The sequence below is a fragment of the Bacillus sp. V5-8f genome (assembly GCF_002863565.1).
In the GTDB taxonomy this organism is placed as follows: domain Bacteria; phylum Bacillota; class Bacilli; order Bacillales; family DSM-1321; genus Peribacillus.
Genome location: NZ_PGUW01000019.1, coordinates 1 through 111422 on the forward strand (window position 1 = coordinate 1; position 111422 = coordinate 111422).

Annotated in this window: 94 protein-coding genes, 6 pseudogenes and 1 other annotated feature; of the genes and pseudogenes, 18 read left to right on the forward strand and 82 right to left on the reverse strand. The window is 40.0% G+C overall.

The genetic code is table 11. From position 1 onward, the window contains the following. Nucleotides 1-21: 21 nt before the first annotated feature. Nucleotides 22-243: a binding site (T-box leader), on the reverse strand. Nucleotides 244-524: 281 nt separating this feature from the next. After that, complete coding sequence (locus tag CUU64_RS17220) at nt 525-1148, forward strand: nitroreductase family protein (RefSeq protein ID WP_101634873.1); 624 nt, start codon at nt 525-527, stop codon at nt 1146-1148. Between the two features lie 167 nt (nt 1149-1315). Here the strand turns inward: CUU64_RS17220 and CUU64_RS17225 are convergent, their stop codons facing one another. The 3 genes from CUU64_RS17225 to CUU64_RS17235 all read right to left on the reverse strand — a co-directional run bounded on the left by CUU64_RS17225 (nt 1316) and on the right by CUU64_RS17235 (nt 3930). Further along, on the reverse strand, nt 1316-1846 hold the full coding sequence (locus tag CUU64_RS17225; protein ID WP_101634874.1) for a WGR domain-containing protein: 531 nt from the start codon (nt 1844-1846) through the stop codon (nt 1316-1318). 386 nt (nt 1847-2232) lie between these two features. Next, on the reverse strand, nt 2233-2340 hold the full coding sequence (locus CUU64_RS17230) for a YjcZ family sporulation protein (RefSeq protein WP_101634875.1): 108 nt from the start codon (nt 2338-2340) through the stop codon (nt 2233-2235). A 759-nt stretch (nt 2341-3099) separates the two neighbouring features. Further along, nucleotides 3100-3930, reverse strand: a complete 831-nt coding sequence (locus CUU64_RS17235) for an ATP-dependent DNA ligase (RefSeq protein ID WP_101634876.1) — start codon at nt 3928-3930, stop codon at nt 3100-3102. Between the two features lie 955 nt (nt 3931-4885). Between CUU64_RS17235 and cspC the strand changes: the two genes are divergently transcribed. Then, nucleotides 4886-5086 carry a cold shock protein CspC gene (gene cspC, locus CUU64_RS17240; RefSeq protein ID WP_101634077.1) on the forward strand — a complete coding sequence of 67 codons (201 nt, stop codon included), beginning with the start codon at nt 4886-4888 and terminating at the stop codon, nt 5084-5086. A gap of 710 nt (nt 5087-5796) precedes the next feature. Beyond that, nucleotides 5797-6048, forward strand: coding sequence for a hypothetical protein (locus CUU64_RS17245; RefSeq protein ID WP_101634877.1), 252 nt, complete (start codon nt 5797-5799; stop codon nt 6046-6048). Between the two features lie 356 nt (nt 6049-6404). Here CUU64_RS17245 and CUU64_RS17255 read toward each other — a convergent pair whose 3' ends face one another. The 10 genes from CUU64_RS17255 to CUU64_RS17305 form a co-directional block, all read right to left on the reverse strand. Next, nucleotides 6405-6677, reverse strand: coding sequence for a hypothetical protein (locus tag CUU64_RS17255; RefSeq protein ID WP_101634880.1), 273 nt, complete (start codon nt 6675-6677; stop codon nt 6405-6407). A 68-nt stretch (nt 6678-6745) separates the two neighbouring features. Then, nucleotides 6746-7060, reverse strand: a complete 315-nt coding sequence (locus CUU64_RS17260; protein WP_142383649.1) for a hypothetical protein — start codon at nt 7058-7060, stop codon at nt 6746-6748. 614 nt (nt 7061-7674) lie between these two features. Next, on the reverse strand, nt 7675-7914 hold the full coding sequence (locus CUU64_RS17265) for a hypothetical protein (protein WP_101634882.1): 240 nt from the start codon (nt 7912-7914) through the stop codon (nt 7675-7677). A gap of 461 nt (nt 7915-8375) precedes the next feature. Next, nucleotides 8376-8741: a propanediol/glycerol family dehydratase large subunit gene (locus tag CUU64_RS17275; RefSeq protein ID WP_101634883.1), complete on the reverse strand. Its 366-nt coding sequence runs from the start codon at nt 8739-8741 to the stop codon at nt 8376-8378. A 547-nt stretch (nt 8742-9288) separates the two neighbouring features. Continuing rightward, the gene (gene allE, locus CUU64_RS17280) at nt 9289-10053 is read right to left on the reverse strand and encodes a (S)-ureidoglycine aminohydrolase (protein ID WP_101634884.1); all 765 of its coding nucleotides are present in this window, start codon (nt 10051-10053) and stop codon (nt 9289-9291) included. A gap of 37 nt (nt 10054-10090) precedes the next feature. Continuing rightward, nucleotides 10091-11320: an allantoate deiminase gene (gene allC / locus CUU64_RS17285; protein WP_101634885.1), complete on the reverse strand. Its 1230-nt coding sequence runs from the start codon at nt 11318-11320 to the stop codon at nt 10091-10093. Between the two features lie 173 nt (nt 11321-11493). Beyond that, a complete protein-coding gene (locus tag CUU64_RS17290) occupies nt 11494-12846 on the reverse strand; it encodes an allantoinase (RefSeq protein ID WP_101634886.1) in 1353 nt (450 codons plus the stop codon). Between the two features lie 144 nt (nt 12847-12990). After that, nucleotides 12991-14388, reverse strand: coding sequence for an NCS1 family transporter (locus CUU64_RS17295; RefSeq protein WP_101634887.1), 1398 nt, complete (start codon nt 14386-14388; stop codon nt 12991-12993). Between the two features lie 126 nt (nt 14389-14514). Then, nucleotides 14515-15903, reverse strand: coding sequence for an allantoinase AllB (gene allB, locus CUU64_RS17300; protein WP_101634888.1), 1389 nt, complete (start codon nt 15901-15903; stop codon nt 14515-14517). 601 nt (nt 15904-16504) lie between these two features. Then, nucleotides 16505-16873, reverse strand: coding sequence for a cupin domain-containing protein (locus CUU64_RS17305; RefSeq protein WP_101634889.1), 369 nt, complete (start codon nt 16871-16873; stop codon nt 16505-16507). Between the two features lie 243 nt (nt 16874-17116). Here CUU64_RS17305 and CUU64_RS17310 point away from each other — a divergent pair, with 243 nt between their 5' ends. Beyond that, nucleotides 17117-18775: a PucR family transcriptional regulator gene (locus tag CUU64_RS17310; RefSeq protein WP_180954654.1), complete on the forward strand. Its 1659-nt coding sequence runs from the start codon at nt 17117-17119 to the stop codon at nt 18773-18775. Between the two features lie 937 nt (nt 18776-19712). On the opposite strand, the gene CUU64_RS17315 is transcribed toward CUU64_RS17310, so the two are convergent. Further along, nucleotides 19713-20066, reverse strand: coding sequence for a CocE/NonD family hydrolase (locus CUU64_RS17315; protein ID WP_142383650.1), 354 nt, complete (start codon nt 20064-20066; stop codon nt 19713-19715). A 40-nt stretch (nt 20067-20106) separates the two neighbouring features. Next, nucleotides 20107-21021: a DMT family transporter gene (locus tag CUU64_RS17320; protein ID WP_101634892.1), complete on the reverse strand. Its 915-nt coding sequence runs from the start codon at nt 21019-21021 to the stop codon at nt 20107-20109. A gap of 114 nt (nt 21022-21135) precedes the next feature. Here CUU64_RS17320 and CUU64_RS17325 point away from each other — a divergent pair, with 114 nt between their 5' ends. Both CUU64_RS17325 and CUU64_RS17330 read left to right on the forward strand, forming a co-directional pair. Then, a complete protein-coding gene (locus tag CUU64_RS17325; RefSeq protein ID WP_101634893.1) occupies nt 21136-22539 on the forward strand; it encodes an aminotransferase-like domain-containing protein in 1404 nt (467 codons plus the stop codon). Nucleotides 22540-22551: 12 nt separating this feature from the next. Further along, nucleotides 22552-23071, forward strand: a pseudogene (locus CUU64_RS17330) (DinB family protein); the annotation flags it as partial. A gap of 447 nt (nt 23072-23518) precedes the next feature. On the opposite strand, the pseudogene CUU64_RS22760 reads toward CUU64_RS17330, so the two are convergent. The 26 genes and pseudogenes from CUU64_RS22760 to CUU64_RS17455 form a co-directional block, all read right to left on the reverse strand. Next, nucleotides 23519-23801 (reverse strand): annotated as a pseudogene (locus CUU64_RS22760) (MFS transporter); the annotation flags it as partial. A gap of 231 nt (nt 23802-24032) precedes the next feature. Then, complete coding sequence (locus tag CUU64_RS17335) at nt 24033-24965, reverse strand: metallophosphoesterase family protein (protein WP_101634894.1); 933 nt, start codon at nt 24963-24965, stop codon at nt 24033-24035. Between the two features lie 45 nt (nt 24966-25010). Next, nucleotides 25011-26612 (reverse strand): APC family permease, encoded by a 1602-nt coding sequence (locus tag CUU64_RS17340; protein WP_101634895.1) that lies wholly within the window; start codon nt 26610-26612, stop codon nt 25011-25013. Between the two features lie 245 nt (nt 26613-26857). Next, a complete protein-coding gene (locus CUU64_RS17345; protein ID WP_101634896.1) occupies nt 26858-27865 on the reverse strand; it encodes a phosphotransferase enzyme family protein in 1008 nt (335 codons plus the stop codon). A 60-nt stretch (nt 27866-27925) separates the two neighbouring features. Further along, entirely contained in the window at nt 27926-28702 is a 777-nt protein-coding gene (locus CUU64_RS17350) for a DeoR/GlpR family DNA-binding transcription regulator (protein ID WP_101634897.1), read from the reverse strand. A 39-nt stretch (nt 28703-28741) separates the two neighbouring features. Beyond that, nucleotides 28742-29500: a 3-oxoacyl-ACP reductase FabG gene (gene fabG, locus CUU64_RS17355; protein WP_101634898.1), complete on the reverse strand. Its 759-nt coding sequence runs from the start codon at nt 29498-29500 to the stop codon at nt 28742-28744. Nucleotides 29501-29962: 462 nt separating this feature from the next. Next, on the reverse strand, nt 29963-30925 hold the full coding sequence (gene mdh / locus CUU64_RS17360; protein ID WP_101634899.1) for a malate dehydrogenase: 963 nt from the start codon (nt 30923-30925) through the stop codon (nt 29963-29965). A 139-nt stretch (nt 30926-31064) separates the two neighbouring features. Next, nucleotides 31065-31334, reverse strand: coding sequence for a BMC domain-containing protein (locus CUU64_RS17365; protein WP_101634900.1), 270 nt, complete (start codon nt 31332-31334; stop codon nt 31065-31067). A 94-nt stretch (nt 31335-31428) separates the two neighbouring features. Next, entirely contained in the window at nt 31429-32952 is a 1524-nt protein-coding gene (locus CUU64_RS17370; RefSeq protein ID WP_101634901.1) for an aldehyde dehydrogenase family protein, read from the reverse strand. Between the two features lie 80 nt (nt 32953-33032). Further along, nucleotides 33033-33686 (reverse strand): ethanolamine utilization microcompartment protein EutL, encoded by a 654-nt coding sequence (gene eutL / locus CUU64_RS17375; RefSeq protein WP_101634902.1) that lies wholly within the window; start codon nt 33684-33686, stop codon nt 33033-33035. Nucleotides 33687-33699: 13 nt separating this feature from the next. After that, the gene (eutC, locus tag CUU64_RS17380; RefSeq protein ID WP_101634903.1) at nt 33700-34647 is read right to left on the reverse strand and encodes an ethanolamine ammonia-lyase subunit EutC; all 948 of its coding nucleotides are present in this window, start codon (nt 34645-34647) and stop codon (nt 33700-33702) included. Between the two features lie 13 nt (nt 34648-34660). After that, on the reverse strand, nt 34661-36028 hold the full coding sequence (locus CUU64_RS17385; protein WP_101634904.1) for an ethanolamine ammonia-lyase subunit EutB: 1368 nt from the start codon (nt 36026-36028) through the stop codon (nt 34661-34663). Between the two features lie 30 nt (nt 36029-36058). Continuing rightward, nucleotides 36059-37498, reverse strand: coding sequence for an ethanolamine ammonia-lyase reactivating factor EutA (locus tag CUU64_RS17390; protein WP_101634906.1), 1440 nt, complete (start codon nt 37496-37498; stop codon nt 36059-36061). 66 nt (nt 37499-37564) lie between these two features. Beyond that, nucleotides 37565-38062: a EutP/PduV family microcompartment system protein gene (locus CUU64_RS17395; protein WP_180954656.1), complete on the reverse strand. Its 498-nt coding sequence runs from the start codon at nt 38060-38062 to the stop codon at nt 37565-37567. Nucleotides 38063-38084: 22 nt separating this feature from the next. Beyond that, nucleotides 38085-38426 (reverse strand): ethanolamine utilization microcompartment protein EutS, encoded by a 342-nt coding sequence (gene eutS, locus CUU64_RS17400; RefSeq protein ID WP_101634907.1) that lies wholly within the window; start codon nt 38424-38426, stop codon nt 38085-38087. Nucleotides 38427-38565: 139 nt separating this feature from the next. Further along, nucleotides 38566-38838 carry a BMC domain-containing protein gene (locus CUU64_RS17405; protein ID WP_101634908.1) on the reverse strand — a complete coding sequence of 91 codons (273 nt, stop codon included), beginning with the start codon at nt 38836-38838 and terminating at the stop codon, nt 38566-38568. Between the two features lie 5 nt (nt 38839-38843). Next, entirely contained in the window at nt 38844-39116 is a 273-nt protein-coding gene (locus CUU64_RS17410; protein ID WP_101634909.1) for a EutN/CcmL family microcompartment protein, read from the reverse strand. A gap of 251 nt (nt 39117-39367) precedes the next feature. Further along, nucleotides 39368-40012 (reverse strand): hypothetical protein, encoded by a 645-nt coding sequence (locus CUU64_RS17415; RefSeq protein WP_101634910.1) that lies wholly within the window; start codon nt 40010-40012, stop codon nt 39368-39370. Next, nucleotides 40009-40680 (reverse strand): phosphate propanoyltransferase, encoded by a 672-nt coding sequence (gene pduL / locus CUU64_RS17420; RefSeq protein ID WP_101634911.1) that lies wholly within the window; start codon nt 40678-40680, stop codon nt 40009-40011. Before pduL ends, CUU64_RS17415 begins: the two co-directional genes overlap by 4 nt. 24 nt (nt 40681-40704) lie before the next feature. Then, nucleotides 40705-40995: a BMC domain-containing protein gene (locus CUU64_RS17425; protein ID WP_101634912.1), complete on the reverse strand. Its 291-nt coding sequence runs from the start codon at nt 40993-40995 to the stop codon at nt 40705-40707. Between the two features lie 55 nt (nt 40996-41050). Beyond that, nucleotides 41051-41332: a hypothetical protein gene (locus tag CUU64_RS17430; protein WP_101634913.1), complete on the reverse strand. Its 282-nt coding sequence runs from the start codon at nt 41330-41332 to the stop codon at nt 41051-41053. 83 nt (nt 41333-41415) lie between these two features. Further along, complete coding sequence (gene eat, locus CUU64_RS17435; protein ID WP_101634914.1) at nt 41416-42765, reverse strand: ethanolamine permease; 1350 nt, start codon at nt 42763-42765, stop codon at nt 41416-41418. A 159-nt stretch (nt 42766-42924) separates the two neighbouring features. Continuing rightward, entirely contained in the window at nt 42925-44184 is a 1260-nt protein-coding gene (locus tag CUU64_RS17440) for a class-III pyridoxal-phosphate-dependent aminotransferase (protein ID WP_101634915.1), read from the reverse strand. Nucleotides 44185-44230: 46 nt separating this feature from the next. Then, nucleotides 44231-44998, reverse strand: a complete 768-nt coding sequence (locus tag CUU64_RS17445; protein ID WP_101634916.1) for a DeoR/GlpR family DNA-binding transcription regulator — start codon at nt 44996-44998, stop codon at nt 44231-44233. Nucleotides 44999-45611: 613 nt separating this feature from the next. Then, nucleotides 45612-48080 carry a restriction endonuclease-like protein gene (locus tag CUU64_RS17450; RefSeq protein ID WP_101634917.1) on the reverse strand — a complete coding sequence of 823 codons (2469 nt, stop codon included), beginning with the start codon at nt 48078-48080 and terminating at the stop codon, nt 45612-45614. After that, on the reverse strand, nt 48052-50619 hold the full coding sequence (locus CUU64_RS17455; protein WP_101634918.1) for an McrB family protein: 2568 nt from the start codon (nt 50617-50619) through the stop codon (nt 48052-48054). Before CUU64_RS17455 ends, CUU64_RS17450 begins: the two co-directional genes overlap by 29 nt. A gap of 466 nt (nt 50620-51085) precedes the next feature. On the opposite strand from CUU64_RS17455, the gene CUU64_RS17460 reads away from it, so the two are divergent. After that, nucleotides 51086-52882 carry a GmrSD restriction endonuclease domain-containing protein gene (locus CUU64_RS17460; protein ID WP_101634919.1) on the forward strand — a complete coding sequence of 599 codons (1797 nt, stop codon included), beginning with the start codon at nt 51086-51088 and terminating at the stop codon, nt 52880-52882. 260 nt (nt 52883-53142) lie between these two features. Here the strand turns inward: CUU64_RS17460 and CUU64_RS17465 are convergent. From CUU64_RS17465 to CUU64_RS17505, 9 genes and pseudogenes are all read right to left on the reverse strand, one after another. Further along, nucleotides 53143-53973, reverse strand: a pseudogene (locus tag CUU64_RS17465) (helicase-related protein); the annotation flags it as partial. A gap of 199 nt (nt 53974-54172) precedes the next feature. Next, a complete protein-coding gene (locus CUU64_RS17470) occupies nt 54173-55513 on the reverse strand; it encodes an MATE family efflux transporter (RefSeq protein ID WP_374702733.1) in 1341 nt (446 codons plus the stop codon). Nucleotides 55514-55966: 453 nt separating this feature from the next. Beyond that, nucleotides 55967-56809: a nickel import ATP-binding protein NikE gene (gene nikE, locus CUU64_RS17475; protein ID WP_101634920.1), complete on the reverse strand. Its 843-nt coding sequence runs from the start codon at nt 56807-56809 to the stop codon at nt 55967-55969. Between the two features lie 32 nt (nt 56810-56841). Next, nucleotides 56842-57672 (reverse strand): nickel import ATP-binding protein NikD, encoded by an 831-nt coding sequence (gene nikD, locus CUU64_RS17480; RefSeq protein ID WP_101634921.1) that lies wholly within the window; start codon nt 57670-57672, stop codon nt 56842-56844. 20 nt (nt 57673-57692) lie between these two features. Then, nucleotides 57693-58523 carry a nickel ABC transporter permease subunit NikC gene (gene nikC / locus CUU64_RS17485; protein ID WP_101634922.1) on the reverse strand — a complete coding sequence of 277 codons (831 nt, stop codon included), beginning with the start codon at nt 58521-58523 and terminating at the stop codon, nt 57693-57695. After that, complete coding sequence (gene nikB, locus CUU64_RS17490; protein ID WP_101634923.1) at nt 58520-59464, reverse strand: nickel ABC transporter permease subunit NikB; 945 nt, start codon at nt 59462-59464, stop codon at nt 58520-58522. Before nikB ends, nikC begins: the two co-directional genes overlap by 4 nt. Before the next feature lie 19 nt (nt 59465-59483). Next, a complete protein-coding gene (nikA, locus tag CUU64_RS17495; RefSeq protein WP_374702734.1) occupies nt 59484-61076 on the reverse strand; it encodes a nickel ABC transporter substrate-binding protein in 1593 nt (530 codons plus the stop codon). Nucleotides 61077-61794: 718 nt separating this feature from the next. Further along, nucleotides 61795-61992, reverse strand: a complete 198-nt coding sequence (locus CUU64_RS17500; RefSeq protein ID WP_101634925.1) for a hypothetical protein — start codon at nt 61990-61992, stop codon at nt 61795-61797. Between the two features lie 494 nt (nt 61993-62486). Next, on the reverse strand, nt 62487-63938 hold the full coding sequence (locus CUU64_RS17505; protein ID WP_101634926.1) for an alpha/beta hydrolase domain-containing protein: 1452 nt from the start codon (nt 63936-63938) through the stop codon (nt 62487-62489). A gap of 963 nt (nt 63939-64901) precedes the next feature. Here CUU64_RS17505 and CUU64_RS17510 point away from each other — a divergent pair. Continuing rightward, a complete protein-coding gene (locus tag CUU64_RS17510; RefSeq protein WP_257985581.1) occupies nt 64902-65117 on the forward strand; it encodes a copper amine oxidase in 216 nt (71 codons plus the stop codon). Between the two features lie 270 nt (nt 65118-65387). Here the strand turns inward: CUU64_RS17510 and CUU64_RS22765 are convergent. The 5 genes and pseudogenes from CUU64_RS22765 to CUU64_RS17535 form a co-directional block, all read right to left on the reverse strand. Next, a pseudogene (locus CUU64_RS22765) lies at nt 65388-65522 on the reverse strand (NADH:flavin oxidoreductase); the annotation flags it as partial. A 473-nt stretch (nt 65523-65995) separates the two neighbouring features. Then, nucleotides 65996-67351: an MFS transporter gene (locus CUU64_RS17520; RefSeq protein WP_101634927.1), complete on the reverse strand. Its 1356-nt coding sequence runs from the start codon at nt 67349-67351 to the stop codon at nt 65996-65998. Nucleotides 67352-67509: 158 nt separating this feature from the next. Further along, nucleotides 67510-68829 (reverse strand): acetyl-CoA hydrolase/transferase family protein, encoded by a 1320-nt coding sequence (locus tag CUU64_RS17525; RefSeq protein WP_101634928.1) that lies wholly within the window; start codon nt 68827-68829, stop codon nt 67510-67512. Between the two features lie 421 nt (nt 68830-69250). Then, entirely contained in the window at nt 69251-70021 is a 771-nt protein-coding gene (locus CUU64_RS17530; protein WP_101634929.1) for a helix-turn-helix domain-containing protein, read from the reverse strand. Between the two features lie 51 nt (nt 70022-70072). After that, entirely contained in the window at nt 70073-71617 is a 1545-nt protein-coding gene (locus CUU64_RS17535; protein WP_101634930.1) for a class I adenylate-forming enzyme family protein, read from the reverse strand. Between the two features lie 448 nt (nt 71618-72065). Here CUU64_RS17535 and CUU64_RS17540 point away from each other — a divergent pair, with 448 nt between their 5' ends. Further along, nucleotides 72066-72443, forward strand: a complete 378-nt coding sequence (locus CUU64_RS17540) for an NUDIX domain-containing protein (protein WP_180954657.1) — start codon at nt 72066-72068, stop codon at nt 72441-72443. Nucleotides 72444-72994: 551 nt separating this feature from the next. Here the strand turns inward: CUU64_RS17540 and CUU64_RS17545 are convergent. Continuing rightward, the gene (locus tag CUU64_RS17545; protein WP_101634932.1) at nt 72995-74677 is read right to left on the reverse strand and encodes a M14 family metallopeptidase; all 1683 of its coding nucleotides are present in this window, start codon (nt 74675-74677) and stop codon (nt 72995-72997) included. Between the two features lie 648 nt (nt 74678-75325). Between CUU64_RS17545 and CUU64_RS17550 the strand changes: the two genes are divergently transcribed. Beyond that, the gene (locus tag CUU64_RS17550) at nt 75326-76990 is read left to right on the forward strand and encodes an amidase family protein (RefSeq protein ID WP_257985582.1); all 1665 of its coding nucleotides are present in this window, start codon (nt 75326-75328) and stop codon (nt 76988-76990) included. Nucleotides 76991-77384: 394 nt separating this feature from the next. Here the strand turns inward: CUU64_RS17550 and CUU64_RS23215 are convergent, their stop codons facing one another. The 5 genes and pseudogenes from CUU64_RS23215 to CUU64_RS22770 all read right to left on the reverse strand — a co-directional run. Beyond that, nucleotides 77385-77771, reverse strand: coding sequence for an IS3 family transposase (locus CUU64_RS23215; RefSeq protein ID WP_101634933.1), 387 nt, complete (start codon nt 77769-77771; stop codon nt 77385-77387). A 246-nt stretch (nt 77772-78017) separates the two neighbouring features. After that, nucleotides 78018-78422, reverse strand: coding sequence for a GlcG/HbpS family heme-binding protein (locus CUU64_RS17560; protein WP_101634934.1), 405 nt, complete (start codon nt 78420-78422; stop codon nt 78018-78020). A gap of 87 nt (nt 78423-78509) precedes the next feature. Next, nucleotides 78510-78720: pseudogene (locus tag CUU64_RS22175) on the reverse strand (propanediol/glycerol family dehydratase large subunit); the annotation flags it as partial. A gap of 261 nt (nt 78721-78981) precedes the next feature. After that, entirely contained in the window at nt 78982-79173 is a 192-nt protein-coding gene (locus tag CUU64_RS17570) for a hypothetical protein (protein WP_101634935.1), read from the reverse strand. Nucleotides 79174-79242: 69 nt separating this feature from the next. Then, nucleotides 79243-79355 (reverse strand): annotated as a pseudogene (locus CUU64_RS22770) (GNAT family N-acetyltransferase); the annotation flags it as partial. 801 nt (nt 79356-80156) lie between these two features. On the opposite strand from CUU64_RS22770, the gene CUU64_RS17580 reads away from it, so the two are divergent. Next, nucleotides 80157-80435: a hypothetical protein gene (locus tag CUU64_RS17580; protein ID WP_101634936.1), complete on the forward strand. Its 279-nt coding sequence runs from the start codon at nt 80157-80159 to the stop codon at nt 80433-80435. A 602-nt stretch (nt 80436-81037) separates the two neighbouring features. Here CUU64_RS17580 and codA read toward each other — a convergent pair. Both codA and codB read right to left on the reverse strand, forming a co-directional pair. Continuing rightward, nucleotides 81038-82303: a cytosine deaminase gene (codA, locus tag CUU64_RS17585; protein WP_101634969.1), complete on the reverse strand. Its 1266-nt coding sequence runs from the start codon at nt 82301-82303 to the stop codon at nt 81038-81040. Between the two features lie 2 nt (nt 82304-82305). Further along, nucleotides 82306-83571, reverse strand: coding sequence for a cytosine permease (gene codB, locus CUU64_RS17590; RefSeq protein ID WP_101634937.1), 1266 nt, complete (start codon nt 83569-83571; stop codon nt 82306-82308). A 589-nt stretch (nt 83572-84160) separates the two neighbouring features. On the opposite strand from codB, the gene CUU64_RS17595 reads away from it, so the two are divergent. Both CUU64_RS17595 and CUU64_RS17600 read left to right on the forward strand, forming a co-directional pair. Further along, the gene (locus CUU64_RS17595) at nt 84161-84865 is read left to right on the forward strand and encodes a toxin regulator (protein ID WP_101634970.1); all 705 of its coding nucleotides are present in this window, start codon (nt 84161-84163) and stop codon (nt 84863-84865) included. A 1182-nt stretch (nt 84866-86047) separates the two neighbouring features. Beyond that, on the forward strand, nt 86048-87265 hold the full coding sequence (locus tag CUU64_RS17600; protein WP_101634938.1) for an MFS transporter: 1218 nt from the start codon (nt 86048-86050) through the stop codon (nt 87263-87265). A gap of 131 nt (nt 87266-87396) precedes the next feature. Here the strand turns inward: CUU64_RS17600 and CUU64_RS17605 are convergent, their stop codons facing one another. Continuing rightward, nucleotides 87397-87504, reverse strand: a complete 108-nt coding sequence (locus CUU64_RS17605) for a YjcZ family sporulation protein (protein WP_101634939.1) — start codon at nt 87502-87504, stop codon at nt 87397-87399. A gap of 313 nt (nt 87505-87817) precedes the next feature. Here CUU64_RS17605 and CUU64_RS17610 point away from each other — a divergent pair, with 313 nt between their 5' ends. Beyond that, the gene (locus CUU64_RS17610; protein WP_101634940.1) at nt 87818-87970 is read left to right on the forward strand and encodes a YjcZ family sporulation protein; all 153 of its coding nucleotides are present in this window, start codon (nt 87818-87820) and stop codon (nt 87968-87970) included. A gap of 277 nt (nt 87971-88247) precedes the next feature. Here CUU64_RS17610 and CUU64_RS17615 read toward each other — a convergent pair whose 3' ends face one another. The 14 genes from CUU64_RS17615 to ppnP all read right to left on the reverse strand — a co-directional run bounded on the left by CUU64_RS17615 (nt 88248) and on the right by ppnP (nt 105184). Continuing rightward, nucleotides 88248-89858, reverse strand: coding sequence for an acetamidase/formamidase family protein (locus CUU64_RS17615; RefSeq protein ID WP_101634941.1), 1611 nt, complete (start codon nt 89856-89858; stop codon nt 88248-88250). Between the two features lie 589 nt (nt 89859-90447). Beyond that, the gene (locus tag CUU64_RS17620; protein ID WP_101634943.1) at nt 90448-90645 is read right to left on the reverse strand and encodes a hypothetical protein; all 198 of its coding nucleotides are present in this window, start codon (nt 90643-90645) and stop codon (nt 90448-90450) included. 417 nt (nt 90646-91062) lie between these two features. Next, nucleotides 91063-91854: a DUF817 domain-containing protein gene (locus CUU64_RS17625; RefSeq protein ID WP_101634944.1), complete on the reverse strand. Its 792-nt coding sequence runs from the start codon at nt 91852-91854 to the stop codon at nt 91063-91065. A 104-nt stretch (nt 91855-91958) separates the two neighbouring features. Continuing rightward, complete coding sequence (locus CUU64_RS17630; RefSeq protein ID WP_101634945.1) at nt 91959-92186, reverse strand: helix-turn-helix domain-containing protein; 228 nt, start codon at nt 92184-92186, stop codon at nt 91959-91961. 10 nt (nt 92187-92196) lie between these two features. Further along, on the reverse strand, nt 92197-92676 hold the full coding sequence (locus CUU64_RS17635) for a DUF2975 domain-containing protein (protein WP_101634946.1): 480 nt from the start codon (nt 92674-92676) through the stop codon (nt 92197-92199). Between the two features lie 633 nt (nt 92677-93309). Further along, nucleotides 93310-94230: a S8 family peptidase gene (locus CUU64_RS17640; RefSeq protein ID WP_101634947.1), complete on the reverse strand. Its 921-nt coding sequence runs from the start codon at nt 94228-94230 to the stop codon at nt 93310-93312. Between the two features lie 224 nt (nt 94231-94454). Continuing rightward, on the reverse strand, nt 94455-95531 hold the full coding sequence (locus tag CUU64_RS17645) for a zinc-dependent alcohol dehydrogenase family protein (protein ID WP_101634948.1): 1077 nt from the start codon (nt 95529-95531) through the stop codon (nt 94455-94457). A gap of 754 nt (nt 95532-96285) precedes the next feature. Continuing rightward, nucleotides 96286-96501, reverse strand: a complete 216-nt coding sequence (locus CUU64_RS17650) for a hypothetical protein (RefSeq protein ID WP_101634949.1) — start codon at nt 96499-96501, stop codon at nt 96286-96288. 151 nt (nt 96502-96652) lie between these two features. Beyond that, nucleotides 96653-98098 (reverse strand): GntP family permease, encoded by a 1446-nt coding sequence (locus CUU64_RS17655; RefSeq protein ID WP_101634950.1) that lies wholly within the window; start codon nt 98096-98098, stop codon nt 96653-96655. Between the two features lie 102 nt (nt 98099-98200). After that, on the reverse strand, nt 98201-99484 hold the full coding sequence (gene hisD / locus CUU64_RS17660; protein ID WP_101634951.1) for a histidinol dehydrogenase: 1284 nt from the start codon (nt 99482-99484) through the stop codon (nt 98201-98203). Between the two features lie 24 nt (nt 99485-99508). Next, nucleotides 99509-100969, reverse strand: a complete 1461-nt coding sequence (locus CUU64_RS17665; RefSeq protein WP_101634952.1) for a CoA-acylating methylmalonate-semialdehyde dehydrogenase — start codon at nt 100967-100969, stop codon at nt 99509-99511. Nucleotides 100970-100992: 23 nt separating this feature from the next. Continuing rightward, the gene (locus tag CUU64_RS17670; protein WP_101634953.1) at nt 100993-102204 is read right to left on the reverse strand and encodes an iron-containing alcohol dehydrogenase; all 1212 of its coding nucleotides are present in this window, start codon (nt 102202-102204) and stop codon (nt 100993-100995) included. Nucleotides 102205-102334: 130 nt separating this feature from the next. Then, nucleotides 102335-104179 (reverse strand): sigma-54-dependent Fis family transcriptional regulator, encoded by a 1845-nt coding sequence (locus tag CUU64_RS17675; protein ID WP_101634954.1) that lies wholly within the window; start codon nt 104177-104179, stop codon nt 102335-102337. 684 nt (nt 104180-104863) lie between these two features. Beyond that, complete coding sequence (ppnP, locus tag CUU64_RS17685) at nt 104864-105184, reverse strand: pyrimidine/purine nucleoside phosphorylase (protein WP_101634956.1); 321 nt, start codon at nt 105182-105184, stop codon at nt 104864-104866. Between the two features lie 567 nt (nt 105185-105751). Here ppnP and CUU64_RS17690 point away from each other — a divergent pair. Continuing rightward, nucleotides 105752-106108: a hypothetical protein gene (locus tag CUU64_RS17690; protein ID WP_142383652.1), complete on the forward strand. Its 357-nt coding sequence runs from the start codon at nt 105752-105754 to the stop codon at nt 106106-106108. Here the strand turns inward: CUU64_RS17690 and CUU64_RS17695 are convergent, their stop codons facing one another. Then, nucleotides 106109-106486: a YolD-like family protein gene (locus CUU64_RS17695; RefSeq protein WP_101634958.1), complete on the reverse strand. Its 378-nt coding sequence runs from the start codon at nt 106484-106486 to the stop codon at nt 106109-106111. Nucleotides 106487-106683: 197 nt separating this feature from the next. On the opposite strand from CUU64_RS17695, the gene CUU64_RS17700 reads away from it, so the two are divergent. Continuing rightward, nucleotides 106684-106908, forward strand: coding sequence for a hypothetical protein (locus CUU64_RS17700; RefSeq protein WP_101634959.1), 225 nt, complete (start codon nt 106684-106686; stop codon nt 106906-106908). A gap of 309 nt (nt 106909-107217) precedes the next feature. Here the strand turns inward: CUU64_RS17700 and CUU64_RS17705 are convergent, their stop codons facing one another. Next, nucleotides 107218-108177: a sporulation protein gene (locus tag CUU64_RS17705; protein ID WP_101634960.1), complete on the reverse strand. Its 960-nt coding sequence runs from the start codon at nt 108175-108177 to the stop codon at nt 107218-107220. A gap of 843 nt (nt 108178-109020) precedes the next feature. On the opposite strand from CUU64_RS17705, the gene CUU64_RS17710 reads away from it, so the two are divergent. Together CUU64_RS17710 and CUU64_RS17715 are read left to right on the forward strand one after the other, a co-directional pair. Then, a complete protein-coding gene (locus CUU64_RS17710) occupies nt 109021-109116 on the forward strand; it encodes a sporulation protein YjcZ (protein ID WP_101634961.1) in 96 nt (31 codons plus the stop codon). Between the two features lie 38 nt (nt 109117-109154). After that, a complete protein-coding gene (locus CUU64_RS17715) occupies nt 109155-109250 on the forward strand; it encodes a sporulation protein YjcZ (protein ID WP_101634962.1) in 96 nt (31 codons plus the stop codon). 779 nt (nt 109251-110029) lie between these two features. Here CUU64_RS17715 and CUU64_RS17720 read toward each other — a convergent pair. Continuing rightward, the gene (locus CUU64_RS17720) at nt 110030-110698 is read right to left on the reverse strand and encodes a PspA/IM30 family protein (protein WP_180954660.1); all 669 of its coding nucleotides are present in this window, start codon (nt 110696-110698) and stop codon (nt 110030-110032) included. Nucleotide 110699: 1 nt separating this feature from the next. Next, nucleotides 110700-111110, reverse strand: a complete 411-nt coding sequence (locus CUU64_RS17725) for a hypothetical protein (protein WP_101634964.1) — start codon at nt 111108-111110, stop codon at nt 110700-110702. Nucleotides 111111-111422 lie beyond the last annotated feature (312 nt).

A 111422-nucleotide genomic window follows, 5' to 3' on the forward strand; every position in this document is an offset into this window, starting at 1 on the left:
CTAACTTTATTGGGTCAGATCATAAGAGACGATAGGCTTTGCCTACGTGGTACCACTCTTTTTGGTTCAGATAAAAATCAAACGAACCCACTCAATGACTTGATTACGGCTGTCAACCGTTAAGACCTACATATCAGCCCTACCACTCCTGGGCGAGTTGGGGAATTTATTGACTATCTTTCACCAATCGACAGCTCTCTAAGCAATAAAATATTCCTTAATACTCCCAATCAATGTGTTTTCGTAATTTTTTAAATTTTCTATATTTTATAATTTAATCTTATACTCGTCAACCCACATTTTAGTCGTTTTTTTACTGAAGTAATCTGCCCCTTTACCACAATAAGAAAAATAATGACGGCTCCACAGATGGGAAAACTTAGCAATTTTACATTCCAGTTAAAACGATTAAACAATCCCAGCCACCTTTTAATGTTAAAAAGAAAGCACCAGGCATTTTTTTGGGTTTTTGCTATTAGAATGAGTACAATAACTGAGTAAATTCGATAGAAGGATGGGATTACATGACGCGTAAAACGACAGAACAAACAATTTCCGTTCAACAAGCCATTCAATCACGGCGCAGTATTCGGAAATACAAGCAGCAACCTATAGACGAACAAGATCTTCAAAATATATTTGAACTTGTGCGACTATCTCCTAGTGCATGGAATCTTCAACCATGGCGTTTTCATGTGATAACAGATGATAATCTGAAGAACAAACTTGAAGAAGCTGCTTATGGACAAAAACAGGTTACCTCAGCCCCAGCAGTAATTGTAGTAACTAGTGATATGGAAGATATACTTACAAATATTGCAGACACTGTTCATCCGGGTCTTTCTGGCGAGCAAAAAGAAGAAGAAGTAGCCAATTTAACAGCATTCTTTAATGGTATGAGTGTTGAACAACGTGGACAATGGGGGTTAACACAAACGAACATAGCATTTGGTATTCTCATGGTAGCTGCCCAAGGGTATGGTTATTCAAGTAATCCGATGCTAGGATTCGACCAAGATAAGGTAAGGGAATTATTAGACCTTCCTAAACATGTGCAATTCGCAGGAATCCTTCCTATAGGAAAACCTGATAGTGAAGGCTATCCTCATCATCGATTCAACCTGGAAAAGATTGTTAAATTCTATTAGTTTAAATTAGGTTAAGGAGTCAGGAATTCTATTCCCGCTCCTTTTTATTAACCAAAGATTCTACATTAACCTGCATCGTTAGCCATATATGCAATCACTCTGTTTTAGCAATACAATTAACACAATAAATATCAAAAGAAAGAACATTGAGATGTCTCAATGCTCTTTTACATTAGGTTGAAATCGGCTCCTTCTGGATATAAAGTGATGTATTCCTCGTCTTCAGGGTTTAAATATGCTATTTTTACACCTTCAAGCAGATTGTTTTTCTTTAGTTCTTCTATGATTGTTTGTGTTGCCTTCTCAAAATCTACAACAAAGTTGACAATATTAGCTGTACCACTACCTATATCTCCGCCATCACAAGAACCGTTGCCTGTCCAACCTAAACATTCATTCATTAAATCCTCAATGTGATGTCGTTTTTCAAGAGTTGCTTCCAGCTGGTCTTCTTCATAGCTGTATTGAACAACAAGCTCGAAAAGTTCTTCTTCATCTAGATAATCGTATCCCTCATTAGATTTTTCTTCTGCTAATTCATCCATCAACTTTTCTGCCTTTTGAAATAGTGATAATTTCTTTTCCTTAGTCTCACCAGTATCCCCAACAGTACCGTAATGAATTACAAGCGTTTTACCATCTTGCCAAACTTCCCAATACAAAACCTCATCATTAACCTGATTAATCATCTTAATCAAGATTAGCACCCCATATCGACATAATATTAGCACTCTAATCAGCAAGGACAATAGCTATTGTCCACCTTTATTGTTTATGCTAATTTTCTGTTACTTTTATTCAAATTTCAACTTAAACCTTTATTTAGCAATAAAAAAGACAAACCAATACTTTGCTAATTGGTCTGTCTTTTTATGGTTTATTTTATTGTTTTCTCTCCCAAAGGAGAACCCGTTAGGTCATTCTAACCCTGTTTATGAATTTAGCCTTTTTCCTTCATCTCTGAGATTTGTCCCGCTAGGCCCTACCCATTTGAGACAGTCTCACCGAATCAATGTTCTCTCTGTTCCTAAAGATTAAGGACCCTCCATCTGGAGAGTCCTTTTAAAAGCCCAAAATTTATTGATTAATAACCGCCGCAAAAGCCAGCGCAGCCAATGATCACCAATAATACGAATATTACAAGGATAAAAGCAAATTGGCCGCCGTATCCACCGCCAGCGCACTCGCCCATATAGTCTCCTCCTTTGTGTGTTATTGGAAAAGCTACTTTACACTTTTCATACTATGTACAACCCACTAAATGGGACAGGGTAAAGAGTTTGTCCTAATGAAAAATGTGCCTTTTCATCAATTAAATAAATGCTTTAAAAAAGGCAGTCACTTTAACAGCTTGTACATATTATAAATTAAGCCGTAACCAAACAGCATATTCGCCATTTTCCTCCTAAATGGCATAGCAGTAAGCCTGATAATTAATTCCACTTAATTATTGGGCTTATTTTCAATTAGCGTTTTCATTTGGTCTTCTCGTTTTCAATCCTTGCTAAAGGGCTACCGAAATAAAAAAAAACCAGCCGCAGCTGGTTTCGCCTTCTGTCCCGGAAACATGAAGGAGGAAAACACCATTATGTTCCGAAAGTACTCCTAGTTTATCAATTTTATGGTTGTATAGGTGCATGGATTAATGAGAAACCCATTTTAAATAAACAGCGACCACTCCGAAAAGCGGTCGCCTCACAGGTGTTCCCATGTTGTCGTCATACCAACCATATATTGATATTCATTTATGACTACGGAAATCTCCCGTTTTAATTTTTCATCATTACACTTTGTATAACCATCTATTAGCCGGCCAAGTTCCTTAATAAAAACAGGGTATAATTATTCCATTATTTTAACCAACTTTCCGCTATAATTGATACTTATTGTTTCTGTAGAATCGGGGCAAACCCTGCATCTACCGTCCTACAAAAAGGAACATAAAACCTCATCAAACGATATATTCGACAAATGAAGGGATCCGCAACAGCCCAGCCTTTGTGTAGTTTCGGAATTTCACCCTACATTTAATCTTCGGTTCAATGAAGGTGAATTTTTTATCTTCCTCTACAATCAGGTCCCGGTACTGACAATAAAACTGTTTTCTGGCTTCTGATCCCATAAACTCCATTACGCCAGCTGGCTTCAAACTGCCGTTTTCCTCAATCGCTAAAAGCAATCCGAATTCATCTTTCCGTAACCCTGTGATAACTGTATCAGCATATTGATAATTAATGATCTTGAGCCAATCGTGCGAACGCTTCTTGATTTGATACTTGGAATTAGCGCGTTTCAGTACAATCCCCTCCAGGTTGTGCTCCTTCACTAAATCACAATATGCCTTACCATTCCCACTCATCCATTGAACTTTTGCGACATGCTCATCATTATCGATTAAGGATTCAAGCAGTTCTTTTCGCTCCACCAAAGGAAGATGAGTGACCTTCCTTCCTTCATGGTATATCACATCAAACACACAGAACTGAATGGCATGACTTGACCTTTTTGACATGAACCTCTCCATGACAGCTTCAAAGTCAGGCTTTCCTTCTACATCAGAAACAATTATCTCCCCGTCCAGGACAGTGCCATCTGGGATATCAATACTTTGCAACTCTGGAAACTTCGCAGTTACTTCATTGTTATGTCGTGTATATAGTTTTATTTGATTATTAAACTTGGAAAGTATTAAACGGATTCCATCGAGTTTAAGCTCCGTAACAAAATCATTATCATCGAAAGGATGCTCCGATTTTTGTAATAGCATTGGTGAAACAAACACCTAAAACCACCTCTGTATAATCGTAGCACAAAAGTCCTATTTTTCATTGGTTTAAGGCATATGTAAGTTATTCCTGCCACCTTCAAGAATCGAAACACCTTATAAAAAGCCTTTATTCCTAAACTCAACACAATACTCACCTTTTGTAAATAAAAAAAAGCACCCGCCGAAGCGAATGCTTTCCTAATTTTAAATATGTTCAAACGGAGGTAATTCTGATTCCAGTTCATCAATGTTTTTTTTGATAGTCTCGTTGCAGTTGTTCATGATGCGTCAGAACGAGAAGCAAACCTTCCATGATTGCATTGAATTCGACTTCTTCTAATAACTTTCGGTAGTTTAGGTTTTTCACTTCATTATTGAAAAGATTAATGAATACCGGAAGTTTATCTTCAACAGAAAAAACATAAAGAGTATTTTCTCTTGAATCATGTTTAAGTACAGGCCCTCTTGCACTCCTGTAGTCTGTATCATTGCCCGTGTTTACCGAGTAATTCCCGAGTCATAAATGCTCGTGATTCAGCTGTTGGGCAGGATAATGGATACAGAAACATTTATTAGAAGAAGTAGGTTGCAGACGCATTTTTTACGAGAAGTAACAGGAAGGAATACAACAAACCGAAACGAACTGAAGTAGGTATTGTAATTTCTTGACGGTGGGGTTACGCTGGTAGTCAGAAAGATTGACCGTTGGACATGTTCCACTTTCTTCAACTTCGCGAGATAAAAAGAAAAAATAATAGGAGAATTTATAAGCTTATTAAATCTAATATGTCACCCAAGGAATAAGGTAATTCAATCCATCTTTGCATTATCTTCCGTTTTTTGTTATGATAGAAAAGAATTATTTTTGTTCGGTGTAAAGGATAGTATAAGTATCGACTTTTCGTCTTAATAATCACTTTGGGCAAGGATAGTAATACGTTGTGCGTTAACGCACTAGGAGGAAACAAAAATGGAACAAGGTACAGTTAAATGGTTTAATGCAGAAAAAGGCTTCGGCTTTATCGAACGTGAAAATGGAGACGACGTATTCGTACACTTCTCTGCTATCCAAAGTGAAGGTTTCAAATCTTTAGACGAAGGTCAAAAAGTAACGTTTGACGTTGAGCAAGGTCCACGTGGAGCTCAAGCTGCTAACGTTCAAAAAGCTTAATCTTAAATCGATTATAAAAACAGGCTCTTTATATAGAGCCTGTTTTTTTGTTCTCTGTATAATACTCAATAAAAAACCCTACTCAACGATCGAGTAGGGATATGGTACAGGTAAAGAAAAAAGATGTAAAGCTTCAAAGGTTTGTTTACAGTATAACATACTAGTTGACAATATGCGGAATGTATATATTTTTTCTTTTCGAATACGACTACATTTTATTCTTTCTTATTTCAATAAACTGCCCCGTTAGCTCATTAAGGAATTCAACAATAAGTGCCTTAATCCTCCTTGTACCAATGCAATAGCTCAATGATCAACTTCTCCCTATGAGAATATTCGAATCTTTAACTTAATACTAAATCAGATAAGACTTTAATTGTTTTTGGCTTTAACTCAATACCAAGCTGACCAGAATTAGACACTTAAACTGAAAAAGATATAGATCCCATACTGCTCCGTAATTCTCGAATGATTGTTTTTGAAGGTTTCAGAGTGGTAAGTAGCTGCTCAAGACGTAGACAACAATACAGCGGTTATTCCATCCTGGATCAATACTCGTTAGTTCAACAACCTTATGAAAACGGTTACCGAAAACTTGATGTTACAACCAAAAAGTGGTATACTAAATAATGTTAATAAATAAATATTACTTTGGGTCTTTTGGACTTTATTTAGTCACTCCCTCCGTAATCGGAAAGGAGACTGTACAGATGATACCCAAAGAAAAATTAGAAAAGATATTAGAAGAACTCCTTTATTACAAAGATGTAGAAATTACGCATACATTTTCGCAAAATGAAAAAACAATTCTCTCAATTATTTGTATAACCCAGGATATTCTGCAAGCCTTCCAGGTTACGTATATCGAAAGCACAACAATTAAAATTTACACTGATGTAAAATCGGCTGTCAATGCCATATATGAAGCATTAAATAGTAATCTAGAACCTTCCACTAATTGATTTAGTGGTTTTTTTATGCAATAAAGTCCTGAACTCTGTCGCCACTTTTATCAACTACGAAAATGAAGAAAAATATAGGTGCATTCTTATTCCACTAACCTGCTCCGTTAGTTTGACAAGAGTTTTATTGATACTACTATTTTAATTGAACAGAAATGTAATTAGTTCTAGAGCAGTTGAACAATGCAACTTCATTATTGGATAACCACTTTAATTCCCCTAAATGTCGTCCAAATACTAATTCATCTGGCAGCTCAGATGCTACTTTTTTTTGGGCTATCTGTTGTCCGTTCTTATCTTTGACTATTAGATATATATCACAAGAATATAAACCATGTTTCATAAACGCTTCTGCTTTATAGTTTCAATTTGGGTTTCTCTTTGGTTTTTTTCCAAACATAATTAGTGTGGTATCCAGCTTCTATCACACCGTTATAAGCATCATCGAATGGAGTTCTGTCCCAATTATTCAGTTCAACCACTCTATCAATACCCTGCTTCAACTTATCTAGTATTCCTTCTTTTTTCTTTTTGTCATCTAGTTTGAAAAATTCACTTACATTATAAAGAATTTCTATATCACAAAAGCCACCTTCAACGATTAAATTCGGATTGGGGGCTTCCTTCACACAGAAAACATTGATCTGTTTAATATCCGTTGTATTAAACTTTAAGAAACAGCTTTCGTAGAGGGATGTTATACATCTAGATTGTGGGATGCAACTTCAAAAGGCCAGCCACTGAAGTCGTCACCCGCCGAAAAAAGGATGGTGTTTTCGTGCCCGGCTTTAAGCTTTTTAATGTGAGCGGCCATATATGCCGCACCGCCCACAGTAAGCGGACCATCCGTCGTCATAATTTGGCCATTTGATTTGTCATTCAATGCCTGAAGGTACCCGTGGAAGTCTGTCAAACTTAGTAATTGGAGATTGATAAGCTCGGTGTTGCCTTTACCGTGTCGGGATGTAGCTTGTCCATCTTTTTCGGATGCCAAAGTTTGAGAACTACTCATAAAGATACCACCGCTAAGTACAGCGGCAGTTGAGGCTGCACAGAGAATTTTGAGTGCTTTTTTCAATTTCAACTCCTCCTAAAATGTTGTTATATCAAACATTGTAGAGAATAAAAGTTGAATTTTGGTTAAAAGGATGTAAACTTCTTTTTAAGTTATAACCTGTTCTTGTATTTCTTCGTGAATTAGCGGAAAAAGGCAATACTTATAAAAAAGTTACAGTTAAAACATACCTTTATATTTCCATCTGCAATGACGGAAGCTATATTACTATCCAAAATTGCTTCTCCAATCAGAAAGACAAACACCCAAAATATACTTATAGCGATACTGACAATAGGAGCCAGAAGACCGATCATGGAAGCAACAAAGAAAAAAAAGTAAAGACAGCCCAAATGGTGTCAACGATTGATAATGAACACCGATCACGACAGAGCATTAAAATGTTTCTATTACAAGAAAAGGATAAACCATGTTCCTCCAATCTATTCCGTATCCCGGTTGGGTGTACTGACCTGCAGCATAAAAAATTTAGAAAAAAAAAAAAACAACCAACCTTTTGGTAGCCGCTCTCCAAAAAGTGGTTGTATGAACATCGTGTTCGATTAGTAAACTTAATTATTACCGAAATTTCCGGCAAATCGTTTCACAACTGCTTGTATTTCCTCCATTTTTTCCGGTTTTATCAGGCTAATCATCTTAGGGATAAACTGTTGAATATCCTCTTGTGAAAAAGTGCCTTCGTCTTGCTTCCTGAAGTTTTCCAAAAGGATTTCTTTTGCTTCATCCTCCTTGCCCTCTTGAACCCTTTGTAAAATAAATTGTAAAAACATTTCTTGGCCTTGCTTGTCCATTTTCTTTTGCCTCCTGCAGAATTCAAAATATACCAACTTTCAGTATCATTCATTATTATAAGACCCAAAGGTGTTATGTCAAATTTACTGTAACATCATTTTTCGTATCTAATTTGCTAATTTGCAAATTATAACTTACGGGGGCTGACTTCAATTAGGCACAAACGGACTACAATCAAATTGACTATCTACCGTTTAGCCGATTGGCCCTTCGTTATGCATACGAGAACGCAATGACGTATATGTGTGTATTCCTCTCCCGAGATTGCTGCCTTAATGGTAAGATATTGACCAGCTTTATACGAAGCTATCGTTTCTCCATCTTTCGGTTTCAAGTAAAATGAAGTGACTTCTTCACTTTCTTTTACTTCGTATCTACATAAAAAGTCCTGTAGCCTTCCCAACCACCTGGTTGATGTTCTGTTTCTTCATATAGTTTTTTCTCAAGGCTAATAAAAGCCTCAGATATATACCCATATGCTTGGCACTTTTGTCGGTGTCATTCCCCTTGTCAAATCAGTGACATTTGCCCGGGAGACATTGATATCTACAAGCTTACGGGCAATTTCCACACTATCCATCGCCACCACTTCTTCTGTCACACTCGCCTCAATCGTATAATCAGCAATAAATTGGTCCAGCATATCGAGTTCATCCCGCTGCTTTCCATCCAGCTCGATAACCCTGCCGTTCATCACTTTCACCGAAGGCTTTGGATCATTTGGGCTGGACATCGCAACGAATCCCATCTCAGGCCACTCCGTTACAAAACCATCATTATTCACAGGTCTTTGTTCCAAAATCTCAAATCGTTTTGAACGTTGCATGGAATAGATCCCTGTTTTCAATACGTGATTAAGAACAATGTCAAACTCACCAACTGTTGTTTATTATAATTTTCTGACAACCAATACTCCCTGGAGATTTTTTACCTTCATTAGCACTTTCTATACATTTCATTAGTGGACTCCTGTTTTAAGCCCTGCCTACCTGTTAATACTCTCAATATTTCAAATTCACCCAAAAGATCTTGCTAGTGCACAAACCTCACTGGATGTTTTCTCATCAAAACGTTTAATGGAACAACTTAATTGATTTACCAATAAAAAACCTTGAATGCAAAATACATTCAAGGTTAAACCACAACTTATAGGCGAGCTAGCAGGTGACCTATCAGTTAATGTTCTGCCAATCTTCATCCTCTTCCCAGTTTTCATTTTTTCGTTCAAATATTTCAAAAGACCTCTAAAAATTAGTGAATCATAGGTTCTGCTATTAGTGAACTTTCTGCTGATTTTGATTCATTTAGTTACTACAATCTTTAGGGTATAAATACATTTTAGCTAGAAGAGAACGCCCTGATTCCGTTTTACATTATAGTTCCGGGTCACGATTGCAATCTTTAGAATAGACATATGCTAAAGGTTCTCTCCCAACGGCATAGGCAGCTTGGTGCACGTAAGGCCCCATGAAAATATAGTCGCCTTTTTTGACGGGAATCCATTCGTTGTCAAGATTGTACATGCCTTCTCCTGATAGTAAGTAAGCGCCATGCTCCTGCACATGCGTTTCGATAAAAGGGTGGCTTGCCGCCGGATCGAAGGATAAAATATGAAAATTCATATCAAAATCTAAATCCGCTGGTAATAGGTCTTTAATATGAACATTATGCATATCATCATAATTCCTAAATTCGATGTGGTTCGCATGTCCGGAAACCACCCATGGCTTTCGACCTTCGAGAGGCCTGTATTTTTGCTTGTAAAGAAAGAGTCTTGAATCTTCTTCAGCAACATTTTCTATATACATTTTTGTCCCAGGCGGACAATATAGATAGCCGCTCTCTTCTAGAATGTAATCTTCACCAGCTGCTGTTGCTTTTACTTTACCGCCAAGAACATAAACAAAGCTCTCTACATTCTCCTGGCCGCAAAAGCCTTCACTATTTTTTCCGCCTTTATGCATGGTTACGATATAATCAACAAAGCTCGCCCCAAGCTTAGGAGAACCTAAAACCGAAATGGTGCAATTTTCGAATCCTGGTATGACGTTGTTCACTAAACCCTCGGGCGCAATAAGAGCGTATAACCCGTGTTTAATGATTGACCTGCTTGATAGTAAATCCTTTGGGTAACCCATGAAAAAACATCTCCTTAATCCATTTCATCATTCTTGGTCATTCTTTATATGCAAGCTCATATAGGGTACAAATCAGTGCCTTTACACCCACAGCTAAATCTGCCGGCTCTGTATATTCCGCCGGATTATGGCTTATGCCTTTATGGCTGGGAACAAACAGCATAGCGGTTGGCACAACGGTTGCAAAAATCTGTGAATCGTGTCCGGCACCGCTATGCATCATTTTATAATTCAAATCATTCTCTATACATATATGTTCAATGATTTGCACGATACCGGGGTCCATTGGTACTGGATCGACATCCATCCACATCTCGATCTCCGCTTCCACTTCATGCTCTCTTGCAAGCGCATTGATGGCATCCTTCATCTGATTTGTAAATTGGCGAATTTCCTGTTTATTAACATGACGGACATCGATGGTAAAGCTTGTTTTCCCTGGTACCACATTCACAATGTTCGGCCCTACCTCAAAATGTCCAACTGTGGCCACCAGTGGATCGCCAAACTCCTTGGCAATAGCCATAATCTCACAAATTATCCTGCTAGCGGCATGGACAGTATCTCTTCTAAGCCCCATCGGTGTGGTCCCAGCGTGATTGGACTCACCAACTAAGTTCACTGTAAAGCGCCTTTGGCCGACTATACTTTGTACAACACCAACAGATTTGTTTTCCTTTTCCAGCACAATCCCTTGTTCAACATGCACTTCAACAAAGGCTTTTACATCCTTCCGCTTGCCTTTTGCTTCTTCTTTAAAGTGAAAGCCTGATTCCTTCATGGCTTCCACAAAAGGTACCCCATTAAAATCTGCAAGGGACTCTACATCTTGTTGTTTTGCAATGCCCACAATGTTTTTTGAACCCCAGAATGCATAAGGAAAGCGGCTTCCCTCTTCTTCGGCTATCGATACTACTTCAAGATTGCGAAGCGGCTGGCCATACTTCTCTTTTAAAAAGTTGACGGCAATAATCCCCGCAACAATTCCATATTGGCCGTCATATAACCCGCCGTTTTTGACGGTATCGATATGAGAACCAGTTAATATCGTTTCATTTGTCTTTGTTCCTGCTACTGTTCCAAATAAATTTCCTACTTCATCAAAGCGCGCTTCAAAACCTTCTTGTTCTAACCAAGCTTTAATAGAAGCCTGTGCTTCTGTCCACGGTTTGGAGTAGAGTAATCGAGTAATCCCTCCACCAGGGTCTTTTCCATACTCTCCTAGATTATGTAACTGTCTAACTATTTCATCTTTCAAACCTTCCATGTCTACAGTTCCCTTCCTAATATGAGAAGACTTGCTTTTTGAAATATTTTGCTAATTCACTACTAGTTTACACGTTTTTCGAAACTGATTCATTATCAGCAATAAACAAAACGAACATCTCTTTTTATGCAAAATTGATAAAGTTCACCAGTTTCGGTTTATGTCCGAACTTGTTATCGTGTTCTTCCCATTTCTTTCTTTATTTCACCATTGTGAAAAACGACTTCCCCGTTCACAAGTGTTGTCATTACCTTTCCTTTAAAGGTTTTACCGATATACGGGGACTGCTGGTGACGATAAAAAAGGTCCTCTTTTTGTAAATCAAAGCTTTCGTTTAGATTAACAATAGCAAGGTCTGCATCGCTACCTGCTTTAATGGTTCCCTTATTTGGGAACATGCCGAAAAGCTTGGCTGGATTGGCTGCCGTTAATTGAGCAATCTTTTCCAATGGCAACCCGCGTTTAAAATGCCCCTCTGTTAATAAAATGTTTAAGGTTGATTGGGCACCGGAAATGCCTCCCCAGGCGTTAAAATAGTCGCCGTTCTTTATTTCCTTCATATGGGGTGGAGCCGGGGAATGGTCGGATGCAATGACATCTATTTCGCCGTTCGCAACCGCTTTCCAAAGATCCTCTACTTCACTATCATCCCGGAGTGGAGGGCAGCATTTTGCAATCCCGCCTTTCTCTTCAAGGTCTTTGACTGTTAAAGAAAGATAGTGAGGACATGTTTCAACGGTCACATCCACTCCTCTTTGCTTTGCCTCATTTATAACCTCCACTACTTTCCGGCTGCTGGCGTGAACGATATGCAGCTTGCAGCCAGTCGCTTCTGCATAAGTTATAATTCTTCTTACCGCTTCTATTTCTGAAATAATTGGACGTGATGCCGTAAAATCCCTTGCGGAGGTTTTCCCTTCAGCTATTTTTTCCTGTGCAAGCTGTTCGCATATAACCGTGCTTTCCGCATGAACGGCTAATAAAGAACCTAATTTAGCAATTTCCTTCATACCTTTATAAATGGTAACATCATCAACATGATTAAAATCCGCTATTCCGCTTGGGGACATAAATGCCTTAAAACCAAGTACTCCATCCTCGAAAAGATCTCGTAGATCATTCAGGTTTTCTGGAACCAGACCGCCCCAGAATCGGGCATTCACAATTGACTTCCTATCAGCTGCTGCTTTTTTCAAAGCTAAATTCTTCCTATTTATAGTAGGCGGAGTACTGTTTAATGGCATATCAATAAAGGAAGTGATTCCTCCTGCCGCCAAGCCCCTGCTTCCCGTTTCAAGACCTTCCCATTCGGTTCTACCCGGTTCATTAAAATGAACATGTGAATCGATTAAACCCGGGAATACATGGAGGCCCTTGGCATCGATCTCGCTTTCCGCTTCAGCATTAAGCGGCTTCCCCACCATAATATCTGTAATTTTTCCATGCTTGATGGCTATATCTCCTTGGACGATTGAATGTTCCGTTACAATATGGCCATTTCTAATCAGTACATCATATTTTGACACAGCTCTCCCCCCCGACGTTAAGGAATTGTGATAAAAGCTGTTCCATCACGAGTGCACCAGGGCTGATACACTTTTGGATATGTGTTCCAACCCTGGTTCCCAATGGGACAGCCTGATTATTTCTTTTGTTTTTTTACACAATAATCACAATTTTTCGAAAATTGTTCCCGTTTTAAATTTCGAATTTTTAAATGCATACTTCATAAGAAGATAATATGAGATTCCTCCTAGGACCAAACCGATAATCCAAGCCAGCTGTACCACGATAAAGGCTGTACCCGCCCCAATCAGCATGGCAATGACAGCAGCTGGATTAACACCGGAAAATGGACCGTCTTTTACATACAAATCGTGAACATTTACTTTTTGCTTTCTTAAAATGTAATATTCTACCAATAAAATCGCAACAATCGGGCCTAAAAAGGCGGAGTAGATCAGAATGAAAATTCCGAGACCCTCTGCTGAGGAATCCTGGACAAGCACCCAAGGAAAAGAACAAAGAGCCAGCAGGCCTGTGACCACTACGGCAGGCTTATATTTTAATTTGGTAAGCAATGTAATGACATAGGCTGGTGCAATGATGTTAGCTACCATGTTTACACCAATGACTCCAAGAACAATAAATGCGGATACAAAGACCGTAATATAGGAGTTATCGACAATGATTGCGAATGCTTTTACCGGATTGGAATTACCAGTGGCAGAAGCCAGCATCGCTCCTACGGTCAACGTCAGGCCATAGGCAATTAAGATCGGGAGGAAGTATAACATACTTCTTTTGGAATCACTTATACCGGATTTTAATTCCCTTGAATAGTCCGCTGCACTTAGGAAAATGGCTGCGTAATTCCCCATAAACATCATGATGAAGGCGAAGAACGGCAATCCCCAGCTCCCTTTTGCTTGAACCCAGTTTTCTGTAACGGCTGCACTATGATTGGTTATTAGAATATATAATACATAAACAAGTGCTAAACCAATTACAACGGATACGAGTGTTTCGATCCATTTTATGGCATGGAAGCCATACATGGATAGCCAGATTTGCAATACCTGAAGAACCATAAAGCAAACGAAAATATTATTAAAGCTGCCTCCCGTGGCAATCTTCGCTATTTCATTCAGGGCAGTACCGCCTATCCAGCTTTGGAAACCGTACCAAACGATGGCTGGAATACCACGCAAGAGGGATGAAATGACCGCCCCCTTCTCTCCAAACGACATTCTGAGCTGTACAACATAAGGGATACCAGTCCTGTAACCGGCTCTGTCATTTAATGCAAAAACAACGGAAATGATAGCAATAGCAATAATCGCTGCAACAAAGGTTTGAACGAGGTTTAATGTTGCAGCTCCAGCTACAATCAAGCTCGCTCCAAGCGTCATATTCCCTAAGTTTACCCCATCGCCAATCCACATGAATGTATAGGCTAGCTTCCCAACTGTTCTTTCCTTTTCCGTAGTCGGTTTCAGTGAAGGATCAATACTTGAATCTGGCTGGACCGGACTCTCTACCGCCATTGATTCTAAACTTCCTGACATATTTCTTCATCTCCCTTTTCGTATTATGCATTGAACTTAAAGAAGAGCCTGAAGTCGTTTGTATGTAATCAAGAGTTGTAGTAGCTATGTTCATTAGCTCTCTTTTTACCTTAAGTCAGTAAAAATTCAAGATGTCATCGCTTGTGTTTTTTTATGATTGACAACAAGCTTCCCTATTGGTTCTCCAACAATTCCTTCATTCACATCAAATACAAGATTTCCCCGGACAAATGTTTTCGTTACCCGGCAGTTTATTTTTCTGCCAATATAAGGGCTGTGTGGATGGCGGTAGTACAGGCCTTCTTTTTCAACCACATAAGATTGGTTCGGATCGATTAAAATGATATCGGCATCCTTGCCAACAGCAATTTCACCTTTGTTTTTAAAATTGAACCGTCGCGCTGGATTTTTGGCAATCATTCGGACAAAATCCGTCACCGGCATATTTCGCTTTAAAACCGCTTCGTCAAACATAAGGTCCACATTGTTTTGACACCCTGTGATGCCGCCCCAAACTTCGAAGATATTATTTGATTCACTATGTTTCATATCAGGCGGACACGGAGAATGGTCGGAAGTTATCATATCGATTTTCCCTTCCTTCAGGGATTGCCACAATTTCCTCTGTTCTTCGTCATCACGCAATGGGGGTGCGCATTTTGCCACTGGCCCCAATTTCTCAAACTGCTCGAGGGAAATCGTTAAAAAATGGGGGCAAGTTTCAACTGTAACATCCTGGCCTTCTTTTCTTGCCCTCGTGATTTCCTCCACCGCTTCAGCTGTACTGATATGGACAAAATGAAGTTTACAGCCCGTTTCTTTTGCCAGATATAAGGCTCTCTTTACTGAATCCACTTCCGTAAAAACCGGCCGTGAAGCTGCATAATCGGTTGGAGTGGTTTTTCCTTGCTTTTCAAATTCCTGTCCCAGTCGGTCTGTAATCTGTGCGTTTTCTGCATGGATGGATAGGAAATGTCCAATCTCTGCTAATTTCTTCATCCCTGTATATAAGGTATAATCATCAACATTGACAAAATCACCCGGAATATTAGACCCACACGTAGACATGAAACATTTATACGCAACGACACCTTCATCCGAGAGTTCTTCCAATTTGCCAAGATTATCAGGAACTAGACCACCGTATAGTGCATAATCCACATAGTTTTTACCGCTTGCTGCAGTCTTCTTTAAATTCAAGGATTCTTTGTCCACGGTAGCTGGAAGTGCATTTAAAGGCATATCAACATAGCTTGTTGTCCCCCCTGCAGCGAGCGCCTTTGTACCTGTGATAAAGCCTTCCCATTCCGTCCTGCCCGGCTCACAAATATGAACGTGAGTGTCAATCATGCCCGGCATAACATATTGTCCTTCCGCATTTACAACTTCAACAGCCTCTCCTTCAAGCCTTTCTCCTATGGCAGTAATCCTTCCATCTTTCACCGCTACATCAACTTGTTTGACCAGATCATTCAAAACCACTTGACCGTTTTTAAAAAGAAAGTCGTACTTCATAATTTCCCCCCTTAGGTTCATAACCGGCGACCAATAACCGTTATGTACTGCATCTCTCTGTTGTAAATCACTCATTTTCTGTTCTATAACAATATTGTAAAGATTTGTATGTAAAAGTCAGTAGCCAAAATAGACAATATTCAAAGTGATTATTTGTGGAAAATGACCTAACATATGTATCCTTTTGCGTGAAACTGGCTTATCGCCAAGTCTTGGCGTTTTTATTAACAATCAACAGAGTCAGCAAAAAAAATGAGAAACAAAGGTAATGGTTAACAGTTTTTTGAACCCATAACTTTTTGCCCCCCTTTCGAACGAGTTTTTACTTTCAGAGTATATAAAAAGAAAGGAAGAAATGACTACAACAATGTAAGATTTTCTGACATATAAAAATGACAAGTTTTCTACGTTTCTTTATTTCTGTTGAAAATTTTCTTCCATTCGGTATGGCTCCAATGTCAGAATAGGTGCAGACCATGATAGAAGGAATCCATAATCTTATATCTGATGCTTATTTCATGTCAAAAACAGCTGCAAATAAAAAAGCAACCTGAATTCACATGGTATGAATCCAAATTGCTTTTTACCTTTTTAGAATTATTTATCCCTCAGGGAGAAATAAATCCATTGGTTGAGGACCAGCTACCCCAACAAAAATGAAGCGTTCATTCCCAGTATTTTTCATGCCATGTTGTTGACCCGGGTAAGAAATAATCAAATCACCCTTCGTAATTTCCACTTCTTCACCATTTCCAGGATAAAAAGTACCAGTTCCTTGAATACAGATCCATAGGTCATCAGAAGTCGTATGCCAATGCTTATACACTTCCTGACCTGGCTCTAAGCACCATACAGCACCGGCTGTTTTTTCCGTTTCATAAAAAATCGTCTTTTTCCCTTGGTTTGGATCAAACTGTGCAACTTCATCGAGCTTGAAGAATCTCTTTTTTTCAATTGTTTGATTTACCATGTAAAATTCCCCTTTCCACTGGCAGCTATCCAAAACTATCAATAATAAGAAATACATATAACGGTATACTGCCATAAAGAACCTTTATTTTCTAAAAATATATAGCAAATATCCTACAAAATCATTGGGCAAAACATACAAAAGTGAATATGATATTTATTTAAAGTAAACATATGTTGTTGTATAATCTTATTAAATTATCGAATATTAAAAATATTTGTTATGTATCTGGGGGATGTGGACATGAAAAACGTGGAGGATTTGTTTATCCTGGAGGTCTTTCAAGATGCAAAGATTCTTGCAGGACATTCAGGTTTAAATAGATATGTAGAATCCGTTGAAATATCAGAGACGCCTGATGTACTTCACTACATGTCAGCAAACTCATTTTTGCTGACTACTGGATACGCTTTTCAAGATAACCCAAAAGAATTATGCCAACTCATCTCCGAGATCAATGGTCTCCCGTGCGCCGGAATAGGCATTAAATTAAGAAGGTTCATAGATGAACTGCCACAAGAGGTTGTGGACCTTGCGAATAGGTTACACTTCCCCATCATACAAATCCCTGTTTCTCTTACTTTAGGAAAGGTCGGGCACCAATTATTAGGATTTTTATGGGATAACAAAACGGAAGAACTCCATTATGCCCTGCATATCCATAAGAAATTCACTAATATGATGATGAAAGGTTATAGCTTACAAGCATTAATCGAAAACATTGGCCTCTTTTTGAAATGTCCGGTTCTTTTAATAAGCCCCTTGGGTGAGGTTACTGCTTATTCCGATCATTTCGACACGCAAAATATGAAACTCTTGAAAGAACATGTGGCAGGCGCTTTCAAAGAAAATATGGAGGTTTATCGAAATAAAAATACCATCACGATGAAATACCCGGTTGAAAGTCAACCTGACATTAAATTGAATGTCTTTCCTGTTAAGACCATGCGTCTATTTCCCTATTTATTAATCATTTTGAACCAGGATGAACTCCGTTATCCGTCTTCCAAGCTGGCTATTGAACAAGCCTCGACGGTCATTTCTTTCACCTTATTAAAACATGAGGCTATTCAACAAAATAATCGAATGTTAAAGAATAATTTGTTTGGGTCATTAGTTGATGGAAAAATTACTTCCAAACAAGAAATCATCCATCGCGGTAAACAATTCAATCTTTTAGATAACAATAGGTATGTCTCTATATTGTGTAAAATCGATGATAATAGCAAAAATTTCTTTCAACAAAGTGATGAAGGACTTAACCAAATCTATGACCTTTTGTCTGATTATCTAAAAAAGAAGGTAACAAAATCAGGGATTCAAACCATTTTTTTTATGAAAGATACCTATTTTGTCATTTTGCTACAGTTCACCACCTCATATGATTCAATAAAGGATTCCATCCGGACAAGCATAGAAGAATTCCAGCAAGAAGCCTTCGATAGATTAAAGATTTCCCTCTCCTTTGGGATTGGCAACTATGTCAATGAAGTGACTTCCATTCCCATCACTTTTTCAGAAGCATTGGATTCATGGGACAATGGATTCAAACTTTATCAAAGAAAATTTATAAACTTTTACGAAACAAAACAAATACAAGAATTGATTCGCCTTATTCCAAAACAAGAGCTGCAAAATTTTTTTGAGAATACACTGAGGTCCCTAGCCTATCCAAGGACAAGGGATGAAGAAGACCTAATCAAAACGTTGGTTGTTTTTTTAGATAATAACTGTGAGATTGCCATTACCTCGAAAAAATTATTTGTGCATCGAAACACCGTAAAATATAGGATTGCAAAATGTGAAGAAATTCTAAATTATTCAGTAGAGGATCCAACAAATTCTCTCCACTTAAGAATGGCACTATTAATGAGGACTATGTTCCATACTGCAGGAGGGTAAGAACAAAATGGCGGATTACAACATTCCGCCAATGTTTACCTAAAACATCAAAGCAGTGTACTTCATCGTAAATGGCTATATAGGTTGATAAAATTGATAGGAGTTGCATAGATTAGATTCATAGTTCATGGTGATCCATGGTGCAAAAGATTCTCGAGTCCCAATTGAAGATTCAAAACAATTAGTAAACAGAGTTAAGATCCCGGGGCCATCCTGTGCAGTATATACGTTTTGATGATGAAGGCCTTCCCTTTCCAAAAAGAAAAATATGAGTGTTGCCTATAGTGCAATCGTTGATTTTCTGAACAGAAACACTGTAATTTAGGTCCAATTTTTCTTCAAAAAAACCTGATCTAAAGAACAGGTGTATGATATTGAACCAATAATATAACTATATTCATCGGTTTATCCTGCATGACTCAATGATTCATAGAAGCTCCCTTGGGGGTCAGTCCCCCGCTACGCCAACGCATTAGCGTGGCACTGACCCCTGCCGTTTTCCATTGTTTCGGCTTTGACCTTTTATATATCTGGAAATGGGGCAAAAGTATCGTGTAGGAAAAATAAATTACAAAAAAACAACCATAGTCCGGATAACCGCTCTCCAGGCATGGTTGGTTTGATAGTTTACAAATTAATAGGCACTCGGGAATTCCAACAGCAAATTATCGCATACTTAATAAAGACCGAAAAAAACAACTGCCCTCCACATCGGGAATAGGCAGTTGCCTTTTTCTCTTTCATGATCAGTAGATTTTTGCCGACTGATTCCCGTGCTTATCTAAGCCCATTTACCTTGGAATGACCGGCAGGATTAAATGGGTTGGATGCTCCTCATCGTGATATATTTTTTGCGGGGCTTACTATCCGGATATGTTCCATGTTTATCAATTCTGAATGAATTGAGACTTACGTCAAAAGCTGGGAAGTTGCTGCTTCATAGTTCGACGCGGATTTTATGGCCTTTTTTAAATAGATTACTAGTACTGCCGACATGGAAGCGATATTCATAAATTTCCCCTGGTTTAATCGGTTTTGAATCTTCATTTGGATCCCTATAGCTTGCCCTCTGAATCCCTTCCAACAGATTGATAGCCTTTCCATCTGGATGGACATCCACCAGTTTGACGGTAAAGTCCGTATCGTTTGCAAAAGAGGATGCATAGATGACAGCCTGGACTGGCCCGGTCACCTCTAAATCTTGGCTAAGTTCATTAGAAGTATAAACCAATACATCGTTCTGCCCCTCCATTATTCTCTGGTCCTTAGGGATAACTATATAATGTAGCATGGCAAAACAAAAGCTACGGCAACACTTGATATAAACGCTTTTAAATCTCAGCAACCTCCTCTTTCTTCTTATACATGCATTTAATCGAATGAAAATTTGCCAAAACAGTTCCTGTAATAATCGTTAAAGTCCCTATTCCTGTGTACCAGGAAATCGCTTCGTGATAGACTATGTGGCCCAATAGTACAGCTATGATTGGAGATATAAATAGCCAGGTGGACGGAAAGACCGGATTCGTCCTGGCTATTAGCCAATAGAAAAGACTGTGTCCTATCATGGAGCCAAATACAATTAAATACATCAGTGATCCGAGTGACATGAAGTTAAGGTTTAAGGCAAATTGACCACGTTCCATTACAAATGATAAAACGATCAGCATTCCCCCGCCCATCATCATTTGGGCGGCATTCAGCGCAATCGGATGGGCATTCTGAAACTTGTTTGCCACGTGTTTCGAATAAATCGCCCCCGATGCATAAAACACCTCACCAATGATGATCACCAAACAGCCGGCGACCCACACCGAACTCATATTAATTGAAATGCTTGGAAAAATCAGAACCAAAATTCCAATCACACCGATTAAGCATCCAATAATCGCTACCCGATTCCCTTTTTGTTTTAAAATCAAATACTGAATGACGAGGATCATCATCGGGCCTGTTGCGGACAAAACCGCTGCTACTCCAGAAGTTACATATTGCTCCGCCCAATACAGGGTCGCAAAAGTTCCAAAAGTCAGACACAGACCCGTTAAAAACATCTCTTTCTGAAACAGCAGCCCTACAGAGGTCTTCTTTCTCCAGGCCATGAACACAAAAAGCAATAATCCTGCAATAAAGAACCGCATCCCCGCTGATAAAAACGGCGGCAATCCCGAATCGACCCCAATTTTTATTGCTAAAAAGGTTGTTCCAAAAATCAAGCACATCAACAAATAATTCACAATGACCATCCTGACTCCTCCTTTTTTACAATGATAAAAGGTAGTGAGTAGAACAGTTTAATTCGAATAGACCAGTTTGCTCTTGTCTGTGATAAAATGGAGGCATAATTAGGGGGAATGAAAATGGCAAAGGTCACTACAGGAGAAGATTTTCTTTTTCAACAGGTGTACGATTATGTGCTGAACCGTATTGAGCGCAAGGAGTGGAAGGATAATGACAAGCTACCTTCCGTCAGGCAGCTGGCAGCTGAACTTGACATCAACCGGTTGACAGTATTGAAGGCATATAAGCTGCTGAAAAAGCATAACAAGATTATTGCAAAAGATAAGGTCGGCTATTATGTCCAGCCACAGGACCCTATATGTGAAATCTTCGATCATCCGATACTGGCCGCCAACGTATCAAAATGTTCATTATCTGAAATCCACCAAGCTCAGGTTGAATATAATTTTTCCCAGGCATTGATCGATCCGAATTTGCTTCCGAATAATTATTTCTCCGATTACGTAAAAAGGGTGTTTGACATGTATCCAAAGGTCCTTTCAACATACTCCTCCGTGCAGGGTGATGAGGAGCTGCGTTTCGCTCTTTCCCGTTATTTTACGGAGCAGTATAAGACCGTACTTACGGCAGAAAATCTATTAATCTTGTCCGGTTCCCAGCAAGGGATCCATCTTGTTGCCGAAACGTTCATCAGGCCAAGGGATACCGTATTGTTCGAACGGCCGAGCTACAGTGCAGCCATTGACATTTTCAAGGCAAAGGGTGCCCGGATCCAAACCATTGACATCACCCCTAAGGGATATGATCTTGATCAGGTTGAACACTATATGAAACTTTATCGGCCAAGATTGTTTTATCTGAATCCAACGTTCCATAATCCGACCGGTTATACGGTACCAGATGCACAGCGAAAACAGCTCGTTCAGCTTGCCGAACAGTATCGTTGCCTGCTGATTGAGGACGATGCCTATCATGACATTTACTTTGTCGAAAAGCCACCCGCTCCGATTTACACCTATGATACCTCTGGGTCGGTTATTTATATCAGAAGCTTTTGTAAATACATTTCGCCGGGCTTAAGGGTGGCAGCGATCATTGCCCAGCCAGGCATCATGAAATCACTCATCTCATCAAAGGCATTGGTCGATAATGGCTCTCCCCTTCTAAACCAAAAAATCTTTCTTCATTACTTTTCATCACCAAGACTCCAGCAGCATTTAGAAAAACTGCGAATTGCCCTGCAAATCCGGAAGGAAATCATGGAGGGCGCCTTGTCAGAAACAAAGTGGGAGTGGCGCAGCCCGGCTGGTGGCTTGAATCTTTGGGTAAAGCTCCCGGACAGCTTATCAACAAAGGGGCTACTGGCTAAATCAATCGAACAATCCATATCCTTCGTCCCAGGACAGATTTGTGACCCGCTAAAGGAACCTTCCGCTTGGATACGGCTGAGCTACTCATATACAAATGAAAAGCAGATACAGGAAGGGTTAAAGAAGCTGATTGTTGTTGCTGAAAAATTGTAAGGAGAACTATCGGTGAATTATAATCTGGATGAAGCGATTGAGGTTTTGGAACGCACCCCTCAAACACTGGAGAATTTTTTATCTGGTTTATCTCCCGGCTGGCTTAGCTACAATGAAGGTGAAGGAACATGGAACGCCTCCGAAGTGATTGACCACCTCATTGAGGGCGAAAAGACCAATTATATCCTGCGTTTGGAGTGGATACTTCAGGAAGGCGAAAACAAGCCCTTTCCCCTATTCACACCGGTTTGCACATTTGAACCAGTTTGAACGGATGATTGAGCAAAAACTTATCGAGTTTAAAACCATCCGGGCAGAAAACATTGCGAAGTTAAAGAGTCTGAAAGAACCGGAAGCAAATCTAGAATTCACTGGAGTCCAGCCTGAACTTGGCACCGTAAAGATAAGAGAATTAATATCCACCTGGGTAGTCCATGATTTAACCCATATTTCGCAAATCGTCAGGGTGATGGCTGAGAGATACCGGGCTGATGTTGGCCCGTGGAGTGTGTATCTTGGCGTCTTAAAAAGAAACAAATACCCCTCCAAAGTGCGATTCCCTTCAAAGGGGGATGGGGACATGCTGAACAGCATCTGGGAAAATGCCGACGGACGAATTACCAAGCAGATCAGCAATTTTCCTTGCAATATCCAACCTGCCAGAGGTGGTGATTACCAATGCCTTTTCTGCTTTCAGAGCTTCAATTTCTGATGCTATGTTATGGATTGAATCAGCACCGAATACCACTCTACAGTTGTATAAATCATAATTAAAAGGTTTCATCAATTTATCCTGCCTGTGCATATTTGAGAATTTACCGGAGAATAAAATTTTATATAGCAAAGGTTACAAGGGACTTACAAGTAGCCAACTAATAAGTGCTTAATGAAATTTTGAGAAAGTGAGTTTTCGATCGAAATTGTATATGATAAAGGTTCTTTTTTTACCATTCTGATTGTGCATACTTATTACATAAGCCTACCAGCCTGGCCAAAACTGCAAAAAACCGACCCAGCCGGTATGAATCAATGCTAATAAATACGTCAGAAGTCCACCTAAAGCCGCTCCGCTCACAATGCCGATATTAAAAGCCGCAATATTAAGAGCTGATGCGAGAACTACGGGCCTGGAACATAACACTCTGCCAACATGACCACGTGCACCTCCAAGGTTGGCAGTTCATAAAGGCCACTAGTCCCATGAAAATAACTGTAATGAGCCCTAAAGGGGCCGTAAAGGTTAAGGCAATTAATATAACTGCCACCTAAACAATCTTACATAAAAAACCAACCTAATATTGGAAAAGCACTATCCAAAGAAGGTTGGTTTTTATGCTTGGTTGCAACATGTTTCATCTTCACCTGAATTTCTCATGACATTTTGGACAGAAGGCCAGATTCAATGTATTGGATAGATGGACCGTTTCAACAATATCAATGATTGCCAGGAACAAATCTTATCCCTGTATCGCGCTACTGCCAATATACAACTACTAGCCTGCTGTTAATGTATAATTAATTGTGCCATCAGGACTAATATCAATTAATGCCCCTCTTAACATACCTTGATCATAGTCGGTACCAGCATTTATACAAACCGTTTTCCCTATGTGGGTTACACCTCGGCTTTCGTGAACATGACCGTGCAAGGCAAGCAACGGCTGATAATTTTCAATGGCTTCTCTAACTGCCTTGCTTCCAGCTGGTCCGGTCGCAAGGGAATCACCATCTAGCACCGGTTTTAAATCTGAATCATATAAAGTTCCTTGATCTAAATCTGTATCATAAGGAGGGATATGGATATTAAATACACATTTATTCATATTCTTTACTTGTGAAGCTAATCTGTTAACCTTTTCAGCTAAGTCTTCTTCGTTGAACTCACGCGGGTAGTTGAAAACACTGGATTTCCCGCCGCCAACTGAAAGGATTTCAAAGCCACCTATTTCGATTATTCTTCCATCCCCATTTTGTACATGCGTGCCTGAGCTGAGGATATCATCCAGGTAAAAATCATCTACACTTCCGGGAATCATAATACAAGGAACATTGATCCTGGCAAATCTGTCATCAGCCAGTTTAATCCATTCTTTAAGGACATCCATCTGCTTTTCCTTTATAATATACTCTGCATCACTTTCATTTAACTTATTTAACTTTTCTTCAGAGATAACTAAAGGATAAAAACCGGCATCACGCAAATTTCTTTCCAAGTCTGGCAGTTCACTGGCTTTTTTAACTCTGACTTTTGACCCATAATATTTACAAGTATATATTCCGCCCTTTTCAACAATGGGAACTACCATCTTGCCTGTAAAATCACCACCATAAATCATTAATTCCGCACCATAAAATCCGGCAGCATTCGTAAACTTTCGAAATGCTGTTTCTCCACCATGCAGGTCCCCAGCATAGAATAGTTTCAAAACTCCCCACCCCTATCACTTTTATCTTATCCCTACCCCATAGGATCAGTCTGACGGAATCTCTTGGAACTGAATATCAATATCAATCCCTTTTTTAGCATATGAACGTTTCATGACGAAATAAATGAAGATTGGTATAAACATTAAGAGGAGAGATACGACAATCATAGTAAAAGGTAAATCTCCTCTAAAAAATGGAATTAAAAGGTAGTAACAGATGGAAACGCTGATGGCAGTCGTTAACCAGCCTAAGATAGTGATTAAATGTATTCCGAAGATTTTCGTTTTAACAACAGGCGGTGAAGAGTTATACAAGATTTTTTTTCTAGACGTAAATACAATCCCAGCTATACCTAAGAAAATCCAGGCTAAGAACCAAGTAAAAATAGTATAGGCAATATTAGCTGTCCAGGAAGGGACGAAAATATCCAGCATTAAAAAAATCCATGCTCCTACAATTACTGTTCTCAATGCATAAGTAGGTGAATTTGTCTTTGGATTCAGCTCCATAAATTTTTTCGGGATTAACCTGTCAAACGACCATGCCACAAAGTTGCGTGAGGGTCCAAATCCCAGACCAGCAGCTGAGCCAAATGTTGCAATGGCAAAGCTAATCGCTATCAAAAAGATAAACAGAGGACTCTTTGTCATAATCCCAATCATGATCGTAATGAAAGGATCATAGCCTTTAAACGGATAAGCTTCATGGCCGGCATTATAAAGATAATATAGGCTGTTTGACCAAATACCTCCAAAATTCACGTAGCTCATTCCATAGAAAATCGCCCAAATTACCATTAAAATGGCTAAAGAACCAAACAATGCGAGTAATTGGGATTTTTGCACGTTACGTACTTCCCCGGCTAAATTAGCTCCAAAGGTTGAACCAAGAGTATTCAGAATAATATAAGTAGAACCAGCCATAAAGGTAGCTCCAAATAGAAACTCAGTTGTGTAGCCATCCTGCTTTGCAATCTTGATAACATCGCCATAGTTTAAACCAGTCAGCTGAGTAAAATTAGCAGCAAAAGTACCTTGCCCTGTTATTAAGTTGGCGATGACAAATACAACCGCCCCAACAAGGGTTGCGCCCAAAGTAATATACGCCAGGCGAACCATCCACTTCGTTCCTTTTTGGTAGATAAAATAGATAAATAATAATAAGGCTGTACCAATTATGGCATGCATGTAATTTCTGTTAAAAAATTCTGCTAAGCTTAACCATGTCGCGTTATTTCCATAAACCAATGACATAGAATAAAAAAATTGGACAATGGACCACTTAATAATCCAATTTAATAGAATTCCTGTCCACGAGAGTGAGGTGAACGTAATCATAAAACTAGCCATGAGACCCAGTGAAGGGTGTAAAATCCGACTAATGTAAATGTACTCCCCGCCCGATCTAGGCATGGATACTGAAAAAAGCCAGTATAAACCTGCGATAATGAACATTTGTGAAACAGCCAAAATCGCCCAAACCATATGTGCTCCCGGATATAGGAATGGAGCCCACATAATGTATACAAGTGCAAACATAAGACCAGGATTGGCGGCCGAATAAATCATTGTATCAATCGGACTAATTTGACGGGCAATTCCTCCAGTGGATTTCTGCTCGAACAATGCAAGACCGGTTTTTGACATTTCCTCACCCTTCTTTCAAAAGATCATTTTTTAGTGCCAACCATACCTGTGTGAGAATTTTTTCACCTTATACACTGGTGTTTTATAAAATTTTCCTTAGCATTAAAGGTAAAAGATTGATTTGGTCTAAAAAGTTTCGCTTGCGGCTTGCAGAGTCTTGGATTATCTATCCTTCCTGAGGTATTTACTGGTTACAGCGTCTCAGTCTATCTACCTGAATTAAATGTAAGGGCTTTCATTCAAATCTATTTTTTCAAATAATTCATAGCCAGGACGTCAGTTTCCACGGTGAAGCCACTTCCTAACTCTCGAGTAGTTTCGTTATCACGGCTTCCAATCCAGGCAATTAACTGCAATCTCCGCATCATAATAAAAGTAGGAATTTCTTGTTCTTCCTCCCTGGATAGAGAACGGACTTTACGATACCCTTTTAACCATGAAGAGATTAAGTCAGGTACATACGGTTTATGTTCAATAAAACTTAAGGACGTGGCAAAGTCATATAGAAACCAGCCAAAGCCGCAATCATCGAAGTCAATGACCTTGATTTGATCCCGGTCCACAAGTAAATTGGCCAGCCGCATATCGGAATGGATTAACCCATATCGATTATGATTTTTTCCAAACTGCTTCAGCCTTTTTTTAATCTTATTTGATACTTTTTCATAAAGCTGTAGTCTCTCAGGCGTAATTGCCAAGCCATCCTGCCATCTTCCCCATTTGGGGTCCGATCCTAAAATCGTGTCGTAATCCCATGTTAAACGTGTTATGTTTTGAAGGCTATCTTGATATCTGACACTGTGCTCATGCAACTGTGCGGTAATGGTACCAAGCCTTTCAAATTGTTGAATTAAAGTGCTTTCATTATCTTCCTCCGGGGCATTGCCTTCCAGAAACGTAAAAAGGGTACAATAGAATTCTTCATGATCATGTTCAACAACCTGAACATATTCACCGTTATCCCCGAAAATTGGAAGCGACACTTTCAGTTCAGAATGCTGATCAATCGATTGCAGCCATTGCAGTTCACTTTCCACTTCAGTTTTCGTATGATATCCAGGACGCCCTACCCGTAATATATATTTTTCACTAGTATCTTTTGGATTCTTTATAATATAGGTCGCATTCTCGGAATAATTCAAAAGATCAATATGATACGGTATTAAAAAGCTGAAATGATTTACTGCCTTTTTTGCAATGGAATTAAATTTGTCTAAAGATTCTTTTAAAGAATCTACGGAAGGATCGCTCATTTTATAGCCCCCTTTTATCTAGTATTATCAAAATCTATTGGTCTTACATTTGAAAACTGCTTATAAAGGATCTGCAATTAAAAGCTCTATTTCCATTTTAGCAAGGATGTGTTTCCACTCATTTGGACAATTCTTATCTGTGATAATCATGGATACCTCCGTTAAAGAACACATATGTGCGAAAGTCGTTTGACCGAATTTGGAGTGATCACCCAAAATAATAACCTGATCCGCACGTTCAATTATTTTACGCGATACACTTGAACCGCTTAGATCATAATCAGTAATACCGTTTATCGTAGATATCCCTCCGGCAGAAATAAACGCTTTATCTGCCTTCATCATCTCAAGCATTCTTTCTGTTAAGGGACCACTCGTATATTTTTGATTTTTTTCGAATTCCCCGCCTATAAAAATGATACGTCCTTTAAAGAACTCCATTGCAAGGAGCATCACAGGCATTGAATGAGTAATCAGGGTGATATCTGTTTTGTGCGCCAAATAGCGAACGATTTCTAAAGGAGTGGTTCCATTCCCGATCATTATAATATCGCCATCTTCAACTAAATTGGCAGCGGCTTTACAAATGGCCTGTTTTTCCTGGTTATGAATAGTGGTTTTTTCATCAAAGGGTAGTTCCCAATTTTGGATCTTCATTTTGACAGCTCCACCATATACTTTCTTAAGGAATCCTTCCTTTTCTAAACGGTCTAAATCACGGCGGATTGTTTCATCCGATACCCTAAACTGATTGGCCAGCTGTCTAACGTACACCTTTTCTTCTTTATCTAATGCAGCTAATATTGTAAGTTTTCTTTCTTCAAATGAGATTGACATATCTGGGACCACCTACTATGAATTGAGATAAGCAGTAAATTAGTTTTCTGGTAAGATTTGTCCACCATCAACAATAATCGTTTGACCGGTTATAAATCCCGCTTCCTTTGTAGCCAAAAAAAGTGCCGCATATCCAATATCTTCTACAGTGCCTAGCTTATTCATTGGAATAGATGCGGCCATCTCTTGTAAATAATCATCACCCAAGCCTTCTAAGCCTTCAGTTAAAATGTTACCCGGCAATACTGCATTTACAGTAATGTTTTTACCAGCCAATTCCAAAGCAGCAGTTCTCATGAAACCTAATTGTGCCGCCTTGCTTGCCGCATAGTGGGACCATCCTGGATAACCTGTGACAGGTCCGGTTATCGACGAAGTAATGACGATTCGGCCATATTCTGCTTGTTTTAAGTAGGGAATACAGGCCTGTACTGCATGAAAAGTCCCCTTTGCATTTGTATTCATGACTAGATCCCAATCTTCATTCGTCATAACTTCAAGATTTGCCGAAGGGAATATTCCAGCATTTGCACATAATACATCCACACTTCCAAACCTCTCAAAAACCTCTTTCGCTACACCCGCCATGGATTCACGATCAGTAACATCACCGCAAATCGCATAAACATTTCCATTATCTCCGCCTAATTCACCAACACAAGCCTCAGCCATATCCAGATTACGAGCTACAATTACAACACTTGCCCCCTGATCAGCAAACGTTTTTGCAATTCCCTTTCCAATTCCTTTACTGCCGCCAGTAACGATGACCGTTTTTCCTTTAACTGATTGATACACAAACAACACTCCTTTTCTTGATTATTAAGGTACCATTGAAAAGCCACAGCTTACGGCCATTATTCAGTTTTTGTTCTCTTGGATTGATGTTTGATGTTGTGGATTTCAAATATTAGTAATGTGTATGCCTCAAGGTAGCAAAATATCCCCCGGGCAACCAGATACTTTGCATAAGGGATGGCAGGACAGTGGGCCGGAATGATCACCCTAGTTTATGGATGGGAAAAATGAACTCCAAAAGTGCACTTTCCGATTTTATGTTCATTAGGGGATTAAAAAATAAGCTTGAAAGATAATAGGCAGGAAAAACTCTAGTCTGGATTGTATCGAACAAGCAGGAAACAGCAAGTGGAATATTATGAGGTTACTGCGTGAAACTTTTTCTTCTTGATGCCACAGAAGGATTTTCATTCAAAGAGAACTTTGGTTAGGTACTGTCTCTTTTTCCGAAAAAAACTGGGACTAGGAACCGGTCCCCTCGTCCCAAGAAAGGATTTGCACCATCTTCTTCACATCGTTGGCAGAAATATCAAGCTGTGCCATTTCTGCATGCGTGAGAGGGAGTTCTATGATACTTTCAATCCCGCTGCCCCCAAGTACGGTTGGCACCCCAAGAAATAAATCATTGTAGCCATATTCACCTTCCAAATAGGCAATGACAGGCAGGACTCGTTTCTTATCTTTGATAATAGCCTCCACCATTTCAATAAGGGAAGCAGCAGGAGCATAGTAGGCACTTCCGTTTCCAAGAAGCTCTACAATTTCTCCTCCACCGGTTCTTGTTCTTTTAATGATGGCTTCAATTTGTTCTCTGGACATGAGTTGTTCCAGAGGAATACCGCTCACATTGGAATAGCGGATGAGCGGTACCATGCTGTCACCGTGCCCGCCAAGAACAAACCCTGTAACATCTTCCACAGAAATATTCAGTGCCTCTGCAACAAAAGTTTTAAAACGAGCTGTATCAAGCACGCCTGATTGACCGATTACACGATTTTTAGGGAAACCCGTTGTTTTAAAACATGTATAAGTCATTACATCGACCGGATTACTCAATACAAGTATATAACTGTCTGGTGCGTATTCTTTTATCTTCTTGGAAACCTGGACCATAATTTCTTTATTTTTCAGGACGAGGTCCTCACGGCTCATCCCGGGCTTTCTGGCAATGCCTGCAGTAATAATGACCATGTCTGCATTCTGGATATGGGCGTAATCAGATGTTCCTTTAATCGAAACATTAAATTTTTCCATAGGCCCTGCTTCCAGCATATCCAGCGCTTTTCCCTTTGACGGTTTTTCCATTTCCGGTATATCAACCAGTATGATATCCCCCAACTCTTTTTGGGCCAGCATTAGAGCAGAGGTCGCTCCAGTATGACCAGCTCCGATCACGGCCAATTTTCTTCTTTGAAACGTCTTCATCGCCATTCACCTCTATCCGTATAACCTGGAATTGAAAGTTCACCTGCTCCGGAACTTCATTTTTTACTTACCGCACGCCCGCGTTCAATCTCTTGTTTACATTTTCTTTTATTTAGTAGGGTCCGTTCTTTACTGGTTCCTATTTTAAAATAAGTTCTTTGGTTTCCGCATCCGGATTAGGGATAATTAAATGAGATACCACCAGTCCAAACCGGTTTGCCGCCTCTGTTCCCGCTTCTACAGCCGCCTTTACAGCACTTATATCGCCTTCTGCAACAATAGTCACTAATGCTGCATCAACCTTTTCTTGCCGCACAAGCGTTACATCGGCTGCCTTCACCATGGCATCTGCCGCTTCGATGGAGGCTATTAGTCCCCTGGTTTCAATCATGCCAAGCGCTTTACTCACCTTTTCACCACCCTTTCATCCTTCCCCGATACCTCATTTCGGCCATATATCTCAGTTTCCGTCTAAGAATTCGGTCAAGGCCATGGTGCTTTCATTATTTTTGAATCTGTGAAACTACCTTCTGCACTAGACGCGTTAAGTCGTTCTTGTCCATTGATTTTTTATCCATCTTCAGATTCGCCAGGACATTGCCAACAATCTCTTGAACCTTTTCCACTTCACTATTCACAGAAAAAATTGGCCGTGTGGATTCTTGTGGAATGGTGGCCTCTTTTGTGACAAAGGCCAGTCGTTTAATGTTGATGAGGTGCCGAGCTGAAATGTTATCAGATGTAATATTCCCGCCATAAGAACCGCATCCGAGAGTAAAGGAAGGCTTCAAACCGGTTGTTGCGCCCACCGCACCAATAGATGCTAAGGTATTTACCATGATCCGGGAGACAGGCATGGCACTAGCAAATTCTTCTGCAACTTGAAAATCATTCGTGTGGATAGATAAACTATGTCCTCTACCGCCAAGGTTCAACAATCCAATACAAATTTCCTTAGCCTTTTCGTGGTTTGCTGCCGTATAAAGAGCCAGGATGGGCGAAAGCTTTTCAATCGAAAAAGGGGCTGATTTTTCAAGTCGGTCCTCTTCTGCAATAATGACCCGAGTGTCCTCCGGTATCTTAATCCCGGCCATATCCGCAATTTCAAGGGCTGATTTCCCGACAATATGTGGATTTAACTGACCGATCATTGGCGAGATGATCTTTTCCACCTTTCTCTTCTCTTCACCTTCAACAAAATAAGCGTGATTTTTTTTGAGCTCCCGAATCATGACTTCCTTGACATTTTGATCTACGACAATCGCTTGTTCAGTCGCACATATCGTCCCATTATCAAAGGTTTTGCTGTCGATAATATTCTTCACAGCCTTAGCTATATTGGCCGTTTTTTCAATATAGGCAGGTACATTTCCCGGCCCCACTCCATATGCCGGTTTTCCTGAGCTGTAAGCCGCTCTTACCAGTCCTACCCCGCCTGTGGCTAGAATGACATTCGTCAGTCTGTGTTTTATTAACTGTTCGGTTGCTTCTAAAGACGGCTTTGAAATCCAGCCGATCAATCCTTCTGGTGCCCCAGCCTCTATCGCCGCACTATTGCACACTTTTAACGCTTCAATTGTACAGTTGGCTGCTCGCGGATGCGGACTCGCGACGATCGCGTTACCGCTTTTTAAAGCGATCAAGGTTTTATAAATCGCAGTTGACGTAGGATTGGTCGTTGGAATAATCGCTGCCACGACCCCGAACGGATAAGCAATTTCCGTTACTTTCGACACATGGTCTCGATGAATAATCCCGATTGTTTTTTCATCTTTTATAGACTCATACACGTCGCGGGAACTTACTTGATTTTTCATTTTCTTGTGAATAGCGACTCCCATTCGCGTTTCTTCAACTGCCATGACAGCAAGTCTTTCGGAATCACGGAAAGCAGCATCGGCGACTTTTTTTACGATCTGATCGACTTGCTGCTGTGAGAAGGTCTCATACACTTTTTGCGCTTCATGTGCTTTTGTAACAGCGTCTCTCATTTCCTGTATGGATAGAAGGTCTTGATCAAAACTCATTTTTTATCACCTTCCTATTTAAATTTAGCGTCGGTTATGATTTTCCTTACTTTAAGGAACAAAATAATCCTAATAGAGCCTTACATATGCTTTGGTTTCAGGGCAACCTGTTTTACTGCTTCCCGAAAAGCATTCGCTGCAGCCTCACATGCAGATTGAGACCCGGTCAAGAGCCCGCCGCCAAAGTTGGTTTCAGAAGGTGGTTTAAATAGGGACTTCAATTCTACTTCCGCTTCTTTTAAGGCTGCATCAATCCCGAACATCGCTTCAAGCGGGGGTGCAATTAGATAGGCGATCGCTTCCCCCTCTTTAATGCCAGCCTCTTTTGACAGCAGCTTGCCTGTACGGGGAACCACATGAGCAAAAAAAGCATGGGAGGGGTCTTCATTAAGTGCTTCAAAATATGCATGTCCGTTCACTGTTTCGATAACTGCATCCATCCCGCTTTTTACTTCTTCATTATTGGAACCAGATAAAATTCCAATAAATTCTCCGGACAATGGTCCTGACGCATGCCCTGAACCTGCATAAAAGGAATGTTTATAAACCGCTTCGACATCGGCTTGTTTGGTTGCTTCATCCAACGCCACCATCCCAACGTCATCAATGGTGACGGTAAATATTCCTATACTGTGGTGCCCGGAAGGCAATTCAAACTCCTTGATCATGTCAGGATGAACATTGGAAATGATTCGAACCGCTAAAATTCGCGCGTAAACTGGCTTGAGCTTCATGCAGGGCTCTCCTTTACTCTTCCTTTTGAACAAGAGAAATTCCGCTAGCTTTATATCTCAAAATCTTTTCAACAACTATCCCAAGATATGCTCCAGCCTCAACAGGCGGAATTCCGCCTTTGTGTATATTGGATACCACCATGCGATCCGCTTCAATTGTGCCAATTCTCGGCTGATAGCATAAATAAGCGCTTAAAGATTCGGCACTGACCAGGCCCGGACGTTCTCCGATTAATAAAACAACAACCTCCGGCTCCAATAAATCGCCAATTTCATCCATTACTGCCACTCTGCCTCGTTCTATATAAAAGGATGTTCCCAGCCCGAAGCCTAGGCTCACCAGTGATTGATGAAGGGATAGATAGACATCTTCCACATTTTCTTCTATGGCTTTTGAACTCAGTCCATCCGCTACTATAATCTGAACTGTTGGTCGGTACACACATTTTTCTTTTATTATTCGTTTCGCTTCCTCGGAAAGTCTTCTTCCGTAATCGGGGCGCCTGATATACACTTCCTTATCGGCTGCCAGGGTTGTAACGGAAAACAACTTAAGCTGTTTCAATATGAAATCTCTCACTTCACCTGAAACCGTGTCTACCGCTGCTGCATGGTCATATCGAAACGTAATCCATGTATTGGTTCGCGGCCGTGGTCCAGACCTCCCAACACCAATTCGCGCCGGTGTTTTCTTTCGCATCTCGAGCCATTGTTCAGGAACAGCTTCAACCTCTTTCAGCCGGCATTCTGCTATTCTATCCTGCTCTGACTCCAGTTCGTCCCTTTCATCGCCTGTTCCATCCAAGACCCTGCCAAACTCGGGAAGATTCCCCTTTTCCATCTTCTCGTTATTGTTAATGGCATTTGGAATGACATCAACCTCATGGCTTACAGCTTCTTCCTTCTCGGAAAGTTTAGATACGATCATATTCGTGATCTTTTCTATTAACTGTTCATCCATGTCTCCACCCCCTTTACCTATTAAAAATAGTTGGGTTGCCGGCAATATCGCTTAACCGGCCTTCCTTTTCAAGGATTCCCATCTCTATCAGCCAGCGGTTAAATTCCGGTGCTGCCCTCTTATTCATTGTCTGTCTCAACGTTGCAATATCATGATAGCTTAATGATTGGTAATTGAGCATGCAGTCATCCCCCATTGGAGCTGCAATCACGAAATTCACTCCCGCAGCGGTTAATAACACGCCCAAATCTTCCATATCGTTTTGATCCGCTTTCGCATGATTTGTATAACAAATATCCACACCCATAGGAAGCAAGTGCATTTTCCCCATAAAATGATCCTCTAGTCCTGCCCGGATAATTTGCTTATTATTATATAAATACTCTGGACCTATAAACCCAACGACCGTATTGACGATAAAAGGATCATAGCATCTTGCAAATCCGTAATTTCTGGCTTCTAACGTCAGTTGATCGATATTGTGATGAGCTTCTGAGGATAACTCTGAGCCCTGGCCCGTTTCAAAATAAAAACGCTCCGGACCTGTGCCTGTCCCCTCTTTCCTTACCAGCTCATTCGCTTCCCATAATAGCTCGGCGGTAATTCCGAAAGACTGGTTTGCCTTCTCCGTTCCTGCGATACTTTGGAAAATCATATCGGCAGGTGCCCCTTGTCTAATCGCTTTCATTTGGGTTGTCACATGTGCCAGCACGCAGTTTTGGGTTGGAATCTTCCAGCTGCGAATAAAATCATGTGTGGCATGCAATAATCTTTTTACACTCTCAACAGAGTCATCGACCGGGTTAATCCCGATTACCGCGTCTCCAATTCCATAGGAAAGCCCCTCCTTAATAGAGGCCATAATCCCGGCTACATCATCTGTTGGATGATTTGGCTGGAGTCTTGATGAGAGTGTCCCTTTTTGTCCGATGGTAATGTTGGATTTTGTTAAAACCTCTATCTTATTTGCGGCAAAGACTAAATCCATGTTTGACATTAACTTGGCTACTGCCGCGATCATCTCACTAGTAAGACCATAGCTAATCCGTTTTAACTCGGTATCTCCGGTGCGATCCGACAGGATGTATTCCCTCAATTCAGAAACAGACCAATTTTTTATAGATGCATAGATTCTTTCGTTCAGCGAATTCTCAATCATCCGTGATACTTCATCCTCCTCGGGAGAAAGTAATGGATGATTCCGTATTTCTGCCAGTGTTAAGGTGCTTAACACTTCCTTGGCAGCGATTCGTTCCTGTACGGTTTCAGCAGCTATTCCGGCCAAACGGTCGCCTGACTTTTCTTCATTCGCTTTTGCAAATAGTTCCTTTAAATCACGAAAAGAATATACTTTGCCTATATGTGTTGTACGCAGCTTCAATAATTGCCACCTCCTGACCAGAACGTCCCATTAATGAAAGGCTAATGTTTTCGTTACGACTGGAACAACTCCTGATTGCAGCTGTTTCCCGATATCCAGATAATCGCCGTGTTCCACTTTAATTTGGTCAATGCATATACACATCTGTTTGGGATCTTTCACCTGCAGGGATTGTCCCAATGCTCTCGCCATATCTCTTTCAAGGACAAGAACCAACACCTGCGAAGGATTCTTTTTGTACCGGTTTCCTTCAATAAGAACTTCAGCGAGCTGATGTATTTCCCGAAAGCCTAAGAGCGGAATGTTTGCTAAATAAAGGGCAAAATTCTGGCCTTCATGAAATGGATCATATAGGTTTGTTCCTTTTTTTATTTCCTGACCGATAACAGCCAAAGTATTCGTGAAGTGATTTCGAAATTCAATTCGATGTACAGGCAAATTTCGGATTGGCAGTAATGAAGGTTCGACCTGAATAGTTGCCCCGCTTATTTCCGTTGTTTGTGTCCCGGCTCCTATTACCGTCGCACGAACTGTCGCGTCCGGTTTTCGCCACTCAAATTCTGCCAAGTGAGGATTTTCAAAAATGGACTCTGCCAGCCGCAGCCCTATATCATCATAGGAGGTTGTATCTTGTATATCGTTTTCATAGCGATACATACATTCTGCTACACCTCCGGAAAAGGTGATGACATCAATCTTTTTGTCCCAATTTGGCTGATGGCCGAGCAAAAACGGTTGATCTTCAGCCCTTAGCTGATTGTGCAAGGCACGTGCAAGAACAGCGGCTAAATGAACGCTGAATGCTTTCAAACTTTCATCTTCCACAGGGCTTCCTTCTGTGATATCAATTCCAATCAGGTCAAAAGATTTCCTTACCTGATGGGATACATAGCTTATTTTTCGATTCTCAAACTCTATTAGTTTTCCGCCAATGTGCAGCGTACAGGTTCCTATCAATTTTCCATATTGGCAGACAGCAATATTAGCTGTACCTCCGCCAATGTCAATGTTCGCAAAAACTTTATCAGACTGCCTAGATGCATCGTATAGACCCGATCCCTTAGCAGCAATAATGGCTTCCAGGTCCGGACCTGCTGCAGCCACCAGAAAGTCTCCGCTTCGACTTGAAAGGTGGTAGAGCACTTCCTCCGCATTTGCTTTCGTTGCTGCCTCACCTGTAATAATCGCTGCTCCTGTTTGAACAGCCCGAGGCGATATGCCTGCCGCGCGATACTGATCCAATATGATCTGTTCAATGGCATCCATATCGATTTCTGTCCTGGACAATAAGGGTGTCCGAAAAATGGCACTCTTGTAAATAATCTCTCTGTCAATGATGTGAATCGAGGGAACGCGTGAAACTCCCGCCGTGTTCTTTAGCAGAAAACGACTAATCACCAGTTTGGTCGTACTCGTTCCGATATCAATGCCAACACTGATCATGGACTCGCCTTTAGGAATATCGCTCATTAGGAAATCCTCCTGCTAAACTACAATGAGTTCAAGGTACAATAAATATTGGTGCGTAAAGCCGAATTATTCATGAAAAATAACTGCTTCTGGCTGTGATGCTTTTGTAAAGTCCCTCATCTCCTGGATACTTGAGCATGCCACAAGCTCTCTTAATTCCTGAACTCCTATCGCTGTATAAGAGGACGTAACAACTATAGGGCCGGTTGTTATCGCCTTTTTTAAATGCCCAACTGCCCGATCAACATCCGCATTCTCATGATCACATTTGGTGACAACTCCGATAATCAACTTGTTTATGCCTGCGGCGAACCCTGGGGGAAAAATGGAAGCCTTTTTCGTAGCGTCCTGAATAAAAAGGACATGAGTGACTTCTAACATGGTTGTCATAATACTTTTGTAATAAAAGGGATTCTCTGTGTATTCGCCTGGTGTGTCAACAATCCAGTCATAATAGATTAAGCTTTGTGTTTTTCGCGGTTTTACCTTCTTCCCTAATAACACTTGCCCCAGTGTTGTTTTTCCAGCTCGAATGGCTCCGATTAGCATTGCCCTGTTTTTCATAGTCAGAATCACTCCAAGCATTTCATGATTTTGTAAGAAATGTGGGAGTATAACGTAAAGCCTGAGCCAAAAAATGATTCACTTCAGCAAGAGCCGTCTCCACCTCTGATACACTGCCAACCAAAACAAGACTTCCTGTAAACCGATCAAGAAATCCAATTTTGACTCTTGCTGCCTTTGTCGCATAATCCCCGGCTATTATCACTGTTTCACTTGGTGTAAGCGTCAGTATTCCTAAAGCTCCCGCTTCCTCCAGGCCCAGCTTGTCGTAGAGGTCTGGGTCGGGATTGGCAATCAAGTGACTAAGTGTTACTTGTTTCCCGGGCACAAACTCTTGGATAAAACGTTTTTTTTCTTCTGTCAACTTTTTTCACCTACTTTCCCAAAAAACCACTTAAAGTGTGCCTAGATTTGAAGTGAATAAGAGAAACTGCAATTTATAAAAAACAATGGATAGTAATCCAAGAAAAATGAAGATTACAGTAAGCTTTAGTTTAAGGGTTCTATTCAACGATCAATCTTTCAAGGGTTTGACCATCAGCTGCTGAAATGACCGAATAAGCGACCAGAGCACCAGTCTGTTCTGCCGTTTGTTTACCTACTTCTATTGCTGCATACACGGCAGTTACGTCACCGGCAATATAGGTTGTTATGAGAGCCGGGTCTGTTTTATTCACCTGAAACAGCTTGACATCAGCCGTTTTTAGCATTCGGTCCGTTGCTTCAATGGCAGTCGCAATACCTATTGTCTCAATCATTCCAACAGTTTTTCTCATGACATTCATCCCTTCAGTTCTTTAGGGTCAACAATTCCAATAATAAGCGCATCGATAGGCACCGACTGCTCGTTAAAGGCTGAAGCGGGCGTACCTCGTGTCACAATTACTTTATCGCCGGTTCCTGCACCAATCCGGTCCACTGCTACAAGAATGGAATCAGTGGCGCCAGCGTCCCGCTCGAAACCATCTATGTGCACCTCTAGCAATTTTAAACCTGTTAGCCCCTCCTCTTTTCTGGTGGCCCATATGCTCCCTACTACAGTTCCAATGACCATCCTTTAAGCCTCCCTGACTTTAAATAAAGGCTTTGTGCTACGATTAGAATCCACTATTTAACCTTAAAAAGGGGATCCAGGATCATTCAACCCCTTCGATGCCACTTTTTTTCGTTTATTTCCAAAACTAAGATTCATTCAGCCTCTTTGTTGACAATTTTTCCTTCTATTACTAAAATCAGGACTCATTCAGTCCCTTTAATGACCGCCATTCAGCTTTTTTGCTGGATTCATCTTGAAGCGTTAGGTTCTTATAAAAAAGTAATCTTGATACCAAGCTCCCTAGCTTTATCCATCGCAAGCGGGGTAATAATTGTCCCTTGTTTTACCACAAGCTCTGTGCCGGTATGATTGTCTACTTTTTCTTGGGTAATGAGGGTTTTGGAAGGTTTCCTTTGAATCTGATCATGAGATGGTTTACTTTCTTTCAGCGGCTTTAGTTCTTCCAGTCGAAGAAATGTGACTCCAAAGCTTTCAATGGTATTTTTATAGGCACGAATATGTTCTAGATAGCCTGAGTATCTGTGCTCGTTTCCGTCAGTTTGGATCAATTTTTGCAACGTTTGATCAAGTACAAAAGATATCGGTATCTCCATAGTCATTAATTGAACAAATCGTTTATTTTCAAGAGTATCAGTAAAACCAAGCGCTGCCTTTACCAGGGTAGTTTGATCGACATTCAGAAATACAGCTTGCTGTACATCTGGTAATGAATCATTTTCTTGGATATTCCCACTTACTACATTCCAGTACGACTCTAAAATGCTGAGCTCCTTAGCGATACTTTCACCTTGTTTAGAGATGACTAGAAGCCTTGATTTTGGAGATTCGCGGTTCGTTTCAATTTGGCCAAGGACCTCTCTAACAATACTTTCAATTAGTTTAGGATCTATCATATTACATCACTCGTACGGATTAACTCCGCGAAATCTCCTGAAATAACATTCGCCGCATTGGCTTCGTCCGTATCGATATGCATTTCGAGAACGTAGTGGGGAGATTCCCGCACTTTCACCTTCTCGAATGAAATCGGCCTTCTTTCGTTATTTATTTTCACCCGGACAAAATCCCCGTCCTGTACACGAAATCTCGCAGCATCACTCGGAGACATATGAATGTGTGCCTGTGCAATGATAAGTCCTTCCTCTAAATAAATACTTCCTTTGGGGCCGATGATTGTAACAGGTGATGAGTTTGCAATATTCCCAGACTCCCTAATCGGCGGTTTTAGACCAAGCTTTACCGAATCGGATATGCTAACCTCAACTTGCGTGTGTTTCCTGAATGGGCCGAGTACTCTTACCTTTTCAATGCTTCCTTTAGGACCTGCTATGGCTACTGTTTCATTTGCTGCAAACTGGTCGGGTTGCAAGAGGTCCCCTTTTTTTGTAAGGGAACCTTCTTTCCCGAAAATTTTAGCAAAATCTTCTTTCGATAAGTGGCAGTGACGCGCTGACACTCCGATTGGGATTGGGCGGCCTGCCGTCTTTTTATCGATGTTTTCCGTAACGGAAAGCTTTTTTACAATTTCATCAACTAAATGATCAAGTTCGATTCTTTCCATTTAGCAGCACCTCTAAGACTGTTATTAGTTCTCCCCGACCTTTGGCAAAATCCCGATCAATTCATTATGAGGACGAGGGATCACATGAACAGATAGAAGCTCGCCGACTCGTTGTGCGGCTGCACTGCCCGCCTCCGTTGCGGCCTTTACGGCGCCTACATCACCTGTCACCAGAACAGTTACGATTCCGCCTCCAACATGAACCTTCCCTACGATATTGACATTTGCAGCCTTCACCATGGCATCAGCTGCCTCAATGGAACCTACAAGCCCTTTCGTTTCAATCATTCCAAGTGCACCATTAAAAGATGACATAACTGATTCCTCCTATAATCTGTAATAGTTTTATAACTCTTTTTATAACTGACTGCTAAGAGTATTTTATAAATCTAGCTTTATTGCCGTTTTCCTTGTACTTTGAGTGGACGCTATAGGAATATGAGTGGGTACATCGGGCCCAATCTTCAACCTCGGCATCTGAAAGCGGCTTTAGATATCCGTTATGGGACTTGGCCTCTGAAGGATTGCCCAGATGCAAAGAATTCCAGTCCTCCAATTCGTTGTCATCTAGTGACACAGTATATTGGTCTTCGGTGTTCACCAAACGCTCAAGTACTAGCCTAGTGATTCTTTCAACTAACTCCTTATCCAATGTCGGAGCCCCCTTTCAAATGTCAGAGCTGGAAAGGCAAGCCTGTTCGCGGCTTACCTTATTTGCCATTTCTGTTTTATAACTTATACAGCGTCGTCAACCTGCTCTTCAGGCGCATCCTTATTGATGTGATGCTGGGCCCAGACATAGTAATAGATGATCGCTACAACAAAGACTCCAATGCTGATCATGAAGAAGGTAATGTTTGCAAACACACTCGCAAAGATAGAAATGACCGCCAGCACTAATGAAACGATTGGTGTAAAGGGATATAGCGGTGTTTTGTATGAACGTAGAAGATTTGGATCTTTTTTTCTAAGGATTAAGACAGAGAGGTTCATAGAAATATAAGAAACAAGAGCTCCGAAGGTTGAAATCAAAATTAAATCATTGGGATCGAATAACACGACTAGAACCAACCCAATGATACCAGGCAAAATGATCGCTAAATATGGCGTTCTCCTGGTCTTGTGCAATGAAGCCAGCTTGGCAGGCAAATATCCTGCACGTGATAGCGCAAAGATTTGGCGCGAGTAGGCCAGAATAACACCCGAGAAGCTGGCGATTAATCCCACAAGACCAATTGAAGCCAAAATTTGCGCTAACCAGTAGGTTTTGCCGAATGCTGCTGCAATCGCCGACGGAAGCGGGTCACTGGCCGTACTCATGACTTCAATGCCGCCAAGCCCGATGGCAACTGTCGTAGTCAAGACGGAAAGGATCATTAATGTAACAATTCCGGAGATAATCCCTTTCGGCATATCTTTTTTGGGATTACGGGTTTCTTCAGATAGCATCGGGAGCATCTCAATGGCTAAAAATAGCCACATCGCATACGGCAGCGCAGCCCATACACCTTTCAGCCCGTTCGGAATCAGAGGATCATTCCCGGAGCCGAAAAGCTTCTCAAACCGAATTTCAGGTAATCCTACAAAGTACATAAGGACAAGCAGAGCTAACGCAATAAAGACTAAAACTGCCTCTATTGTTGCATACTCCTTGATCCCGATAATGTGGATCACCATAAAAAACACATACATGATCGCCGCTGCCAAGATGGTACTAACAACCGGAAACAAGAAATTAATGTAGGCGCCAATTCCAATGGCAATCGTCGGAGCTGCGATCACATATTCAAGAATGACACCTATGCCAGTTAAGTAACCCGCGAGCGGACCCATTGCCCGTCTAGCAAAAGAATAGGGGCCGCCTGCATGAGGCAAAGCAGTAGACAGTTCCGAGATTCCTAAGCACATAAACCAATACATGATTCCCATAATTGAAGTGGCTATTAACATGCCAACATAACCTGATTCTGCCAACCCATAGTTCCAGCCAAAGAAATTCCCTGAGATTACGATACCTACACCAATTACCCACAGGTGAAAAGGTGTCAATGTCTTTTTAAGTTCTAAATTGTTTGAACCTCCCATTTCCTTTCCTCCTTTTGAATCTTACTCGATACAACGCCCTGGAGTACTTACCATGGTATGACTGGTTATTCTGTACAGGTTTTTAACCGGAAAGGTCAACTGTTATGTCTGACATCAGGTTCAATGGATTTCTGGCTTCCCCCCTTTCAATACGTCTGTTTAATAACTAAATGCAGGCTTCCTGGATGCTTCCTTAATGCTTTTTTCACAGCGCTCTAGCAATTCATCACAATAGGGCTTATCCAACAATAAACCAGGCTTAAATTGCAGCACCTTCGTGTCCAGCATGGAATAAATCGCCCATACACCATTATTGTAAAGAGCACGCATAACATCCTTGGCCGCATCTTGTTCCCTGAACTCTAGTCCCATAATGACACCGAGCTGGCGGATTCCAACAAAATAATCTGGATACCTTTGCTTAATTTGCTCTAAGCCTGATCGCAAATAACGAGAAACATAGTTTACATTTTTGACAACGTCTGGGCGCTGGGAAATCTCCAACACTTTGTCTGCGACCACGCAGCCAAGCTCTGCTCCGCCGAATGTCGAGATATGTGCGAGGCCATCTTCATTCATCCATCCGCCCGCACGTTCGCTCACAACAGTTGCAGCGATTGGATAGATGCCTCCACTAAGCCCTTTTGCAGTAACAAGAATATCAGCCTCTACTCCATAATGCTCAATTCCCCAGAGCTTTCCGCTTCTCATGAGTCCTGTTTGAACCTCATCTGCTATGTAAAGAGAACCGTATTTTTCACAAAGCTTTTTCACCGTGTTTAAGTAGTCTTGCGCCGGCATCGGAAATCCATAGGTAGCTGGAACCGTTTCAAGTACGACGCAAGCAACATCTTCCTGATTGAGTGCTTTTTCCATGGCATCGGGATCGTTAAATGGCACTTGGATAAATAAGCCCGGCTCACCTTGGCTTAGAAACGGCCCGGAGTATCTAACATGCCCCAGGGAAACCGCTAATCCGCTATGGCCATGGTACCCATTTTGAATGGAAACCACCTTTTTACGCTTTGTGGCATAGCGTGCACATTTTATGGCTGCATCAATAGCTTCACTGCCTCCGCTTGCGAAGATGGAATACTTGACACTATTTGGAGTGGAGCGAGCAAGAGAATCAGCCAGCTTCGCACGCCCGATTGCTGGAAAATGATGATTCCCGATATCGAATTCATCCATTGCTTCTTTTAGCGTTTGGATAATTTCCGGATTTCGGTGTCCCAGATTGAACGTTCCTCCATTTAAATGGAGATTCATGAGCTCTTTCCCCTGCATATCGTATACATAATAGCCTTCGCGTTTTCCCATCACAAAATCAATGCCATCCTCTTGCCATTGACGCGTTTTACCTGGATTCCACGAATCGATCGATTTTTTGAGAACTTCCCCTTTGTTTAAATTAAGCATGTCCTTAACTCCTTTAAAACGTGATTGGATTTTTTGATTGCGTCACTTAACCTATCACAATGTTCATATCAAGCAAGTCGATTATTGTACGCCATTCACTAGACAGGATGGTGTCAGTCACTAGCGTCGTTGATTCCAAGAGTGGTGATATATGGGCAAATGTCGTTTTACCAAACTTCGAATGGTCAGCAAGTATGATCACTTCGTCCGCCCGTTCCATCATTTTTCGTGACAGACTCGCCCCATAAAGGTCATAATCCGTTAATCCATTATTTTTAGATATGCCCCCTGGGGCTATAAAAGCTTTGTTTGCTTTAATGTGCATCATTACCTTTTCGGCAATAGGCCCAGCTGTAAGCTTCTGGTCTCTGCCCATCTCTCCACCACTAAAAATTACTTTTCCTTCAAAGCCTTCAAGGCACATTATTAGAATATGAATCGATGATGTTACAACTGTAATATGTTTCTTTTGAGCCAAGTACGGAACCATATATGAAGTTGTTGTTCCATGACTAATCATAATAATGTCCCCATCCTCAACCATCCCGGCTGCTGCTTTACAGATGCGACGTTTCCCATCCGCATTCACCATCAGTTTTTTCTCAAATGGAGGCTCAAGGTAACGCTCCCTTTGTTTAACAGCTCCTCCATGAACCTTTTTGAGTAAATGCTCTTTATCCATTCTGTTAAGATCGCGACGGATTGTTTCGCCTGATACACCAAGCAAATTGGTTAACTCTGTAATTCTAACCCGTTCATCCCGGTCCAAAATATCAACAATAACCCTTTTCCTTTCCTCATATGGAATTGACATCAGCTTCACCTGCAATTTTATTAAGGGAGTAACATAACACTTACTCTCTTTTCTGCAAACCTCGTACCAGGTAACTGTCAGTTACTTTTTCAAAATTCACAAAATACAACACGGTTTCTGAGGTTTCATTAGGAATTCTTGTTGATTTACTTTGATTTTATGTCCTATTCGAACTAGATATTCTGGAGTAGTGCTTCTTTTTGAAATATTTTGATAATAGGGGCTAGAGATAACAATACGGTTGTTGTCGGGGGTTATTTATTATTCCATCTTTCAAATATATTATGGAGGTAAAAAAATAGTGATTATAAAAAGGGGAATTTGATACTTGAATTGAGCTGTTTCAAAATCCTCTTAAAATGGTGAAAACCCATGGTGAAATTTTATCTCTCCATGGGTTTTTTAATGAGTTTAGTTTTCTGCCTAAATCAGGCGGTTCCTCTTCGACTAAAGAAGCGTGCTTATAACGCCAGTGAAACCACACTTCATTAATTAATCCAATACTTGCGTTGACCATCTTATTAAGCTTCACAATATCTTTAGGAGTGTGAACACTTCCGCTAAAATCCAGCATCTTTTGAAGCAGCGTGACGTTCTCACTTAATCTGCCTTATCAAAGAAATGATAGAATCTTCTTAAACACTAAAGAAGGCTGGCTCACTAACAAATCTAAGGGCATCTTTTCTTCCGTATCTTCTTTTATCAAGTGGATAACATCATTATTTCTATCAATTTGAATCTTGATATTTACAAAAGAGAACTGTTCAACCATAGAGGCTTGATCAATTGTTGCATGATCTAATCCGATCTCTACCTTGTCCGATATTCTTCTCAACATCCGCCATAGAGTGGTTTCTTCTCGAGTTTTCATGTATAGTTCTGGTAACTCTTCGGCGTCCTTTAGCAATGAGAAAGTGGTCATCATATAAGTAGCGATGCCGTAGTGTACTGGTTTAATCAATTTCATATTCGTCCATACATCAACGCTAAAGCGAATATATTCTTCTTCCTCTCGTCTTACTGTACTAACGTAATTTACCTTGCCATATTCAGAAATACCGTTCGGCAAGCCTATCCCCGCTTTAGCATATAAGGCAATATACTTAGCTTCCTGCCAACCTTTTTTCAACTGCTTGACCGGGATCTCGTAATATCCATTTTGTATAAATCCTTTATACTGTTCAAAATCAGCTACAAGGCCTACGAGTACTTTTTCTTCTAAACTTGAGTTCCATGCTTCCTTTGTGCCCCTAGGGAGTATACCTTCCTTTTGAATCTCTTCTGGACTTTTCTCTATTAATCTTTCAACAAATTGTTCAACTAGAGCCGTCGCGTTAGGTAAAAAAGGCAATCCCCCTATGTTTACTTTATCAATACTTTGATAAAAATGATGCTGCACGTAATCTGTTTCATCATACCAAGGGAATAACACATAAGCGCCAAAAGCTGTTCGTTCATATGGTCCTTCATTCATAACAACGAGTGAATCCCTATAACGATGCATAGTATTGATGTCCTCTTCTAAAGGGCCAGCCTTTTTATATCGCTTGTTGTAATAGCTTCCTTCCTGGGCATAATCAATCCGATACTTAGCATCAAAAACGTAATTATACTTGTGATCCCTACCCTTTTTTTCAATGGTGAGCATGGTATCCGGTTTTTGTGAAATGGTAGGAAGATGATTTTCTAGTTTTTGATACGTAAGAATAATTTTTTCCCTAGTAACTGAATGAACAAAAATTCTCTGCGCGGATCGATTTGCCTCTAGGTTAACAAATAAACCATCTCTACTAACCTGTACAACGTTCTGGCTGATTTGTTCATACTTGGTATGTAAGATTTGCCCCAGCTTTAAGAATGTCCAGTATTCATATAATGTCGCCACATCCTTAACCGACATTTGATAGATCTTACCTTGCAGCATTAACCCTTTAGAAATGGTTAAGAATATTTGAAAGGCATCTCTATAACCTGGAGCCATTTGTAAAACTAGACTCATGACTGATCGATCAAGCCTGCCAATGTCTCTCCAGAACGGATTCTTCAATTTGGACACCAGTTTTTTTTTCATATCGGTTATTCTTTCAACCAACTCTGGGTCAGGTTGTTCAGTCCACCGTTTTGTTTGGTTAAAGACTGTGTCTAACAGGTCATCAAGCTTATCAATCAGTCGGTTCATGATGTACTTCACGTAACGGTTCTCATAGGTGTCATACACTAATTCTTTCTTCGCCTTTAACCCAGTGATTGGCATGAAATCTCTATCTTCAATGTTGATCCCACGATCTACTTCTACTAGAAGCTGTGTTCGCTTCTGTAAATATTTTCGTGTAGTTGTATCTGTTTTACTTAACTGATCGCCTCTTGCTCTTATGTATGTTTTTTCTAGGCGGTGATGAGGCTGTCTTTCAATACGTGTGATAGCCTGAAGAAACTGATTAAAATGCTTAGTGATTAAACGATAAAATTCCGTTCGACTGGGCTTTCCATCTAATTTTATACTTGCCCCTAAATAAGTCTTCTTAATAAAATGGAAAGCCAAGTTATAAATTTCCTCGTTTACTTCTTCTAATAACCGTTGATAATCTTTCTTATAATCTAGTTTCGTGGGGAAAATTTCTAACGTTACCTCTAGAAGCGTGTCCTTCCCTGATTGAATTTCAAAGGTTGTTAAGCCAACCTCATTTTGAAATTGTAAATTCCCCATTAACATTCGGGTCCCTGCCAACTGAACCATTGAGATCGCTTGTCTCAATAAGGGATGTTCATGATAGAAATAAAGCTCTTTATCTTTTTCCTTTGGCATAACAATAACTTGATAGTTTCCATTTTCGAAAAAGATCGGGCGTAATTTCTCAGATGTTGATAATTCTTGAGCCTCAATATCATAAACTTGTATACTTCCAAGACCACTACCCTTGACTGAAAAACCCATCACATCATGGTAGTCCATGGCTCGATATTGCTTTAGGCCCTCATACCTATGATGAAATGGCTTCCCTTTTATCACTAATGAGAAATCATTGTGTTCAATAAGGACTAGCTCTACATCTTCACGAGATCCAGAAGGAAGTAAAGCCATCGTCCCTCAACCTCCTAAGCATCTCAACTACTTTTGCTGCACTAATTGGATATTTCGCAGCTTTAAAATCCAGCTCCAAATCGTCACTTTCCTCGAGAAATTCTTTTCCCGTAAACAATCGATAAAGTCCCATTAACAGCCTCTCTACTCTCGAATCACTTCCGGAAACACGAGGAAGAATTTTTTGTAAGATACAATAATCAAACGCTTGGTCATAGTCCAACAAATCACTAGCCTCGTTATAGGCCAAATAAAAGCAAATCTCATCTCGAACACGATAACCGATATGTGCATTAATGAGCTGTAATGATTGATTAATAAATTCCAACTCTGATGTCGTTTTTAACACCAGGTCTTTATTCTTTTGATAAAGATCTTTTAAATGTAAAAACTCAGAATGAAATTTCTTATCCGAAACACTAATAGGTTCTACTTCCTCAAGCTCTTCTAAAAACGATACATTCGATAACTCGACCCGATTAAATTCAATGGTATTGGCGCGATCCAATACCTTCTTACTAAACGGATGTGTCGTTTCATCCATATTAACTGTACCGATAATATATAAATTTGTAGGAAGTTTTATATCACTCCCCGCCACTTCTGTAGACAACAAGTTGGATGTAACCATTCTTCCATCCTGCCACTTTCTACTTTCCATAACACTTAAGATATCGCTAAAGTAATGCTCCACCCTTGCTAAATTCATCTCATCCAGCAGTACAAAATACGGCAAATCAGGGTTGCCTTCCGCTCTTTGTATAATCTTGGTCAATTGACCTTCTTTAAAATCCCCTTTTATATCAACGTACCCAAGCAAATCCGAACCATCGTTCCAATCTGGACGAATTGGAATTAAAGTAAATTGTCCATTTTCTTCCGTAGCGCCTACACTTTCCGCAAACCACTGAACAATCTTCGTTTTTCCTGTACCTGAAATACCAGACAGGATTACAAAGGGTTTGGTTTTAAGGGAGAGGAATAAGTTGATAACTTCTTCCCTTGTGTAGAAAAAACCTTTACTTTTTATAAAGGAATGAATATGATCTATTAATTCCTGATTATTTTGAAAGAATTCTTTTTCCTCTAAGATCATACTATTGCCATGAACTGGTTTATATTGGTTTGTTTTTAATTCAATAAATTCCTCATAGTAAACGATCATTAGTGATAAATCATGTATAATTTCCTCTTGTGAAGGTAGTTTACTTAAGTCATATTCAATATAAGCAGCGGTAGATGTTGCATATTGCTTAGCTCGATTACTGTCTCCCAAATAAATGTTATCATCCCGTTTTACTTGCTGCTCCATCTTAATTTCGTTTCGAATCTCTTGCTTAATACGAAGCATATCTTCTTTTGAAGTTTCCGTGACTCCCTGTGCAAAAGATAAATAGAGTCGTTTCATATCTTCACTAAATAAATAAACGAGATAATATCCTTTTTGGGTTGAGTTTGTCACTTCTTTATTTAAAATAGAAATCCACGGTACTGAGGTCCAATTTCCTTTTCCGGCAGATGCCGCAACTAGATAATTGGTGTTATTTAAAACTGATAATCTACCAAATTCGTTTGGAACGTCATGTCTAATAAAGCTAGCTAATGGATTCCCTCCAAACTCTTGTCTTCTTGAGTCTAAGTATTCATTTGCTATTTTTAATAGGTATTCTCTAATTTGAGTTTCCACTTTTTGCACCTTTCCAGACAAGTTAAGATCTATGGGTGTCCAATCTGAATCTATGAGCTGTAGATCTTCAAGCCAAGTTAATAAATTTAATGTTCTCTGTTTTGCAACAGATTCAACCATCAAATTGTCACCCATTGAATTACGTACTATCAACATGCCCAATTCCTCAAGGGCCCTCCTTTTTTCAGACTTCGAAAAATCTTTGAGAATGGACAAACAAGTGAGTGTTATTTGAAAATATTGGTGGTTTTGTACTAAATTCTGAATCATCTGTTTCTTATTATCTATTTGGAGGAAAAGTTGTAATACATCTTGGTTTATGTCGTTATTTTTATTTAATACCCCGATAATCCTCAAATCCTGACGACTATTCGATTTAACTTTGTAAAGATCAGCATTGACTTGTTTACTTAAATGTTTTGGATCGTATGTCCCTAATATAACGTCCTCCAGAAATTGGATTACTTTGTCCAGTTTTTCACATGGTAAATCATCAGTCTTAAATTCCTTTAACTTTACCGCCATAGATCCATCCACATTCACTACTTCTACAAACGGAAGCTTAGAAATCATAGCCATTAAAAATGAAGAACGTCCACGTGTTTTAATAAATTCATTAGCAGTAGCGGTTCTTGCTATCGTGAATTCCTTCCAAGCCTGTTCAATGAAATCAAAAGAGATATGTTCAAAGGGGTTGTCCTTCGTTCCATTCTTAAATTTCTCGCGTGAAGAATGCGTTTCAACATATATTCCATTATGGTCTTTTTTTGTAATAAAATTTGATTTACCGGTACTTAAAGTAGTGACTTCAGATATATTTTCTGCTAGCTTACCCAGCATTTTTTCGAGCATAACAATTCCCCCAAATGAATTACACTTGATGTAAACTACAAAATATCTAGTACGTATTATCTATATAAAATTCCAATTGTTCACCTATTCCTTTACTGAGAAGAGGCACATTACATATGATACCGTTTCGTTCAAACTCAGGTATCAAAACTAACGATATTTAACTTTTCCCTCATTAAATTTAAATACCTTCAGTCTCGAAAAAATCTGTTTTTACAATAAATTGGAATACTTTCATGTAATCTTTTTTTCGTGGCACAACCATTCATTTTATTATAGGTTTTTACTATTAAAATTAATAGAAGCTTTATAGCTATCATTTCAGATACTATAACTGCATTTTGATAAATTGAATACAATGTCATTTAGAAACAAGGGTAACCCTTCCAAATTCATGCTGAAATAGGAATCAATTTTGAATTTACGTTATACTTGTTAAGAAGAAATTAAAAAGGATGGATAAGAATTGTCTAATTACAATGTAAACAATAGTACAGTTGAGTCAATCATTAGTTGGATAAAGAATAAAATGATTGCCATCCCGGAAATTCAGAGACCCTTTGTGTGGGATGCTTCTAAAGTAAGAGATTTAATGGATTCTCTTTATAAAAATTACCCTGTAGGTTATATCATTACCTGGCAAAACCCAGATACGAAACTTAAAGATGGTTCTATATCTATGGGGAAGAAAATACTAATTGACGGACAACAACGTATTACCGCATTGACTGCAGCCATAACTGGGGAAGAAGTAGTTGATTCCAATTACAAAAAGAAGAAAATCCGAATCGCTTTTAACCCTATAGAAGAAAAATTTGAAGTAACAAACCCTGCGATTTTAAAAAATTCCAGATGGATCCCAGACATTGCAAATGTATTTGCTCCTGATTTTGATTCATTTAGTTTCATAAATGACTATTGTAATAGAAATACTGATATAACTCCTAATGATATGAACAAAGTTCTCCAGAAGTTAATGCAAATTAAATATAGTAGTATAGGTATGATCGAGTTGTCACATAACCTGGACATCGAAACAGTAACAGAGATTTTTATTAGAATAAATTCTGCAGGTGTAGTCTTGAGCCAAGCTGACTTTGCAATGTCGAAGATTACCGTAAATGAATTGTACGAAGGCCCAATTATCCGAAAGACAATTGATTATTTTTGCCATATGATAAAAAATCCATCTGATTATTCTCATATCGAAAATAATGACGGTGAGTTTGCTTCAACAGAAAGTTTTCAAAAAATAAAATGGGTAAAAGATTATCATGTATCCATCTATGAGCCTAGTTATTCTGATTTATTAAGAGTTGCATTTACTTACAAATTTTTAAGAGGAAAGATTGCGAACTTAGTAAGTCTACTGTCTGGACGTGATTTCGAAACACGTGAATACAAAGAAGAAATAGTTGAATCTTCATTCAGGAGTTTAAAGGAAGGCGTATTGGAGTTCATAAATGAAACAAACTTCAAGCGGTTTGTAATGATTGTTAAATCTGCAGGTATCATAACACCCAAATTGATCCGTTCTAAGAATGCCCTAAACTTTGCTTATACTCTGTTTCTATTACTTAGAGAGAAAAATATTGATGGTAGTGAAATTAATCGAATTGTCCGAAAATGGCTGGTTCTATCAGTACTAACAGAACGTTATTCAGGCTCCCCTGAAACCATGTTTGAATTTGACATTCGCCGATTTAATCTTGCAGATACACCTGATAAATACCTCAACAGTGTTGAAGCCGGAGAGCTTTCGGATGCCTACTGGAATAATATCCTGGTTACAAACTTGGATACATCCGTCACAAGCAGCCCTTATTTCAATCTGTTCATTATGGCACAAATTTATGATAAAGATCATGCATTTTTGTCAAAATCGATTACAGTGAGCAATCTGATCGAAGAACGAGGAGATGTGCATCACATTTTCCCTAAAAAATACCTGCAAAAAAACGGAATAAACAATCGGGGAAAATATAATCAAATTGCTAACTACGTTTACACCGAACAAATTGTCAATCTTGCTATAAAGGATAAAGCTCCTTCTGAATATATGGAGATGGTAAAAAAGCAAACCAGTGGTGAAAAAAATGTTATTGGTGAAATTACACACCCTGCTGAACTGGAATATAACATGGAAATGAACTGTGTCCCACAATCATTATTTAATTTAGATCATTCCAACTATGAAGAATTCTTAATTGAACGCCGACAGCTTATGGCTAACAAGATTCGTAAGTTTTATGAAAAGTTATAAGTCAAATAACTAAAAACATATAAATAACCGGTGTATAAATGTACCGGTTATTTATTTTATGTTACGATTATTGGGTGCTGTTTATTTCAAGGAGTGATAATAACCAAATAAAAACGTACGACCCAATATTCAAACAAGCCGCTATGTAACAAAAAACAATTACTTCCACTTATGCTACTAGAAATCTCAGTGAAGTCTCGCACGATGCACCTCATCCAATCCAGAATCACTTTAAATATGTAACTAAATTGTATAAATTTCTATTCCGGCCTCCGCTCAAAATGATAATGCAGCCTATACTCACAAATATCTTTAGTTATATCAAACAGAATCTGCCAATCCTCCGACAGAACATCAAATTCCAATTTAAAAGTAACATCTTCATACGAAATTAAATTGCTACTGCCGCTCCACTTTGTCATAGGCATTGTGGCAATGAGCTTACTTATTTTTGCTTCATCATAATCCCAAAGACTTCTGGTCCCTTTTGAAGCATATACTTCAATACAACCATCTTATAGCTTATTGCCATTCCGGTTTTCTCGACTTCGACTATCCATTCCCTATATCTTATGTACACTTCTGTTCGGCTTCAGAAAGTTCGTCTGCCCATTCCAAAAAACCATAGTACGATGAAATCTCCTCCGGTAATGAGACGACTCCGAAGCCCCCTTCCCCCTTCAAGTGCAACTCAAGATAGGAAAGTCTTCTGCCCAATTCCTGCTTTAACATAAGGTAATAATTTAAAAACTTTTCTTTCCTCGGCTGTTTCTTTCTAGCCATTTCCTTAAATAGATTGATAACTTGTGTATCCAAATGGATTTCACACAGCTCCGGAACAACTGGCTCTATTAAATCAATGATCACACAGTAGTCCTTGGAATCACGCAGACGTGCAATCCCCTGCCAATTTGTTGGGTAAAAACAGTTAACGATTCAGTCGGTCGGACAAATAAAAGTGTATCAACCGTTGGAATGTCGACACCTTCATTAAACAAATTTACTGTAAAGATGACATCCAGTTCTCCCTTTGCCAGCTGATCAATGGAATCTTTTCTGCCATACTCTTTTTGTTGGGAATGCAGGCTTACTCGGTTACTAGAAATTAATTACATCATGCCGCCCCAAAGGTGAGAGTGTGTAATATCGTTACCGATGTGTGCTAAAAGTGCGGTATATATAGGTTTTGTAAATTTCTGTCTGTAACATCTTTAACGAGAATTTATTGTTTTTCATTGGATTGCATTAGCAAAATGTTAGCATTTCATTTACGCATCTTTCTAAAAATGGTTAGTAAAATTTTTGACCAGTTAATTTGGGAACAAATAACGATAAAAAGAAAGAACGAGAAAAACTAAATGTGACAAATGCAAGCCATAATCCGTGATTTTGATATAGAGGGACAAACAACCAAAGAGTTATTAAAAAGACAATCAATGCTAAAGCAATGGAATCCCGAATTGATTTTGCTTCAGTAGCACCTGAAAAAATTCCTTCTAGCTGCAAACCCCAGAATCCAACTATTGGAAACACTAGCATCCACACTAGGAAATCTTCTGACATAGATTTAACATCTGGTATAGTTGTAAATAACGCAATTATACTATCACCAAAAATAAGCACGATTAAACTCAAAAGAATGGCTGAAGCTAAACCCCACTGAGCGGAAAGAGTAAGCGCACGCTTATAAAGAAACAAGTTTTCTCCACCAATAGCTCTGCCAACCAAGATACTAGAAGCATTCGCGAAACCACCAAATAAATAAGCGATAATATAGTGAATTTGTAGTAAGATGGCATTGGCTGCTAACGTAACTTCGCCCATACTTGCCCCGATAGAAGTAAAAGTTACGGTCATTGTAAGCAAACATACAGTCCTTAGGAATAAATCCCTGTTCACTTTCATCATTTTTAATATGGGTTCTGTTTCTAGCAACATCGATAACTTTATACTAGCTAGTTTCTCTCTATTGGTAAGGTATAGAAGCAACGCTCCTAACACAACAGCACTAACCTCAGCGATAAGAGTAGCATAAGCAACGCCCTTCACTCCCATTCCTAATCCAAAAACAAAAACAAGATCCAATATAATGTTTAAGACGTTCATCCATATTTGAGTAGCTAATGCTAAACGAACCTTTCCCATTCCAATTAGCCAACCAATAATGACGTAACTTAGTAGAATGAAAGGTGCTCCCCAAATTCGAATAGAAAAATAGGTGGAAGCAAAGGATGATACTGCTTCACTTCCTCCAATTAATGATAAGGCCATGGTTAAAATGGGCCCCTGTAAAATGATAAAAAATAAGCCAAACAATATGGCTAATATCATTGGCCTAAGAAACGATAATACCATCTCTCTCTGGTTATTTGCTCCTTCTGCCTGAGCAGTAAATCCACTTGTACTAACTCTGAGAAACCCAAGCAGCCAGTACATCGTATTAAAGATAACTGCCCCAACAGCGACTCCACCAATGGAAGCCGGGTCAGGAATCCTTCCTATTACCGCTGTATCGACAGCTCCTAAAATAGGTGTTGAAATGCCTGATATAATAAGTGGAACTGCTAACACTAAGTACTGCCTATGACTAAAGGATACAGTGCCATTTAAGGTCATTGGTTCTGTTGCCAACTTCATATTCCTCCTACTTTTTGCATAACTTAATCAATTGAAGCTACTTGAATTATGGCTTTCCACATTGTTAATACAACCTGAGAACATTTTAATCATTCGAAACGTTAACAATTGTTGTATTTGGAGATTATGGGGCGCACCTATAGATCTAAAGGTTTTCTATCCCATCATAAAACATTCCGATTTAAAAGAACATCTATAAACCCAAACCAAACAAGTAGTGAGAATTACATAATAGCTTAAAGTTTACTCCCTTTCATTATGTAGAAAAGGACAGGTTTCCCTGTCCTTACGCATATTTTACAATATTCTTCCATCTTGAAGATGATCTTCATCGCGGGAATAAATCTGTTTTACCCTAATGATATAAATACAGAATTTTTCGTTTTAGATTTCTTTTGAGCCGTCTTTAACATCAAATTCTATGTTTTATTTTATCTGACTTCACGATTATTTAGATAATCTATTTGTGTTATTCCAGTTTGCTTTCGTTGTAAGTGTACGAAAACGTGGATGTTCAGCAAGGATGGAGTCTCTTAATCGTTTAACAATGGGGTGTTTTGAGGAAAAAAATTGGTCTTTTGAATCGTAAAGCTCAATCAGTTCTCCATTTTCAAGGACACCAATTTGATCTGATATTGAAAAAGCTGCCTTAATATCATGTGTAATAAAAAGATAGGATAAACCGAAGTCATCCTTTAATTCATTTAATAATTGCAAAATTAAGCTTTGTGTAACCATGTCTAAACTACTTACTGATTCGTCAAGAACGATTAACTTCGGTTTTAGAGCAATTGCTCTAGCAATATTTATCCTTTGCAATTGTCCACCACTAAACTGGTGAGGGTATTTTTTCAGATCCTTTTCACTTAAGCCAACTCTTTCTAATAGCTCAATGACCCTTCTTTTTTGTTCTCCTACAGTTAGCTTTTCAAAGTTCTCTAATGGCTCTCTTATAATTCGTTCTGCTGTCATTCGGGGATTAACAGCAGAATATGAGTCCTGAAATACAACTTGGAGATCACGGCGTATTTTTTGTCGGGTAGCTTTATTCACATTGTAAATATCATGTCCTTGAAACAAAATCTGACCTTGCTGTGGGCGTTTAATCCCAAGAATTACTTTCCCTAAGGTACTTTTACCAGCTCCACTTGTACCAATTAAGCCCAAACATGTCCCTTCTTCAATAGCAAAGGAAATCTCATTAAGAATCTTATTTGTTTGATTCTTCCCTTTAAAAAGCTTTTTAGAATTATAGCTAAAGCTTACTCTTTTTACCTGTAATAAGCTCAATGGTTTCACCCCTAGGAAATTCGATTTGTCCGTTACAACATGTAGGTGTAGGGTTGTTTTTGAGAATATAAGGTTGGTCTTGTCCTTAACAGCTTCTTCGTGTACTCATGTTGTGGATCATCAAATAATTCCAACACATTTGCAGTTTCTACTATTCTTCCATGTTGCATCACGATTACATCATCAGCCAACTCTGAAATAACTCCAAGATCATGAGAAATGAGTAAAATAGATGTTCCATACTCAGAACGTACCTTATCTAATAGACGAAGCACTAATAATTGGCTATGAAGATCAAGTGCTGTAGTTGGCTCATCGGCAATTATAACGGAGGGTTGTAAGCACGCAGCCATCGCAATCATCACTCGTTGAAGCATACCTCCACTTAATTGAAAAGAATAGTTTTTTAACAATTTGTCGGGATTTGGCAAATTTACACTTTTCAACACATCAATCGCAAGCTCCTTTGCTTGCTTTTTATTTAATGAAGTATGAGATTTAATCGTTTCAATAAATTGATGGCCAATCGTAAAAACTGGAGTAAATGCATTCATCGGATTTTGCATAATGAAAGCAATATCCTTCCCTCGAATTTTCCGCATTTCTCTGTTTTTTAACCCATTCAATTCCCTACCTTGTAGTGTAATGCTTCCTCTAATATCCATATTCTTTTTATCATGCAGCTGTAGGATAGACATACTTGTAACGGTTTTACCACTACCGCTTTCCCCAACAAGACCTAGTATCTTTCCTTTTTTAATTCCAAAATTAATATCCTGAACAAGTGTGGAAATACCTTCTTGGGTTCTTACTTGTACATGTAAGTCTCTGACATTTAGAATAATTCGCTCTTTTGTTTCCATTATTTATCAGTCCTTTTTTATTAGCGGCGTTTAACATCAAAACGTTCAGATAGTGCTTCTCCTAATAAATTAAAGGTAACAACAACTAGCATAATCATTAACCCCGGATAAATCATTAATGCTGGATTTGTTCTAATATATGACTTCCCTTCATGAATCATCGCCCCCCACTCGGGTATAGGGGGTTGCACACCTAATCCTAAGAAGGACATGGATGATAAATTCATAATCGCCCAACCCATTTCTAATGTTCCCATTACCGCTAATGATGGAAGAACATTAGGAATAATATGTTTTTTCATGATGGTCCAAGTAGAAGATCCACTGATTTTAGCTGCAGTAATATAGTTCTGTTCTTTCAGACTTAGAACCATTCCTCGAATTACCCTTGCGTAATAAACCCATTGTACGAGAATTAATCCTAAAACAACTTGCATAAGACCTGCTCCCCAAATACCAACAAAACCAAGAACAAACAAGAGACTTGGGATCGCCATCAGACCATCACCAAATCTCATTAACAATCGATCAACCCAACCGCCTATATACCCAGCAATGATACCAATGATTAAACCAATACTTAAAGCTGAAATAAAAATAAGCATAGCATACCCAAGCGAAATTCTTGCTCCGATTAAAATCCGTGAAAGTGTACATCGACCTAAATGGTCTGTTCCTAATGGATACTCTACAGAAGGTTTCTGTAGTTTATGAGATAAATTTACAGCGATAGGGTCATTAGGTGCAAGCCACGGAGCAAAGAGGGTGATCAAAAATAACATACACAGTATAAGAGAACAAAAGACAATCACTCTTTGACTTCTTAACATATCACGAAACTTTGCTATCATTCGTACTGCCTTCCTTTTCTTAAAATACGTGGGTCAATATACATTTGGATAAGGTCGACAATTAAGTTACTTATAAGGAATAATCCTGCTGCTAACAGCACATAGCCTTGAATAACAGGAACATCACGGTTAAAAACAGCCTCAATAAAATATCGTCCAAACCCAGGCCATGAAAAGACTGCCTCTACAATGATTGCTCCAGTCATTAAGTTTCCTAAATTCATCCCAAGTCCAGTAATCATAGGAGAGATGGCAATTCTTAATACATGCTTTCCCATTATAATTTTTTCATGAATCCCTCTCGTCCGTGCAAAAAGGACATAGGGCTCGTGAAGATTTTCAATAACACTTGCACGTAACAGTCGGGTATATAAAGCTATTAAAGGGAATGCCAACGTGACAGAAGGCAATATCAAATGCCTCCATGTCCCTGTACCCTCCACTGGGAAAAGGTCTAGCTTTACTGAAAAGAAAAAAATGAACAAATATCCAAGCCAAAAGGATGGGACAGATGCCCCAATAAAAGATAGGAATCGACTTAAATGGTCCATTCCACTGTTCTTCTTTATTCCAGCTAAAAACCCAATAGGGACACTGACTATGATAGCAATGAATAGACTACCTGCCGTTAACTGAATAGTTGCTGGCAGGCGAGAGGAAATCTCTTCCCATACAGGTTTATTCGTAACATAAGATATGCCAAAATCAAGTTGGCATATCTTAATAAGTGCATTTGCATATTGGATTAGGAGAGGTTGATCTAAGCCGAACTCATGTCTTTTTTGTTCCAACATCTCATCTGTTGGTTGGATATGTGCTGCAGCAAAGTAAGCTTCAGCTGGATCCACTGGTGATAGATTAATCATTCCAAATGTTACTAGAGTGGCCAAAAGAAAGATTGGAACAATGGTGATTATTCGTTTAAAAACATAAATAGCCATGAAAAACCTCTCCTGTTACTTACTTGTTTACACTTATTCCTGTAAATGGATGTTCATCGCGATTTGCTGGGAATGTAAAATCTGAAACATTATTTTGATAGATTGCTATTTTCCTAATATAAGATATAGGTACAATTGCACCTTGCTCTTGTAAGGAACCTAAAATACCTGTGTACAACTTTTCACGCTCTTCTTCATCCGTAGTTTGCTGAACTTCAGCTATTTGCTCCAGTAACTCCTCCTTATTAGGATAAGATGAAATAGCTTCCCTAAACCCAAATCCTTCTGTTGCGACTATATTTACGAAAGTATGTGGGTCATATGGAGCTCCATAGTTACTGAAGAAGTTCATATCAAACTCATTCGCTTTGAATCTTTCAACTTGAGTGGTAAGCTCAACACCAACAATATTTAATTTTACGCCTAATGCTGCCCACTCAGATTGTAATGTTTCTGCCATTGTTTTTTGAATGGATTCAGCAGAGTTGTACATTAACTCAATTTCTAGAGGCTTCCCATCTTTTTCGCGAATATTTTTACCTTCTGGTAACTTCCATCCTGCTTCATCTAATAATTGTTGTGCTTTTTCAACATTATAATCAACTACTGTTGCATCAACATTTGAAGTATAAGGGAAATTTGTTGGTAAGATATAGTCAGCCTTCTCCTCCAAGCCAGATGTCACACCCTCAACCATTGCTTGTTTATTAAATCCATAATGTAATGCTTGACGAACACGTAGATCTGAAAGCTGTTCTTTATTCGTATTCAGCACTAGCTGTCTAGTAGCGACTGGCTCAGAAATGCTAGTTCCATAGGAACCTGTGGACTCTAATTGCTTAAAAGAATCTATACTGATAACACCTTCACCATACACAAGGTCTAATTCACCTTTTTCGAAAGCTAGCACTCGTGTTTCAGCATCCGGAATAACTTTGACTTTAATTCGCTCAACACTTGGGAGTTCACCCCAATAATTTTCGTTACGTTTAAATACAGCAAATTCATCTGCTTTATATTCATCTAATACCCAAGGGCCAGTCCCAATTGGCTTTTCTACACCTTTTGAAGTGTCTCCATCTTGAGGGAAACCAGATTCCCCTAAGAATCGAACTGGGCGCACAACAGCTAACTCTTGAATTGTAGGATAATACGCTTCTGTTAATGTTAACTTAAATGTATACTCATCAATAACCTCTGTTTGAGCAATCTTCGGAATAAATCCTAACCACCCATGCATATCTGCATTTTTTAATATGGCATCAAAGTTCTTTTTTACAATATCTGCATTAAAACTTGTACCATCAGAAAACTTTACATCTTGACGTAGTTTGAACAGATACTCTTTCCCATCATCGGAAATTCCCCATGATTCTGCTAAATGTGGTTTTAACTCTCCACCAGCTTGATAGCTAACTAAAGGTTCATATATCATAGATTGTGCAAATAATTGAGATGGATTATAGACATGTGGATTCATTGTGCCTACATCCCTTGGCCAAGCAAAAGTAATTATATTTTCACTTTCAGCAATAGATTCAGATTCATTTTCAACAGATTCACTTGTACAACCAAGTAAAGCCATAGATAAAATAAGGACCATTACGGACATTAGTAAAAATTGATTTTTATTTTTAGAGTTTAACATAAAAGTGTTCCTCCTGAGTTGATAATGATAACTATTATCAATAGTATGGCTTGAACATATGATTGTCAATGAATTTTCAGATATTTTACAAAGGATTCAAGTTATTAAGTTTAATAATTATTTTGACAACCTTAAGTCTATTTGTGATGAGCTACGGTTAGGTAAAATAGTACTTTGATTAGGTTCTAAATTAATTTGATGCCTTTTACCCTAGAGATATTATGAGTTAACACCCCATTCAAAAAAATGAAAAAAGAGACTTCTCAAAAGTTTAAACAACTAATGAAAAGTCTCTCTTAATTCTGCATTATGTTAGCATTTTGTTCGCCTACTTCTTAATATACCCTTATATACCAAGGGACTGAGCAGCTATTACATCATGCCGCCCATTCCACCTATTGACTTTAGTGAGGTATTCCTGCACAGCGTTTTCTTCTCACTTTTTAGCACAACCCCTTTGGTAGTCAAAATCCTTTTGTAGTAACGTCTATTTACACTATCTTACTTAACAATTCTCCCTTATAAAAAACCAGGCTGTTTGTTTCCCTTTGTTAAAATTAGATTTATTAAGCACATTCAAAGTGTGTTGTTTATAGAAACATCTGCTTCTGATCTACTTAAGACTCTTTTCTAAACTGTGTCGAACATAGAGAAAATATGGAGCAGATACTTTGTGTAAATATCACACTGACCCGTATATTTCACATAAACGTTTAGAGAAATTAAGAATCGCATTTTTAACCGCTTTATGTTTATCGAATAAATCAGTACCTCTTCCAATTCTTTCATTAATATCATAGGATAATGGTTTTTTTGATGCAAAAGCAATAAAAAGATTACTATCCTTAAAAACTTCTACATAGTAATTTTCATCATTCATCACATAGTCCTAAATATAACTAGTTCCAAATTTTTATTATTCATTTTCTATTCACCTCATTTTTTATTAGGTGTTCCCGATTATGAATTGTTAACCTTTCTGCAAAGTAATTCTTAGATTCATTCATATAGACTCTGATTGTTTGATCGTCGTAATCCTGGCCAAATAGAAAGTACACTCCCATATTTTTCAAACCCATTTTTTCCATAGTAGTCTACCTTATTCCATGAAATATAAACAGCATGAATAGTTTGACAGTTATATCGGCAATCTTAATTCCTCTAGGCGAACCAAGAGGCAAAAAAAATTGTATCATTCTAAGTTGCATACATACCAAGCCTTCTACCGATTTCTTTTTTTATACTTATAGGTTCTGTCCAAAATCTCATAATATACTTCTTTTATTCTATAATTATACACAAAAATATCCTGAAACTAGGCGTTTCAGGATAAGACAGATTAAATTATGCCGCTGACTATTCCCTTCCTTAGATCTATTTTCCAATCCTAGACTTAGCTGCGTCTTCCCGTATCATCTTTGCATCTTCTTCCAACAGGAAGCCCTGCTGCCTTAACAATTCGTTAGTTGCCTTATTGACACGGGAGACGTATGTCCCGTGATTTGGGTAGAGAGTCCGTAGCTTCTCTTGGCTGAAAGGTTCATGGGAACCGTAGAGAAAACAGAAACCTGCGCCTGAATTCATCCCGGTATTCGTACCCGTTGGAACTGAGTGTTTAGGTAAACGTATGCCACCAAGAGCATTGCCATTACTATCCCGTGCTATCACTACAGGAGAACTGGTTTCAACCTGGATTCGATCTCCTTTTGGCGGAGAAATGCCGGCTTTTATCCATTTCGAAAGGTGTTCATAAGCCGCATTCACCACGTATCCGGAAGGAACACGGCTTAGTCCAGGCCGATTGCAAACATTTAGGTTCGGTAAGGGTAGGTCATCACGCTCCAAAAGCCCTAATCGGTAGTCCCAGCTTTGATAGCCTACATGTGAAGTACCAGCAACCTCCCACGTGCGAAGAACGTCTGAATCATCTTGGCGGGCCGCTACCTCTCCAAGACTGATAAGGTCATTTTCCGTATTCACCTTGATTACCTTGGTTTTTAGATCCGTACGCAACTTATCACCAATGCCAAGGTACATCATATAGCCGTCGAAAATATTCGTGAGTGGATGTATCTTGTTGTAGTACCTTACAAGGTAGCGCTCAGACTGTGAAGCTCCTGCAGCAAGAATCATCTTTGGTTTCAAATTTCCTAATGGATTAATCCCTTTAGGATGACGGATAGCCTGAGCTGCTTGTGAGTAAATATCGAAGGATAAAGAGTCATCGTTTATCGTGCCGCCATCCGTTACATCAAGCGTACCATATCTCTCTGGGCTCCATTTTTTCAGCCCTGTTGGGAGTTCCCCTGGTTGTTCCCCTCTGTGAACGCCCACTGTTTGGACAGAAACACCGACATAAGCATATCCTTCACGAAGAAAATGCTCGGAGGATGCCATCCACATGGCGTCCAGATTGTAACCACTTGTGACGTTCAGCCACTCCACGACAACTTTTCCATTGAAGTTTTCTGAAGAAATAGGTCTTCGGACCAACATACGTGTTTTATAAGGATGACCGCTGGAGATTGGAGTTGCTGTCTCAAGAGATTGCTCGGTGTTGTACCTGGCAGCTTTTCCCTCAAAGAAGAATTCTTCTTCTGTGAATCCATGCTTTTTTAGATCGATACTCGTTGCTAACTGCGGATAGTTATGGGAGGGATCGCCTAATTCATTTGACTTAATCGGGCCAGTTACGGTTGGATTCGGTACGTTTGACATCATTTCTTTTTCACCTACATTCATGTTAGATGCAGACGCTGAAGAGTACAATGAGGAAGTAAGTGTGAGAGCTGCTAAGATGGCTAGAGGTTTTTTCAACAATCTCATAACATTATCATCTCCTATACATAACCATATTGGACAAGAGCTTAACCTCATTTCACCTCCTATATTGTCAGAATAAATATGTAAGCGTTTACTTAAGATGTTTATTTCAAGTTAGCAGAAAACACATACCCCTTAAAAGGGTCTATTGGGTCATTTTAACAATAACGAACGATGGATGAAGATAAAATACATAGATACAACAATCCGGGGAATATAAAAAGCTGAACTGTTCGATTGGTAATCTCAGTTGTCTTAATATCTCGTGGCAATCCGAACGGCAAAAAATTTTAATTCTGTTAAATAATAATACACAAAAATACCTGAAACTGGTGGCGTTTCTGGACTGAATTTACTATTAGTTACTTGGTTGAAAGGACATTAAATAAGATATTTTTATTAATTGATGTATTTAATTCTCGATTTTATAACTTCCATTGTGCCTTCAGCTATATGACCATTTAGAATGGCTATTTGTTCCTATATGAAGCTGTTAAGGTGTAAATTTCGGGCGCATTCCGCTCCCTGGAGAGATTCGTTCAAAGGCACGGAAGACTCTATATACAGTTTCATCCTCTAAACGGCGTCGAATAATTTGCAGGCCAATCGTTAATCCCTCCTCGGAAAATCCACAATTGATTCACGCAGCCGTATGGCCAGTGAGATGGATAAGATACGTCAAAAACCATCTGTGGAATGGGTTGATAGGCTTCCCATTTATCTCGGTAGGTCCGAAAATATCAACAGAACACGCTGGAACTGCTGTAGGTTGGACATATGATGATATCATAATCTTTAAAAATAGTTAAATCAGTACATTCATTGCTAGATAAATTAGTAGAGCCACTATTAGAACAATAAAATGTTTGGCTACTCCATGATTTTTCCTTTGGCCGGACAACTTGGTTGTCATAATTAAATCCGAGACTATCCAAATCAGCACCTAGGAGGAGACGGCCTGGAAAAGTGGACGGAAGAAAATCGTCATATGTAACGAAGATATTGTGGTCTGGTATCATGGGGCATCATCACATCACTCGTCCAGAGGATTGGCCCGTTATGCCAACCGCTTACATGGACTTTTCATTAAAATCCGTAGGATTTTTGACCCGAAATCCTGCGCTTGATGTTCCTCCATCCAAATCAAAAAATGCGGGCCAGTTATTATATTTATTCGGCTGATACATTTGAAATAAATATTGAGCTTACAATCACATTTTAAGAACACTTAAAATTCATATTATTGACAACAATCTTAGTCATTTAATAGTATTAATTTTATAAAGTGAATAACATTAGAGTCGAAATGACCGTCTCGCCCCACCTCCCCGTTTAACAAAGCCAATTAACTAATAAACCAGGGAAATAAATTGCCTACCCAATTGTTAAACATTACTCTCCTATAGTTATGCATGAAAACCCATGAAGGCAGCAACTGGACTTCACATTCCTTCTGGCTTTTCCTGCCCATTTGTGACGGTGATCATTAACCTTACCTTGTGAAATCCGAAATCCCACTGTGTAGTCGTTACCGACTGCTTCACGAACAGCTTTAGATACCTCAACTAATAGACGAATTGGGTTTTCTTTGAAAGAGCTTGAAATATAGCATAAGCCGTGATTACAACTGCAAAGGTAAGAACGCTGCCCTCTTAAAAGAAGGAATTACATGTTAAGTCCCTCTCTCACAAGAGCGTTCGGTATTTTTCATAATTGATTATATTTTTCCCGATTCATCATACCCTCCTACTTATTTGAAAAAGGCAGTTAATTCACCAAAGAACTTATAATATATTGTTTTATTTCCCTCACTGGTTTCAGTTAACTCTTCATCATAAAAAAAGACCCCCGACCAATATGGTTGAGAGCCTTTGAAGGGCCAGAAATTCACGCTTTGAGAACTGAGGTGCACAACAAGACCGAATTTTTTGTATGTTTTTCATTAGACATTAGTGCTATCATATTTAATATCAAAAGCTTTCTTCAATAGCTTGCGGTTAATCAAATACTTTCAAGCCGTTCGTTCTTCTGCTTAAATAAATTTTCATCCTTTATTGTTCTTATTTCTCTTTAATAGTCGAGGCCACTTCATTAAATGATTGAACGATAGCCTGTTTAGAAGCGTTTGTTTGCTTCACAAATCCAAGTGCTATTGCTGCAATAACTCCTGGAATGGCATACGCAAGAAAGTATTGTTGTGTTGGTAAGTTCAGGGTAATGAGAAACCCTCCCATCATCGGGCCCATGATCGCACCCCAACGTCCTATTCCAGAAGCCCAACCAACACCTGTCGACCGTATTTCAGTGGGATAATACTGAGCAGCGAAAGCATAGGCAATAATTTGCGTACCTGTAGTTGTGGCTCCAGCGACCGCAATAAGAGCATATAAAACAAATGTATTAAATTTAAATCCAAGCAATGTTAAAGCAGTTACTGCCACCATAAAGAATATAATCATGACATTTCTGGTATTCCAACGATCTGCCGCCCATCCTCCAAAAACAGCTCCAAAAATGGCTCCAAAATTCAACACTAAAAGGAACATTATGCTTGACCCTAATCCATAACCTGCTTGTTCCATTATTTTAGGTAACCAAGTATTTAATCCATACATCATGAGTAAGCACATGGAAAAAGTGATCCAAATCATGACAGTACTTAAAGCACGTCCACCTTTAAATAATTGCGCAACCGTATTACCTGTTTTTGCGGGAATGATCATTTCATAATGATCATCTTTCTGAGGTGTATATGCAGGATTGACTTTACATAATATCTTACCAACTTCTTCAGTTTTATTTTTAGCCAAAAGAAATGCGATAGATTCCGGCATGTACTTGTACATCAACGGCAATGAGAGTAAAGGTATACCAGCTACAAAAAACACAGATTCCCATCCAAAATTAGGAATCAACATAATTCCTAACGCTGCTGAAAGCATTCCACCTACACAATAACCACTAAACATCAACGTAGTCAATAAACTCTTTAGTGACTTTGGGGAATATTCCGTCATTAACGCCACAGCATTAGGCATAACGCCGCCAAATCCTAAACCTGCCAAGAAACGAAAGACTCCAAATTCAGTCGGATTATTAGCGAATCCGTTTAATACCGTGAATACGCTGAAAATAACCACGCAGATCATGATTACATTTTTGCGTCCTATCTTATCCGCTAACGGACCAAAAAAGAGTGCTCCAATCATAATACCAAAAAGAGCATAACTGGCTAAACTTCCTGTCTGAATCGGGGTTAATCCCCAATCTTTCATCAGTACTGGTGCAACGGAGCCGTACACGACTAAATCATAACCATCAAAGACAATGACAAATGCGCACCAGAAGAGAACAAGACCATGGAAACGGTTAAATTTTGATTCATCAATCATACGATTTATATTAATTGAACGCATAATTATCTCCTCCCACTTTTTAATATACAAAACTTGATTTGTCATAATAGCGTTACGAAAATGAAATAAAGTTACAGACATTTACAAATAAGTATGTTGATGATTCGTGCTACTAATCATTTCTTCTGCTTAGATTTTAAAGTACATTCATAGAGTATTTATTTTTTTAAATTAGTAGTGTAGAAGTACTTTTGCGGAAGGAATCCCAACTTGGTTGCTTCAAAGGTGAGGTGTTCTCTAAATTTTGGATGGGCAACGTTGATTAAGGCTTCGGTACGCTCCTGGATTGTTTTACCCTTGAGTTCGGCTTTGCCATATTCGGTTACGATAATGTCGACATCATTTTTTGATGTAGTGATCACCCCCCCTTGCGGTAACGTTGGAACAATTTTGGAAATCGTGTCATTCTTCGCCGTAGAGTACAGGCAGATGATTCCACGTCCATACTTCGTTAGCCTCACGCCCTTCGTAAAGTCCGCTTGGCCTCCACTAGAAGAATAATATTTACCGTTAATTGTTTCAGAGTTACACTGTCCAAGGAAGTCGACCTCAACGGTAGAATTCACAGATATAAGGTTATCAAGTTGAGCAATATTGCGGACATCGTTTGATACATTGCATGGAAGCATGAGAACATCATTATTTTCATGAATAAAATCATATAAACGTTTTGTTCCCAGCGCAAAGGTAGCGGTCAACTTACCTTTATAAAGCGCCTTATTTCGATTGGAGATGGCACCGCATTCATATAAGTCAACAATTTTATCTGGCAGCATTTCCGTATAGACGCCAAGGTCACGATGATCCTTCAAAAATTCCATCAAGGCGTTTGGCATTGAGCCAAATCCGATTTGCAGTGTATCGCCATTTTTGATAATGTCAGCGATGGTTTGCCCGATGGTAAAATCTTTGTCGGTTAATTCCGGATTCCCCAACTCCGGAAGCTTGACATGGTTTTCAATTAGTCCCTTGACACGGCTAATGTGAATTTGATTCTGTTCGCCCAAGGTGCGCGGCATGTTTTCATTCACTTCCAAAATGATCGTCTTCGCTTCATCTAACAATGGACCAACGTAGGATACGCTCGTTCCCAACGAAAAATATCCATTTTCATCCATAGGGGAAACCGCAGCCATGATTACACGGTTGGTCGTCGCTAATTGTAATAGGGACGGGATATCAGAAAAATGATTAGGAAGCAAATCGATTGTTCCTTGATGAAAGCCAGCACGGTCTTGTACTCCTAAAAATATGGACACCTGCTTTATTCGTTCAACCTCCACGTCTAAGGCCGGATAGACTGGCAGCATACGGTAAAGACGGTTACCCGACAGGTGTGGATGGCCAGGCAAAGCGTTTAACAATGCCGGGGGTTCACCAGTACTGACGGGTAAGATGATATCATCTCCTGGTTCAATAAGACAAACAGCTTCTTCTGCTGTGTAACACTTAGCTTGATATTCTGTATGAAAACTCATTACTTTTTCCTCCTGTTCCATTTATACGAATCGGATTACCAGAATTGGACACTCTTAGCCGCTGCCACGTTGTTGCAACGTTTCCTGCGGTTTCTTTCGCCTTTGTTAACAAATCGAAAGGTTCAGCCACAAAATTGCAAGACCAGTTCCATATGTCCCCTCTGCTGTAATCATCTATCTTGTAAACAGCAATTCTGTTGCATTGCCTTCCCTTCCCTCCTAATCCTCTGTCATCCCCCTTGCTATAAAGCGCTTACATTTCTTCTTGTGAAATAGGCAGTATTAGATCTTCAAATAAATGCCCGCCTATTTCAAAAACAGATTAACACGCTGAGGGAGACTAATATATTCATTGTAAATGACCAAAGAGGCTAGATAGTTTCGAAATTTTCCGATTATTACTTTTACTTTTTCACTCTATTTATTTGGTAAGCTTGGAAAACATGTTTCTGTATTCACTAGGTGTCTGACCTTCTTCGCGTTTAAAGGTCGTTGAAAAATAAGCGGGACTTGAAAACCCTGTTTGGCTTGCGATCACATCTATGGGCAGTGACGTCATCTTCAGTAAATGCTTTGATTTTCCCAGTCGATATGTATTCAGGAACTCCACAAAGTTCATTCCTGTTTCTTCCTTAAATACCTGGCTGAAATACGAAGGACTCAAGTATACAAAATCCGCCACTTGCTTCAATTTGATTGGTTCATAGTATTTTAATTGGATATATTCTATCGCCGTTTCAATCGGGTTTCCTAGATCAACCTTCAATTGTTCCTCTGATGGCCTCTCCCGTTTTTCCAAGATTGGCGGTGTTTGGTTAAGTAGTTGGGCCGTGACCAGCCTTTTAAAAATGTGCAGCAGCTCATCTTTTACAATCGGCTTTAATAGGTAAGCCGAAAATCCGGCATTAATGCAATCATGTACTGTTCGAAACATTTGCAGATGTGTCACCACCACCACATGTATATTCGGATGGTTTTTTAACGTTTTTTTTCCAAACTCAATCCCATCCATATCCGGCAGTGACAGATCAGTCAGCAACAAAGTAGGCTGTTTGCGCTTGATTAAGGTTAAGCCTTTCTCAGCTGTTTCCGCCTCCCATAACGGAAAATCGCAGTACGGACTGTTTTTTAGGATGGAGCGCACGGCCTGGCGAGTTTCGATATCATCATCCACAACTAGAATTTGTGCCAAGGCAATTCTCCTTTCTTGGTACTTTCAAAATTTTGCTTAGAAAGCAAAACATTAAAATGGTGTCAGTTCCGTATAGTTTCCATCACGTAATTTTCGGCGCAATACTTTTCCCGCTGAATTCCTTGGAACCTCGGAAATGAATACATATTTTCTGGGCCTCTTGTAATTCGGCAATCGCTTATGAACTTTGCAAAAATGATCTAGCTCCTGTGGCGTTATCTCCGTACTTTCCGGGACAATATAGGCAGTCACAATCTCCCCCCAGCGCTTGTCGACTTCGCCAACAACCACCACTTCACGTACACCCGGATGCTCGCTAAGGACTTTCCCCACTTCCTGGGGATAAATATTTTCTCCACCCGAGAGAATCATATCGTCCACACGTCCGACGACATGGAGATCTCCATCTTCATCGAAGAAGCCCACATCCCCAGTGAAATACCAGCCCTGTTTAATCGCCTTTCTAGTGGCGTCTGGGCGATTCCAATAGCCTTTAAAAGCTTCTGCAGAATCCATTTCCACAAGAATCTCGCCGATTTCCCCTTTCGTTGAAACTGAGGTGATGCCCTGATGCTCCCAATCCAGATTAATCAGCTTAATACGTTGATGGAATCCGGGTTTTCCAGCGCATCCAGGTTTCTTTCTCACATCAGAAAAGAAGGTAAAAGTAAAGATTTCCGAACTGCCGTAGTGATTGACAAAATATTGCGGCTTAATTAACTCATCGCATTTTTGAATTAATTCTTCCGACATCGGTGAACCCGAAAAAGCAATAGAATGAATGCTCGAAAAATCCGTGTGCTTTGCTTCCGGATGAAAAACGAGATCATGATACATAGTCGGAGTCATAAACAGGCAGCTAATGTTTTCCTGGGTGATAGCCATTAACGATTCTTCGAAATCAAAATCTGGTAAAGCTACATAAGAACCGTTGAGAAACGTCATTGCCAATAAGGAACGCAGTCCGATCGTATGTGATAATGCTGGAATTCCGAGCGTTCGGTCAAACATTTGGTAACCGCATTGGATGATGTGGGCGATGGTTGCAGAATATTCATTTTTGTGCGTACGAGGCACTCCCTTCGGATTACCGGAAGTGCCTGATGTATACAAAATAACAGCCAGATCATCTTCCGAAATAAGAGGGAATTTAAATTGCAGTTCAGTACTTCCCGATTTCAAAAGATCCCTGTAGCTAATATCACCGACGCCTTCTTCCAGACCAATGAAAAACGGTCGCCCGTTAAATTTCTGCTTCAATACCAGGTGTTTGACGGCCTCTTCAAATACAATGAATTTAGTCTCAAGATCGTTCACGCAATACAAGATATCTTCAGCGGATGAACGGAGGTTGATTGGAGTGAAAACCGCACCTAACCGCTGAACGGCCCAAAACACTACTATGGTTTCAATCCGATTTTTCAACATAACCATTACCTGGTCATGGGGTTTCAGTCCCAGCTTATGCAGAGCAGAAGCTATCCGGTTGACTTCATAAGAGAGTTCCAAGTAGGTAAACCGCTTGTCTCCTTGTACCAATGCCTGATGATCAGGAAAGCGCTCCACGGCAAATAAAAACATCTTATATAAATTCAAAATGTCAGCTCCTTTAATCTGATTACACGTAAAATTGTTATGGACTCCCATTTATTCATTACAGAACAAAAAAAGATCACATCAATAGTAGTGCAACAATTGAAACTTACTTAATGTAGTAAACACTAGGATGATTATTGTCGACGCTCCCCACCATAAGTCTTAGTTCAATCTTACTTATCCATATGGGCGTATCAATAGAAATAACCTCTCATGATAAAGAGGTCTATTCAACAGCTTTTCTTTATTTATCAACGGATTTGCACGCGTAAAAATTGGATCCAGTCGCTTGTAATTGACACTTGAGTAGGAAAGTTGCTCTTTGTTTTCTTTGATTATACCAATATTTTGCGGCTTATCAAATGATGTTGTGCCATTATTCTGCAAATTTCGCCTTTAAGTTTATGCCCAAAGAAGGATAATTTTCAATAAGCAAGGAGAATGCATTGTGGGGGTCGCTAATTATTGCTTGGCTTGTGGTACATATTTGGAAACTCGTAACATCAACCAGGTAGATCGGAAGGCATGTCCGGAGTGCGATTTTGTCTTTTGGGGAAATTATAGTATCGGTGTGGGTGCACTAATCATCAAAGACAATAAAATTCTGCTTGTGCGCCGGAGCCAAAATCCAGGAAGAGGATTATGGACGAATCCTGGTGGGTATATTGAACAGTTTGAGCGTATTGAAGAAACGATTAAAAGAGAAGTATTCGAAGAAACTGGAATTACTTCCAAGGTCAATGGAATCATAGCCCTTGGGGATTTTCCAAAAGATGTCCACACTGTTTACATTGTTTTTTTGATGGATTCATTCATGCTTTCCTAACTAGTTATGATATCTATTTGATATTCAGCCTGATCATTCCTCTAGTCTAGCTGCAAACCTTTATGAACGGCTTTTCTGCTTCCTTTCTTTAAAAATCTGCGGTTTGACTAGACACTAACTTCGCCTACATTTACTTATACTCAGGATTCTTTTTATCGAAGTCGATTATTTCCCAAGAGATTTTTTTATCCCCTCCCTACCCCAAGCCAGGTAGCCAAGTTCCTCATTCTGTATTTCCACTTCTGTTCAATTTTTAACATTCTTCTAATCTATTCAATTCCTTCATGAGTTCCCCCCCTTTTCGGGTTTATCATTTATAAGTTTTTGCAGTTCCTTTTAGAGGCCAATATCGATTCTTTATCTTCTCCCTCACACCAGGAAATTTTATATAAGGTTCCAATTTGAACGAATTAAGCACAAGCGTCTATGAGTGTTTCTGGTTCAAATAATAGAAAGGAGCTATTTCCTAGAAGGAAACAGCTCCGAATTTATTCACTTCAATTTTGGGTCATCTTCACTTCATTGACATTTACCCTTCGAATACTGTTCCCTTATCTAACTGGGAGCTTCCTTTCTTGCATATAACGATAAACCGGAATTTCATCCCCTTTTTCAACTGGAATGAAGTTAAAGGTTACATAACTGTCTACCGTTTCAGGTTCTAGTGCCAATGCAATGAAGTTTGCATTTTGCTGGGACATTTCAAACACGTAACTTCCTTTAGGGAAGCTCTTTGTTTTTGTAGATACCGCTGTGGTCACCTGGTTTGTATAATGACCGTTCTCAAGTGTGGTGGAGACCTTTTTGTCTGTAACTTTATAACTTTCAACTGGCACTGTTGCTGATTTTTCGAGCTTTTTGACTTGAACGCCTACATGCTGCAGCTTGCGTGCGATATCATGATAACCTGGAGGCATTATGTAGGCGGTTGGCCGTTCACGTTCAAGTATTGCATAGGCTTCTGTGGAGTCTTCCCAGTCAACCGTGATGGATGTTCTTGCTGCTTTTGCTAGATCAACGACTTCAAGGGATTGGTTAGGCATGAGTTTGTTTTCACTCGTAACGACAATTTTGTCGTTATCGTTGACATGTATTCCTTTATTTATCACTTCTTTACGGGCATCACTGACAACTTTTTTAATTGTTTTTGCATTTGCGGCTGCTGATTTAATAAAGTTGGATTGAGCGACGGTATGGGCAAAGACACGGCGTTCAAAGTCTGCACGTCCAATATTGATTCCACGGGTTTCAATTAAGTATGTTAGCGTATTTTTTAAGCCAAGGGCGTTTCGTCCGATACGGGTTTCTGTACTTCCCTCGGTTGCGACCAGCTTGCCTGCCTCGTTTGTATCAAGGGTATAGTAATCATGATGGGTTAGTTTTTCTTTATCAAGGGCCTTGTTGACATCAGGGAGAAGAAGGTTATCGGAAGTTTTGCGAAGCTGTTCTGGGATGTTTAGGTTTTTCGCAGATGAAATCAGCAGGTCATAGGAAGCAATGGATCCTTTCTCGCCATATTGTTTCAGTAGGGATGAATTGACCGTATACTCGTGGGCATCCAGGACCACTTCAGGCTGGTATTCGTCAACGGCTCTATGTACGGCCTGCACTTCGGGATACTCGACCTTCATGTAATCCCGGTTGGCATCGAGGTTTGTAGCGATAAAACGTTTGAAGTAGTAGGATCCATCTGGATTCACGCGTGGAACGATGGCGACATTTACCTTATCAAGGACATTGCCAAGCTTTCCTTCCGCTAACAGCTGTGCCATGACTAAGGTTGATTCCCCTGCAGCCGGTTCATTTCCGTGAATTTGCCCTTGAATCCATATAAGGGGCTTGTTCTTGTTATTTTTGACTTGCTGCGGTTTATCTTTGGTGAATAGGATCATTGGCATTGTACGGCCCTCTAAAGACTCACCAATGTTCATTAGATGGACATTCTTATTTTTGCTGGCAAGTTTCTTCAAAAAGGAAAGCATTTCTTCCTGGCTGGTAAAGGCGACTTTTCCTTTGGCAAATCCAGGTGTGTTAAACTGCATGTTCGGCTTAGGAAAGAGATGGGCGATGTTATTCGGCTGAACATAGCTTGGACCTGTTCCATAGTATGGAATAAATTCGGTTTGCTCCTGGGCGGCTAAAGCTTTGTCCTGAAAAGTAGTTCCTGAAAAAGGGAGACCTGCAGTTAAGGCAAGAGCGGCTGCAAGCGAAGTAACACACAATTTTCTTTTCATAAATCTTTCCTCCTTATTTCTAAATGTAAGATTATTCTAAAAATTATCACAATAAAGAGAAAAATGAAATGCCCTCAGCGGCTTTTCGATGAAAAACAGGAATCCTCTCCTATAAAAACCCCTGTTTTTTTTTCGAAACAATCCATTGTACCCAGATTTCCGTTCTATTCTAACAGTCCTTCCTGGATGCAGTTTATGCATTCTTATGCTTATTGATTTATTCATATAGAAAAAATTAAACTGACAGATGGATGACTTTGTACTCCATCTGTGGATTTTCATCCACTTTCCCTCTAAATTTTCCTGTTGTATCGTCCAGCGAACCGAGGCAGGTACGATACACTATGCGGCTACCCTTTCTAGTACCTTCCATCCAGATCTGTACTGGTTCATTTGATTTATTTTCTGAAAATTCAAATGAAAAGATAGAATTATCTCCTTCCTTCTCTTATGTTAAAAGAAGACAATTTGAAAAGGAGGAATTAGATGCCCAAATTATAGCCCCTGATTGCACCAGCATACTTATTAGGCTTCTTCATGAATATCAATCCTCGCTAAAACAATGTTAGATTTTCTTACACATTCGTAGAAAAGTTCTCGATTTAGTATAACTATTATTCTATGTAAAAATGTAAGGGAGGACTTCATTTGAAAAAATCTTTTTTCGGACTTTCACTACTTTTAACAGCCTGTTTAAGTTTTACAACGGCAGCCTCTTCTGTCACTACCATCGATGAAACGAAAACCCTATCACAACTAGCACAGCTGAAGAATGAGTCAAATAAAGTCATTTCGGAACGTACAAAGCCTTCACAGATTTCTACTTTAAAAGCTCCACCCCACTCCAAGACCTCACAAAACAAATTTAACATCCAGGAAGCTACCATTTCAGACATTCAATCGGCCTTGAAAACCAATAAAATCACGTCCAAGGAACTTGTACAAATGTATTTGGACCGTATTGAAATGTATGACGACCAAGGTCCGAAAATTAATTCTATTATCACGGTGAATTCACAGGCATTACAAATAGCTGAAGAATTAGATAAAGAACGAAAACAAAAACGACAAAGGGGACCATTGCACGGTATCCCGATTATTGTAAAAGATAATTATGATACCGCTGATATGCCAACAACTGCAGGATGTATTTGCTTAAAAGACTCCATTCCTGACGATGATTCTTATCAAATTCAAAAATTAAAGGAAGCAGGAGCGATTATTTTAGCAAAATCGAACCTTCATGAGTTTGCCTTTGGCATCACAACTGTAAGTTCCATAGGAGGGCAAACGTTAAATCCTTATGATCTGGAAAGAAATCCAGGAGGATCGAGCGGTGGTACAGGGGCAGCAATTGCCGCTAATTTTGCAGCAGCTGGCCTCGGAACTGATACTGGTGGTTCCATTCGTATTCCATCCGCCTTTAATAGCCTTGTAGGCATCCGCCCGACCATTGGCCTTTCCAGCCGTGACGGCATTGTGCCGCTTGCACTAACTCAGGATGTCGGTGGACCGATGGCTAGAACCGTTACTGATGCAGCAATCTTGTTGGAGGCAACTGCTGGGTATGACCCAAATGATACAAAGACTGCCTGGAGTGTTGGGGAAACGGAAGGGGATTATGTTAAATCATTAGATCGAAAAGGCCTGCAAGGTGCAAAAATCGGGGTGATCAGGGACTTATTCGGCAAGCAGGCCGAAAGTGCTGAGGTAAACCGAGTCACAAATGAAGCCATCGAAGACATGAAGGAATTAGGGGCGGAAGTGGTTGACGTTAAAATCCCTGAGCTTGATAAAATTTTAGCCTACCCAAGCTTGAGCAGCTGGGAATTCAAGTTCCAATTCAATGATTATTTGAAATCGCTCGGATCGGATGCGCCATTTGACTCCCTAACCGAGATCATTGAATCAGGACAATTTCACCCTTCTTCAAAAAACTCGTTAGTAGCAAGGGATCAAATCAAATCATTGGAGGAAGAAGAATATAAAGATATTTTATTGTTCCGGACAAAGCTCACACAACAATCCTTATTAAAAGTGATGGCTGACCAAGATTTGGATGCGTTCGTTTATCCGTCCACTTCCCAGCCGGCCGAACTCATCGGCAAGGGCCAAAATGCCGGAAGCGCAAATCGGCTTAGTGCCTTTTCTGAATTCCCTGCCATCACAGTGCCGGCGGGCTTTACATCCGATAATTTGCCGGTCGGGGTAGAGTTCCTTGGAAGAGCATTTAGCGAACCAACATTAATCAAACTAGCCTATGCTTATGAACAAGGAACGAAACATCGTAAACCACCGTCTACAACACCTTAATAAAAGTTCAATTATGTGTATTAACACCACGTGGATTTATTTAGTAATTAAAAATCGTAGTAGAAGAATGTTGGAATACGAAAAATGCAAAAAAGTACCGTTTGACTAGTCAGAATTATTTTGTGGTTGCTAGCATATTGGTGCCTGATTTCGAAAAACACGTATTTGGGGGGTGTCATTTATGCCCCCCTTCTACTTGGTCTAAAGAGAGAACTGTTTATGAGCGACATATCCACAAGTATTCCACAAAATAAAAAGACACCCGTTACTTAGGATGAACTGTAACCCGGTTTTTAGACACCGAATAAAAAAGGCCTTTCGATTATGCTGCTAGTAAATGACTCCAGTATTGTGAAGTGACCCCTGTCAAGTAGACAGTAATAAAACAACATATTTAAGAAGCCTGAGTTCTGTATTCATATGGACTCAGGTTGTTTAATTTTTCCTGGAAACGCTGATGGTTATAGAAACGTATATATCTACGTACGGCATCCTTAACTTCTTCGGCTGTTTGGAAAGAATAAAGATGGAAACACTCCGATTTAAAATGGCTGAAGAAGTTCTCCATACAGGCGTTATCCCAACAGTTTCCCTTCCTTGACATACTGGCTTTCATCTTATATTTTTGTAGAAGGTTGTTATATTGGCGGGATGTATATTGGTAACCCTGGTCGCTGTGCAGGAGGATCCCCCGTGCTGTTTCAATAAGTTGATTATATACGTGTCTTGTCTGTGAGGACACTAAAAAACCCGAATAAGGGACTTTTTTTAAAGTGTCCATTATTCGGGTTATAGTTCATCTCTCCACAGAGCCTTCCTTGCAATCTTTCGACAATCTTCGGGTGGTGACAGGCACCAACCATCTATATAATATAATCTTATTTTTCTACTTGATTCGGTTTTCCTTATCAAAAAGGAAAGCCCTGCAGAGATAAAGAGCCAGTCATTTTCTTTCCATGACCGGCTCTCCTTTTCTTTTATTATATAAATCTTTCGCCATATTTCGGGTGGTGACTGGCACCCAAAACTAATTCAGCGCATTAACTGCCGCTTGAGCTACTCGTATATCCTCCTCAGCCGAACCGCCGCTTACGCCGATTGCCCCAATGATTTTGCCGTTTTTACGTAAAGGTATCCCCCCGCCTAACACGACAACCCGACCATTATGGGTTGTATTAATACCGTAAAATTCTTTTCCCATTCCGGCTGCCTGAGCTATGTCTGCAGTAGGCATTTTCATCGCTACTGAAGTCCAAGCTTTGTTTTGGGCAATTTCCACACTGACTAATAATGCATCATCCATACGGTGACAGGCTACTAAATTCCCACCTTCATCTACTATGCTAATGACCATAGGGACACCCATTTCCTTAGCTACCTTTTCAGCACCCTCAATTAACTTTTTTGCTAATTCTAAATGAATATGAGCCATATTCTCCATCCTCTCCTAATTAAAAAGATAATGGTAAGCCTTAAACTATACTGGCCGCGTTCTTTCCAATTCTGCGCCCGTTTTGAAGGCATAACGAACCACCCAAACGGTTGTTTCCTGTTCATCAAATCCGTACACTACCGCTTTTGCAGCATCCGCTGCCATGAGGATAGGATGATCGCGAACGTTTGTGACATGGTATTGGTTAGACGGTGTTTTTCTTGCCATTTATCATTTCCACTACATTCATTTGATTAAGGACTTCCAACACTTTTGCAGGCGTGAGTCCTTTTGACAGCTACACCCCATTTCAGGCCACTCTATGGCAAATCTATCTTTATTAAGGGGGCTTTCTTCTAAAATCTCAAATCGTTTTGAACGTAGCATAAGAAATATCCTTCATTTTATCATTATTTGGGTAGTTCATTTTTTATGATGAAAAGGTTTGCAAAGACGCAGAAATTTCTTTTTCAAACGGGACAGAGGGACAGTACCTGTCCCTCAATAGAAAACCCCGAATAAAGGACTTTTTTACAGTGTCCATTATTCGGGGTACAGTTCAGGATGTCTGAGTCTCTTCCTTGATTTCCATCCAGATTACATTCTCCAGGTTAATCAGCACTCCCTTAAAATCAACCCAGCTTCCTTGACTTAGTAGTTGATCTCTGACTTTCTCCTCGGAGACAGACTCTACTTGAAATGTCTTACTTTTTTGACTTACAAACTCAATATTCACAGTGAAGTTTGGCATGATCTCATCCTTTTAATTCTTACTATGCCAGATGCTGAGAATATTTATGCAATCAGGCGGCTTTTCCTATTATCGAACAACATATTTATAAAACTTTTTATCAACTTTGAGTATTGGAAAACTGTCCAGCAGCTCCTCGACATGAATGCTTTCAATCCATTCTTTTTATTAAACCTATGCGCAGTGTTATCGGGACATTGTATTCTTTTTGCTGGATCTCGAGAATTAAATCCCCTACTTCGGATTGGTATTGATTCGAGTATTCTTTTACTAAAAAGCCCGTTATCGTAAAGCACTTCCTTCACATTTGTAAATTTACAGGTTTTTCTTGTATTATGTATCCTACAAATTTTCACTAGTTTATTATTCTTTGGAGTAAAGTTTTGCAAAGGTTATATTCTAAAAATGCCGGAGGACCCCGTTTTTTTTCAATTCGGCCACTGCCCCATTAACGGCTGTCGCTTCATCCGTACACTTAAGCCCCTTCACTCCACTCGGTAGGACGATACTGGGGGTTTTGTGGTAACAACTCCAATAAATCCTATGCTCATGCCATTCACCTTCACCACCTTTTAAGGCGCCAGGATGGGCTTGCCAGTTTGCCCATTAATGACATTAGCAACAGCCCATGGGAAATTTGCCCCTGCAAAATCACCTGTTTTCTCATGTACCCCGCCATTGACTAGCCGCTGTAACTCAATTACACATTCATCGAATTCGTGGTTGCCTACAGTGCCTATATCAAAAAGTTTGCATTTAATATATCAAACAAAAAATTCTGATTATTTTTCGCATTATACATCGGCAATCCAGCTATTGTGATGCTGAAAAAACTCGTAAACCCTCAAAAGAAACAAAAATCCCTCATATTAGTAAAAAACCTGACGGTAAATGGTCGGTCTAAAGGAAAGGGTTACGCTAGTACAGTGTAGAAAAACAATGTCATAGGAGCTACTAACTTTCCGGAAAGGTAGTGACAAGTTATGTTTGTTTCAAACATCCGTCTAGAGAACAGGACACAGCTGTTCACCGTTGTTAGCCAGATGCGAAAAGCGAGGGTACCGGAGCTGCAAAGAATCCAGGAGCAAACTGAAGAACCACAGTTACGAATGGCTCGGGATCAGAAAATGCGTGACATGATGAGTCAAACCGTGAATGCAAAGGTTGAGGGTAGTCCAATCCGAATCAGTGTAGAGGACAAGAAAGGAACATGTGAGGTTTATTCTCCGTCTAGCTTAGAGTTTATTGGTCCGGGTGATTGATTGTACATTCCAACAATAGAAAGGGGGGATTAACAAAGGCACAACAAAAACCGAATATCCAGACCTTCCACCTGTGTATCGCACGAACGCCAGTGCATACAAGTACACGGAACTTTAGCTTGGAAGAATCTGTTTTGCATACAAGGTTTTACCGCTCTTTATAATTCAGCCGAGTTTTTGCCTGCATGGCCAGGAGTTCCATTACATGCCAGGCCATACATGTATGGATTATAGGCGACATAATCAAAAATGCTGTCAGGCATAGCAGTCCACGAACAACCTACCTAACCCATCGTATAAAGCCGACCACTGCTAATCCTCAATGAAACCTTTTGTTATCAGGAGGGATGCCATCTATCTTCACCCCATTCACGGGCAATAACTTAATATCTAATCATTTCCAGGGCTTCTACATTGGAGCCTTTTTTGTTGTAGAATTTATAGGAAATATATGATCTTTGTTCACCTTCTGCACCTCTTCATTCCTTGTCCATTGTGCTTTACAAAATGAGGCTTGGTCATGAACCTATCTTAAAAGAGCATGTTGTTTACAATAAAATGCGATTATCCGGGAAGATAATCGCTCTTGATCCTATCTATTCCTACTTTTTAAGTTCAACTTGTTTAAATCCAGTGCCTGCATTAATATACGTTTCACTTGGCCTGGTTTTTGAAATAATTTTCCCGTTTCGAACAGAATAAAGAATGGCTGGCTGCCTGCGGATCATATCATATTCATCAATTGCGTCAATTACAATAAAGTGCGCAGGTTTACCTTCCTCTATTCCATACTCTGTTTGTACGTTCAAAGTCCTTGCACTATTGGAAGTTATAAGGTCGATGGAATCAACAATTTCTTCATAGCCCAGGAGCTGACATATATGGATACCCATATGAAGCACCTGCAGCATATTTCCCGTTCCCAACGGATACCATGGGTCAATAATATCATCATGTCCAAAGCATACATTCAGATTTGATTCGAGAAGTTGCTTTACACGTGTAATCCCCCTGCGTTTAGGAAAGGAATCGAATCGTCCCTGTAGATGTATATTCACTAATGGATTAGCAATAAAATTAATATCAGCCAGCTTTAAAAGCCTGAATAGCTTGTTGGTATATGCATCGTTATAAGAATGCATCGCAGTCGTATGGCTGGCTGTGACCCGGCTCCCCATGCCCGTTCGATAGGCTTGTGCAGCAACTGTTTCAATGAAACGTGAATGGCCATCATCTGTTTCATCGCAGTGTATATCCACTAGCCGGTCATATTTTTGTGCCAGTTCAAAAACAATCTTTACCGACTCTACTCCATCTTCTCTAGTTAATTCATAATGAGGAATGCCGCCGACAACATCGGCTCCCAGCTGGAGCGACTCCTCGAGCAACTCCAGGCCGCCTGAAAAGGATAGTATGCCTTCCTGGGGAAACGCGACGATTTGCAAATCAATATAAGGTGCCATTTCTTCCTTCACTTCAAGCATAGCCTTCAATGCAGTAAGCTTTGGGTCGGTTACGTCTATGTGTGTCCGAATATATTGTATACCTTGTGCAAGCTGCCACTGAAGAGCCTTTTTTGCCCGGGATTTTACATCTTCTGCAGAAAGTGATCGTTTACGCTGCGACCATCTTTGGATGCCTTCCAATAAAGTACCGCTATTGTTCCATTCTGGTTCTCCTGCTGTTAAGGCACTGTCCAGATGAATATGCGGTTCGATGAATGGGGGGAGGACCAATGAACCCTCGATATCTAAAACTTCTTTCGCTTCGCTCTCCAGATTTTTGCCAATACGATCAATTTTCCCATCAACAATCGCAAGGTCCCAGGTTCCTTTCTTATGTCTGAGGGTGGCATTTTTAATAAGCAAACTCATACAGCCTCCTCTGTTTCTGTCTCCATTGTGGAAGCAAGTTTCCTCTGGATAACTGAAGCAATCAGATAAAATCCTGCTGATCCAATAACGGCATTAATAGAAGGAACACCTGGTATAAATTTTGCTCCAATCACCCCGATGACCCATGCAATAATGGCGAGCCAATTCACTGACTTAAATGTCATCTTCTCGAATTCCTTATATTTTCCTCGGTTTAGAAGGAAGAAATCTGCCAACAATATGGCACCGATCGGCGGGAGTGTCAGGTTAAGAAAACTTAGAAATCCAACGAAATTGTTATAAAGCCAAAGCGCCATGACAGTACCCAAAATACCGTTAAATATGACAACTTTGCTTTTCTTTATTTTTGTAATATTGGAAATGCCAAGTCCTGAGGCATATAAGGCATTATCGTTAGTAGTCCAAATGTTCAGTCCCAAAACAATGATCGCCGGCAATATCAAGCCTTGTAAAAACATGACTTCGGATACATCAGCTACGCCCGTAGAAATCGCTCCAACCGCCCCGAAAAGAAACATCAAAGAATTGCCAAGAAAGAATGCGATGACAGTGGAGATAACTGCACTTCGTTTTGTTCTTGCAAATCTCGTAAAGTCAGCAGTCAGCGTCCCTCCACTGATAAATGAGCCTATGCATATAGATAAGGCTGCTGCCAATCCAATTGATTCAGTTGGCGAATATGACAGAATCCCGTCTACGCCTCCAACTGTCTGTGTAGCTTTAAAAACAGAAAAACTTCCTAAAATGACGATGAGCGGAACCGAAATAAAACTGATGACAGCCAGTGACTTCATTCCAAAATAGGCTGAGGACGACATTAGTATCCCTGCTAAAATGATCAATATATAAGTATCGATTCCAGTCACCTTCTGCACGGGTAATGCGAACATGGCCACCCCTACTCCGAACCACCCGATTTGCGTAATACTTAGCAGGAATGAGGCTAAATAAGAGCCTTTTTCACCAAAAGCATATTTCGTTAATAAATGTGTAGATAATCCCGTTTTGGACGCTGCGTACGCCAGAGCACCTGTATAAAGTCCGAGGAGTAGATTTCCGGCCATCACAACCAATAAAAATTGGGTAAAGTCCAGTCCGTTGCCAATCGTGCCTCCACCCATCATACTTGCTGAAAAGAAAGTGAAGCCCAGCATAACGACCATCATGTTCCAGAAACCAATACGGTGATTTTTAGGCACCGCCTGCAAGGAAAATTCCTTATCATTGTTTCCTTTTGACATAAAAATCCCCCCTTTTTTGAATATTCTGATTTTTAATTAAGTTCGCTTCCTCTTAAGAATATTTCACCTCCTAAAAAAAGCCCGGGAAGAATTTTTACATTCTTCACCGGACTTTTCCTTCCAAGTGGGGCATTATTCATGCCACTTTTCTCGGACCAGGCTTTTTCATAGAAACGAAAAACGGAACCCTAGAAAAGGTTTTAATATTTACAGATTAATATAAAGCTTAAAATAGGTCCCTTCAATAAACATGTTAGATTTACTAACATGATTTTTTAAGAATGAACAATTTATACAATGTGTTTTCCAGCGAGTATTATTTCTCCAGAATGTCTTTAATTTCCTCGTGTTCCATTTATACGTATTCATAATAAAATAAAATATTACCCCAACATCTAAACATATATTTGAGAACGGATCTAGAAACGACCTTTACAGAATCACTAAATCATGAACAGAATAACAAACTTCCAATCTAACGGGACTATCTGCCCTATCAAACATTTCGAAAGGATTGTTATAATGTGAACCGGGGATTTTATCCTTGGTACTTTTTATTTATAAAAACATCAAGAAAAGGATGATTCACATGAAGAAAGTTTTAGGCTTTGCCAAAAGAAGATGGAAATACATACTTACAGCACTTATCGCTCTAGTTATTGGAGCAAATATGGGCCCATCCCAGGAAGAAGTGGATGCGGCTATTAAAAAGAATAACGATTTGAACACTAAAATTGACGAAAAAGATGATAAAATAGCCAGTTTAACAGATGACAATAAGGAGCTTTCCGCTAAAGTGAAGGAAGCTCAACCGTTCTTCAAATTAAAAGAAGAAGAGCGTAAAAAGAAAGAAGCTGAAGCGAAAGCCGCTGAAGAAAAGCGTCTAGCTGCACAAAAGGCGAAGGAAGAAGCTGCTGCTAAAGAAGCTGAAAGAATAGCTGCTGAAGAACAACGTAAACAAGAAGAGAAAGAAAAGCAAGGTTACAATACAGGCATTACATATGACCAGTTAGCAAGAACTCCTGATAACTATATCGGTGAAAAGGTGAAATTCCGTGGAAAAGTTGTTCAGGTATTAGAAGGCGATGGTGAAACTCAAATTCGATTAGCTGTTAATGATAATTACGACAAGATCCTATTCGCTTCATTTGATGCTTCCATCGTTGGATTAAGAGTATTAGAAGATGATACGATTACGATTATGGGAATATCCGCTGGATTAATCAGCTATGATTCTACTATGGGTGGTCAAATATCCATTCCTGGCGTATCTATTGAAAAAATTGAACAATAGTAGATAAAATTGGGCGGTCCTTCACAGGGCTGGCCTTTTTTATTAGATGAATGTACATGGGAAAACCATTTGATTGGCATTGCAATACCACGGTAAACCGGTAGCCCTTTGGGTAAGTGAAAATTCTGAAACCATTTTGAGGTTTGACAATTAAGACAACACAAACAGCAAGACTTACAACGGTAGAAAAATGTGTTACCTGGAAATTAAAACCGTATTTGGAGGGCAAATATTTCTGTCCCTTCTTTCTGTCTAACTTAATAAAGGTGTAATCTGCGCTTAGTATACAATCCCCAGAATTACCCAGGCAATAAAAAGACACCCTATTTAGGATGTCTGAGCCTGTTCCTTAATTTCCATCCAGATCACATTCTCCAGGTCAATCAATATTCCCTTAAAATCAACCCAGCTTCCTTACCTAAGTAATTGATCTCTCACTTTTTCTTCAGTGGCAGAATCAACTTGAAATGTCTTCCGCTGCTGATTTACAAATTTTATATCTACATTAAAGTTTGGCATAGTCTCATCCTTTTTAATTCTTACTATGCCAAATGCTAAGGAAATAATTTATGATTATACTAAAATCATTACTACATTTTCAACGATGATGAAATAACTTTTCAAAGTGAAAATAATCCTCAATTCCTCGCCAAAACCCCCATCTCTGTAAAAACATCCCGAATTTGATGAGTGTATTCCCCAAACTTTTGTGTTTCTCTTAAACTCCAATGCCTTGGTCGAGGAAAGTCAATCTTAATTTCTTTTTTCACTTCACATGGACGATTCGAGAGAATTAATACCCGCTCGGATAACATGACGGCTTCTTCTATATCGTGGGTGATCAAGAAGCAGGTTTTTTATGCTTCATCCAAAGATGCTCGATATCGGAACCCGTTCTTTCCCTTGTAAGTGCATCCAAAGCTCCAAATGGCTCATCTATCAACGGGGAAGCTTGAAATCAGGACAAATTTATTACTAGTGGGAATAGAGCCATGGATTTGCACGTTAAAAATAGTGAAACAACCCGGCGTCAGCTTATCCTCAAATAAGCATTTTTCGTTTATACAAAATGCTAGGTTGAGTTAGTTCCCCCTTCTAAAATCAATATATTTTGAATATTCTAGAAATTAAAGGAAAATTTGGTTATAATATGTAAGGAAGACTACATAGGAGGATTTAATAATGGTACCGGAACAAAAGGCCAGTTATCTCTATATTGTGACAGGTATGCTTGTTTCACTTGTTGCAGTTTCACTTGCAAGGCTCGCTTACGGGGTTGTCCTCCCTTTTATGAAAGAGGGACTTTCCATCTCCTATAAAATGGCCGGTTTGCTTGGTACGATTACTTCTTTGGGATATCTGGTCACCGTGATGTTTGCCGGCGTTGTCTCCACCAAATGGGGAGAGAAGAAGACGATACTTTGTGGTTTATCTTTTATTACGATTGGCTTTCTAAACTTATCCTTTTCCACTTCCTACTTATACAGCTGCATATTTATGTTCCTTTTAGGAGTTGGAACGGCGTTTACGTTTACACCTCTCATTTCTGTTTTGATTCAATGGTTTCCTGCTAAACGAGGGCTTGTCATTGGTTTTGTAAATAGCGGGGCGGGCATCGGGGTATTTATTACAGGTGCACTCGTACCGTTCCTTCATCAGCTTTATCCTGAAATGGAGTGGAGGATCGCCTGGAGAATTTATTTTTTCGTGAGCATCCTGATTTGTCTGATGGTGTTTTTCATAATTAAGAACCCTCCAATGAAGAAAGCTATAACGAAGGAGCTAGCCATATCTCCAAGACAGATCTATACGAACTGGAATGTTATTAAGGTTGCATTGATTTACGGAGTTGTAGGACTAACCTATATCACACAGTCTATTTTCATTATGAGTTTCATGCTGGATGAGGGGCTGAGAGCGCAGCATGCAGGACATTTGATCGCAATTGGCGGCATACTCTCCATATTAAGCTCACCTATTTGGGGAGGTATCTCAGATCACCTTGGCAGGAAAAAGGCCTTGCTTTTAGCCATGGCATTTAATCTTTTATCTACTGTTGCTCCCATTTTTATGCCGAATTCCTTTGGATTTACCATAAACCTCATTGTCCAGGGAATTGTTAGCACAGGCGTATTTACCATGGTTCAGACTTTGAGCACAGAACAGGTCCATCCACGATATGCGACCCTGTCCTTTAGCTATGCCACGTTTTACTTTGCGGTAGGGCAATTCATCGGTCCTACTTTAGCAGGCTTGGCTATTGATTATGTCGGATTTAAAAGCATTTTTACTCTTTCAGCTGTATGGATGGCCGCCGCTCTTTATTTAATTACGAAGGTTTCACCAAAAGCAGCCGAACTAGAACCATCTGTATCTATTGAAAGTAAAATAGGGACCTGAATAATTCAAAATAAGCAGGCTATCGATAATTTCCAATGTATTTACTCGCATTTACCAGCATTTTTTAAGCCCTAACTAAAATAAAGGAAGCCTACGAATAGGCTTCCCATTCCCTATCAGGGTTTTATTGATTAATAACCGCCGAAGCAAGCACAACCAATGATCACCAATAACACAAAAATTACAACAATAAAGGCAAAGCCTCCGCCGTAGCCGCCGCCAACGTATCCATCTCCCATATTATAGCCTCCTTTAAGGTTTGAAAAGTTGTTTACGCTACATAGTATGTACGAGGAGCAGATTCGATTGGGCGGAAAGTTTGTCCTATGAAAATTTGGGTGTTTTCATCATTTTTTTTTAAAACTGCTCCCTGGGAGTTAGTTTAAAAGCTAATCTTAGTGTTTATAAATACATTGTTTGTGTTCACAAAATAGGAGAAATCAGACTTAGCCCATTATTCAAAGATTAGTAAAATACTGTTACCTTTGGGTAGGATCCAACATAATATGCATTGACCCACGAAATACATCGTTGAAAAGGAGAGGTGACATTATGTCTGGTGGTGTAGCGCCTGTTGCAGGATATGGCAATGGTTTTGCATTAATCCTCGTACTGTTCATTCTATTGGTGATAATTGGTTGTGCATGTTTCCGTCGAGGTTGTGCTCCAGTTGCTCCAGTGTACGGCTATGGAGCCTATTGCTAAGAAAAAGCCTTTTTTAAGGCTTTTTTCTTTTGGTAAAACTGCTCCTTTTTCCTCCTTGTTGCCGGGGTTGAAAGAAGACGATCAACTATTACATCCCTAAGAAGAAGTTATAATAAAAAATTTCTACCCTTTTTGTTTTTGACTGCAGTTTGTTTTTTTAATAATTTGCTTCAATGTGACCTACTTCCTTCAATAAAATAACTAAACGTGTAGAATTAACGAAAAAGTTCCAGTTCCGAGAGTGCAGCTTCCGGAACTGGAACTTTTTCAATCGTTCTTATTTCTTTTTATCAAAAGTCACATTTGCGGTCAGAGTGTCACCAGAAGTGGCCCAGTTGACGCTTGCCCCCATTATTTCACCGATGGCTTTGACCGGAATAAATAACTCCCCATCTATGGATATCGGCATTCCTTCATGGTAGATGTCCTTGCCGTTCATGTTATAGATATTGGAGTTCTCCTGGATCGTTACTTGCTGACCTTTTAAAGTTACCGTTGCTTTGTATACTCCGTTCTTTTTGCTGGCCTTGGTTTTTCCTCCTAATGTATCTGTCAGAGAGGCTACAGAGACATAAAATTCATTATTCTCGATTTCAGATTTGACCTTCTTTTTGTCCGCCAAGACTTGCAGCTTTAGGTTGTTGATAAAATGTCTTTTGTCGATTAAGGCGTGGATTCCTTTTGTTCTATCGACCACTTGTGAAACCTCATAATCCGTGGCAGCGCTCATATAGGCAAACGCTGTTGCCCTGTCCATCCCAAGCTTCTCCTCCAAGAAACCAATGGCTTCGCGTACGGTTTCTTTCATAGCCTCATCCAAATCCTCATCCAGACCAACTGGAATCCAGTAATCTTCCGTTTCTGCAAATGGCTGCTTTAGCTCGCCCTTACGAGGGATGGACTGATCGCCTGCCTTGAGAACAGTTAAACGGAAAGTCCCTTGCAGCGATGCCTCCCAAGCGGTCAAGGCCACTTCTCCGTCACCTTGGGCAAAGTGAGGGTCGCCAGTGAAGAACATAGCATCTTTTACCTGAACTGGAAGGTAAAGCGTTGAGCCAACACCCAGCTCATTGATATCCATGTTGCCTCCGGTTTCGATTGGCGGAATGGAACTAACCTTTTCGCTTGTATTGGGAGCAACACCCATCATTCCCATAAATGGCTTCATAGGAAAGCGTACCTGTCCACCGCTTTTAATTGGCAATACTCCGTAGTACTTGCCATTCACTTTTTCCAATGGAGTGAAGGTTGAAACATTGCCGTAAAGCTCTGGGTGATCCGAACTAGCACCCGGCTTCGGGCCGTCATTCTCAGGAAATTCACCTGGAAGGGCTCCTTTATAATGGCGGTTGGAAATCACCCCGTAAGGCACACGGGGAGCCAATGACAACACCTCCACCTTTAGCACATCTCCAGGTTCAGCTCCTTCAACCGCAAGCGGGCCCGTAACGATATGTGGGCCGTCACCTGCAAAGTCATGCTTTAATTCTGAACCCGCAATATCTATGGCGTCCTGTAACACCTCGTCCTTTTTCACGCCATATTTGCTAAAGAATTCAACCGGATCCCGCCCCTGGTCTTCAAGTATGCCTTCATGGGACACCGTATCAATCGTAACGGTCGATCCTGAAGAAATGCTCATCACTGGTTTGCTGTCTCGGTTCGGCAAGTAACCCCATTGAATATTTTTTACTGATGAAGAAAGATAGTATGTACCCTCGGCTTTTTCCGCCGTTGTGCTTTGTAGAACCTTAAATCCGGTTTCCTTTGTTTTTTTCGCCCCGCTTGTCACATCACTAATTAGAAGCGTGGCGGAAAGCACAGTTGCTGCCCCGACACTAAGTATGCCGATTTTCTTTACCTTAGAATGTTTTCTGTTTTGTCCCATAATCCTCGTCCCCTTTACTTTTCATATTGAAAGGTTACAAAGAAAAGGAAAACGGAACCATAAGTTTGTTAGATTTTCTTACATAGTTTTCTCCTTTAAAGCAGTACTCCACCAAATAATTCCTGATTCACTAGAATGATAGCAGATCCAGAATCACTATCAAAAGTTATCATAGTAACTTCGACGAAAACTCCCTGGTCTGAGAAATGAGATATATTTCATTTATCCCATAGGTTTCAGCTGCTTTAATAAAACTGGATGCAATTTTTAACGTTAAATTACATAATTTTTTTGATTTATACTTCAATAAGAAGTTAGGGGAATTATGGTGAAATAGAAATGAAAAGGAGTTGATCGCATGGCTTTCTTAAAAGCCATCAACGGGAGTAAGGGTCATTAAATTCGTTCTGCAACAAGTTATGCACCCAGATCAGTTGAAGGGATCAAAATCATTATACTTTCTCATCCCATTGTTGCACTGCGTCATAAAGATGAAGAATGCCGAAAAGTTTGAATTGCTTAAAATGGATATAAAAAATAAAGGTTTTCCCTGCATGCGGGAGAACCTTTTATTAGCAGAAATAATCCATTAGATTTGGTTTTTAAGGTACTGTAAGACTATTTTATGAAACTCTCTTATAGCTTTTCCCTTATCTTCTCCAAATCCCGCCAAAACAGTTGAAACATCATGTTTATCATAAATGTTGTAACCATCCCCTCTTACCCATGCTAATTCAAAATGATCGTACTCCTTTAAAGTTTTATATTCCCATTCAGTTTCAGCCATGCAAAACACACCTCATCATGCTAAGAATATAGCCTCTATATTTTTATAGTCCTACAGGCATTCTTTCGTGTGGGCGAACGCTAACTAAATGGTGACATATAATAAAACAGTCCTATTCTTTTCCTTTTAAATTTCTTCCTAGTCGATTTATCCCCTTCTCCCCCGAGTTGTTTTCAAATGAAAACAACACCGCTGATAATAAGTAATAAAACTAAAAATCGGAAACTTTTTTTAATCTCAAATTTGTCCACCTCAGAATCACACTAGTAAATGTCTTTTTATAACGACAAAAAAAAGCAACAATTCGAATGTTACTTTTTCCAATTTATCTTATTCAAAATTTTGTACGCTAGGAGAACTTCAACCTAAAAAAGTAGAATTATGCTAACGACTTTTTTAAAGAAGGGTTCTTTACAGTTATAAAAATTGACTAGCCTCTATCCTAGTCGAATTCCCCCCCTTAACCTGCTTTAGAATGGCTATTATAAGAAAGCTAACAATTACTAATAAGAGCCATGAACTCACCTTTCCTAGGTGAACGAGACTCCATGCTTCGGTTTGGTTTGTATATTGCCAAGCTCCAAAGAACGTTGCAATATTTTCGGCTATCCATATAAAAAATCCGATGAGCACAAAAGAAAGCGCAAGTGGCATACGGTAACAAGTTCCATCAACCTCGTATGTGACCCATGATTGCCAAAAGACGATAATTACAAGTCCACATAACCACCAACGAACATCAATCCAATAATGATGGGTGAAAAAATTCAAATAAATCGCAGCTGCAAGAGGTACAACTACCAAAAACGGTGGCCACTTAACCAGGTCAACCTTTAATCTCCTCCACGCCTGGCAAAGATAACTCGCTACACTTGCGTACATGAATCCGCTATATAAAGGGACACCAAAAATTTTGAAATATCCTTCCTCTGGATAAGACCAGGAGCCCATATGTACCTTAAAAAGTTCAAGAGCAAGTCCAATAAGGTGGAATAATGTGATAACCTTTAGTTCCTCCCGTGTTTCAAGCCCAGAACGTACCATACACCACTGCATCAGAAGACAGATAATGAGCAGCCAATCATAACGAGGAAGGAAGGGTAATGGCATGGATTGTGTAAAAGCCAAAGAGGCAAAAATAACGACAGGAAACAAACATGATAGGGCCTGCTCCCAACCAAAACGAACGAGTTGTTTTAGTGCTCTCATGATTTGTGCCTCCATTCTTGAATGGTTAAATTCATGAGTAACTCCCCTTTGATGCATAACGGAAAAAGGAATCTTTCTTTTCCCTTCCATGTTAAATATTTCTACTATATTAATTTTTGGGTGTCTTCATTACTTCGGTATTCTAAAATATCTCCGGGTTGACATTCTAATGCTTTGCAAATTGCCTCTAAAGTTGAAAGCCTAATTGCTTTTGCCTTTCCATTTTTCAATATAGAAAGGTTAGCCATTGTTATTCCAACCCTCTCCGAAAGTTCTGTTACGCTCATTTTCCTTTTAGCCAGCATCACATCAATATTGATTATAATTGCCATTGTTTACACCTCAGACCGTTAAGTCATTTTCTGATTTTATATCTATGGCATTTTTTAATAGTTTTTGAAGTACAGCAGCAAAAACTGCAACCACAAAGCAACCAAAAATAATTACCATTCCGATTAATATAATTCCTGGAGCATCGTCTACCTCTGCCATGAGATATAAGAGTGGCATAAATACCACATATAAGGCACTGATAGTAATGGCACAGTATTTGATATTCTTTAAAACACTTACAGATAATTCCGAAAACGCCTGGTTCTTGTCAATATAGCTTAAAAGTCTTAAAGTCTGGTACAATGCAACGAAAAATACTACCGCAGTTACATACAACCCGATTAAAAAGGGATATTGTAAATAAGCTAATTTTGGATTTAATTCTGCAAAAAATTCTGCTATCTCAGGCAACAAAAATATACACAAAGCAAGAACAGGAAGTCCCATAAGAACAACAGCGAACTTTAAAAAGAATGTTTCTCGTTTCATAAAAAGCACCTCACTTATTTATTGTCCACTTGACTTTAACACGCGTTTTATCGATTTACAATAAATTATTACTGATTATAATTATGTTTTTATTGATTTATATATATCCCTTTAATTTTAGACAAAGATAAAAAGCAATCCTGATTAGTAAGAAATGCTCTATAACTTTAAACATCTCAATTTTTAACTTGCTACAATTAACCTCCCGTTAGTGCAGTAGTGCAGTAAACTAATAAAGCTGCCTAAAACCAGATCTATGTTCTTTACTGACACCCGTAACTCGGTTAAAAATTTATCCTTAGAATCCATTTATCAACAAATTAATTTAAATGTTGAGTAACAATTGTGTAAGAAAAGATGAACCAATTTTTGTTAAATCGAAAATGAACAAAATTAACACTTAAATTCACCAGGACTCATATTTTGGTCATACAATTCCTTATTAGATGTGGCATTTTCATCAATGAAAAAAAGACCCATCCGATATGGATCAGTCTAATAAGTAAGTTAAAAACCGCACATTATCCATTGTCGTCATTCTCTTTAAGCACGTGATTTATATGGAGAGGCATTCACGCATCTAGTGTGGTTGTTATAAAAAACGCGACATTTTATATTTTTTTATTTTAACGACTAGCGCCTATTAAGATGAAGCATCCCATGTCCTTGCTGACTTCGTGGATAGCCTAGTGACTTTGTGTTTCTTATTAAGAGTTCATAAAGCTCGGGTTCGGTTAGACGGCGATTTCGTTCTTTTTCATGTTTTTCTATCAGAAGTGCCAGCGCTCCTGAAACATGTGGTGCTGCCATGGATGTTCCTGATAGTGAAGCATACTGGCTTCCGGGATACGTTGATAATACTTTTTCGCCTGGCGCTACTAGATCGAGTTGACTGTTGGTATTACTAAACCATGATGGACGTTGTGAGTAGCTGACGGAGCCCACTTCTACCACTTCTTCATATGCTCCTGGATAATTGTATTCCTGTGTATTGGATCTTCCGTCCCCCTCGTTTCCCGCAGCACATACAACGATAATATTATTAGCAACAGCCCTTTTTATTGCATTATGAAGGCTTGGAGGATCATCCGGTGTGCCAAGGGACATGGAGATAATCCTAACCTTTTCTCCTCTCGGCCCTGTCCAGCCAATGGCATAGTCGATTCCCGAAACAATGTCTTCGACTTCACCCTCCCCTGTACCATTCACAACCTTCAAAACGAGCAGTTTGGCTTTAGGAGCGACACCTGTAACGCCTTCACCGGCTGCCGCTATCGTTCCGCACACATGAGTGCCATGTCCATGATTATCTGAATAATTAAGGTGATTACCATTATAATCGTTTGTGAAGTTATACCCACCGATAATTTGCTGCCTTAAATCTGGGTGGTCTCGTTGACAGCCGGTATCCAACACGGCCACGACCACTTGGTCTCCCCTGTATCCTTGTTTCCATAAAGCTGGTGCTTTAATCTTTCTCACGCCTCGAGGGATTGTGGATTCTTCGGTTTTTACTTGTTTTACCGTAACTGGGTTTAAACGTACTGTTGACACACTCTTCACCTTCATTTCATCGAAACTTTAAATCTCTTTATGCTATGAAGGTGGAAAAGCTAATGCTTGTACTATTGCCATTATTTTCTTCGAAAAATACCATCATGGCTTTTTAACCCATTTGGAATTTGGCTGATATATTTTGGATTTGGTACTGGTTTTATGAAAAGAAAAAGCTTAGGCATCTGCTTGCCTAAGCTTTTCCTGCTACTCATTTTATCTTGTTAATGAGTGACGGGTTTCTTAGCCTCCCATTTATCTACTACCGTCACACCTAAGTTTTGATACGTATTCATTTCATTGAAAATCTTTGGAACCTCTTCCAGTGAAATGGTATTCGTTACTAACGCTCCTGGTTTTAATTTTCCTTGGGCTACCATATCCAGCATATAAGGATATCTGGATGGCTGCATGCCAAGTGAGCCGACAATTTGAATTTCTGCAGAAACGATGACATCAATTGGAACAGGAATCATTCCTTCTTCCTCTCTTGTCGTTAAGCCAATTTGTAGATGTCTGCCCCGCTTTCGAAGGCTGCTGATTGATGCTTGGCATGTTTGTTTAATTCCTAAAGCATCCACTGAAACATGCGCCCCGCCCTTCGTAATTTCCCTAATAGCTTCCGGAGCATTATTGTCCTTGGCATTTACAGTTGCTACCGCACCCAATTTCTTGGCAAACTCTAATTTGTCTTCACCAATATCCACTGCGATTACATTGGCGCCCAAGGCTGTCGCAATCTGAATGGCTGATAGGCCGACTCCGCCACAGCCATGAACCGCAACCCATTCACCCGGTCTTACTGCAGCTTGATCCGTGATTCCATGAAAAGCTGTCATAAAGCGGCAGCCCATGCCCGCCGCATCGACGAAGCTAATATTCTCCGGCAATATCACCAAATTCGTATCTGCACACGGTATGTGAGCATATCGCCCATAGCCGCCCCATGTTGAAAAGCCGAGCAATTGGAGATTTTCACAGAGATTATGGTGGCCGCTTTGGCAGTATGGACAGGAGCCATCACCGCTTGTAAACGGAACTAAAACACGGTCTCCTTTTTTAAAATTCTTCACGTTCTTGCCGACTTCCTCAACGACTCCAGTAAATTCATGGCCTAAAACATGGGGAAGCGGAAGTTGGATTCCGATCCAGTCCCAATCCCCCTGCCAGGCATGCCAGTCGCTTCGGCAAACCCCATTTGCTTCTACCCTTACGATTACTCCATCATCTGTACCTTCTGGATCTGGCATTTCACGAACCACCAAAGGTTTCTTAAACTCTTCTAAAACTAAAGCTTTCATAGAGACACCCCTTTACTAATAGTTTTTGAAAAAAATCAACCCTTCTCCGAATCACCATTTGAGTAAACGCTTACAAAATTCTTTTGTTCCTCACATCCTTTTACGTAAACTTTCAATATGTAAATTCTAAGAAGACTTTGGCAGGGGAAGACATGCTAAATGAAGGAATTTTTCCCATACTATTACTTATGGATTTTTCACCCATAATATGACTCATTAAATTTACCTTCATTTCGGTAAAGGCGGTAGTCATAGAGTATGTTTTAAGATGTTACAGTTGGATCTTTTGTTGGAAAATATAACCATTTGAAGTGTTAGCAGAAGTTGTAAAGAGCTTACCTATTGCCTTTTAGGCTCATTGTATCTGCTAGCCGGGGATTTAACGGGAAGCTAGGCAGCATAGTTTGTGTATGTAAACAATGTGTGAGGGGTATAAGATTAAGTAGTATTTTAATTACCCGTTTCAAAAGATTATCAAACACAAATTTTCTGTAATGGAACATTCTTATCAAGGATTACTGGCCAAAGCGCGAAAATAACAGGATAAAAGCATAAAAAAATCCCTTCTAATGAGAAGAGACTAATGTTAATTCATATACAACTTATCAAGATTATTAAATCTCTACTTTACATTCTGGTCGTTGGACCGTTCGATCTTCGTTTCGTTTACACCATAAGCACTGCCAGCAGTAACACTCGCTTAAACATTCAACATCTACCAGTTTTTTCTATACATTGCTTAATTTAGCTTCCATTATTCACTACGAAGATGCCGCCAAGCGGTTTTAATAACAGGGAAAGAAAATATAAGTGTTATAATCACACCTACAAAGGTTAATGCCGCACTTACCATGGTTGGTACCCAAGAATTGGCTGTAAAAAATCCAAATGCTCCTTCCAGAGTACTCGCCACTTGAACTAATAGCCACCCTGCAAAAGCCCCGAATATGAAATGAATCCCTTTATCCACCATACACCCTCCTATGGACAACATGCTATTTTCTCATTGTTGCCTTGTTTTACAAAACTATCCGGTTCATCTTAGTTAAATGGGTGAAAAAACAGTTAGAGAAAGGTTCGATTCTTTTTAGAGCTTGCTAAAGCTGTTTTCCCTTATTTGTTTATACCAGCCCTGTCAGGCTATATACACCGATTACAAAGAAAACGGCTACTGTTTTAATGATTGTAACGGCAAAAATATCCCTGTACGCTTGTTTATGTGTCAATCCTGTAACGGCAAGGATCGTTATGACCGCCCCGTTATGCGGCAGGGAATCCATCCCGCCGGATGCCATCGCAACAACCCGGTGCATTACTTCAGGAGGGATGTTGAAATCTATCGCAGCTTTTAAATATTGTTCGCCCATGGCACTCAGGGCGATCCCCATCCCGCCCGACGCGGAACCAGTAATCCCGGCTAACACATTCGTTGTAACGGCACTATTTACAAGCGGGTTTGTAAATGTTTGCGCAATACCGTCCCTAACAACACCAAAACCCGGAAGCGACGAGATTACGCCGCCGAACCCATATTCCGATGCCGTGTTCATGACCGCAAGCAAGGCACCTGCAATAGCGACATTAATACCTTTTTGGAATCCGCCTACAATTCCTTTAAAATTAAAGGCCATTGTTGCTATAATACCGATAATTAGAGCCATTTCAACAGACCAGATGCTAGTTACTTTCGAAACATCAAGTACGCCGAAATCCTCCAGGCCGATTGAAGCAAAATCGAACCCATCCGGATACCATTTTGGAACAAGCTCGGTAAAGACCTTGTTCATTACCCCTACTAAAATAAGAGGTACAAATGCAAGGAACTGGCGCAAGGTGCTTGTCTTTTCCTTAATTTCCGGAACTTCTGGAGGCGGGGACTTCATAGCTTCTGCAGCAGCAGCCATTTCTCCCTCAGCCTTATCGAATCCATAATAGCCTTCACCCGCTGCCATTAGCTTCTTTGCCCTTGATTGCAGATACAATAAGCCGAGGACGGCAACAAAAGTACCGCCGATAAAACCCAATGTCGGAGCTGCATAAATCGTTGTGTTAAAGAAGGATGTTGGAATGACATTTTGGATCTGAGGCGTTCCTGGAAGCGCATCCATTGTAAAAGAAAGGGCTCCAAGGGCAATTGAACCTGGAATCAGCCGCTTAGGGATATTTGCTTCACGGAACAGGTTTGCCGCAAAAGGATAAACCGCAAACGCCACTACAAATAAGCTTACTCCGCTGTAAGTTAAAATAGCACACATGGCTACAATCGCAAGAATGGCGCGCTTAGCCCCAACCAGGTTTACGATCGTCTTGGCAATGGAGCCTGCCAAACCAGACATCTCCACCAGTTTTCCAAAAATGGCGCCCAATAAAAATACCGGGAAGTAGTTCTTAATGAAATCTACCATCTTTACCATAAAAATGTTTGAATAAAACGGCAAAACATGTTCTGGCTGTGTAAGCACAACAGCCAGCAAGGCACACAGCGGGGCAAATAAAATGACCGAAAACCCTTTGTAGGCAACAAACATGAGCAGGCCTAAGGATAAAACGATAATTATAAGATCCATTCTATCACCTTTAAATTCATAATATTCTGTAATTTATTTGTGCAGCTGGCGAATCTTTGGTCTTTGCCCGCCATTTCAGTACGGGCAAAGACATGATTTTTTTTAGTTTGTTATTTTGGAATAGCGCCGCACGCGAAGCAAGGCTTGCTCCCTGTGGCCGGCAAAGTTTTCAATGTCGCAAAGGCGCTCAGCATATTCGCCAATCATGGCACTCGCTTCCGGGGTACATTCCTGATAGGTGCAAGTTTTCAGGAACTTTCCGACCCAAAGTCCGCCTGTGTAGCGGGCCGCTCCTTTTGTAGGGAGGGTGTGGTTTGTGCCAATTACCTTGTCGCCGTACGCTACGTTCGTTTCAGGACCAAGGAATAAAGCCCCATAATTCGTCATCTTTTCCAGGAAATATCTTGGTTCTTTGGTCAGCACTTCCACATGCTCGTACGCTAATTTATCTGCTTCGACAACAGCTTCATCCAGGTCATCCACTAATATAATGGATCCGTTTTCTTCCCAGGCAAGCCTCGCCACTTCAGCAGTTTCCAGCGTCTCTAACTGCCGTTCAATTTCTCTAAGCGTTTCCTGTGCAAGCTTTTCAGAGGTTGTAATCAACGCTCCTGGCGAGGTAGGGCCATGCTCAGCCTGCCCTAAAATGTCACATGCCACCATTTCTGCATCAGCCGTTTCATCCGCAATGACAAGGATTTCAGTCGGACCTGCCAAGAGGTCAATGCCAACCCGGCCGAAGAGCTGGCGCTTTGCTTCCGCAACATAGGCATTTCCCGGACCAACAAGCATATCAACCGGCTTGATTGTTTCCGTCCCGATCGCCATTGCGGCCATAGCCTGAACGCCGCCGAGAATGTAAATTTCATCTGCCCCCGCTAAAGACATGGCAGCTATCGTTGCAGCAGGGATGTCGCCATTGATCGGAGGCGTACACCCGATTACGCGTTTAACCCCCGCCACTTTTGCCGTTAAAATGCTCATATGCGCTGAAGCAACCATTGGATACCTTCCGCCCGGGATATAACAGCCCACACTGTCTACAGGGATACTTTTATGCCCCAAAATTACTCCGGGAAGCGTTTCAACTTCAATGTCGCGGATGCTTTCCCTTTGTGCCTTTGCAAAGTTTCGGATTTGTTCCTGGGCAAATTTAATGTCTGCAATCGTTTCTTCAGGAACCGATGCCACGATTTTTTCAATTTTTTCCTTTGAAAGCATAAAATTATCAGGTGACCATTTATCGAACTTCTCAGAATAGGAGCGGACAGCCGCATCCCCATTCTTCTCAATTTCTTCGATAACACCCTTCACGGTTTCGTATACTTGCGATTCAAACGTCGCAATTTCTTCTTTGCTTTTTCCTGTTTTTAAAAACTTGGCCATCCCTTGGTCCTCCTTTGCCACCTATTAATAACGGGCAGTCAGCATTTTTTTGCGCGTGTAGAACTCCACGCCATCCCGGCCGTTTGCATGAAGATCTCCATAAAATGACTTCTTATAGCCGGAGAATGGGAAGAAGGCCATTGGTGCAGGAACACCCATGTTGATGCCCAGCATGCCTGCATCAATATTGTCACGGAACTCGCGGACTGCCTTAGCACTATCTGTAAATAGGCAAGCTCCATTTGCAAATTCCGATTTGTTCGTTACCTCAATCGCTTCTTCCAATGAATCCACGCGGACGACAGACAGAACAGGGGCGAAAATTTCTTCATTCCAGATTTTCATTCCCGGCTTCACTTCATCAAAAATGGTCGGTCCAACAAAATAGCCCTCGCCGCTGACCGCCTGATCATTGCGTCCGTCCCTGATAAGTTTGGCTCCTTCAGCTTCTCCAGCTTCAATATATTGGATCGTCTTTGCTTTATGTGAATCACGGATTACCGGCCCCAAAAAGACTCCCTTTTCCATTCCGTTTCCTATTTTAATTTCTTCTGCCGCATCCACTAATTTTCCTACCAATTGGTCGCCGATTTCTCCGACCGCTACCACAACCGCACAGGCCATGCAGCGCTCACCCGCGGAACCAAAAGCTGCACCGAGAATATTTGTAACCGCAAGATCCAAATCTGCATCAGGCAAAACGATCGAGTGATTCTTCGCACCGGCAAGAGCTTGTACACGCTTTCCGTTTGCTGCTGCCGTTTTATACACATATTCCGCAACAGGCTGGGAACCAACGAAAGACACGGCCTTTACTTTTTCATGTTCTAAAATTCCGTTCACTACGTCATGTGCTCCATGGACAATATTTAACACCCCATCCGGCAATCCGGCTTCTTTAAATAATTCAGCCAGGCGGTTCGCAAGCAGCGGAGTGCGCTCCGATGGTTTCAGTACAAACGAATTGCCGCACGCAATCGCCAGCGGGAACATCCAGCAAGGAACCATCATCGGGAAGTTGAATGGCGTAATCCCGCCCACAACCCCGATTGGGTAGCGGTACATGCCGGATTCAATTCCTGTGGCAATATCCGGAAGTTGCGACCCCATCATTAAGGTAGGAGCACCAGCTGCAAATTCAACGCATTCAATCCCTCGTTGCACTTCACCGTAGGCTTCTTCAAAGCTTTTTCCATTTTCTTGGGTGATCAGTTGGGCTAATTCATCCCAGTGCTCAATAAGAAGCTGCTGATAGCGGAACAAAATCCGGGCACGCTTAGGGACAGCGACGGCTTTCCATGATTTAAAAGCCTCATCGGCAGCTGCGACCGCATCATCCAGATCCTGGCGTGTAGAAATTGGCACATAAGCAAGGGCTTCCCCCGTTGCAGGATTTGGAACAACTTCTGTTTTATCCGAACCGGATTCAACCCAACGGCCGCCGATAAAGTTTTTAAGTACTTTCGTTTCTGTAGTGATAGACATTATAATTCTCCTTTTCTAATAAATTATTGATTATTAATTGATAGGGTAGCTGCGCCTGCTGAAAAATCATAGCTGAAACAGCGATGATAGAGATCTACTATTTCTTCATGTGTCGGAACTCTCGGGTTGTTGCCCGGGCTTCCGCTCGCTAATGCATCGACAGCCATTTTATCAACGACTTGGCCAAACCTGTCTTCATCCAGGCCCCAAGCTTTCATGTTCGGAATTTGCAAATCACGGCAAAGCTTCTTTATTTCCCGAATGGCAGCATCTGCTAATTCTTCATTTGTTACCGCTTCCAAACCTGGGCAAATAATACGGCCTACCTCAGCTAACGAATCAATTGCGGATTCTTTCGTGAATTCAAGGACAGCCGGCAGCAGCATGGCATTCGATACACCATGCGGTACGTGGAACAATGCTCCAATCGGCCGGGACATCCCGTGGACGAGGGTCACGGAAGCATTTGAAAAGGCAAGGCCTGCCTGCATGGAGGCAATCGCCATTTTCTCCCTTGCTTCTAAATCTTCCCCGTTTTCGTACGCTCTTCTCAAGTAATTTACAATACTCTCAATCGCTGAGAGCGCCATGTTATCCGTCAAAGGCTGTGATTTCCGAGAAATATATGCCTCAATGGCATGGCACAGGGCATCGACTCCAGTTGCCGCGGTAACATGAGGCGGCGTTGAAATCGTAAGCGTTGGATCCACAATGGCCACACATGGCAGGAAAGCAGGATGTTTGATCATCATTTTAATATCATCTTTTGTGTTGGTTATAACCGTAACATTGGTTACTTCTGAACCGGTTCCCGCTGTGGTCGGAATCGCAATAAGCGGAAGGGGATCTTTTTCAATAGGCGTCTTGCCTCCCATATAATCACCTATGTATCCGCCATTTGTTGCAAGCACCGCAACTGCTTTGGCGGCATCGATACAGCTGCCCCCTCCTATTGCCACAATCACTTCACATTGTTCCCTGAGGCAAAGCTCCAGCGCTTCAGCTACATGGACATCTGTTGGTTCTGAGTTCACATCCAAAAATTCAATGTATGGAATATTATTCTGATTCAAAAGTTGCTGGCAGCTTTTTACATGGCCGATTTTTTCCATAACCCGGTCACTGACAATCAGTGCTTTCTTCCCCAGGGCTGCAGCATGTTCCCCAAGTTGGTTTAAGGAATTTGTACCGTAATAAACGGCTTTTGGCATACGAAACTCTGAAAAGGTTTTCATTTTTTCCCTCCTTGCTCTCTTCATCTGTAAAAGATGCAAGAAGCGTGCCAACTTTTAAATCCCTTTGCCTTGCTATTTTTTTTGCAAAAGTGTCCAAAATATCCTACACAATTGTCCGGACAGTGTACAATCATACGGACACATTTCCTATCAGTCCATGTTTTTTCAGTTTTTCATAGAGAGTGGATCGTTGAATTCCAAGTTTTCTTGCTGCAGCCGCCTTATTGCCGTTCACCTCTCTAAGCGCCTGGATAATCGCCTCTTTTTCACTGGAGAGCATCTTGTCTTTTACTTCTTCCAACACATTTTGTTTAGGGGCAGAAAATGGCTCAAATGCGGGTTTATGACTGGAAAAGTGGCTTTTCCCAAGAATATGCCCCGGCAAATCATGTTCTGAAATTTCCTGCCCTTCCGCGAGACTCACGAGCATTTCAACCGTATTAATCAGCTCCCTGACATTCCCTGGCCACTTATATTCTTTCAATGCGGCCATAGCGTTCACAGATAAAAACTTTTGCGGAAGGCTAAAATCTTCGCTAAAGAAACGAAGGTGGTGGGAAAGCAGAAGTGGAATATCTTCCTTTCTTTCACGTAAAGGAGGCAAATTTAGCCTGATAATATTCAGGCGATAATATAAGTCCTCGCGAAATGTACCTTTCCTTACCATTTCTTCAAGCATTACATTGGTCGCTGCGACAATCCGCACGTCGACTTGCTGGCTCTTTATCCCGCCGACCCGCTCCACTGTTCGATCCTGCAGCACCCGGAGGATTTTTGCCTGCATCGGCAAGGTCATGTCGCCAATTTCATCAAGGAATAATGTCCCTTTATGAGCCAATTCGAATTTCCCCTGCTTCCCCCCTTTACGTGCTCCCGTAAATGCGCCCTCTTCATAACCAAACAATTCTGCCTCTAGCAGATGTTCCGGTATTGCGGCGCAATTAACACTTACAAACGGGCCTTCTGCATAAGGGCTTCTATGATGGATCGCTTCCGCAAAAAGTTCTTTCCCCGTCCCGCTTTCACCAGTGATCAAAACTGTGGAAGGTGTCTTGGCGGCCTTCCCAGCCATTTTTTTAACAGAAAGGATGGCATCGCTATTGCCGATTATTTTTTCAAAGTACCGATTATCCTTCAAATTGTCCTGAGTCAACAAGGTGCTTTCGGTCACTTTTCGAGACAATTCCTGCATGCGGCCAAGAATATTATAAAGCTCGGTTACTCCTTCAAAGATTAGCATCCCAATCGCACCGATGACCTCGCCCTCTTTCCGGATCGGAATTCGATGAACCACCATATCCTGTCCTTGGATCCGCTGTATATACCCTCTTTCCTCAACCCCAGTAACACTAACGATATGGAGCCTTGTATTGTCGATGACCTCTGTAACATGCTTCCCAATTACTTCTTCACGCCTTCTCCCGATAAAACGGCAATAGGCATTATTAAATTCATGAATGATTCCATCTTTATCAATCACTGCTATTCCTTCGTAAGCGCTTTCTAAAATAACATTTAACGTCTCCGCGGTATGTATCGTTTCTTGTAGTTGGCCCGAAATGTAAAAATAGGAGTGCAGTATATCGGTCCTAGTCAGCATCCCAATTAGACGTCCCTGTTCATCGACAACGGGCAAGCGTCCGACGGGAATTTTATAGGCTTTTTCAATTGTGTCATCAGGCCCTATTGTTACGACTGAAGCATTCATCACTTCTCCCACCCGTGTTTCTGGCGGTTTACCTTCCACAAATAATTTCATCAATCGTGACTTCGTAATCAGCCCAATTACCTGCTGCTCGAAAGAAATGACCGGAAGTCCATCAATATGGTGTAGATCCAATAAATGTACCGCTTCCTTCAATGTGTGACTGGTAAGCAAGGAAAAAGGATTTGCTGTCATCCATTTATGAACTGGCTCTATATTTTTCACTTTTTCATAATCGGCAGCAGCGTATTCTTTTCTTCCATCAACCATGGCAAAACCTCCTCACCCGAATGGGGAACTTTTGCTCCATTATACATAACATATTCATAAAGTGTCCGCATTTTCGACACATGTATAGAAAACAGACGTTTTTAAAATTACAAAAAAGGGATTGCTAAGCAGGAGCACATTAAGGGATTTCCCTACATATTGGAGCATTTGGCGGTTAGAAGGAGCCGTTCTTGTGAAGAACGTAAAACTAGTTTTGTTTCCAAGCGCCCCAGGTTTTTGAGAATTGTTTCTAGATGAGAGTTTAGTTTCGTACCATGCCCCTCTAAACTTCTTTTTGCCTGTTCAGGCTTTTGCCCTGGTCTTGATGCTTGTGTTTCCTGCTCCTAGAATATGGGATACACGATATGAAGGAAATGAAGATCGCCTAAAAAACACAAAACCCCAAGAAGAAAAAACAGTAAAGTCGATTCTTCTTGGGATTCCCCATTTGAATTATTTAGGTTAAAGTGTTTTTTACTATAATCTATAAATATGTCCGTTAGGAAATACAGCAATAAGCGATTTGGTGTTTACCTGGAAAAATACCCCTTATAACAGTTTCCTAGGGCATGCGTTTAGCAGGGAATGCCAAGTTTTGCATGAGGGAGGTCCCTCGCCTTCCTATTATAAAAATTTTTTAAGGTGTTTAAGTGATGATCAATAATTGTAACAATTATATTATAATCAGTTATTCTCAGAAAGGTAGGAACAACAATAATCTACAACAGAATGAACCTTTAATAAAAAGCTTTCATCTGCAGGTACATAAAACACTCCATTATTTTCAATCGTTTTCCACTCTTGCCCCTTTAATTTATAGTCAAGAATACCTGTTTGAATATTCATTTCTTCTTTTTGAGATGTTGAAAATTCGTATTCTCCTGGAAGCATTATTCCTAAAGTTTTCCGGGTTCCATCAGGAAATTCGATCGTTCTGCTTGTTACCTTTCCATCAAAATAGATGTTTGCTTTTGTACTGATTGTTACATTACTAAATTCTGACATTAAATCCATCCTCTCACTTTTCTTTCCTCATTTAATCATAAAAACTTCCAATGGGAAACTTAAAATAATAGAATAATCAAAAAAGTATTTAAATTCTTATTTTAATGGTAGAAGTAGGGCATTGGAAATGTTCCTGCTTATCTACCAGGGAAGAAATTCTTTCATGCTAACACTGTTAGATTTCTTTTACACATAATGTCTTTCCACTATGGATCATTAGGTTTCATATGTTCCTCCACTGCTTAAGATCTGAAAAAGACAAAAAAGCGATAAAAAATCATCGCTTTTATATTCTGTTCATCAATCTTGTATTTCGGTTGAAAAAATTGTTGGAAACACTCCTTAATATTTCACGTAATAGTTCCCATAAAGAATACTCCCCTTTAAGTAGACTTTGTTCCTCTAAACCCTAAAAGAACCCTGTCTACTTATTGGGGAGCGTATCATTGGCCCGTCGCTTTAACGCATTACCGAACTGGGGTACTTATATCTTAGGCGCCATGTTTATTCAATCCAAAATGGTGGTAAATAGAATAAATTGTTATCAAACTCAAGACACAATATCAAGTGATTGAAAAACGTACAGAGATAGAGAGGAATGGCTGTCAGTCAATGGCGAAAGTAAATACAACTTATGTAATTAAATCTAAAAATGAATATATTCGAGCACCTTATTTATGTGAAGGTTCCATACACTTAACCAAGTCTTTTTTCAATGCTTCGTATTTTACAACGAAAAGTGATGCCATACATTTTCTTGAAGAACTCGTCTTGACGAATAGCAGCATGTTTGATCCTAATATAATGCGTACCAACATATCCATTGTTAAAGTTACCATCGAAAATATTATTGAAGAAAATGTCGGTAATTATAAGCCCAAGGTTGTATCGTTTCCAAACAAAACCGCCCGTCATTCTGAATAATTATAAACCCCAGTAAAATTCGAATGCTGGATTTTCCTCTATAACTTCTACCCTCACAATATCCGAAAAATGAATTTTTATTATGTAATAATCATCTTTTTGCTGCTCTAAGTAAATCATCTTATGTATGGGATCTAATCTGTGAACTAATCCCTCATAGTCCCATTCAAACCCATCTTCCCATGCTGTTATTTTCACGAGAAACGTAAATTCCATTGCATAGCATATTTTGTTTTCAGACTCTTCCAGTTGATACTGATCAAGTATCGGTTTAGCTTGTCGATAATAGTCCTTTTTCAATTCGTTTAGCATCTGCTGATGTTCCGGCATAAAGAAAGCGCCTTGCCATTTTATTTTTCCTCTGTCCTTAAGTCCCATAATAATCACTCCTAATGTTATTATAGAACAAATGTTCTCGTTTATGCATAAAAAAATATGCCTATTGCTCGGAAAATCTATACACCCTTTAACAAACAAATGCATTTATTTTCCTTATAGGGGACATACTACATTTCGGATAAAGTTTTGGCTTACATAAGAACTTATTCACAAATTAAAAATTGGAGGGATAATTAATGGGACAACACGATCCGTACAATGCATTCTTATATCATTTAGGTCAAAGCGAGGAATACAAACGCATGAAAGAAGCGAATGCGCATGATGCAAGATCTTATTATGCTTATGGGGCTAGAGAAAGTGAAGAAAAAGCAAGAGCGTATGATTACAGGGCAATGCTGGGAAGCCAGTTCCAAACACCTGCTGTAACAGAACCTGTTCATGTGCATTATAACCGTTAATAAAATTCTTTCGACAAACTGTAGGTGAACCTGCAGTTTGTCTTTTTGTTTAAATGATGTAGAGGAGCGTTGCCGATCAAGAATAAGTAATTTAGTATACTTTGTGTCAGGGTATCATTGTATCCCCGAAGAAAAAGAATTTTTTCCTCTCTAATTGTGATAAAAAAATAAATGTGCCTAAAATCCGCTTACACGATTTCAGACACATTCACGCCGCATACGGTTATCTTAAGGTATCCATATAAAAGGAAAAGTACACCTTGGTCCTACTCCCTTTTATGAATTACTTGTTTGAAGAATAATCCCGGTTTAATCTTCGCCGCCATCAAAGAAATCACCAAAGTCTTCTCCCGCATCTTCAAGCATATCCTCTTCCATCCCAAATGCATCAGCAGCACCTTCCATCATACCATCCACATCAAGGCCATCCATGAGTTCGCTCAACAGCATACCGCCTAATACCCCTGCTGCAAGTCCGCCAACCATGCCGCCGATCCCATGAGACTTACCGCCTCTAAATTGAGATTGATAAGAAAAAGGCTGTCTGAATAATTGAGGATTCGCCATTACCTCAGAAATTCTTTCATTGAAAAAATCAGTAAGCTTTTCTTCATTCTCAAGCAATTCATTCCCTGCGAGGAATTCAGTTTTTGCCTCAATTTCTTGGAACCCATTTCGGCAATCAACTTCCATCCATACACGTATCCCTGCTGGCTCGTTCGCAAAACGCAGCTCCAGTTCGTGTATCTGTCCTGTAAAGGATTGGGTTGGGAAAAATTCAAATTCCTGCCCATATGTATCGATTTTTCCTGATGTCGCTTTTTCTCTAAAGCCTAAACGTTCAACGGCATGAAAAATAGCTTGCACTCGATCAGGGGCGGCAAGTATTACATGATCCAAATCTGAGCGGTCTATCCCGCCTTCTATATCTAAATGTGTATCGAAGTAATAAGAGATTGAACCCCTCGATAATGGGAGGTCAGTTGGAATGGTATAGTGAAAAGGAAAACGTCTTTCCTGCTTCGCTTCTATACTAAAAGGTCCGCTAATCGGTACAGTCGCCACTTGACGGGAAACAGCTTCCCCACGGTGTGTGTTAACCCTCATCATAAATCGTACAGATAAATGATTAATTTGTTGGGTAACCTCTCCCCCTTGGATCATAAATTCACCATTTAAGGTTTCACCAGCCTTGTATGGACGGTTTTCAAACCGTAAATCCACTAAGGCAGCGCCTTTTCCTAACTTCGCCAAAAATTTCTTAAACAATCGAAACACTCCTTTTGTTGGTAGAATAACAATCATTATCAACAAGAAAAAATTTTCTCCTGAAACTATACAACACCCCGGTGTATTTCACTCCAGTGTTCCCATGTATGTTAATACGTTTTACCCTTTTATAGGTTTCATAATTCTTTCAGTTTTATTTTTAGTCGCAGTTTAGAGATTTCGAGATTTGAACCATATGGAACACAAGAGACCATTTAATGAAAATGGTATATCCTATTTGATCTGTCCCACCAAAAAGCTTCATCATTCTAGTGCTGTCAATCCTATAGTTTTGCTTGATACTTAATGTCTACTGCATACGGACTGCTGCTCATGTGTTGCCTTTTTGAAGTATGAAAGTTTGTGCGGTTTTCAGTTTTTCTAACACCAACGTTTAATAGGTAAAAACAAAATCTGAAATAAAGATTCACAATTAAACGTGTCTTTTCATCATTTTTTATAAATCGCTTCTCTGATTAAAAACGGGCGGTCACTTTTTAAGCTTGTACATATTATAAAATTGAGCGCCGAACCTTTATGAGAGTAAGTGGCGCGAGCTTAATAGCCTTTAATAAAGGAGGGAATGACGATGGGTGAAAGAAGACGCGACACTGCCTTTGTTCTAGTTATTTTCGTTCTCTTGGTGATTATTTTAGGTTTCTCTTTCTATTAAGCAGTAACTAGTAAACCATAACGAAAAGGAGTGACTTTCATGGGTGAAGAATACGGACGTGGCAGCCAAGCTGCATTTGTTCTTGTTATCTTCGTTCTCTTGGTGATTATTTTAGGCTTCACTTACTAATAAATAGTAACTTATAAACCTTAAAGAAAAGGGGTGTTTTCATGGGTGGAGAATACGGACGTGGCAGCCAAGCTGCATTTGTTCTTGTTATCTTTGTTCTCTTGGTCATTATAACAGCAAGCGAGTTCTTCTATTAAAAAGTAACTAGTAAACCATAACGAAAGGAGTGGTTTTCATGGGTGGAGATTACGGACGCGGCGGCCAAGCTGCATTTGTTCTTGTTATCTTTGTTCTCTTGGTCATTATAACAGCAAGCGAGTTCTTCTATTAAAAAGTAACTAGTAAACCATAACGAAAGGAGTGATTTCCATGGGTGAAGAATACGGACGTGGCAGCCAAGCTGCATTTGTTCTTGTTATTTTCGTTCTGTTGGTCATCATTTTAGGTTTCACTTACTAATAAACCGTGTCTAGCAAATTTCCGTGGAAGGAGTGATTTTCATGGGTGAAGAGTATGGACGTGGCACAACCGCTGCATTTGTTCTTGTTATTTTCGTTCTGTTGGTCATCATTTTAGGTTTCACTTACTAATAAACCGAATCTAATAAATTTTGATGGAGGGAGTGATTGCTATGGGTGAAGAGTACGGACGCGGTAGCCAAGCTGCATTTGTCCTTGTTATCTTCGTTCTGTTGGTGATCATCGTAGGAACAGAGTTCTTCTATTAATTAGTTAGTGATCAGAAAGAAGCCTAATAATTGGCCAAGCCCAGTGTGGTACGAGCCCATTGTTAGGCTTTTTCCTTTTTTCAAAAAGAACAAGCTTAGTACGCCTTATCTACTAACCTTATTCCAGCTTCTAAAGTTATTTTCTTCAGCAAGTAAACTTTAATCAGTGTGTTTATTCTACACGTTTTTGATTTTTCGAGTTCCACTCGTCTCGCTTACACTTGCAAAAGGCGAACCGTCCCTGTTTACTTTAGTCTTTCAAAAAGCCACGGACACCGTAAGTTCCTGCTAAAGGGTATAATTCATTATTGTTCTCCTTTCTTATCAGGAAAAAAAAAGAAGCATCTACGCGATGCTGATGCTTCTTCTCCCATAGCTTTATATTAGCCCTCCTCTTTTTCACTCTTCAGCCTTTCAATCTCTCTATTTAACTCTTCTTCATTTACATAGTTTCGATAGGAAGCATCGTGCTGTGCTAGCGGACTGGCAAATTGGCTGCCAACTTGCACCTCAGCTTCCATTAATAAAATGCGTTCTTCTGTTCGGGCAACCCCTCTGGCAATATTAGCTGTATGGAAGGTTTCGGTAGCCTTTTGAACCTGTTTAATGGTTTGCGCTACATTCGCGCGTGATGCCAATAGAATTTTCTTATGCTGTAATTCTTGATAAGTTTCTTGCAATTCACTTATTTTTTCTTTTAGGGTTTGGGTTTGGTGCTGAATTGCTTCAAATTGCTGCTCATATACCTCAAGCTGCTTTTCGTGAGATAACTTTTCTTGTACAGCTAATTTCGCGATCGTATCCTCGCCCTGCTCAATGGCCAGTTTTGCCTGACGGGTTCTTTTTTCGATTACATTCTTTGTTTCCACAACAATAGCCGCTTGTTTATTTTCTGCATAAATCTGGCGGGAAAGAGCATTCTGCGCTCTTGCCAATTCTTTTTCCATTTCTCTTGAATATTCATTCAGCATGGCGATCGGATCTTCCAGCCTATCCAGCAATCCATTCATATCAGCTTTTGCAATTGTTTTTATTCTTTTAAAAATACCCATTTTATACATTCTCCCTTTTATTACCTAAATTTTTTTCCCATTCATCTAACATTCTTTCATTTTGGCTCTTAAACGGTTTATGTGAACTAATGATAGAGGTATCGATAAATTGTTGCTTGGAAGATGCCTTTGCTTTCTTTCTTAGCCATTTTACTAGGAAAGCCACTATAGCAGTTCCAATAATTAGGAATAATAGGAGTCCCAACCAGGACAAATCTCCTCCATGATGATGAGATCCGTACATGTGGCCTCCGTGGCCTTCGAATCCTCCTCGTGGTTCCATTCCTCCTGGACCATGGTGTCCATGTCCGGCTGCCAAGGCGTTATATCCACCTAACAGAGAGGAAACTCCGAGAACGATTGGAGTGACGATCGCACCACCCAAGATCGTTTTTATCACCTTAGCCTTCATCTCTTTTTCTCCTCCTTTCGTTCTTGATATTCGTAGTTTAGTAGGTTTTAGTGAAAACTTGGTGAAATGGAAAAAGTTTTGTAAAAAATGATAGAGAAAAATCGTGGCGGGAACGTAAAAAGTTGGTGCATTAAAATAAATACATGCGTGGATTCTATTTACGATACATTGCGTAACTTTGAATCTGGATGCCTTGTTTTGTTAAACGATTCGGTTCGCAGGCTAAAGGCGTCACGTCCTATGACAACGCCTGCATGACCCACATCCTGTGGGCCTCGGCGAATGTTCAGCTTCGACAGACGTTGGAGAGCC

Excerpts from the sequence above, each read along its gene's own strand:
- CUU64_RS17320 (WP_101634892.1), bottom strand. The coding sequence starts at position 21,021 with ATGGTCATTGTGAATTATTTGTTGATGTGCTTGATTTTTGGAACAACC.
- CUU64_RS17305 (WP_101634889.1), bottom strand. The coding sequence starts at position 16,873 with ATGGTAAATCAAACAATTGAAAAAAAGAGATTCTTCAAGCTCGATGAA.
- allB (WP_101634888.1), bottom strand. The coding sequence starts at position 15,903 with ATGAAGTACGACTTTCTTTTTAAAAACGGTCAAGTGGTTTTGAATGAT.
- CUU64_RS17625 (WP_101634944.1), bottom strand. The coding sequence starts at position 91,854 with ATGAGAGCACTAAAACAACTCGTTCGTTTTGGTTGGGAGCAGGCCCTA.
- nikA (WP_374702734.1), bottom strand. The coding sequence starts at position 61,076 with ATGTCCGTAATGGTCCTTATTTTATCTATGGCTTTACTTGGTTGTACA.
- CUU64_RS17345 (WP_101634896.1), bottom strand. The coding sequence starts at position 27,865 with ATGAGCGATCCTTCCGTAGATTCTTTAAAAGAATCTTTAGACAAATTT.
- CUU64_RS17610 (WP_101634940.1), top strand. The coding sequence starts at position 87,818 with ATGTCTGGTGGTGTAGCGCCTGTTGCAGGATATGGCAATGGTTTTGCA.
- hisD (WP_101634951.1), bottom strand. The coding sequence starts at position 99,484 with ATGGCCAAGTTTTTAAAAACAGGAAAAAGCAAAGAAGAAATTGCGACG.
- CUU64_RS17675 (WP_101634954.1), bottom strand. The coding sequence starts at position 104,179 with ATGGTTGATGGAAGAAAAGAATACGCTGCTGCCGATTATGAAAAAGTG.
- CUU64_RS17570 (WP_101634935.1), bottom strand. The coding sequence starts at position 79,173 with ATGCCAAACTTCACTGTGAATATTGAGTTTGTAAGTCAAAAAAGTAAG.
- CUU64_RS17390 (WP_101634906.1), bottom strand. The coding sequence starts at position 37,498 with ATGAGCGATATTCCTAAAGGCGAGTCCATGATCAGTGTTGGCATTGAT.
- CUU64_RS17630 (WP_101634945.1), bottom strand. The coding sequence starts at position 92,186 with ATGGCAATTATAATCAATATTGATGTGATGCTGGCTAAAAGGAAAATG.
- codB (WP_101634937.1), bottom strand. The coding sequence starts at position 83,571 with ATGTCAAAAGGAAACAATGATAAGGAATTTTCCTTGCAGGCGGTGCCT.
- allE (WP_101634884.1), bottom strand. The coding sequence starts at position 10,053 with ATGGGTTACCCAAAGGATTTACTATCAAGCAGGTCAATCATTAAACAC.
- CUU64_RS17505 (WP_101634926.1), bottom strand. The coding sequence starts at position 63,938 with ATGAGATTGTTGAAAAAACCTCTAGCCATCTTAGCAGCTCTCACACTT.
- CUU64_RS17310 (WP_180954654.1), top strand. The coding sequence starts at position 17,117 with ATGAAAAACGTGGAGGATTTGTTTATCCTGGAGGTCTTTCAAGATGCA.
- CUU64_RS17450 (WP_101634917.1), bottom strand. The coding sequence starts at position 48,080 with ATGGCTTTACTTCCTTCTGGATCTCGTGAAGATGTAGAGCTAGTCCTT.
- CUU64_RS17545 (WP_101634932.1), bottom strand. The coding sequence starts at position 74,677 with ATGAAAAGAAAATTGTGTGTTACTTCGCTTGCAGCCGCTCTTGCCTTA.
- CUU64_RS17725 (WP_101634964.1), bottom strand. The coding sequence starts at position 111,110 with ATGAAGGCTAAGGTGATAAAAACGATCTTGGGTGGTGCGATCGTCACT.
- mdh (WP_101634899.1), bottom strand. The coding sequence starts at position 30,925 with ATGAAGACGTTTCAAAGAAGAAAATTGGCCGTGATCGGAGCTGGTCAT.
- CUU64_RS17700 (WP_101634959.1), top strand. The coding sequence starts at position 106,684 with ATGGGACAACACGATCCGTACAATGCATTCTTATATCATTTAGGTCAA.
- CUU64_RS17260 (WP_142383649.1), bottom strand. The coding sequence starts at position 7,060 with ATGAGTAGTTCTCAAACTTTGGCATCCGAAAAAGATGGACAAGCTACA.
- CUU64_RS17580 (WP_101634936.1), top strand. The coding sequence starts at position 80,157 with ATGTTTGTTTCAAACATCCGTCTAGAGAACAGGACACAGCTGTTCACC.
- CUU64_RS17500 (WP_101634925.1), bottom strand. The coding sequence starts at position 61,992 with ATGAATGATGAAAATTACTATGTAGAAGTTTTTAAGGATAGTAATCTT.
- CUU64_RS17525 (WP_101634928.1), bottom strand. The coding sequence starts at position 68,829 with ATGAGTTTTCATACAGAATATCAAGCTAAGTGTTACACAGCAGAAGAA.
- CUU64_RS17220 (WP_101634873.1), top strand. The coding sequence starts at position 525 with ATGACGCGTAAAACGACAGAACAAACAATTTCCGTTCAACAAGCCATT.
- CUU64_RS17605 (WP_101634939.1), bottom strand. The coding sequence starts at position 87,504 with ATGGGAGATGGATACGTTGGCGGCGGCTACGGCGGAGGCTTTGCCTTT.
- CUU64_RS17520 (WP_101634927.1), bottom strand. The coding sequence starts at position 67,351 with ATGCGTTCAATTAATATAAATCGTATGATTGATGAATCAAAATTTAAC.
- CUU64_RS17425 (WP_101634912.1), bottom strand. The coding sequence starts at position 40,995 with ATGTCATCTTTTAATGGTGCACTTGGAATGATTGAAACGAAAGGGCTT.
- CUU64_RS17595 (WP_101634970.1), top strand. The coding sequence starts at position 84,161 with ATGAAGAAAGTTTTAGGCTTTGCCAAAAGAAGATGGAAATACATACTT.
- CUU64_RS17295 (WP_101634887.1), bottom strand. The coding sequence starts at position 14,388 with ATGTCAGGAAGTTTAGAATCAATGGCGGTAGAGAGTCCGGTCCAGCCA.
- CUU64_RS17655 (WP_101634950.1), bottom strand. The coding sequence starts at position 98,098 with ATGGATCTTATAATTATCGTTTTATCCTTAGGCCTGCTCATGTTTGTT.
- CUU64_RS17265 (WP_101634882.1), bottom strand. The coding sequence starts at position 7,914 with ATGGACAAGCAAGGCCAAGAAATGTTTTTACAATTTATTTTACAAAGG.
- nikB (WP_101634923.1), bottom strand. The coding sequence starts at position 59,464 with ATGGCTATTTATGTTTTTAAACGAATAATCACCATTGTTCCAATCTTT.
- CUU64_RS17645 (WP_101634948.1), bottom strand. The coding sequence starts at position 95,531 with ATGAAAGCTTTAGTTTTAGAAGAGTTTAAGAAACCTTTGGTGGTTCGT.
- CUU64_RS17715 (WP_101634962.1), top strand. The coding sequence starts at position 109,155 with ATGGGTGGAGATTACGGACGCGGCGGCCAAGCTGCATTTGTTCTTGTT.
- nikC (WP_101634922.1), bottom strand. The coding sequence starts at position 58,523 with ATGATAGCAAAGTTTCGTGATATGTTAAGAAGTCAAAGAGTGATTGTC.
- CUU64_RS17370 (WP_101634901.1), bottom strand. The coding sequence starts at position 32,952 with ATGAGTTTTGATCAAGACCTTCTATCCATACAGGAAATGAGAGACGCT.
- eutL (WP_101634902.1), bottom strand. The coding sequence starts at position 33,686 with ATGAAGCTCAAGCCAGTTTACGCGCGAATTTTAGCGGTTCGAATCATT.
- CUU64_RS17665 (WP_101634952.1), bottom strand. The coding sequence starts at position 100,969 with ATGTCTATCACTACAGAAACGAAAGTACTTAAAAACTTTATCGGCGGC.
- CUU64_RS17615 (WP_101634941.1), bottom strand. The coding sequence starts at position 89,858 with ATGGGACAAAACAGAAAACATTCTAAGGTAAAGAAAATCGGCATACTT.
- CUU64_RS17325 (WP_101634893.1), top strand. The coding sequence starts at position 21,136 with ATGGCAAAGGTCACTACAGGAGAAGATTTTCTTTTTCAACAGGTGTAC.
- allC (WP_101634885.1), bottom strand. The coding sequence starts at position 11,320 with ATGGAAGGTTTGAAAGATGAAATAGTTAGACAGTTACATAATCTAGGA.
- eutC (WP_101634903.1), bottom strand. The coding sequence starts at position 34,647 with ATGGATGAACAGTTAATAGAAAAGATCACGAATATGATCGTATCTAAA.
- CUU64_RS17230 (WP_101634875.1), bottom strand. The coding sequence starts at position 2,340 with ATGGGCGAGTGCGCTGGCGGTGGATACGGCGGCCAATTTGCTTTTATC.
- CUU64_RS17710 (WP_101634961.1), top strand. The coding sequence starts at position 109,021 with ATGGGTGGAGAATACGGACGTGGCAGCCAAGCTGCATTTGTTCTTGTT.
- nikD (WP_101634921.1), bottom strand. The coding sequence starts at position 57,672 with ATGGAAACAAAAGAGCGAATTATTCTAAATGTCAGAGACTTACATGTA.
- CUU64_RS17620 (WP_101634943.1), bottom strand. The coding sequence starts at position 90,645 with ATGGCTGAAACTGAATGGGAATATAAAACTTTAAAGGAGTACGATCAT.
- CUU64_RS17670 (WP_101634953.1), bottom strand. The coding sequence starts at position 102,204 with ATGAAAACCTTTTCAGAGTTTCGTATGCCAAAAGCCGTTTATTACGGT.
- CUU64_RS17405 (WP_101634908.1), bottom strand. The coding sequence starts at position 38,838 with ATGAGAAAAACTGTTGGAATGATTGAGACAATAGGTATTGCGACTGCC.
- CUU64_RS17315 (WP_142383650.1), bottom strand. The coding sequence starts at position 20,066 with ATGCTACATTATATAGTTATCCCTAAGGACCAGAGAATAATGGAGGGG.
- CUU64_RS17440 (WP_101634915.1), bottom strand. The coding sequence starts at position 44,184 with ATGCTTAATTTAAACAAAGGGGAAGTTCTCAAAAAATCGATCGATTCG.
- CUU64_RS17635 (WP_101634946.1), bottom strand. The coding sequence starts at position 92,676 with ATGAAACGAGAAACATTCTTTTTAAAGTTCGCTGTTGTTCTTATGGGA.
- CUU64_RS17695 (WP_101634958.1), bottom strand. The coding sequence starts at position 106,486 with ATGGGACTTAAGGACAGAGGAAAAATAAAATGGCAAGGCGCTTTCTTT.
- pduL (WP_101634911.1), bottom strand. The coding sequence starts at position 40,680 with ATGGAAAGAATCGAACTTGATCATTTAGTTGATGAAATTGTAAAAAAG.
- CUU64_RS17395 (WP_180954656.1), bottom strand. The coding sequence starts at position 38,062 with ATGAAAAACAGGGCAATGCTAATCGGAGCCATTCGAGCTGGAAAAACA.
- CUU64_RS17720 (WP_180954660.1), bottom strand. The coding sequence starts at position 110,698 with ATGGGTATTTTTAAAAGAATAAAAACAATTGCAAAAGCTGATATGAAT.
- CUU64_RS17445 (WP_101634916.1), bottom strand. The coding sequence starts at position 44,998 with ATGTCAATTCCATATGAGGAAAGGAAAAGGGTTATTGTTGATATTTTG.
- CUU64_RS17455 (WP_101634918.1), bottom strand. The coding sequence starts at position 50,619 with ATGCTCGAAAAAATGCTGGGTAAGCTAGCAGAAAATATATCTGAAGTC.
- CUU64_RS17340 (WP_101634895.1), bottom strand. The coding sequence starts at position 26,612 with ATGTCAAAAACCGGTCTTGCATTGTTCGAGCAGAAATCCACTGGAGGA.
- eat (WP_101634914.1), bottom strand. The coding sequence starts at position 42,765 with ATGGGAGGTTCAAACAATTTAGAACTTAAAAAGACATTGACACCTTTT.
- cspC (WP_101634077.1), top strand. The coding sequence starts at position 4,886 with ATGGAACAAGGTACAGTTAAATGGTTTAATGCAGAAAAAGGCTTCGGC.
- CUU64_RS17245 (WP_101634877.1), top strand. The coding sequence starts at position 5,797 with ATGATACCCAAAGAAAAATTAGAAAAGATATTAGAAGAACTCCTTTAT.
- ppnP (WP_101634956.1), bottom strand. The coding sequence starts at position 105,184 with ATGTCAGAATTTAGTAATGTAACAATCAGTACAAAAGCAAACATCTAT.
- CUU64_RS17600 (WP_101634938.1), top strand. The coding sequence starts at position 86,048 with ATGGTACCGGAACAAAAGGCCAGTTATCTCTATATTGTGACAGGTATG.
- CUU64_RS17275 (WP_101634883.1), bottom strand. The coding sequence starts at position 8,741 with ATGCAACGTTCAAAACGATTTGAGATTTTGGAACAAAGACCTGTGAAT.
- CUU64_RS23215 (WP_101634933.1), bottom strand. The coding sequence starts at position 77,771 with ATGGACACTTTAAAAAAAGTCCCTTATTCGGGTTTTTTAGTGTCCTCA.
- CUU64_RS17560 (WP_101634934.1), bottom strand. The coding sequence starts at position 78,422 with ATGGCTCATATTCATTTAGAATTAGCAAAAAAGTTAATTGAGGGTGCT.
- CUU64_RS17410 (WP_101634909.1), bottom strand. The coding sequence starts at position 39,116 with ATGGTCATTGGAACTGTAGTAGGGAGCATATGGGCCACCAGAAAAGAG.
- CUU64_RS17415 (WP_101634910.1), bottom strand. The coding sequence starts at position 40,012 with ATGATAGATCCTAAACTAATTGAAAGTATTGTTAGAGAGGTCCTTGGC.
- CUU64_RS17350 (WP_101634897.1), bottom strand. The coding sequence starts at position 28,702 with ATGTCAATCTCATTTGAAGAAAGAAAACTTACAATATTAGCTGCATTA.